This is a genomic window from Micromonospora sp. CNZ322 (assembly GCF_007827755.1).
Genome location: NZ_VITD01000008.1, coordinates 1 through 112,655 on the forward strand (window position 1 = coordinate 1; position 112,655 = coordinate 112,655).

At 71.8% G+C, this 112,655-nt stretch carries 106 protein-coding genes, 1 tRNA gene, 1 other RNA gene, 2 pseudogenes and 1 riboswitch (1 of these 111 running past the window's edge); of the genes and pseudogenes, 46 read left to right on the forward strand and 64 right to left on the reverse strand.

The annotated features are described in order from the left end of the window. Positions 1–329 precede the first annotated feature (329 nt). The 5 genes from mptB (FB453_RS19490) to FB453_RS19510 are packed head-to-tail and all read right to left on the reverse strand — an operon-like array spanning position 330 to position 8,678. The gene (mptB, locus tag FB453_RS19490) at positions 330–1,814 is read right to left on the reverse strand and encodes a putative hexosyltransferase (protein ID WP_486480341.1); all 1,485 of its coding nucleotides are present in this window, start codon (positions 1,812–1,814) and stop codon (positions 330–332) included. Positions 1,815–1,828: 14 nt separating this feature from the next. Continuing rightward, positions 1,829–3,238: a polyprenol phosphomannose-dependent alpha 1,6 mannosyltransferase MptB gene (gene mptB / locus FB453_RS19495; RefSeq protein WP_145792170.1), complete on the reverse strand. Its 1,410-nt coding sequence runs from the start codon at positions 3,236–3,238 to the stop codon at positions 1,829–1,831. Between the two features lie 40 nt (positions 3,239–3,278). Further along, positions 3,279–4,898 carry a hypothetical protein gene (locus FB453_RS19500; protein ID WP_145792172.1) on the reverse strand — a complete coding sequence of 540 codons (1,620 nt, stop codon included), beginning with the start codon at positions 4,896–4,898 and terminating at the stop codon, positions 3,279–3,281. Next, positions 4,891–7,911 (reverse strand): bifunctional [glutamine synthetase] adenylyltransferase/[glutamine synthetase]-adenylyl-L-tyrosine phosphorylase, encoded by a 3,021-nt coding sequence (locus FB453_RS19505; RefSeq protein ID WP_145792174.1) that lies wholly within the window; start codon positions 7,909–7,911, stop codon positions 4,891–4,893. Before FB453_RS19505 ends, FB453_RS19500 begins: the two co-directional genes overlap by 8 nt. Continuing rightward, the gene (locus tag FB453_RS19510; RefSeq protein WP_145792176.1) at positions 7,911–8,678 is read right to left on the reverse strand and encodes a type 1 glutamine amidotransferase; all 768 of its coding nucleotides are present in this window, start codon (positions 8,676–8,678) and stop codon (positions 7,911–7,913) included. Before FB453_RS19510 ends, FB453_RS19505 begins: the two co-directional genes overlap by 1 nt. Positions 8,679–8,790: 112 nt before the next feature. Here FB453_RS19510 and FB453_RS19515 point away from each other — a divergent pair, with 112 nt between their 5' ends. Beyond that, entirely contained in the window at positions 8,791–9,726 is a 936-nt protein-coding gene (locus FB453_RS19515; RefSeq protein WP_145792178.1) for an LD-carboxypeptidase, read from the forward strand. 158 nt (positions 9,727–9,884) lie between these two features. On the opposite strand, the gene FB453_RS19520 is transcribed toward FB453_RS19515, so the two are convergent. Further along, the gene (locus FB453_RS19520; protein WP_145792181.1) at positions 9,885–10,784 is read right to left on the reverse strand and encodes a virginiamycin B lyase family protein; all 900 of its coding nucleotides are present in this window, start codon (positions 10,782–10,784) and stop codon (positions 9,885–9,887) included. A gap of 186 nt (positions 10,785–10,970) precedes the next feature. Here FB453_RS19520 and FB453_RS19525 point away from each other — a divergent pair, with 186 nt between their 5' ends. After that, the gene (locus tag FB453_RS19525; protein WP_145792641.1) at positions 10,971–11,441 is read left to right on the forward strand and encodes a hypothetical protein; all 471 of its coding nucleotides are present in this window, start codon (positions 10,971–10,973) and stop codon (positions 11,439–11,441) included. A gap of 630 nt (positions 11,442–12,071) precedes the next feature. Here the strand turns inward: FB453_RS19525 and FB453_RS19530 are convergent. The 4 genes from FB453_RS19530 to glnA form a co-directional block, all read right to left on the reverse strand. Next, positions 12,072–12,455, reverse strand: a complete 384-nt coding sequence (locus FB453_RS19530; RefSeq protein WP_112582648.1) for a VOC family protein — start codon at positions 12,453–12,455, stop codon at positions 12,072–12,074. 294 nt (positions 12,456–12,749) lie between these two features. Next, positions 12,750–13,442, reverse strand: a complete 693-nt coding sequence (locus tag FB453_RS19535) for a helix-turn-helix transcriptional regulator (RefSeq protein WP_112600992.1) — start codon at positions 13,440–13,442, stop codon at positions 12,750–12,752. Between the two features lie 135 nt (positions 13,443–13,577). Next, entirely contained in the window at positions 13,578–14,003 is a 426-nt protein-coding gene (locus tag FB453_RS19540) for a DUF350 domain-containing protein (protein WP_112582646.1), read from the reverse strand. A gap of 89 nt (positions 14,004–14,092) precedes the next feature. Then, a complete protein-coding gene (gene glnA, locus FB453_RS19545) occupies positions 14,093–15,442 on the reverse strand; it encodes a type I glutamate--ammonia ligase (protein ID WP_091409557.1) in 1,350 nt (449 codons plus the stop codon). Positions 15,443–15,726: 284 nt separating this feature from the next. On the opposite strand from glnA, the gene FB453_RS19550 reads away from it, so the two are divergent. Next, on the forward strand, positions 15,727–17,484 hold the full coding sequence (locus FB453_RS19550; RefSeq protein ID WP_145792183.1) for an NAD+ synthase: 1,758 nt from the start codon (positions 15,727–15,729) through the stop codon (positions 17,482–17,484). Between the two features lie 209 nt (positions 17,485–17,693). Further along, positions 17,694–18,539 (forward strand): 3-methyl-2-oxobutanoate hydroxymethyltransferase, encoded by an 846-nt coding sequence (gene panB, locus FB453_RS19555; protein ID WP_145792185.1) that lies wholly within the window; start codon positions 17,694–17,696, stop codon positions 18,537–18,539. 102 nt (positions 18,540–18,641) lie between these two features. On the opposite strand, the gene npdG is transcribed toward panB, so the two are convergent. From npdG to FB453_RS19575, 4 genes are all read right to left on the reverse strand, one after another. After that, positions 18,642–19,340 (reverse strand): NADPH-dependent F420 reductase, encoded by a 699-nt coding sequence (gene npdG, locus FB453_RS19560; protein ID WP_091409546.1) that lies wholly within the window; start codon positions 19,338–19,340, stop codon positions 18,642–18,644. A 114-nt stretch (positions 19,341–19,454) separates the two neighbouring features. Continuing rightward, on the reverse strand, positions 19,455–20,885 hold the full coding sequence (locus FB453_RS19565; RefSeq protein WP_145792188.1) for an RNB domain-containing ribonuclease: 1,431 nt from the start codon (positions 20,883–20,885) through the stop codon (positions 19,455–19,457). Positions 20,886–20,965: 80 nt separating this feature from the next. Continuing rightward, complete coding sequence (locus FB453_RS19570) at positions 20,966–21,799, reverse strand: histone (protein ID WP_486480342.1); 834 nt, start codon at positions 21,797–21,799, stop codon at positions 20,966–20,968. A gap of 83 nt (positions 21,800–21,882) precedes the next feature. Beyond that, positions 21,883–22,086 carry a hypothetical protein gene (locus FB453_RS19575; RefSeq protein ID WP_091409533.1) on the reverse strand — a complete coding sequence of 68 codons (204 nt, stop codon included), beginning with the start codon at positions 22,084–22,086 and terminating at the stop codon, positions 21,883–21,885. Positions 22,087–22,252: 166 nt separating this feature from the next. Here FB453_RS19575 and FB453_RS19580 point away from each other — a divergent pair, with 166 nt between their 5' ends. Together FB453_RS19580 and FB453_RS19585 are read left to right on the forward strand one after the other, a co-directional pair. Further along, positions 22,253–23,527, forward strand: coding sequence for a M48 family metallopeptidase (locus FB453_RS19580; RefSeq protein ID WP_145792189.1), 1,275 nt, complete (start codon positions 22,253–22,255; stop codon positions 23,525–23,527). Between the two features lie 53 nt (positions 23,528–23,580). Then, positions 23,581–24,078, forward strand: coding sequence for an NUDIX hydrolase (locus tag FB453_RS19585; protein ID WP_091409526.1), 498 nt, complete (start codon positions 23,581–23,583; stop codon positions 24,076–24,078). Positions 24,079–24,081: 3 nt separating this feature from the next. On the opposite strand, the gene FB453_RS19590 is transcribed toward FB453_RS19585, so the two are convergent. Beyond that, positions 24,082–25,086, reverse strand: a complete 1,005-nt coding sequence (locus FB453_RS19590; protein ID WP_486480343.1) for a hypothetical protein — start codon at positions 25,084–25,086, stop codon at positions 24,082–24,084. Next, entirely contained in the window at positions 25,047–25,382 is a 336-nt protein-coding gene (locus FB453_RS19595) for a helix-turn-helix transcriptional regulator (protein WP_145792192.1), read from the reverse strand. Before FB453_RS19595 ends, FB453_RS19590 begins: the two co-directional genes overlap by 40 nt. An 81-nt stretch (positions 25,383–25,463) precedes the next feature. On the opposite strand from FB453_RS19595, the gene FB453_RS19600 reads away from it, so the two are divergent. Continuing rightward, positions 25,464–26,315 (forward strand): endonuclease/exonuclease/phosphatase family protein, encoded by an 852-nt coding sequence (locus tag FB453_RS19600; protein WP_145792195.1) that lies wholly within the window; start codon positions 25,464–25,466, stop codon positions 26,313–26,315. 57 nt (positions 26,316–26,372) lie between these two features. Here FB453_RS19600 and FB453_RS19605 read toward each other — a convergent pair whose 3' ends face one another. Beyond that, positions 26,373–27,239, reverse strand: a complete 867-nt coding sequence (locus FB453_RS19605) for an AraC family transcriptional regulator (protein WP_112671755.1) — start codon at positions 27,237–27,239, stop codon at positions 26,373–26,375. A 142-nt stretch (positions 27,240–27,381) separates the two neighbouring features. On the opposite strand from FB453_RS19605, the gene FB453_RS19610 reads away from it, so the two are divergent. After that, complete coding sequence (locus FB453_RS19610) at positions 27,382–28,026, forward strand: GrpB family protein (protein ID WP_186718392.1); 645 nt, start codon at positions 27,382–27,384, stop codon at positions 28,024–28,026. Positions 28,027–28,063: 37 nt separating this feature from the next. Then, the gene (locus tag FB453_RS19615) at positions 28,064–28,582 is read left to right on the forward strand and encodes a hypothetical protein (protein ID WP_145792199.1); all 519 of its coding nucleotides are present in this window, start codon (positions 28,064–28,066) and stop codon (positions 28,580–28,582) included. 129 nt (positions 28,583–28,711) lie between these two features. Here the strand turns inward: FB453_RS19615 and FB453_RS34615 are convergent, their stop codons facing one another. Together FB453_RS34615 and FB453_RS19625 are read right to left on the reverse strand one after the other, a co-directional pair. Beyond that, positions 28,712–29,074, reverse strand: coding sequence for a hypothetical protein (locus FB453_RS34615; RefSeq protein WP_222431371.1), 363 nt, complete (start codon positions 29,072–29,074; stop codon positions 28,712–28,714). Positions 29,075–29,644: 570 nt separating this feature from the next. After that, positions 29,645–30,220: a GNAT family N-acetyltransferase gene (locus tag FB453_RS19625; RefSeq protein WP_186718394.1), complete on the reverse strand. Its 576-nt coding sequence runs from the start codon at positions 30,218–30,220 to the stop codon at positions 29,645–29,647. A gap of 65 nt (positions 30,221–30,285) precedes the next feature. On the opposite strand from FB453_RS19625, the gene FB453_RS19630 reads away from it, so the two are divergent. Continuing rightward, a complete protein-coding gene (locus FB453_RS19630) occupies positions 30,286–31,170 on the forward strand; it encodes a transglutaminase-like domain-containing protein (RefSeq protein WP_145792204.1) in 885 nt (294 codons plus the stop codon). On the opposite strand, the gene FB453_RS19635 is transcribed toward FB453_RS19630, so the two are convergent. From FB453_RS19635 to FB453_RS19645, 3 genes are all read right to left on the reverse strand, one after another. Further along, the gene (locus FB453_RS19635; protein WP_145792206.1) at positions 31,157–32,098 is read right to left on the reverse strand and encodes a redoxin family protein; all 942 of its coding nucleotides are present in this window, start codon (positions 32,096–32,098) and stop codon (positions 31,157–31,159) included. The genes FB453_RS19630 and FB453_RS19635 overlap by 14 nt on opposite strands. After that, a complete protein-coding gene (locus tag FB453_RS19640; RefSeq protein ID WP_145792208.1) occupies positions 32,099–33,322 on the reverse strand; it encodes an epoxide hydrolase family protein in 1,224 nt (407 codons plus the stop codon). A gap of 128 nt (positions 33,323–33,450) precedes the next feature. Further along, the gene (locus tag FB453_RS19645) at positions 33,451–34,287 is read right to left on the reverse strand and encodes an SDR family oxidoreductase (RefSeq protein WP_145792211.1); all 837 of its coding nucleotides are present in this window, start codon (positions 34,285–34,287) and stop codon (positions 33,451–33,453) included. 119 nt (positions 34,288–34,406) lie between these two features. Here FB453_RS19645 and FB453_RS19650 point away from each other — a divergent pair, with 119 nt between their 5' ends. Continuing rightward, positions 34,407–35,009 carry a TetR/AcrR family transcriptional regulator gene (locus FB453_RS19650; protein ID WP_145792213.1) on the forward strand — a complete coding sequence of 201 codons (603 nt, stop codon included), beginning with the start codon at positions 34,407–34,409 and terminating at the stop codon, positions 35,007–35,009. 55 nt (positions 35,010–35,064) lie between these two features. Further along, positions 35,065–35,994, forward strand: a complete 930-nt coding sequence (locus FB453_RS19655; protein WP_145792216.1) for an expansin EXLX1 family cellulose-binding protein — start codon at positions 35,065–35,067, stop codon at positions 35,992–35,994. Positions 35,995–36,158: 164 nt separating this feature from the next. Here the strand turns inward: FB453_RS19655 and FB453_RS19660 are convergent, their stop codons facing one another. Then, positions 36,159–36,539 (reverse strand): hypothetical protein, encoded by a 381-nt coding sequence (locus tag FB453_RS19660; protein WP_112601004.1) that lies wholly within the window; start codon positions 36,537–36,539, stop codon positions 36,159–36,161. 891 nt (positions 36,540–37,430) lie between these two features. Between FB453_RS19660 and FB453_RS19665 the strand changes: the two genes are divergently transcribed. The 3 genes from FB453_RS19665 to FB453_RS19675 all read left to right on the forward strand — a co-directional run bounded on the left by FB453_RS19665 (position 37,431) and on the right by FB453_RS19675 (position 41,309). Beyond that, a complete protein-coding gene (locus FB453_RS19665) occupies positions 37,431–37,901 on the forward strand; it encodes a hypothetical protein (protein WP_145792218.1) in 471 nt (156 codons plus the stop codon). Between the two features lie 48 nt (positions 37,902–37,949). Beyond that, a complete protein-coding gene (locus FB453_RS19670; RefSeq protein ID WP_145792221.1) occupies positions 37,950–38,321 on the forward strand; it encodes a hypothetical protein in 372 nt (123 codons plus the stop codon). A 348-nt stretch (positions 38,322–38,669) separates the two neighbouring features. Continuing rightward, a complete protein-coding gene (locus tag FB453_RS19675; RefSeq protein WP_486480344.1) occupies positions 38,670–41,309 on the forward strand; it encodes a TIM-barrel domain-containing protein in 2,640 nt (879 codons plus the stop codon). Between the two features lie 195 nt (positions 41,310–41,504). Here the strand turns inward: FB453_RS19675 and FB453_RS19680 are convergent, their stop codons facing one another. From FB453_RS19680 to rnpB, 3 genes are all read right to left on the reverse strand, one after another. Then, complete coding sequence (locus FB453_RS19680; RefSeq protein WP_145792226.1) at positions 41,505–42,101, reverse strand: hypothetical protein; 597 nt, start codon at positions 42,099–42,101, stop codon at positions 41,505–41,507. Continuing rightward, entirely contained in the window at positions 42,101–42,619 is a 519-nt protein-coding gene (locus FB453_RS19685; protein WP_112582624.1) for a SigE family RNA polymerase sigma factor, read from the reverse strand. Before FB453_RS19685 ends, FB453_RS19680 begins: the two co-directional genes overlap by 1 nt. 1,045 nt (positions 42,620–43,664) lie before the next feature. Further along, positions 43,665–44,080, reverse strand: an RNA gene (gene rnpB / locus FB453_RS19690) — RNase P RNA component class A. 127 nt (positions 44,081–44,207) lie between these two features. On the opposite strand from rnpB, the gene FB453_RS19695 reads away from it, so the two are divergent. Then, on the forward strand, positions 44,208–44,969 hold the full coding sequence (locus FB453_RS19695) for a sulfite exporter TauE/SafE family protein (protein WP_145792228.1): 762 nt from the start codon (positions 44,208–44,210) through the stop codon (positions 44,967–44,969). A gap of 154 nt (positions 44,970–45,123) precedes the next feature. Here FB453_RS19695 and FB453_RS19700 read toward each other — a convergent pair whose 3' ends face one another. After that, complete coding sequence (locus FB453_RS19700; protein WP_145792231.1) at positions 45,124–46,356, reverse strand: MFS transporter; 1,233 nt, start codon at positions 46,354–46,356, stop codon at positions 45,124–45,126. 54 nt (positions 46,357–46,410) lie between these two features. On the opposite strand from FB453_RS19700, the gene FB453_RS19705 reads away from it, so the two are divergent. Continuing rightward, a complete protein-coding gene (locus FB453_RS19705; protein WP_145792234.1) occupies positions 46,411–46,872 on the forward strand; it encodes a MarR family transcriptional regulator in 462 nt (153 codons plus the stop codon). Positions 46,873–47,205: 333 nt separating this feature from the next. Here FB453_RS19705 and mctP read toward each other — a convergent pair whose 3' ends face one another. The 7 genes from mctP to FB453_RS19740 all read right to left on the reverse strand — a co-directional run bounded on the left by mctP (position 47,206) and on the right by FB453_RS19740 (position 54,004). Further along, positions 47,206–48,855, reverse strand: a complete 1,650-nt coding sequence (mctP, locus tag FB453_RS19710; RefSeq protein ID WP_145792237.1) for a monocarboxylate uptake permease MctP — start codon at positions 48,853–48,855, stop codon at positions 47,206–47,208. A 58-nt stretch (positions 48,856–48,913) separates the two neighbouring features. Next, entirely contained in the window at positions 48,914–49,156 is a 243-nt protein-coding gene (locus FB453_RS19715) for a DUF3311 domain-containing protein (protein WP_145792239.1), read from the reverse strand. A gap of 162 nt (positions 49,157–49,318) precedes the next feature. After that, positions 49,319–50,500 carry a bifunctional RNase H/acid phosphatase gene (locus tag FB453_RS19720; RefSeq protein WP_145792242.1) on the reverse strand — a complete coding sequence of 394 codons (1,182 nt, stop codon included), beginning with the start codon at positions 50,498–50,500 and terminating at the stop codon, positions 49,319–49,321. Positions 50,501–50,503: 3 nt separating this feature from the next. Next, positions 50,504–51,241 (reverse strand): CT398-like coiled coil hairpin domain-containing protein, encoded by a 738-nt coding sequence (locus FB453_RS19725; protein WP_145792244.1) that lies wholly within the window; start codon positions 51,239–51,241, stop codon positions 50,504–50,506. Continuing rightward, the gene (locus tag FB453_RS19730; protein WP_486480354.1) at positions 51,231–52,067 is read right to left on the reverse strand and encodes a Nif3-like dinuclear metal center hexameric protein; all 837 of its coding nucleotides are present in this window, start codon (positions 52,065–52,067) and stop codon (positions 51,231–51,233) included. The genes FB453_RS19725 and FB453_RS19730 overlap by 11 nt, the downstream gene beginning before the upstream one ends. A gap of 118 nt (positions 52,068–52,185) precedes the next feature. Beyond that, the gene (locus tag FB453_RS19735) at positions 52,186–52,758 is read right to left on the reverse strand and encodes a flavoprotein (protein ID WP_145792249.1); all 573 of its coding nucleotides are present in this window, start codon (positions 52,756–52,758) and stop codon (positions 52,186–52,188) included. Between the two features lie 16 nt (positions 52,759–52,774). Then, complete coding sequence (locus FB453_RS19740) at positions 52,775–54,004, reverse strand: helix-turn-helix domain-containing protein (protein ID WP_112582611.1); 1,230 nt, start codon at positions 54,002–54,004, stop codon at positions 52,775–52,777. Positions 54,005–54,252: 248 nt separating this feature from the next. Between FB453_RS19740 and FB453_RS19745 the strand changes: the two genes are divergently transcribed. Beyond that, a complete protein-coding gene (locus FB453_RS19745; protein WP_091409390.1) occupies positions 54,253–54,924 on the forward strand; it encodes a bifunctional DNA primase/polymerase in 672 nt (223 codons plus the stop codon). Positions 54,925–55,187: 263 nt separating this feature from the next. Here the strand turns inward: FB453_RS19745 and FB453_RS19750 are convergent, their stop codons facing one another. The 5 genes from FB453_RS19750 to FB453_RS19770 are packed head-to-tail and all read right to left on the reverse strand — an operon-like array spanning position 55,188 to position 61,477. Then, complete coding sequence (locus FB453_RS19750) at positions 55,188–55,910, reverse strand: FAD:protein FMN transferase (protein WP_145792647.1); 723 nt, start codon at positions 55,908–55,910, stop codon at positions 55,188–55,190. A 49-nt stretch (positions 55,911–55,959) separates the two neighbouring features. Then, a complete protein-coding gene (locus tag FB453_RS19755; RefSeq protein WP_145792252.1) occupies positions 55,960–56,577 on the reverse strand; it encodes an FMN-binding protein in 618 nt (205 codons plus the stop codon). A 12-nt stretch (positions 56,578–56,589) separates the two neighbouring features. After that, on the reverse strand, positions 56,590–58,008 hold the full coding sequence (locus FB453_RS19760) for a ferredoxin reductase family protein (protein WP_145792255.1): 1,419 nt from the start codon (positions 58,006–58,008) through the stop codon (positions 56,590–56,592). Then, positions 58,005–59,387, reverse strand: coding sequence for a DUF1501 domain-containing protein (locus FB453_RS19765; RefSeq protein WP_145792257.1), 1,383 nt, complete (start codon positions 59,385–59,387; stop codon positions 58,005–58,007). The genes FB453_RS19760 and FB453_RS19765 overlap by 4 nt, the downstream gene beginning before the upstream one ends. Positions 59,388–59,395: 8 nt before the next feature. Next, positions 59,396–61,477, reverse strand: coding sequence for a DUF1800 family protein (locus FB453_RS19770; protein WP_145792259.1), 2,082 nt, complete (start codon positions 61,475–61,477; stop codon positions 59,396–59,398). Positions 61,478–61,908: 431 nt separating this feature from the next. On the opposite strand from FB453_RS19770, the gene FB453_RS19775 reads away from it, so the two are divergent. Further along, complete coding sequence (locus tag FB453_RS19775) at positions 61,909–62,166, forward strand: DUF3040 domain-containing protein (RefSeq protein ID WP_091409372.1); 258 nt, start codon at positions 61,909–61,911, stop codon at positions 62,164–62,166. Positions 62,167–62,212: 46 nt separating this feature from the next. On the opposite strand, the gene FB453_RS19780 is transcribed toward FB453_RS19775, so the two are convergent. The 3 genes and pseudogenes from FB453_RS19780 to FB453_RS34965 all read right to left on the reverse strand — a co-directional run. Continuing rightward, positions 62,213–63,115, reverse strand: coding sequence for an SWIM zinc finger family protein (locus FB453_RS19780; RefSeq protein WP_145792261.1), 903 nt, complete (start codon positions 63,113–63,115; stop codon positions 62,213–62,215). Beyond that, positions 63,112–65,061, reverse strand: coding sequence for a DEAD/DEAH box helicase (locus tag FB453_RS34960; RefSeq protein WP_486480355.1), 1,950 nt, complete (start codon positions 65,059–65,061; stop codon positions 63,112–63,114). Before FB453_RS34960 ends, FB453_RS19780 begins: the two co-directional genes overlap by 4 nt. 324 nt (positions 65,062–65,385) lie before the next feature. Then, positions 65,386–66,390: pseudogene (locus tag FB453_RS34965) on the reverse strand (ATP-dependent helicase); the annotation flags it as partial. Positions 66,391–66,575: 185 nt separating this feature from the next. Here FB453_RS34965 and FB453_RS19790 point away from each other — a divergent pair. Next, complete coding sequence (locus FB453_RS19790) at positions 66,576–67,448, forward strand: carbohydrate kinase family protein (RefSeq protein WP_145792265.1); 873 nt, start codon at positions 66,576–66,578, stop codon at positions 67,446–67,448. Positions 67,449–67,476: 28 nt separating this feature from the next. Here FB453_RS19790 and FB453_RS19795 read toward each other — a convergent pair whose 3' ends face one another. Beyond that, positions 67,477–67,995, reverse strand: a complete 519-nt coding sequence (locus tag FB453_RS19795) for a DinB family protein (protein WP_112582604.1) — start codon at positions 67,993–67,995, stop codon at positions 67,477–67,479. Positions 67,996–68,077: 82 nt separating this feature from the next. Here FB453_RS19795 and FB453_RS19800 point away from each other — a divergent pair, with 82 nt between their 5' ends. Further along, positions 68,078–68,284 carry a hypothetical protein gene (locus tag FB453_RS19800; protein WP_030488784.1) on the forward strand — a complete coding sequence of 69 codons (207 nt, stop codon included), beginning with the start codon at positions 68,078–68,080 and terminating at the stop codon, positions 68,282–68,284. Positions 68,285–68,292: 8 nt separating this feature from the next. Here FB453_RS19800 and FB453_RS19805 read toward each other — a convergent pair whose 3' ends face one another. Both FB453_RS19805 and FB453_RS19810 read right to left on the reverse strand, forming a co-directional pair. Then, positions 68,293–69,435: a polysaccharide pyruvyl transferase family protein gene (locus tag FB453_RS19805; RefSeq protein WP_112582603.1), complete on the reverse strand. Its 1,143-nt coding sequence runs from the start codon at positions 69,433–69,435 to the stop codon at positions 68,293–68,295. Positions 69,436–69,528: 93 nt separating this feature from the next. Then, a complete protein-coding gene (locus FB453_RS19810) occupies positions 69,529–70,008 on the reverse strand; it encodes a GNAT family N-acetyltransferase (RefSeq protein ID WP_112582602.1) in 480 nt (159 codons plus the stop codon). Positions 70,009–70,131: 123 nt separating this feature from the next. Between FB453_RS19810 and FB453_RS19815 the strand changes: the two genes are divergently transcribed. Beyond that, on the forward strand, positions 70,132–71,427 hold the full coding sequence (locus FB453_RS19815) for a glycosyltransferase (protein ID WP_145792268.1): 1,296 nt from the start codon (positions 70,132–70,134) through the stop codon (positions 71,425–71,427). A gap of 6 nt (positions 71,428–71,433) precedes the next feature. On the opposite strand, the gene FB453_RS19820 is transcribed toward FB453_RS19815, so the two are convergent. Further along, on the reverse strand, positions 71,434–72,063 hold the full coding sequence (locus FB453_RS19820; protein WP_145792271.1) for an HAD-IA family hydrolase: 630 nt from the start codon (positions 72,061–72,063) through the stop codon (positions 71,434–71,436). Positions 72,064–72,300: 237 nt separating this feature from the next. Between FB453_RS19820 and FB453_RS19825 the strand changes: the two genes are divergently transcribed. Then, positions 72,301–73,044 carry an SDR family NAD(P)-dependent oxidoreductase gene (locus FB453_RS19825; protein WP_112582600.1) on the forward strand — a complete coding sequence of 248 codons (744 nt, stop codon included), beginning with the start codon at positions 72,301–72,303 and terminating at the stop codon, positions 73,042–73,044. Between the two features lie 43 nt (positions 73,045–73,087). Here FB453_RS19825 and FB453_RS19830 read toward each other — a convergent pair whose 3' ends face one another. The 3 genes from FB453_RS19830 to FB453_RS19840 form a co-directional block, all read right to left on the reverse strand. After that, positions 73,088–73,684: a hypothetical protein gene (locus FB453_RS19830; RefSeq protein ID WP_145792273.1), complete on the reverse strand. Its 597-nt coding sequence runs from the start codon at positions 73,682–73,684 to the stop codon at positions 73,088–73,090. 115 nt (positions 73,685–73,799) lie between these two features. Then, on the reverse strand, positions 73,800–74,003 hold the full coding sequence (locus tag FB453_RS19835; protein WP_112582598.1) for a heavy-metal-associated domain-containing protein: 204 nt from the start codon (positions 74,001–74,003) through the stop codon (positions 73,800–73,802). Further along, positions 74,000–74,416, reverse strand: coding sequence for a nuclear transport factor 2 family protein (locus tag FB453_RS19840; protein WP_145792275.1), 417 nt, complete (start codon positions 74,414–74,416; stop codon positions 74,000–74,002). The genes FB453_RS19835 and FB453_RS19840 overlap by 4 nt, the downstream gene beginning before the upstream one ends. An 85-nt stretch (positions 74,417–74,501) precedes the next feature. On the opposite strand from FB453_RS19840, the gene FB453_RS19845 reads away from it, so the two are divergent. Further along, entirely contained in the window at positions 74,502–75,089 is a 588-nt protein-coding gene (locus FB453_RS19845) for a TetR/AcrR family transcriptional regulator (protein WP_145792277.1), read from the forward strand. Positions 75,090–75,120: 31 nt separating this feature from the next. On the opposite strand, the gene FB453_RS19850 is transcribed toward FB453_RS19845, so the two are convergent. From FB453_RS19850 to FB453_RS19870, 5 genes are all read right to left on the reverse strand, one after another. Beyond that, a tRNA-Val gene (locus tag FB453_RS19850) sits at positions 75,121–75,192 on the reverse strand. A gap of 76 nt (positions 75,193–75,268) precedes the next feature. Then, positions 75,269–75,733 (reverse strand): peroxiredoxin, encoded by a 465-nt coding sequence (locus FB453_RS19855; protein ID WP_145792279.1) that lies wholly within the window; start codon positions 75,731–75,733, stop codon positions 75,269–75,271. Positions 75,734–75,822: 89 nt separating this feature from the next. Then, on the reverse strand, positions 75,823–76,260 hold the full coding sequence (locus FB453_RS19860; protein WP_030330240.1) for a DUF3052 domain-containing protein: 438 nt from the start codon (positions 76,258–76,260) through the stop codon (positions 75,823–75,825). Between the two features lie 113 nt (positions 76,261–76,373). After that, the gene (locus FB453_RS19865) at positions 76,374–78,914 is read right to left on the reverse strand and encodes a thiamine pyrophosphate-dependent enzyme (RefSeq protein ID WP_145792281.1); all 2,541 of its coding nucleotides are present in this window, start codon (positions 78,912–78,914) and stop codon (positions 76,374–76,376) included. 51 nt (positions 78,915–78,965) lie between these two features. Then, entirely contained in the window at positions 78,966–79,370 is a 405-nt protein-coding gene (locus FB453_RS19870; RefSeq protein WP_145792649.1) for a MarR family winged helix-turn-helix transcriptional regulator, read from the reverse strand. A gap of 275 nt (positions 79,371–79,645) precedes the next feature. Here FB453_RS19870 and FB453_RS19875 point away from each other — a divergent pair, with 275 nt between their 5' ends. Then, complete coding sequence (locus tag FB453_RS19875; RefSeq protein ID WP_145792283.1) at positions 79,646–81,292, forward strand: alkaline phosphatase D family protein; 1,647 nt, start codon at positions 79,646–79,648, stop codon at positions 81,290–81,292. Between the two features lie 135 nt (positions 81,293–81,427). Here the strand turns inward: FB453_RS19875 and FB453_RS19880 are convergent, their stop codons facing one another. Both FB453_RS19880 and FB453_RS19885 read right to left on the reverse strand, forming a co-directional pair. After that, positions 81,428–81,832 carry a YjbQ family protein gene (locus tag FB453_RS19880; protein WP_167457620.1) on the reverse strand — a complete coding sequence of 135 codons (405 nt, stop codon included), beginning with the start codon at positions 81,830–81,832 and terminating at the stop codon, positions 81,428–81,430. Between the two features lie 26 nt (positions 81,833–81,858). Then, the gene (locus tag FB453_RS19885; protein ID WP_145792286.1) at positions 81,859–82,329 is read right to left on the reverse strand and encodes a hypothetical protein; all 471 of its coding nucleotides are present in this window, start codon (positions 82,327–82,329) and stop codon (positions 81,859–81,861) included. Between the two features lie 178 nt (positions 82,330–82,507). Here FB453_RS19885 and aceE point away from each other — a divergent pair, with 178 nt between their 5' ends. Then, complete coding sequence (gene aceE, locus FB453_RS19890) at positions 82,508–85,246, forward strand: pyruvate dehydrogenase (acetyl-transferring), homodimeric type (protein WP_112582593.1); 2,739 nt, start codon at positions 82,508–82,510, stop codon at positions 85,244–85,246. A 134-nt stretch (positions 85,247–85,380) separates the two neighbouring features. Here aceE and FB453_RS19895 read toward each other — a convergent pair whose 3' ends face one another. After that, positions 85,381–85,827: an SRPBCC family protein gene (locus FB453_RS19895; protein WP_112582592.1), complete on the reverse strand. Its 447-nt coding sequence runs from the start codon at positions 85,825–85,827 to the stop codon at positions 85,381–85,383. Between the two features lie 188 nt (positions 85,828–86,015). Between FB453_RS19895 and FB453_RS19900 the strand changes: the two genes are divergently transcribed. From FB453_RS19900 to gltX, 3 genes are read left to right on the forward strand one after another with little or no spacing between them, the layout of a single operon-like run. Then, positions 86,016–87,365: a GH1 family beta-glucosidase gene (locus tag FB453_RS19900; RefSeq protein WP_145792288.1), complete on the forward strand. Its 1,350-nt coding sequence runs from the start codon at positions 86,016–86,018 to the stop codon at positions 87,363–87,365. Then, complete coding sequence (locus FB453_RS19905; RefSeq protein WP_112582590.1) at positions 87,362–88,639, forward strand: MFS transporter; 1,278 nt, start codon at positions 87,362–87,364, stop codon at positions 88,637–88,639. The genes FB453_RS19900 and FB453_RS19905 overlap by 4 nt, the downstream gene beginning before the upstream one ends. A 51-nt stretch (positions 88,640–88,690) precedes the next feature. Next, a complete protein-coding gene (gene gltX / locus FB453_RS19910) occupies positions 88,691–90,100 on the forward strand; it encodes a glutamate--tRNA ligase (protein WP_112601477.1) in 1,410 nt (469 codons plus the stop codon). 91 nt (positions 90,101–90,191) lie between these two features. Here gltX and FB453_RS19915 read toward each other — a convergent pair whose 3' ends face one another. Continuing rightward, complete coding sequence (locus FB453_RS19915; RefSeq protein WP_486480345.1) at positions 90,192–90,809, reverse strand: copper resistance CopC family protein; 618 nt, start codon at positions 90,807–90,809, stop codon at positions 90,192–90,194. 252 nt (positions 90,810–91,061) lie between these two features. Between FB453_RS19915 and FB453_RS19920 the strand changes: the two genes are divergently transcribed. Continuing rightward, positions 91,062–91,712, forward strand: a complete 651-nt coding sequence (locus FB453_RS19920) for a hypothetical protein (RefSeq protein ID WP_112601478.1) — start codon at positions 91,062–91,064, stop codon at positions 91,710–91,712. 40 nt (positions 91,713–91,752) lie between these two features. Here the strand turns inward: FB453_RS19920 and FB453_RS19925 are convergent, their stop codons facing one another. Next, on the reverse strand, positions 91,753–92,082 hold the full coding sequence (locus FB453_RS19925) for a hypothetical protein (protein ID WP_112582586.1): 330 nt from the start codon (positions 92,080–92,082) through the stop codon (positions 91,753–91,755). A 314-nt stretch (positions 92,083–92,396) separates the two neighbouring features. On the opposite strand from FB453_RS19925, the gene FB453_RS19930 reads away from it, so the two are divergent. From FB453_RS19930 to fabF, 7 genes and pseudogenes are all read left to right on the forward strand, one after another. After that, entirely contained in the window at positions 92,397–93,581 is a 1,185-nt protein-coding gene (locus FB453_RS19930) for a histidine kinase (RefSeq protein WP_145792293.1), read from the forward strand. Next, a complete protein-coding gene (locus FB453_RS19935; protein ID WP_145792295.1) occupies positions 93,578–94,279 on the forward strand; it encodes a response regulator transcription factor in 702 nt (233 codons plus the stop codon). Before FB453_RS19930 ends, FB453_RS19935 begins: the two co-directional genes overlap by 4 nt. A gap of 48 nt (positions 94,280–94,327) precedes the next feature. Further along, positions 94,328–95,629, forward strand: coding sequence for a PucR family transcriptional regulator (locus FB453_RS19940; protein ID WP_279616386.1), 1,302 nt, complete (start codon positions 94,328–94,330; stop codon positions 95,627–95,629). A 78-nt stretch (positions 95,630–95,707) separates the two neighbouring features. After that, positions 95,708–96,625: pseudogene (locus FB453_RS19945) on the forward strand (ACP S-malonyltransferase); the annotation flags it as partial. 5 nt (positions 96,626–96,630) lie between these two features. Further along, positions 96,631–97,575: a beta-ketoacyl-ACP synthase III gene (locus tag FB453_RS19950; RefSeq protein ID WP_112582581.1), complete on the forward strand. Its 945-nt coding sequence runs from the start codon at positions 96,631–96,633 to the stop codon at positions 97,573–97,575. Between the two features lie 85 nt (positions 97,576–97,660). After that, complete coding sequence (locus FB453_RS19955) at positions 97,661–97,900, forward strand: acyl carrier protein (protein WP_030330276.1); 240 nt, start codon at positions 97,661–97,663, stop codon at positions 97,898–97,900. A 2-nt stretch (positions 97,901–97,902) separates the two neighbouring features. Beyond that, positions 97,903–99,129, forward strand: coding sequence for a beta-ketoacyl-ACP synthase II (fabF, locus tag FB453_RS19960; protein ID WP_145792300.1), 1,227 nt, complete (start codon positions 97,903–97,905; stop codon positions 99,127–99,129). A 48-nt stretch (positions 99,130–99,177) separates the two neighbouring features. On the opposite strand, the gene FB453_RS19965 is transcribed toward fabF, so the two are convergent. Beyond that, positions 99,178–99,396 (reverse strand): hypothetical protein, encoded by a 219-nt coding sequence (locus FB453_RS19965; protein WP_112582579.1) that lies wholly within the window; start codon positions 99,394–99,396, stop codon positions 99,178–99,180. Between the two features lie 135 nt (positions 99,397–99,531). On the opposite strand from FB453_RS19965, the gene FB453_RS19970 reads away from it, so the two are divergent. Then, positions 99,532–100,209, forward strand: coding sequence for a lipoprotein (locus tag FB453_RS19970; RefSeq protein ID WP_145792302.1), 678 nt, complete (start codon positions 99,532–99,534; stop codon positions 100,207–100,209). A 30-nt stretch (positions 100,210–100,239) separates the two neighbouring features. On the opposite strand, the gene FB453_RS19975 is transcribed toward FB453_RS19970, so the two are convergent. Together FB453_RS19975 and FB453_RS19980 are read right to left on the reverse strand one after the other, a co-directional pair. Next, entirely contained in the window at positions 100,240–101,973 is a 1,734-nt protein-coding gene (locus tag FB453_RS19975; RefSeq protein WP_145792305.1) for a glycoside hydrolase family 3 N-terminal domain-containing protein, read from the reverse strand. Between the two features lie 87 nt (positions 101,974–102,060). Next, positions 102,061–102,552, reverse strand: a complete 492-nt coding sequence (locus tag FB453_RS19980) for a DUF3145 domain-containing protein (protein ID WP_091409261.1) — start codon at positions 102,550–102,552, stop codon at positions 102,061–102,063. Positions 102,553–102,860: 308 nt separating this feature from the next. Between FB453_RS19980 and FB453_RS19985 the strand changes: the two genes are divergently transcribed. Continuing rightward, complete coding sequence (locus tag FB453_RS19985; RefSeq protein ID WP_030330285.1) at positions 102,861–103,190, forward strand: hypothetical protein; 330 nt, start codon at positions 102,861–102,863, stop codon at positions 103,188–103,190. A 74-nt stretch (positions 103,191–103,264) separates the two neighbouring features. On the opposite strand, the gene FB453_RS19990 is transcribed toward FB453_RS19985, so the two are convergent. Further along, on the reverse strand, positions 103,265–103,888 hold the full coding sequence (locus FB453_RS19990) for a carbonic anhydrase (protein WP_112582660.1): 624 nt from the start codon (positions 103,886–103,888) through the stop codon (positions 103,265–103,267). Between the two features lie 169 nt (positions 103,889–104,057). Between FB453_RS19990 and FB453_RS19995 the strand changes: the two genes are divergently transcribed. The 5 genes from FB453_RS19995 (at position 104,058) to FB453_RS20015 (ending at position 110,265) form a co-directional block, all read left to right on the forward strand. Next, a complete protein-coding gene (locus FB453_RS19995) occupies positions 104,058–105,029 on the forward strand; it encodes an alpha/beta fold hydrolase (RefSeq protein WP_145792307.1) in 972 nt (323 codons plus the stop codon). Between the two features lie 107 nt (positions 105,030–105,136). Next, positions 105,137–107,254, forward strand: coding sequence for an AAA family ATPase (locus FB453_RS20000; protein WP_145792309.1), 2,118 nt, complete (start codon positions 105,137–105,139; stop codon positions 107,252–107,254). A 106-nt stretch (positions 107,255–107,360) separates the two neighbouring features. Further along, entirely contained in the window at positions 107,361–108,278 is a 918-nt protein-coding gene (locus FB453_RS20005) for a cation diffusion facilitator family transporter (RefSeq protein WP_112582575.1), read from the forward strand. A gap of 118 nt (positions 108,279–108,396) precedes the next feature. Then, positions 108,397–108,528, forward strand: a riboswitch (cyclic di-AMP (ydaO/yuaA leader). A 5-nt stretch (positions 108,529–108,533) separates the two neighbouring features. Then, entirely contained in the window at positions 108,534–109,598 is a 1,065-nt protein-coding gene (locus FB453_RS20010) for a coiled-coil domain-containing protein (protein WP_373861033.1), read from the forward strand. A gap of 157 nt (positions 109,599–109,755) precedes the next feature. Continuing rightward, the gene (locus FB453_RS20015; protein WP_145792312.1) at positions 109,756–110,265 is read left to right on the forward strand and encodes a DUF2269 domain-containing protein; all 510 of its coding nucleotides are present in this window, start codon (positions 109,756–109,758) and stop codon (positions 110,263–110,265) included. Positions 110,266–110,285: 20 nt separating this feature from the next. Here the strand turns inward: FB453_RS20015 and FB453_RS20020 are convergent, their stop codons facing one another. Then, the gene (locus tag FB453_RS20020; RefSeq protein WP_112582573.1) at positions 110,286–110,750 is read right to left on the reverse strand and encodes an SRPBCC family protein; all 465 of its coding nucleotides are present in this window, start codon (positions 110,748–110,750) and stop codon (positions 110,286–110,288) included. 188 nt (positions 110,751–110,938) lie between these two features. On the opposite strand from FB453_RS20020, the gene FB453_RS20025 reads away from it, so the two are divergent. Together FB453_RS20025 and surE are read left to right on the forward strand one after the other, a co-directional pair. Further along, complete coding sequence (locus tag FB453_RS20025; RefSeq protein WP_181518436.1) at positions 110,939–111,916, forward strand: 1-phosphofructokinase family hexose kinase; 978 nt, start codon at positions 110,939–110,941, stop codon at positions 111,914–111,916. Further along, positions 111,913–112,655 carry the 5' portion of a 5'/3'-nucleotidase SurE gene (surE, locus tag FB453_RS20030; protein WP_145792314.1) on the forward strand. Its footprint extends 85 nt past the window's final position, so the window shows 743 of its 828 coding nt (coding positions 1–743); it begins with the start codon at positions 111,913–111,915; its stop codon lies off the right edge, out of view. The genes FB453_RS20025 and surE overlap by 4 nt, the downstream gene beginning before the upstream one ends.

Consider the following 112,655-nt stretch of genomic DNA (forward strand, 5'->3'; position numbering starts at 1 on the left):
GCGCCCCGCGCCCCGCGCCCCGCGCCCCGCGCCCCGCGCCCCGCGCCCCGCGCCCCGCGCCCCGCGCCCCGCGCCCCGCGCCCCGCGCCAAGATCCACGCAACTTCGGGGATGTTGCTGCCTTCGGCGCCCCGGAGGCAGCACTTTCCCTGCAGTTGAGCGGATCTTGGGCGTAGACCTCAACCGAGATCGTGCTCGATCCTGGATGTAGGGGCCTCGAACCCGCCGACAGCCGACTACATCCAGGTTAAAGCGCGATCTTGACCACCCGCCTCGGTGATCACGGGTTAGCAGGAAGCTTTGTCCACTTTGTCCCCTACAACCTCATGATCAACGATGCCAGCGGCGGCGGGCGGTGCGTACGAGCACGGTCAGGAGCAGGGCGGTCATCGCCAGGGCACCGGGTGCCTTGGTGACGCGGGCCAGGTTGGTGCCGTCGGGCAGGGCGAGGAAGGCTGCCGCCGCGGTGGGCAGCACGAACCACGTCGTGCGGGCGGCGGTGAGCGCCAGCAGTGCCAGCGGCCAGGTCGCGTACCAGGGGTGAAAGACCGGGGACAGGACGACGGTGGCGACCAGCGCCACCGCCGCGCCGTGCAGCGCCACCCGGGACCGCGCCACCCGAGGACACCGCACCTCGGGAGCCGCGACCTCGTTCAGCCCGCGCAGGGTCTGCCAGGCCCGCCACCAGAGCACCACCAGCACACCGGCGAGCAGCAGCAGCGCCACCGCCCGGACCACCGGCACCGCCTGCGGGTCCCGGCCGACCAGCGCGCCGGCGTAGTCGATCACGAAGCCCACGGCGGTGGGTGGTGACGTCCACTGCTCCGAGTCGCCGCTGTGGGTCAGCCCGCCCACCCAGCCGAAGCCGAGGCCGGACACCGCCGAGGTGACCAGCAGCGCGGCGAACAGCCCTCCGGCCAGCCAACCACAGTGGCGCAGCAACGCCCGTACGGTGTATCGGCTGGGCATCCCGGCCAGCACCGCGAACGGCACCACCACCACTGCGCTGGCCTTCACCGTGACCGCCAGCCCGAGCAGCGCTCCGGCCAGCAGGAGCGCCGCCGGCCGCCCTGGTCGACGGACCACGACCAGCAGCCCACACAGCAGCAGGCCCAGCATCACGGCGTCGTTGTGCGCGCCGGCCACCAGGTGTACGCCGACCAGCGGACCGGCCAGCGCCAACCAGACCGCCCGCCGGGCCGGCACCCCGGCCGCCCGCGCCAGAGCGGGCAGGCAGAGCGCGGCCAGCAGCAGCCCCGCCACGGCGATCACGCGCAGCGCCACGATCGTCCCGGTGAGCCCGCCGCCGAGGCTGACGGCGAGGGCCGCGAGCAGCATGAACACCGGCCCGTACGGTGCCGGGGTGTCCCGCCAGATCGGCGCCACAGTGTCCAGCCATGGGCAGCCCGCCGCCGCCACTCCCACGGTGTACGGGTCGATGCCGTGGGCGTACGTCCAGCCCTGGCAGGCGTACGAGTAGACGTCCCGGCTGCCCACCGGTGGCGCGACCAGCAGCGGTAGCGCCCACAGCCCGGCGGTGACGTACGCCCAACGGGTCGACGGCGCACCCTCGTGCAGCGACCACCAGGCCCCGACCAGCAGCATGGTGCCGATCAGCCAGCAGGTCAGCGTCGCCGGGCCGTCCAGGGCTCGCCAGATCGACGTCGGTGTCGCGCCGAGCGGGGCGTCGGGCAGCGCCCCGCCGAGGTAGCCGGCCACGGCGAGCAGGACCGCGCCGACCAGGCCCGCGTACCGGGCACCCAATGCCGCCAACGACACAGGCGGCGGCGGAACAGGCGGGCCGGGAGCGGTCACCGGCGCACCTTCCCTCAATCGGCGGCGACCGGCTGACGGGCCGCTCGAGCCGACCGTACCAACCGGATGACCAGCACGATCACCAACAGCGTCATCAGCGGCGCCCCGACCGTCTTGGTGTACCGGGGCAGCCCGGTGCCGTCGGGCAGCACCAGGAAGGACGCGACCAGGGCGACCACCGTGAACCATCTGGTGCGCTGGGCGGTGGCCGCCAGCACGAACAGCGGCCAGGTCCAGTACCAGGGGTGCACGACGGGGGCGAGCGCGACGGTGAGGGCGAGCGCGAGACCGGCGTGGTACAGCGGGTCGCGGGTACGGGCCCGCCACCAGAGCCAGACGAGCAGTACGGCCAGGAGGACCACGGCGATCCCGCGGGTGACGGGCAGCGCGTCGATGTGACCACCGAACAGCGCCGCGACATACCCGACCGTCTGCCCCACGGCGGTCGACGGGGAGGTCCAGGCGATGGCGGCGCCGCCCTGGGACAGCCCGCCGATCCAGCCGAAGTCCAGCCCACCGAGGACGGTCACGCCGACCACTGTGACGACCGTGCCGCCGACCACCCAGCCGCCGTCGCGGATCAGCGTGCGGATCCGGTACGGCCCGGCGGTGGCCGCCAGCGCGGCGAACGGGACCACCACCACGGCGGTCACCTTGATCGCCACCGCGACTCCGAGGAGCAGCCCGCCGACCAGCAGCATGCCGCGCCGGCCCGGGTGCGCCGCCACCACGGCCAGCCCGCCGACCAACGCGGCGAGCATCAACACGTCGTTGTGGGGGCCACCGACCAGGTGCGCGGCGACCAGCGGGGATCCCAACGCCAGCCACACCGCCCGCTTCGCCGGCACACCGGCCCGACGCGCCAGCGCCGGCAGGGCCCACGCGGTGAGGGCCACGCCGATCAGCGACAGCGCACGGAGCAGCACGATGCTGGCGGTCAGCGAACCGGTGGCCTTCACCACGGCGCCCGCGATGAGCACGAACAGGGGCCCGTACGGCGCCGGGGTGTCGCGCCAGATGACGGAGACCGTGTCCAGCCAGGGGCAGGGCAGTGCGGAGACGCCCTGTTCGTACGGGCTGATACCGCCGACGAAGCTGGCGCCCTGGCAGGCGTAGGCGTACACGTCCCGGCTGCCGAAGGGCGGCGCGATCAGCAGCGGCAGCAGCCAGAGCCCGACGGTGACCAGGGCCCACCGCGTCGAGGGCCCTCCGTCGCGCAGCGCCCACCAGGCGTACGCCATCAGGCCGGTGCCGACCAGCCAGGCGGCGAGGATCAGCGGGCCGTTGGGCCCCTGCCAGATGCTGACCGGGGTGCTTCGCAGTGGGCCGCTGGGGAACGCGCCGCCGAGGAAAGCGGAGAGCGCGAGCAGCATCGAGCCGGCCAGGCCGGTCCAGCGCGCGAGGTGGGAGGGCACGCCGGACATGCTGCCAGCCCGTCGGTGGGAGGCCGACGGCAGGCACGGGTCAGCAGTGGCGCGCCGGTGCCAGCCCACTGGAGATCGAGTAGTCGCCGGCGGCGCGGACCCGCACCTCGGTCCACCCGTCCGCGCCCGGTCGCAGGCAGCCGTCCGGGCCGCTCAACGTGAGCCAGCGCGACCAGCGAACCCGGACCGGCACGTCCCCGGGCGTGGCGGTCAGCCGGACCGCACCGCGGTCGGCGGCGACGAGTTGACCCGGGGCATCGACCAGCGGGGTCGGATCGACCACTGCGTACATCTGCCAGGTGGAGTCTCGCCAGACCTCCCGCAGGTACGGCAGGCCGCCGCGGATCAGCGCGGCCTCGTCGCGGCCCCACCGGTCGGCGGGTGCGTCCGGGGCGAGCACCACGTAGCTCACCGCCTCGTGCCGTAGCCACTGCTCGTAGGTCTGCTCGTTCAGGTTGCCGTCGTAGAACAGCGCGTTGCGGTCGCTGTCGACCTGGCGTTCCCAACCCCGGGCCAGTGGCACTGTCGGCGGCAGGTACGCCGACTCCCAGTGGTCGCGCAGCGGCACCACCTCGACCCGCCCGGCCGGCTGCCGCCGGTCGAGTTCGGCGACGAGCGGTTGGTAGAAACGTTCGGCGCTCTCCGGTGCGCCGGCCCGGGTCACGTCGCTCGTCATCACCGGGGACTGCCACCAGACGGTCGCGGCGAGCAGCCCGGCCAGCCACGGCCCGGGCAACGCGGCGTACCCGGCCAGCACGGGCAGGGCGAACAGCATCGGCAGTCGTAGCGCGTTGGAACCGATCGGGCTGGGCACGTAGTACGCCCCGATCAGGAGCAGCACGGTGAGCACCGCGCCGACGCGCAGCACCCGGCGGCGACGCGGCAGCACGACCGCCACCAGCACCGCGAGCGCGACGTTGATGCGCATCGACTCGGCCGAGTACGGCTGGGTGCCGCCGTTGCCGAAGACGAACGCCATCGGGGCGAGCGTGACGGCGGGCGCCACGGCCAGGACGAACCCTTCGGCCAGTGGTCGCTCGGCTCGCCAGCCTCCGGGCAGCGGGCGGCCCGGCCCGTCACCGGTGCGCAGGGCGCCCAGCAGCAGCGCCGCGCCGGCCAGCCCGGTGAACAGGCCGGCGACCGGGCTGGCCGCCGTCGCCAGGGCGGCGCAGACGGCGGCGAGCGTCAACCGGAGCCAGCGCGGTGGGCGTTCCGCGCTCACCGCGCAGAGCGCCAGCAGCCCGAACGCCAACCCGACCGCGAAGGTGATCCGGCCGCTCGCCAGGTTGCCGACCAGCACCACAGCGCCGAGGACGCCGGCCAACAGCGGTCGGCGGGCCCGGTTGCGGGTGAACAGCCAACCCAGCGCGGCCGCGCCGACCACGGCGGCGATCGCCCCCAGCGGACGCACCCCGATCAGCGCGCCCAACCTGGCCGTGAAGAGGCTGTAGCCGTACTGGTTGACGCCGCCGTACCAGCCGAAGTCGACCGGCGCGGCCCCGTACCGCTCGGTGAAGCCGGCACGGGCCACCTGGGCGGCGAGGTCGGTGCCCATCGGCGGCGCGAGGAGGAACGCGGCGGCGAGCAGCACCGCCACCCCGGTCGCCGCCGCCCAGCCCGCGACGCTCCGCCTGGTTGGACGCGGCGACGCGTCAGGCATCGAGGACCCGTTCGGCAGCGGCGCGGGAGCGGCGGCCGGTGCGCAGGTACTCGTCGAGGAACTCCCCCGGATCGTCGCGGCCGAGCAGCCGGGCCACCCCGGCCAACTCCACCCCGTGCCGGGGCAGTTGGTCGCCGGCCCGGCCCCGGACCAGCATCAACGCGTTGCGGACCTGCGCGGCCAGGGCCCAACCAGCGGCCATCTCCGCGGCGTCCGCCGGGTCGATCAGGCCGGCCCGCTCGGCCGCCGCGAGGGCGTCGAGGGTACGCGTGCCGCGCAGCGCCGGGATCGCGCCGGCGTGCCGGAGCTGGACGAGTTGCACCGCCCACTCCACGTCGGCGAGCCCACCGCGGCCCAGCTTGGTGTGGGTGGCCGGGTCGGCGCCCCGGGGCAGCCGTTCGGTCTCCACCCGGGCCTTGATCCGCCGGATCTCGACGACCTGCTCGCGGGTCAGCCCGTCGGCCGGATAGCGCACCGGCTCAATCATCGCCTCGAACTCGGCGCCCAGGTCGGCGTCGCCGCAGACGAACCGGGCGCGCAGCAGTGCCTGCGCCTCCCACACCCGCGACCAGCGGGCGTAGTACTGCGCGTACGCGGCGAGGCTGCGTACCAGCGGACCCTGGCGGCCCTCCGGCCGCAGGTCGGCGTCGACGCCCAGCGGCGGGTCGGGGGCGGGGACGCCGAGCAGCCGGCGCAGCTCCTCGGCGACGGCGTGCGCGGCGGCGCTGGCAGCGCTCTCGCTGGTGCCCGGCGGCGGGTCGTAGACGAAGAGCACGTCGGCGTCGGAGAGGTAGTTCGACTCGTACCCGCCGAGCCGGCCCATGCCGATCACCGCGAACCGCAGCCCTGCCGGTGCCGGCTGGCTGGCCTGGGCGGCCCGCAGCGCGGCGGCCAGGGTGGCGTCGGTGACGTCGGCGAGCGCCGTACCGACCTCGGTGATGTCGGACAGCCCGCGGGCGGGCCGGTTCGCGCCGTCCGCCCGGGTGGGGCTGGGCGCGAGCGCGCCGGCCCGGCAGAGCACGTCCGCGCAGGCAACCCGGACCAGCTCGCGACGTCGCAGCGCGCGCACGGCGCTGGTGGCCTCGACCGGGTCGGTGTGCCGCGCCGCCGCCGCCAGGAACCCCTCCCGCAGCACCTCTGGCGCGCGTGGCGCCAGCTCGTTCTCCTCGGCCAGCAGCCGCAGCGCCTCCGGGTCGCGGGCGAGCAGGTCGGCGACGTACCGGGACAGCGCGAGGACCCGGGCCAGCCGACGGGCGACCGGGCCGCCGTCGCGCAGCAGCCGCAGGTACCAGGGGGTACTGCCCAGCTTGTCGGAGACCTTGCGGTAGTTGAGCAGCCCCCGGTCCGGCTCCGGCGCGTCGGCGAACTCGCTGAGCAGCACCGGCAGCAAGGTGCGCTGGATGGCCGCCGTGCGGCTCACCCCGCCGGTGAGCGCCTGGAGGTGGCGCAGCGCCCCGGCCGGGTCGGCGAAGCCGAGAATCTCCAGGCGGTTCCTGGCCGCCTCCGGGGTGAGCCGCAACCCGTCGGCCGGCACCCGGGCCACCGACTCCAGCAGCGGCCGGTAGAGCAGTTTGGCGTGCAGTCGGCGTACCTCGGTGGCGTGGGTGACCCACTCGGCCCGGAAGCTTTCCACGGCGCTGCGCCCCGGCGAGGCCGTGAAACCCAGCGCGGCGGCGAGCCAGCGCAGCGCGCCCGGCTCGGCGGGCACCGTGTGCGTACGACGCAGGCCCTGGAGTTGCAGCCGGTGCTCGACGCTGCGCAGGAAGCGGTAGCCGCGCAGCAGGGCCTCGCCGTCGGCCCGCCCGACGTAGCCGCCGGCGACGAGCGCGCGCAACGCCGGGATGGTGCCGGGCGGGCGCAGCGTCTCGTCGCCGCGACCGTGCACGAGTTGCAGCAACTGGACGGCGAACTCGATGTCGCGCAGCCCGCCCGGACCGCGCTTGATCTCGCGCTCCAGCTCCTTCGGCGGGATGTGGTCGATGATCCGGCGGCGCATGGCGCGGACGTCCTCGACCGCCTCGGGCCGCTCGGCCGCCCGCCAGACCAGCGGCGCGAGCTGGTCGATCCACTCCTGGGCCAGCGGCAGGTCACCGGCGGCCGGGCGGGCCTTGAGCAGCGCCTGGAACTCCCAGGTACGCGCCCACCGCCGGTAGTAGGCCAGGTGGCTGGCGAGGGTCCGCACCAGCGGGCCGCGGCTGCCCTCGGGGCGCAGCGCGGCGTCCACCGGCCAGGCCACCAGCCCGCAGATGTAGATCAGTCGGGTCGCCACCTGGGTCGCGGCGGACAGGTCGGCGTCCTCGGCGGCCACGAAGATGACGTCCACGTCGGAGACGTAGTTCAGCTCGCCGCCGCCGCACTTGCCCATCGCCACGACCGCGAGTCGGGGCCGCTCGGTCCCCTCCGCCAGCTCCGTGACCGCGATCTCGTACGCCGCGGAGAGCGTCGCGTCTGCCAACGCGGAGAGGGCGGCCATCGTCTGCTCCAGCCCGCGACCGCCGGTCAGGTCGGCCGCCGCGATCCGCAGCAACGCCAGGCGGTACGCGGCCCGCAGCGCCGCCACCGCGTTGCCGCCGTCGGCCGGCTCCAGCCGCCCCTCGGCGGTCGGGGCGAGCCCGTCCGGGGCGGTCCGCAGCGCCTGGTAGTGCTCGGGGTGGGCCACCAGGTGGTCGCCGAGCGCCGCCGACGCGCCGAGCACCGCGATCAGGCGCCGCCGTAGCCCGGGATCGGCGTGCACGTCCGCGAGCAGCGGCGATTCGGTGCCGCCTTCGATGGTGCGGCCCTCGGCCTCCACGATGCGGTGCAGTTGGCGCAGCGCCAGGTCCGGGTCGGCGGCCCGGGACAGCGCGGCGAGCAGCTCCGCGGCGGCCTCGTCGACCGGCTCCTGCTCGGCCGGCCGCCACAGCCGCAGCCCCTCCGGGCCGAGCAGGTCCGCGGCGCGCGCGCCGCCATCGCCTTCGGCGGTGCCGAAGCCGTACCGGGCGAGCCGGCCCGGTGCCCTGGTCGGCCGGCTCATCAGTGCCCGAGCAGCGGCAGACCGCGCCGCGTCGTGCTGTCGTCCAGCTCGCCGAGGGCCAGCGCGGCGAACCGGGCGGCGAACGGTTGCCAGACCTCCTCGACGTCGGGCAGCACCGAGGCGCAGGCCGCGACCACCAGCTCCGGGTCGTAGCCCAGCTCGGCGAGTTGGGTCGAGTCGGTGGCCCAGTCGGCGATCATCGCGGCGTCGCACTCGATGTGGAACTGCAACCCCCAGGCCCGGTCACCGAGGCGGAACGCCTGATGCGGGTAGCGGGTGGAGGCGGCCAGCAGTGTCGCGCCCCGAGGCAGCTCGGTGATCTCGTCGGCGTGCCACTGGAGCACGTCCGGGATCAACGGCACGTACCGGAACAACGGGTCGTTCTCGGCGGCGTCGCGCCGGCCGACCACGCCGGGGCCGATCTCCGGCCCGGACGGGCTGCGCTCCACCAACCCGGCGTGCGCGGTGGCGAGCAGCTGCGCGCCCAGGCAGACCGCCAGGGTCGGCACCCGGTATCGGACCGCCTTGCGCAGCAGGCCCTCCACGGCGGGAAACCACTGTGCGCCGGGCGAGCCGTCCGGCAACGGGTACGCCTGTTGGTCGCCGCCGAGCACCACCAGCGCCGCGTACCCCTCCAGGTCGGCGGGCAGCTCGTCGCCGGCGTGCGGACGCACCACCCACAGCTCCAGCCCAGCCTCGGTCAGCCACTCACCCAGCCGGCGCGCGTCGTCCGTCGGGTCGTTCTCGATCACCAGCGCGGTTGCCACAGGTCGAGGCTAGCCGGTACGCCGCACGGCACCACGCCCCGGCACGGGCCGCGCGGTTCCCGCCGCCCGTGCCCGGGTCCCGACCACGGCGGGGTGGTTAGGCTCTGCGGTTGTGATCAGCGAGGACAGCGTCGCCGTACGCCCGCCCGTGCTGCGCCCGGGTGACACGGTGCTGCTGGTGTCGCCGTCCGGGCCGACCTCGCCCGAGCGGGTGGCCCGGGGCATGGAACTGCTCACCGGCTGGGGCCTGCGCCCGGTGCCGGCGCCGAACGCGTACGCCCGCCACGGCTACCTCGCCGGCACCGACGACCTGCGTGCCGCCGACCTGAACGCGGCCTTCGCCGACCCTGACGTACGCGGGGTGATCTGCACTCGCGGCGGCTACGGTGCCCAGCGGATCGTGGACGCCATCGACATGGCCGCCGTCCGCCGCGACCCGAAGGTGGTGGCCGGCTTCTCGGACATCACCGCGTTGCAGTTCGCACTGTGGCGGGGCGCCCGCCTGGCCGGGGTGCACGGCCCCGGGGCGGCCTGGCGCGACGAGCGGACGCCGCTGCGCTCCGCCGAATCCCTGCACGCGGCGTTGATGACTACCGAACCGGTGTCGATCACCGCGGTCCCCACCGAGGAGACCTTCGGCGTACACGTCCCGGGTCGCGCCACCGGTACCCTGCTCGGCGGCAACCTGTGCATGATCGCCGCGTCGATCGGCACGCCGGACCTGCCCGACCTGACCGGTGCGGTGCTGTTGATCGAAGACGTGCAGGAACCCCCGTACAAGGTCGACCGGATGCTCACCCACCTGCGCCGGGCCGGCGTGCTGGACGGACTGGCCGGGGTGGCGGTCGGGCAGTTCACCGACTGCGGCGACGGCTGGGACACCACCATCGTCGACGTGCTCAGCGAACGCCTCGGCGACCTGGGCGTACCGGTCCTCGGCGGCCTCCCCATCGGCCACGGCCCCAACCAGCTCACAGTCCCGGTGGGCACAACCGCCACCCTCGACACCACCACCGCCACCCTCACCGCAACCCCAGCAGTCCACTAACCCCCGCTCCGCCCCGTTCCCCTCCCCCGCTCCCGGCCCTCCCCGGCCCCGGCCCTCCCCGGCCCCGGCCCTCCCCGGCCCCCTCCCCGGTGATCAAAAGGTTTGCGTCATGTTCGGAGCGGATCCTGACGCAAACCTCTTGATCAACCAGGGCAGGTTCAGGGGGCGGGCGGGATGGTGGGTGGGGTCAGGTGGGCTACTGCGCCGATTTCCAGGGCGGCCCAGATGCCGGTGGGGGTGCGGTTGATGCCGTGCGGTTCGGCGTTGGGAGTGGGTAGGGCGTAGCCCTCAATCCGTCCAGTGGCGTCGAGGTGACCGATCCGGTTGGCACCCCACTCGGTGAACCACGCGCCGCCGTCCGGGTCCGCCACGATCGCGTGCGGGCGGGCGGCCCGGTCCGGCAGCGGGAACTCGACGATCTTGCCGTCCGGCTCGATCCGGCCAAGCTGACCGGCGGCGATCTCCACGAACCAGATGACGGCGTCGTCGCCCAAGGTGATGCCGACCGGGCCGGCCTTCACGGTGGGCAACGGATGCAGCGTCACCCTGCCGTCGAGATCGATCCGACCGATCGCGTTCGCCTGATTGAGGGTGAACCAGAGAGCCTGGTCCGCGCCAGCAGTGATCATCGAGGCGAATCCGCCGGTCACCGGCAGCGGGAATGCGGTGTGGGTGCCGTCAATCCCCACCCGGCCGATGGTGTCGGAGGTCATCCCGGCGTACCAGAGCGCGCCATCAGGCCCAGCCGCGATGCCGCCCGGCCCGGTGCCGACCGGCAGGGCGATGGTGCGCTGCTCACCGTCGACGGTGATCCGACCGATCCGGTCGTCTCCCGAGCGGGTGAACCAGAGCGCCCCGTCCGGCCCGGCCGTGATGATCAATGGGCGACCGCCGGGCGGATCCAGCGGGTAGGTCCGGACCGCACCGTCGGGCGACAACCGGGCGATGCCGCCGGCATGGGCCAACGTCAGCCACAGCGCGCCGTCCGGGCCAGACGTGATGCCGTACGGTCCGGCGCCCGGCTCGCCGATTGGAATCTCCCGAATCTCGACGGTCATGTCGCGGCGTCCTTCCGTCGGTGGATCGTCCACCCTGACCGCTCGGCAAGCGACCACACAACCGATTTCGCCCACCGCCGGCCCCTGATTGTCAGCTCGCTGACAGGGTCGCCACGGCTTCCGCCCAGACAGCCCGGTCACTGTCGGTGATGACAGCGCAGGATGACCGAACCTCTGGAGGACAGCATGTCCCGCACCATCCGTAGGAAGCACCTGCTGGCCGGTTTGGCCGCCGCCGGCGTCCTCGGCGTCGGGATCGCGGCCCCGACGATCGCGTTCGCCGCCGACACTCCCACGCCGGCACCGAGCGCCAGCACCGCCCCGGCTCCCGGCACGGCTCCGGGTGCGAAGGCCGACCGGCAGGGCGAGTTCGCCGAGGCGCTCGCCAAGGAGCTGGGCGTGCCCACCGACAAGGTGACCGCCGCACTGGAAAATATCCGCGAGCAGCACCGGCCGGCCGACCGGCCGCAGCGCCCGTCCGCCGAGGACCGGCAGGCCGCGCTCAAGCAGCGCCTGGACCAGGCGGTCAAGGACGGCAAGCTCACCCAGGAGCAGGCCGACGCCATCACCAAGGCCGTCGAGGCCGGCGTCTTCCCCGGCCCGGGCGGTCACCGCGGCCCGGGCGGCCACCACGGCGCCGGTACGCCCGGCAAGTAGTGCGACGAGGCCGGCCCCGGCAGGCACCAGCAGGCCGGGGCCGGCCTCGGTACGCCCCGGGCAGGCCGAGGGCCGGCCTGTCGTGCCCGGGCAGGCCCGGTCCGCCCTGTCGGGCCGGCCTGCCCGGGCCCGTCACGGCTTGATTCACTCGACTTCCGTGATGTCGAAGTATCCGGCGCGCTCGGACACCCCGACATCATGAAAACCGAGTCGATCACCGGCCCCGGGGCCCCGCCGGTCAGGCCGAGCACTCCCTGCCAAACCCCAACAAGCCCTGGTACGTCCGAATGGTCAGGGTTTACCCCGGTCGACCTGAACAGGTCAGGCCCTACCCCAGCTTGATCCACTCGACTTCCGTGAAGTCGCGGTATCCGGCGCGCCCGGACACCCCGACATCATGAAAACCGAGTCGATCACGCGCGCGGGTGCGTGCGGCCAGGCTGGCTCGGCCGTCACACCCGCTCAGGGTGACGGCCCCAGAGCCAGCCCAACCCAGAGCCAGGCCACCCGGGCCAGGCCACTCCAGGCCAGGCCACCCCGGGCCAGGCCCCCCAGAGCCAGCCCCACCCGGGCCAGCCTGACCGATAGCGCGGGGTCAGCCTGGGAGCATCAGCCCGGCCCTGAAAGGGGTCAGGGCTGCGGGGGCGGGGGCGTGAACACGCCCAGGTGGTTGCCGGCCGGGTCGAGTAGGTGGGCCAACGTGAGACCGCTCGGTGCCGTACGCGCTGGCACCAGCACCCGGCCGCCGGCCGCTTCGGCCTGTCGGCAGGTCTCCGCCACGTCGGCGACTTCGGCGTAGAACACCGCGTAGTTCGGCGACGTCCCGTCGGTCGCCCGGATCGCCCCGCCGATCCCGGTGTCGCCGCCGGCCCCGGTCACGCGGTAGGACCCGCCGTTGGTCGAGCCCTGCTCCTCGAAGGTCCAGCCGAACAGCTCTCCGTAGAACCGCTCCGCGTCCTCGGGCCGGTCGGTGCCGATCTCGAACCAGGTGATGGGCGTGGTGGACCTGGACATCTACTGCCTCCAGAATTTCCGTGCCGGCCGTTCGGCCGTCGTCTGGAGCAGTCTCGGGGCCGTTGGCGACAGCGTCCTGTCGGTGTTTCCGGATCACCCGGCGGGGTTTCCAGCGACGAGACCCAACCGGGACCGCCGCGAACGGGTCTCAGACCAGGCCACCGCGCCGACCTCGTTTCAGACCAGGCCGCACCACCAAGCCTGTCTCAGACCAGGCCGCCCCCACCAAGCCCGTCTCAGACCAGGCCGCCGCGCCAACCCCGTTCAGACGAGGCCCGCCGCACTCAGCGCGTTTCAGACCAGGCTCAGCGGGCGAACCCGCTCGTGCGGGATGTCGAGATCCGTCAGGCGTAGCTCCCGGGCCACCACGTCGGGCAGCGCCCCGACGCTCCGGATCCGGTCGGTGCGGAAGCACCGCAGCTCGTCGCGCAGACGGCACCAGGCGACCAGGTACCAGTGTCGGGAATTGCCGAGGTAGCCGAGTGGCTCGACGTCACGGGTCGAGTCGGCGCCGGCGCGGTCGGCGTACCGGATGCGCAGCACCCGCCGCGCGGCGACCGCGTCGGCGACGGTGGCCGGGACGGGCGTGGCCGGCCCGTCGCCGATCAGGTGCACCCGGCCGGCGAGGCGGTGTGCCTCGGCGGCGTCGGCGGCCGGCAGCACCGCCACCAGCTTGCGCAGCGCGGTGGCGGCCGGCCCGGCGAACGGCGAGCCGGCGAGCCGGTGCAGCGCCACGGCCATCGCCACCGCCTCGGCGGCGGTCAGGTTGACCGGCGGCAGGGTGCGGGCGCGGTCCAGGACGTAGCCGCCGGTGCGCCCGGGCTCGGCCCAGATCGGCACCCCGGCCTCCTGCAACGCGCCGAGGTCCCGTTCGATGGTCCGGCTGCTCACCTCGAAGCGCGCGGCCAGCCAGCGGGCGCTGCGCGGCCGTGGTGACACCGCCCGCAGCTCCTCGACCAGCGCGTAGAGGCGATCCGTGCGGTTCATGCCCGGCACGCTACGACCGGGGTACGACGCCCTCCAGCAACCGCCCGCGCGGCAACGCGGACAACCGCCAAAGCGACCCGGACAACCACCGCGGCGACGCGGACAGCCGCCAGCACAGCGACGCGGACAGCCGCCTCAGGCGATGCAGGCGCAGACGATCAGCGCGGCCCCGAAGTGGGTGGCGGCGCTGACCCGGGCGGCCGGGTGCGGCTCGGGTGAGCAGATGACCTCGCCGAGCTTGCCGGGGGTGAGCAGGTCCAGCACCACGAAGGCCAGCGCCATGATCGCCAACCCGACCAGTCCGAAGACCACGGTGGAGGCGAGGCCCTTGCCGAAGTCGCTGTAGCTGGTCAGGATCGCGGTGAAGACGATCCCGGCGATGCCGAGCTGGTTGGCGGCGAGCAGCAACCCCGCGTTGGCGTTGCGCTCGACCCAGATCAGGTCTCGCAGCCGGCCCGGGGTGAGCAGGTCGACGAGCCCGAAGCCGGCGGCCATGAGGCCGACGCCGACGATCCCGAACACGACGCTCTGCCAGGCACCGCTGAACAGATCCTCCAGCACCGACTTGCCTCCCGACTCTCCGCCCGGAGGGGTACCGGCGCGGTGATCGAGACGATAGCGGCAGCGCGCAACGGCGTCAGCCCCTGCGTCTACAGGGCCAGGTAGCGCTGCCGCTCGTACGGGGTGACCTCGCGGCGGTACTGCTCCCACTCGGCCCGCTTGTTGCGCAGGAAGAAGTCGAAGACGTGCTCGCCGAGCACCTCGGCGACCAGTTCGGAGCCGGCCATCACGTCGATCGCCTCGGCAAGGTTCTCCGGCAGCGCCTCGTAGCCCATGGCGCGCCGCTCCGCGCTGGTCAGCGACCAGACGTCGTCCTCGGCGCCCGGCGGCAGCTCGTACCCCTCCTCGATGCCCTTGAGGCCGGCGCCGAGCAGCACCGCGAAGGCGAGGTACGGGTTGGCCGCCGAGTCCAGCGAGCGGACCTCGACACGGGCCGAGTTGGGCTTGCCGTACGCGGGAACCCGGACCAGCGCGGACCGGTTGAGGTGACCCCAGCAGACGTACGCCGGGCTCTCGGTGATCCGGTCGGGCAGGTGCTGCGGGAAGAGCCGCTTGTACGAGTTGACCCACTGGTTGGTGACCGCCGTGTACTCCCGGGCGTGCACCAGCAGACCAGCGATGAACGACTTCGCCACCTTGGACAGCTTCATCGGGTCGCCGCTGTCGTGGAAGGCGTTGCGCTCGCCCTCGAACAGCGACAGGTGGGTGTGCATCCCGCTGCCCGGTTGGTCGGTGAACGGCTTCGGCATGAAGCTGGCCTGCACACCGGTGGAGAGGGCGACCTCCTTGACCACGTGCCGGAAGGTCATGATGTTGTCGGCGGTGGTGAGCGCGTCGGCGTAGCGCAGGTCGATCTCCTGCTGGCCGGGCGCGACCTCGTGGTGGCTGAACTCGACCGAGATGCCGATCCGTTCCAGCGCCAGTACGCCCTGCCGGCGGAAGTCCCGGGCGACGGCGTGGGTGGTGTGCTCGAAGTACCCGCCGGTGTCGACCGGGGTGGGCACCGAGCCGTCCTGCGGACCGTTTTCGAGCAGGAAGAACTCGATCTCGGGGTGGGTGTAGAAGGTGAAGCCCTTCTCGGCTGCCTTGGACAGCGCGCGGCGCAGCACGTGCCGGGGGTCTGCCCAGGACGGCCCGCCGTCGGGCAGCAGGATGTCGCAGAACATCCGGGCGCTCTCGCCGCTGACCCCACCTTCGAAGGGGAAGACCTGGAAGGTGGTCGGGTCGGGCATGGCCACCATGTCCGATTCGAAGACCCGGGCGAAGCCCTCGATCGCCGAGCCGTCGAAGCCGATGCCTTCCTCGAAGGCCGCCTCGAGCTCGGCGGGGGCCACCGAAACGCTCTTGAGCGTGCCCAGAACGTCGGTGAACCACAGCCGGACGAACCGGATGTCCCGCTCTTCCAGCGTGCGGAGGACGAACTCCTGCTGACGGTCCACTTCCCCAACCCCTCGCGACACTCTTTTGTCCGCCTTGGCCGGGCTGTACCCGACCTGATCGCCCAGTCTTCCCGGGCCTGGTTACGCAGACGTTACGCGAACTGCCGCCGGCCGTCCCCTCGTGTCCCGCCCGGCGAGCGTGGGCCCCCGCCGTGCCGCCGCGTCCGCCGTCAGGACGGCCGAGCTCCTGCCGCCGCGGCCCCGCGGGCGCCCGTCGCGGCGGGTGGCGGCAATCTCGTCGGAGGGTACGGATTGTCGCGACGAGGCTGGGGCAAGATGAAGGCATGCCCACCCTGCGTCTCGCCCTGTCCCAGGTCAACCCGAGCGTCGGCGACATCGCCGGAAACGCCGACCTGGTCCGCAGCTGGACTCGCCAGGCCGCCGATGCCGGTGCCCAGCTGGTGCTCTTCCCGGAGATGATGCTGACCGGGTACCCGGTTGAGGACCTCGTCTTCCGGCGCTCCTTCGTCGCCGCGTCCCGGGCCGCCGTGGAGCGGCTGGCCGCCGACCTGGCCGCCGACGGTCTCGGCGAGTTGCCGGTCGTGGTCGGTTACCTGGACGCCGACGGTCCGCCGCAGGTCAGCGGGGACGCCGAGCCGGGCCGAGGTGCCCGCAACGCCGCCGCGCTGCTGCACCGCGGCGTCGTGGCCGCCCGCTACTTCAAGCACCACCTGCCCAACTACGGGGTCTTCGACGAGGACCGGTACTTCGTCTCCGGTGACGCGCTGACAGTGGTGCGGATCGGCGGCGTGGACGTCGCGTTGACCATCTGCGAGGACCTGTGGCAGGCCGGCGGTCCGTTCGCCGCCGCCCGGAGGGCCGGCGTCGGCCTGGTCGTCAACATCAACGGCTCGCCGTACGAGCTGAACAAGGACGACATCCGGCTGCCGCTGGTCCGCCGCCGGGCCGCCGAGGCGGGCGCCGCCATCGCGTACGTCAACATGACCGGCGGCCAGGACGAGCTGGTCTTCGAGGGCGACTCGATGATCGTGAGCGCCGACGGTGAGCTGCTCACCCGGGCACCGCAGTTCGTCGAACACCTGCTCGTGCACGACGTCGAGTTGCCGACCGCCGCCACCCCGCCGACCAGCGAGACGGTGGCCGACGGCATGCGGATCGTGCACAGCACGCTGGACGGCATTCCGCCCACGCCGTCCGGCCCGGCCGCCACCGGCGGGCTGATCGAGCCGGTGGCCGACGAGGCCGAGGTGTGGCAGGCGCTGGTGCTGGGTCTGCGCGACTACGTCAACAAGAACCGGTTCCCGTCGGTGGTGCTCGGTCTCTCCGGCGGCATCGACTCGGCGGTGGTGGCGGCGCTCGCCGTCGACGCGCTCGGGCCGGACCGGGTGGTGGGGGTGTCGCTGCCCAGCCAGCACTCCTCGGAGCACTCCCGGGAGGACGCCGCCGACCTGGCCAAGCGCACCGGCCTGGACTACCGCGTCGAGCCGATCCAGCCGATGGTCGACGGTTTCCTGGCCAACCTGTCGCTGTCCGGCGTGGCCGTGGAGAACCTGCAGGCCCGGGTCCGTGGCGTGATCCTGATGGCGCTGTCGAACCAGGAGGGCCACCTGGTGCTGACCACCGGCAACAAGAGTGAGCTGGCGGTCGGCTACTCCACCCTGTACGGCGACTCGGTGGGCGGCTTCAACCCGGTCAAGGACGTCTGGAAGACGCTGATCTGGCGGCTCGCGAAGTGGCGCAACAGGGACGCGGCTCGGCGCGGTGAGACCGCCCCGATCCCGGAGAACTCGATCGGCAAGCCGCCGAGCGCCGAGCTGAGCCCGGGCCAGCTCGACAGCGACAGCCTGCCCGACTACGACGTCCTGGACCCGATCCTGATCGGCTACGTCGACGGCGACCTCGGCCGCGACGGGCTGGTCGAGTCGGGTCACGACCCGGCGATCGTGGACAAGGTGCTGCGGCTGGTGGATACCGCCGAGTACAAGCGACGGCAGTCGGCGCCGGGCACGAAGATCTCCATGAAGGCGTTCGGCCGGGACCGCCGTCTGCCGATCACCAACCGGTGGCGCGAGCACGGCTGAGCCGTACCCCTGGGGGTGCCGGGTCGGTGGCGCGGCCCGGCGCCGCCGGGCGGTGACCTCGCGGCGCGGTCCCGGGTGGCCAGGTGGGGCGACCCCGCGCTGGTGGAGTGACATCTTGCACTGGGCCCTGCCGTCAGCCCGTCTCGCGGTGCGACGATCGCGACGGAACCCGGGGACCGCGCAGGCGGCCTCGAGGAAGGGAGACAGAGATGGTGGAGTCCACTCCGAACGAGGTGACCGCGTTGTACGGCGGCCCGGCCACCCGACGGGTCCGCACCCGCGACCTGATGGCCGCCAAGGAGCGCGGCGAGCGGTGGCCGATGCTCACGTCGTACGACCAGTACACGGCGTCGATCTTCGACCAGGCCGGTGTTCCGGTGCTGCTGGTCGGCGACTCGGCCGCGAACAACGTGTTCGGCTACGAGACCACCCTGCCGATCACCGCCGACGAGCTGCTTCCGCTGGTCCGGGCCGTGGTGCGGGCGACCCGGCACTCGCTGATCGTCGGTGACCTGCCGTTCGGATCGTACGAGGAGGGTCCGGCCCAGGCGCTGCGTACCGCCGTCCGGTTCATGAAGGAGGGCGGCTGTCACGCGGTGAAGTTGGAGGGCGGCCGCCGCAACGCCGCGCAGATCGCCGCGATCGTCGGTGCCGGCATTCCGGTGATGGCGCACATCGGTTTCACGCCGCAGAGCGAGCACACACTGGGCGGCTACCGCGTGCAGGGTCGCGGCGACGCCGCCGACGAGGTGCTGGCCGACGCGCGGGCGGTGGCGGAGGCGGGCGCGTTCGCCGTGGTGCTGGAGATGGTGCCCGGCGAGGTGGCCAAGCGGATCACCCACGAGCTGCCGATCCCCACTGTGGGCATCGGCGCGGGCCCGGACACCGACGCGCAGGTGCTGGTCTGGCAGGACATGGCCGGGCTGCGGACGGGCAAGGCGCCCCGTTTCGTCAAGCGGTACGCGGACCTGGCCGGCGCTCTCACCGACGCCACCCGCCGTTTCGCCGACGAGGTCCGCGGCGGCGAGTTCCCCGCCGCTGAACACACCTTCTAGGACCGGGCACGGCGTGATCCACTCGGTTTTGCCAAAAGTGGGGTGTCCCGGTGCCCGGGACACCCCGCTTTCATGAAACCGGAGTGGATCACGCCGCTCGGGTCAGAGGTCGGTGACGCGGATGCCGGCGTGCGCCTTGTAGCGCTTGTTGATGGCGATCAGGTTGGCGGTGAACGCCTCGATCTGGTGGGCGTTGCGCAACCGGCCGGCGTAGATGCCCCGCATGCCGGGGATCCGGGCGGCCAACGCGCCGACGATGTCGACCAGCTCGCGGTCCTCGGTGCAGATCAGCACGTCCAGGTCGATCCGGTCGACCTCGGGGTCGGCCAGCAGCGGAGCGCTGACGTGGTTGAACGCGGCGCAGACCCGGGAGTCGGGCAGCAGCGCGGCGGCCTGCTGCACGGCGCTGCCCTCGGCGACGGTCAGCGCGTACGGGCCCTGCTTGTCGAAGCCGAGCGGGTTGACGCAGTCGACGACGATCCGGCCGGCGAGCGGCTCGGCGAGGGCGGCGACAGTGGCGGCGTGCCCGTCCCACGGCACCGCGATGATCACCACGTCGCTGCGTCGGGCCACCTCGTCGTTGGCCGCACCGGTGACGCTGCCGCCGGCCGGCACCCCGGGCAGGGCGGCGATCTCGGCCGCGGACTCGGCGGCCCGCTCAGCCGACCGGGATCCGATCAGCACCGTCTGGCCGGCCCGCGCGAACCGGTAGGCGAGGCCCCGCCCCTGGTCGCCGGTGCCGCCGATGATGCCGACCGTCAGCCCGGACACGTCGGGCAGCGTGCTCGCGTCGTATGCCATGGCCTCATCCTCGCAAACCGCTCGGCCGGTCAGCAGCGCCGAGCGCTGTGAGAATCCCCGCTGCACGTGAGCGACCGCGCCAGCGGGCGAGAACAGGGCCAGACGGCGGCCCGGTCAGGCCAGCTCGAACAGGACGGTACGGGCCGCCGGGTCGGCGGTGACCAGACGAACCCGGACCCGTTCGCCGAGCGGCAGTTGGCCGAGGCAGCGGGCGCGTACCGGCGGGGCGTCCAGCGCGACGGTGCCACCGGCCGGTCGGGGCCGGGACTTGCCATTGGGTGGGGCGTCGACGTCGAGGACGGCCGCGTCGAAGGTCTCGCCCACCCGGTGCTCCAGCACCGCCGCCTCGGCCAGCTCGACGGCACCACGAGCAGCCGCCGAGGCGACCCGGTCGGTGCTCGCCATCACCTCGGGCAGCCGGGGCAACGCGGCACGGGCCCAGTCGGGCACCGCCTGGCCCGCGTGCAGGGCCAGGCAGACCTCGGTGGCGTACCGGTCGGCCAGCCGCCGAAGCGGGGCCGTCACGTGGGCGTACGCGGCCGCCACGCCACCATGCTCCGGCTGCTCCGGCAGCTCCCCGTCGAAGGCGGTGTACGCGGCACCGCGCATCAGCTCGGCCGCCTGGTCGATGAACGCGGCGGCGCGCGGCTGGGCGGCGTCCAGACCGGCGATGACCTGCCCCGGGCCCACGTCGTCCGGCCAGTGCACGCCCAGCGGCGCGGCGGCGGCCCGGAGCCGCTGCACCGCGTCCGGCTTGGGCGCCGGCATCGTCCGCAGCAGACCCACCCGGCCGGCCAGCATGATGTCGGCGGCAGCCATCCCGGTCAGCAGGGAGATCTGCGCGTTGTGCTCTTCCATCGGCACCGGCGCGCGCAGCACCAGCCGCCAGCCCTCACCGTCGGGCTCCAGATCCTGCTCGGGCAGCGGCAGGTTGATGGCGCCCCGGCTCAGCCCACGGGCGGTCAGTCGGTCGCCGATCTCCGGCAGCAGCGCGATCGGGTCGGGTAGCCGTCCGGCCTCGGCTGCCGCCTGCACCCCGGTGTAGTCGAGTTTGGCGCGGCTGCGGACCAGGGCGCGTTCCAGCTCGACGGCCACGGTGCCGCCGTCGGCGTCCAGGTCGATGGTCCAGACCACAGCGGCCCGATCGTCGTCGGGCAGCAGGCTGGCCGCACCCTCGCTGAGGGTGTGCGGGTGCAGCGGCACGTTGCCGTCGGGCAGGTAGATGGTCTGCCCCCGCCGCCAGGTCTCCGCCTCCAACGCCCCGCCCGGGGCGACGTGCGCGGCGACGTCGGCGATCGCGTACCGCACGCGGTAGCCCCCACCCGGGCGGCGGCTGAGGTGCATCGCCTGGTCCAGGTCCCGCGAGCTGGCGGGGTCGACAGTGACGAACGGTATGTCGGTGCGGTCGACGGGCGGCTGCGGCGGTGCCGCAGCCGCCTCGTCGGCTTCACGCTGGGCGTCGGCCGGAAACTCCTCGGACAGGCCGAGTTCGCGGCGCAACGCGCCGAAGTCGATGCGGGGCGCGAGTACGCGTCGGATGACCACGGGTCAATCCTGACAGCGCCACGGGTGATCCGCTTCCGGTGACCGGCCCGAAATCCGCCCGGTGAGGGGATTCTCCCCGCTCAGCCGGTCGCCTTGCGGGCGGCGCTGCGGGCCCCCCTGGGAGCGGTGGCTCGGGCGGCGACCGGGCGGGTCGGAGTCTTACGGGCGGTCACCTTGCGGGCCGGCGCCTTGGCCGCGACGGTCTTCTTCGCCGGGGCCTTCTTCGCCGCCGCCTTGCGGGCGGTGGTCGACGAGGTACCCGTCACCTTCGCGGCCGGGGCCTTCTTGGCCGGAGCCTTGCGCGCGCCGCCGCTGGGGCGGGTCGACGCGGTCTTCTTCGCCGCGGCCGTCTTCTTCGTCGCTGTCTTCTTGGCGGCGGACGCCTTGGTCGCCACCTTCCGCGCCGGGGCCTTCGCCGCGGTCGTGGTCTTGCGCGCCGAGGCCTTGGCGGCGGTGGTGGTCTTGCGCGCCGGGGCCTTCGCCGCGGTGGTGGTCTTCTTCGCCGCCGAGGCGGTCGTCTTCTTCGCCGCGCCCACCGTCTTCTTCGCCGTACCGGTGGTCTTCTTCGCGGCGGTGGTGGTCTTGCGCGCCGTGGACGCCGGGGCCCGCTTGGCGGCGGTGGTCGTCTTGCGGGTGGTGGCCGAGGCCTTCGCGGGGGCCTTCTTGGCCGCGGCGGTGGTCTTGGTCGTGGCCTTCTTCGCGGGGGCCTTCGTGGCCGCCGTGGTGGTCTTCCTGGCCGGGGCGCGGCCCGCCCCGCCGGCGGCCTTGCGGGCCGGTGCCTTCGCGGCAGCCGTGGTGGACTTGCGCACGGGGGTGGTCCGGCTCGCCGCCGTGTTCCGCTCCGCCGCGGCGGTCTTCTTCGCGGTGGTGCGTCGGGCGGCCGGGCGCTTGGTGGCCTGCTGTGCTTCGGCCATCGTGGTTCCCTCCTCGGGGGACGTGCTCTCGCGTGCGTCCTCGCGGAGCACGAAATACCTCGGCGCGAGCCGTCCCGCGCCGCCTATCTGTCGTCCCCGGCCCAACGAGCGTCCTCGGCATCCCACGCCTCGTTCCGCTCCTGCACTCGTTGCAGGGCGTTCTCCGCGTCGGCCGCCGAGTCGTACGGGCCGAGAACGTGCTTCGCCGGACACACGTTGGAGTCCGTCTCGACCCGGTGATGCCGGGTGCACCAGTAGAACTGCCCACCACGTCCGCTGTCGCTCATGGGAATCACTGTGCACCGCGAACCGGCCGGCCGCCACCGGATCGCACAAGTCGCCGACGATCTCCACAGTAGATATGCATTGCGTTCGTCGGGGCGGAACGCGGAAATAGGGTCGGACGAACAGTCAGTTCCGGTGCAATCCAGGGCTGAGGCATGATCTGCGCTCGTGACCAATACGGTGACCGGCACGGGGGCGTGCCCGGGGTGTGCGGCGACGACGGCATCGGTACGGGACGCGGTGCCCTGGTGCCCCGGCTGCGAATGGAATCTGGACGCCTATGACCCGGCACGACGTCAACGCGAGTTCGGGTGGAGTTGGGTCGACCGGTGGACCTACCGAATGGCGTTCCGGGCGACCAGGCGGCAGTTCACCCAACTGGTCGGGCGACCGTTGGGCACCAACGGATCCGAAGCCGCCCGGACGCTCACCGCGGCAGCCTCGTTGCTCCTGATCGCCGCGGTGCTCGCGCTCGCAGTGGTCGGTGGTTGGCTGATCGTGGCGTTCCCGTTTCCCAACCTGGCGATCGTGCCGGGTGTGGCGATGGTCGGTCTGGCGATCGCGTTGCGGCCCCGGTTCGGTCGCCTCGACCCGGAACTGGAGGTGCTCACCCGCGACCAGGCGCCGGAGCTGTTCGGCCTGATCGACGAGGTGGCCACCGCTGTCGGGGCACCTGCGCCGGACGTGGTGGGCGTGGACGACACCATCAACGCGTACGCGGGCACTGTCGGGTTGCGGCGGCGGAAGGTGCTCGGTCTCGGGCTTCCGCTGTGGGGTTCGCTTCCCGCCGGTGGCCGGGTGGCGCTGCTCGGCCACGAGCTGGGTCACTTCGTCAACGGTGACCCGCGCCGGGGCCTGTTGACCCAGCCCGCGTTCACCATGCTCGGCTCGGCCGCCGACCTGTTCCGGCCGGTGCGGACCAGCGTCGGGGCGGGGCTGGTGGAGATGCTGGGCGACGCGCTGGGCCGCGCGTTCCAGTGGGTGGTGTCGCGGGTGCTGTTCGTCGCGTACCTGCTGCTGGTGACTGTGGCATTGCGGGACAGTCAGCGGGCCGAGTACCTCGCCGACGAACTGGCCGCCCGGGTGGCCGGCACGACCGCCGCGACCGACTTCCTCGACACCCTGCTCGCTACCGAATCGCTGGCGTTGGCGGTGCGTCGGGAGAGCCGGGCGGGACACGGCCCGGACCGGTGGCGGTCCGCGCTGGCCGAGTCCCTTGCGGCCAGGACCGACCAGTTGCCGCTCCTGCGGCAACTGTCGGTCCGCGACGAGGCGTCGCTGTTCGCCGCTCACCCACCGACCGGACTGCGCCGCCAGATGCTCGCTGGGCGCGCCTGGCAGGATCCCTCGGTGGTGCTCACCGAAGCACGGATGGAGCGGATCGACGCCGAACTCGGCAAGGAGTACGACCGCTTCCGCCGTACGGTCAGCTGGTCGGGCTGACGCCGGACGTGCGTCCGGCATGGGGCAGAGCAGTCGCGGCCTATGATCGCCGGATGGCGATTCCGGACTACATCATGGGGTTGCGCAAGCACGTCGGTCACGACCTGCTCTGGCTGCCGAGCGTCAGCGCGGTGGTCCGCAACGACGCCGGTGAGCTACTGCTCGGCCAGCGTGCCGACGACGGGCGCTGGTCGGTGATCAGCGGCTTCGTCGAGCCGGGCGAGCAGCCGGCCACCGCGCTGGTCCGCGAGGTGCGCGAGGAGACGGGCCTGGAGGTGGCGCCGGTGCGGATGTCCAGCGCCGTGTCGCACCCGCACACGTACCCGAATGGCGACCGCTGCGACTACCTGAACCTGGGGTTCCTGTGCCGCTTGGTGGCCGGCACCGCCCGCGTCAACGACGACGAGTCGCTGGCCGTGCGGTGGTTCCCGCTGGACCGGCTGCCCGAGCTGGACAAGCACGCCCTGCTGGTCATCGCGTACGCGTTGCGCGAGAACCAGCTGGCCGGTTACCTGGAGCCGGGTACGACGTGGGACGACGTACCCGACTGAGGTTCACACCGGGGTCGGCGCGAGGGCGACCGGCTCGGCGGGGGCCGACCGGGCCGCCCGGATGGTGTACGCGAGCGCGTACGGCGTGCAGGCCAGGTAGAGCATGGGCTCTATCAACACCCGGTTGGTGATCAGGAAGATCTCCCAGTCGATCGGCCGGGGCAGGCCGAAGTTCCAGTCCGTCCAGCAGGCGAAGAGCCACAGCGGCGCGGAGATCGGGTCGACGCGCTCCCGTGCCTCGATCGTTGGGCCAGCGCCGAATCCGGCGGGGTACGCGTCGACGATGACGAGGATCACCGCGAGGTCCGCGGCGACGAGTGCGCCGAGGACGCCCACCCACCAGGCGGCGCGGACGCGACCCCGGGCGGCGAGGCTCGCCGCGGCCCAGAGCGCGAGGGTCAGGCCGGCCGACCAGAGCAGCAGACCGGGTACGGCGTCGGCCAGGCCCTCGGCGTTCACGACGTACCTGAAATTGACGACGTACACGAACAGGATGACGGCCGCACCGACCGGGAGCACCACGCCGAGCGCGATACGCAGTGGGCCGTCAAGTGCGTTGTGCCGGGCCCAGCGGGCGGCGAACACCGCCAGCACGACCGCCAGCACGATGGTGAACGCCGCCCAGATCGGCCTCTGCGCCCGCTCCACCCAACTCGCCCGCACCAGCAACGAGTCGACGGAGAACAGCGCCACCACACCGAGGGCCACGATCCCGACGCAGGCGATCGGGGACAGCAGTAGCGCTGCGGCGGTACGGCCGGCCCGACCACGCATCACTGTGCGGTCGACGATCGGGGCGCCGGCGCGACTGACGGCCAGGCTCACCGCGAAGCCGACCATCGTCGTCCGGCGGCCACTCTCGGCGAGCACGTGCAGCTCGGCGGCCCACTCGCGGCGCAGGTCGTCGCGGACCTCGGCGGGCCAGCGCCGCGCGGCCAGATCCAGCAGCAGCTCGGCGGCCCGGCGGGTCACCACGCCGGTGCCCCGGTGGGCTCGGCGCCGCCCCACGAGCGACGGCCACCGTCGGGGATCGCGGCCCGCAGGTCGGCGAGCGCCTGCCGGGCCTGCGTCACCCCGACGGCGGTCAGCCGGTAGTAGCGCCGGGCCGGCCGCCCGGCCGCGACGGGATCGATCGCCTCCCAGTCGGCGGCCAGCCAGCCGGCCCCCTGCAACCGGTGCAGCACCGGGTAGAGGGTGCCGCTGGGCAGGCCGGTCATTCGCATCAGGTCGAGCCCGTAGCGCTGCTCGTCGGGCTCGGCGAGCAGCGCCGCGAGCACCTTCGCGACCGGGATGGTCATCCGCATACGACCACTGTATCGGAACTCTACATAGGGGTGGGGGACGTCAGGATTCCGCCGTGGCCGGCGCGGGTAAGCACCAAGGGCATGACGACGGACGACGAGCCCGCCGGGCTGCGGGTGCTGACCCTCAACCTGCTCGCCCCCGAATACGCCGACTGGGAGAGCCGCCGGGCCGTCCTCAAGTCGGGCCTGGCCCGCCTGCGACCGGACGTGGTCGCCCTTCAGGAGACCGTCTGGGGCAACGGCTACGACCAGGCGATCGACCTGCTCGGCCCGGACCATCACGTGGTACGCCACGGCGGGCGCTCCGCCGACGGGGTCGGCGCCGCACTGGTCAGCCGCTGGCCGGTCGGGACCGTCCGCGAACTCGACCTACAGGTCACCGAACGGGTCGACATGCCCTGGTCGGCGGTGGTCGTGGCGGAGATCGAGGTGCCACCGCCCATCGGCACAGTGCTGGTCGCCCACCACAAACCCACCTATCAGTACGGGTACGCCCACGAGCGGGAGTTGCAGGCCGTCCGGTCCGCGACCTTCATCGAGAAGCTGCTGGCCGGAGGGGACCTGCCCGTCGTCCTCGTCGGCGACTTCGACGACGACGCCGACTCCGCCAGCGTGCGCTTCTGGCGCGGCAAACAGTCGCTGCACGGTTGCAGCGTCGCCTACCAGGACGCCTGGGCAACGGTGCACCCGGACGATCCCGGGCACACCTTCACCCCGCGCAATCCGCTGGTGCGAGCGGGCACGATGCCACTGGAGACGGGACGTCGGATCGACTACGTCATGGTCCGCTGCGGCCTCCACGGGCCGAACCTGGCGGTGGCGGACTGCCGGCGGGTCTTCGACGAGCCGGTCGACGGGGTCTGGGCCAGCGACCATTTCGGCGTACTCGCGGACCTGCGGCTGCCCGACCATCCGCCGGGCCGGTGGCGGTGAACGGCAGACCGGGCAGGCGCCGGGCCGACGTTGCGCACGTCGACCCGGCGCCGCAGCTCAGGACGGGACCCGCTCCACCGGGATCCACAGCTCGGCGTCCGCCTGGGTGCCGTCCGCCGACACCCGGACCCGGGAGATCTCCGGCCCAGGTCGGCTGCGGTACGGGTTGGACGGAAACCACTGGGTGAACACGTCACGCCACAGGTACTGCACCGCCTGCGGAAACGCACCGGAGGTGGTGAACACCGCCCATGACCCGGCCTGCACCGGCAGCGCGTCCAGGTCCTCCGGCGGCGCGGCGCTGGTCACCACCCCGTGCCAGTAGTCCAGCTCGGTGCCCTCCTGCCGGCTGTCGGCGAGGTTGTCGCTGACGTTGACGATTCCCTTCGGCTCCTGATCGGAGAGCGCCTCGATCCGCTCGGTCGTCTCCTTGTCGATGCTCCGGATGAACGCGACGATCGCCGGGTTCATCCCCTCGTGCACCAGCGGGACCCGGGCCTTGCGCCCCACCAGCGCGAACGCGTCCTTGTCGACGATTCGGTACTCCATGCTGCCGCTCCCTTCGACGGTGAGTCGGAAGGACATCCGGGGCTGGGCGCGCAACGCTGCGCCCGTACGCCGAGCTTCTCCAGGCCCCACGCCGTGCACGGCGTGGAACGCCCGGGCGAACGCCTCCGCCGAGCCGTAGCCGTAGTGCACCGCGACGTCGAGCAACGTCCGCTCCCCCGCCAGCACGTCCGCACCGGCGACGGTGAGCCGACGCCGCCGGATGTACTCCGACAGCGGCATTCCGGCCAGTGCGGAGAACAGCCGTCGGAAGTGGTACTCCGACGTCAGCGCGATCCGCGCCAGCTCGGCCACCTCGATCTTCTGGTCGAGGTGGCGCTCGATGTACGCCATAGCCTCGTTGAGCCGATCCAGCACCCGGGCCTCCTTCCCTTTCGAGCACTGACGCTAGGTCGCGGGGTCGGTCGCCCACCCGACATCCGATGCCCGCATCGGTCGGGTGCGCCGCACCGGTCGTCGTGTCGTAGCCTGGCGGACTTTGCTTCCCGAGGAGGTTGACGTGGCCGAGTTTCCGCAGAACGTCGTGCAGCGCTTCCACGGCACCCCCGAACAGGTCGACGCCGGCCTGGTGGGCGAGCCGCCACGGACGTGGGAGTCCGTCGTCATCGAGGAGTACGACAGGGCCTGGGCGCAGCGGTTCATTGTCGTCCGGTCGTCGCTCACCGAGGCGCTGGGTGGTCTGATCATCACTGTGGAACACGTCGGGTCGACTGCGGTGCCGGGGCTGGCCGCCAAGCCTGTCATCGACGTCGACCTCGTCATCGGGGACACCGCCGAGGAGTCCGGCTATCTCCCCGCCCTGGAACGGCTCGGGTACCGGCTCGTCCTTCGGGAGCCCTGGTGGCACGGGCACCGGATGCTTCTCAGCCCCGCCGAGGACGTCAACCTGCACGTCTGGCCGCAGGGTGCGCCGGAACCGGTCCGGCACCTGCTCTTGCGCGACTGGCTGCGCGCGCATCCGCAGGACCGGGAGCGGTACGCCGCGACCAAGCGCCGTCTCGCGCGGGACACCGCGCACCGGCCCCGCGACTACAGCCTGGCGAAGAACGACGTCATCGACGAGATCTACGCGCGCATCTTCGCCGCCTCGGCGGCAGCAGCCGAGGCCGAGCAGCCGGGCGGAACCACCCAGGCCGAGGGTTGATAATCCTGGCGGTCACTCTGCCGGAAAGGGGTCTTCGATGGTGCGATGGCACTGGGTCGTCGGGGTGGTGGCGGCGGCGATGCTCGCTGGTTGTGACACCGACACGAACGCCCCTGTCGACGCCGCGCTACCCCGCGGGGAGAGCCTCGGCGAGCTGCGTCAGCAGGCACGGGAGGCATTGGCCCGGTACGACCAGGCCGTCATCGACGCAGGTGGCGCTGGCGCCGTCACCCCGACACCACCACCGTGGAACTCCCCGCCGGGCATCGCCATCGAGTCGGCGACCGCAACCGGGGCCGGTGCGCAGCTGACCGTCGACTTCACCGGCGCCTTCGGGCCGGCGACCGGACGCTGTGGCGCCGACTACCACGCGGAGTCGGTCGAGTCGGCCAACGCCGTCGTGGTCATCGTCATCGCGCAGCACCACAACAGCGGCGAGGTGTGCACCCTTGCGGGCTTCACGCGTACCGCAACCCTCAATCTGGCCCAACCGCTGGGCAGGCGGTCGGTCCTCGAGATACGCCAGGGGCAACCGGTCCCGCTCACCCTCAGGTGAGCGCAATCAGCGTGTTCGGCGGGACGGCCGCAAGTAGATCTTGGACAAATTCCGTCATCAGCTAACGGAAACTGTCCAAGATTCGGCCGTAGGCCGGGGATGTGAGCTGCCAGTGACCATCCGGATTCGTCAGGAACAGTCGAAGCGGTAGTCGAACGGCCTGGTGGGGCAGGTCGTGCAGACAAACAGGTAGATCCCGCCGACGTCACCCAGCATGAGCCCGCTGGGGTTCTGGATCGTCCACCACGGGTGATCGTCGGTGGTGGCCGTTTCCCAACCGGCCATCGCCGGACGATCCTCTACTGGGATCCATCTCTTCTCGTCACCGCGGCTGAACTCCCAGCTGGCCACCGTCAGCAGATGGTCCATGGACGAGCCACACTCGCAGACCGGCCAGTCCGGAGACTGCGTCCAGCCGGGGTAACCGCCGACCTTGATCCCCGAGGCGACCGCCAGATCGGCTTCGTAATTCCAACCGGTCTCCTGCGTCACCCGCCTTATCGTGTCCTCGATCTGCGGCCAGACGGCACGCGGGAGGTCCCAGGATGGGTACTCGGTAACCCGCTCCGGGTCGAGCACACAGCGGCGGGGACGTGCGATGGATCTGACTCCACATCCGGTACGGGCATTTCCTGAAGCTGGGCACCGATGTCGGCGCGGCGACGCCAGCGCAGTTCGGGGCGAGGTGACGTCCACGGTTCATGCTCGAATGGGCACCACAACACCTGTAGGACGTCCGCGCCGGCCGGGAACGGCACCTCAGGCACGTCCTCGGCCAGCAACTGCACCACCGGCACCAGCGGCGCCGCCGGTTCACCCGGAGAATCGAGGTAGTGGTCGCCGGGCTCCGGTCCATCGCACATCGGCCAGGCTTCGTCGGCCGGCCACAGCAGCGGGCCGCCCACCGAACTCTGCTCCGCTGTCGGCGCACCCGGGCGGGGATGCAACCGGACGGTCGTCCGCGCCAACGGCGCAACCGCCGGAAAGATCTGTGGCACGTCGATGGGGCTGGAAGGGGTGGTGTGCACGCCGCCGATCGTAGGAGGCGCGCAATCAGCGTTCTCAGCGCGGCGGCTGCTGCATGATCCAGGTGGGCACGGGCTCGGCCAGGAAGCCCGCCACCTCCCAGCCGGCCCGGCGGTACAGCTCGACGTTGGCCGGGTTGCTGGTCTCCAGGATCGCCGGCAGGCCGTCGGCGGCGGCACGGGCCAGGCCGGCCCGCATGACGGCACGGCCCCAACCGCGTCCGGCGCTGTCGGGGTGGGTGCCCAGGACGCCGAGATACCAGAACGGGAACGTCGGCAGCGCGGCGTGCACGGCGTCGTCGTAGCTCTGGACGCGGGCCAGCACGTCGGCGGGGTAGTGAGCGGCGAGCCCGCCCTCCGGTGACCCGGTCAGCGACCCCGCCGGTGGCTCCCAGATGGCGACCGACGCGCCCCCGCCGAGCGTCCAGATCGACGACTGGTGCACACGCTTGTCGAAGAGGTGCCCGAAGAAGGCGGTGGCGTACCGCGGATAAGTCTCCTCGTCGGGGAAGAGGCACCGCAGGATCGGATCCTTGACGAACGCGGCGACCAGTGTATGAACCACCGCATCGCGGTCCGCCGGGGTGGCGATGGTGATCTCGGGCGTTGTCACAGCAGTCGACACTATCCGGAAAAGCGCCTTGACCCTGACACGGTGGCGGCCCCGAGACTGGCCTCATGGACCTCGATGACTATCGCAGACAGTCCCCCTACAGCGACCCCGGTCGGCACGGTGGTCTCCTCGACGCCGTGTCGTCCGACATCCCCAGCGTGGCGGCGACCGCCCGCAACGTGATCGTCCACTACCGGGCCGGCGGAGTTGACCTGCCCGTCGACCGGCTCGACGAGGTGAACCGCCGCTGGGTGGACCGCATCCTCGACACCGACCAGTCCCGCTTTCCAGTGCCACTTACCGCTGAGCGCCCGGCCGTGGAGCGGGTGGCCGGCTGCTGCCGGGACCACACACTGCTTTCGATCGCGATCCTCCGTCAGCACGGCATTCCCAGCCGCAGCCGGGTCGGCTTCGCCTCCTACTTCACTCCCGGCTGGCACCACGATCACGTGCTGGTGGAGTACTGGAACGGCGAACGCTGGGTCTGGGCCGACCCGGAGCTCGACCCGGCCGGCGACCGGCGGTTCGACGGCTACGACATCGACCCGACGGCAGGGCTCTTCGACTCGGCAGCGCGGGTGTGGTCGGCGTACCGGGCCGGGACGATCGATCCCGACGTCTACGGCGTGGCCCCCGACATGCCGGTCCACGGCGCCTGGTTCATCTACAACTACGTCCTGCACGAACTGGCCCATCGGCAGAAGGACGAGCTGCTGCTGTGGGACAGCTTCGGCGCGATGACCGACCACCTCGCCAACGCCGACCTTACGCTCGCCGACGAGATCGCCGCCCTGCTGCTCGAAGCCGACGACGGCGACGAGGCTGCGGAGAAGGCGCTCGCCGACCGGTACGCGACCGACAGCCGTCTGCGTCCCGGCGCTCAGGTACGCAGCTTCTCACCGGTCTCCGGCACTGTGAACACTGTCGATCTGCGCGTCAGCCGAAGGTGAAGGCGTACGCCTCGGCGCCGGGCTCGCCGAACGTGATCTCCAGGGTCCGCTCCCGGACCGCGCCGTCCTGGCGGACGAGCTGGTAGAGCCGGCCGTCCTGGAGTACGCCGTTGCCGTACTCGTCGACGTCGACGCCGTGTGACGGGCCGGGAGCGTCACCGTCGAGCAGCACGCGGAACGGGATCGACGCTCCCGCCCCGGGGGCCAGCACGAGATGCGCGTCGCGGGCGTGGAACCGGAAGGCGATGCCGCCGCCGGCCGCGTCCAGCACGACGTTCTCCGACCCGATCGTCCACTCCCCCTCCAGCGCCCACTGGTTCAGGCCGAGGCTCTCCGGCACCTGGTAGGCGCGGCGTTCGTCGAGCGCCGGGCCGTTCGGCGACGCGAAGTGTTCGCCGCGACTGAAACCGAGGTACGTCTCGGGCGTGCGCAGGTTGGTCCAGTCAGCCTCCGCCTCCGGGCCGAGCCCGTTGACGGGTACGGGTTCCCGCTCGATGCCGAGCAGTTGCTGGAGCATCCGCTCGGACTGCTCGTAGCGTCCCTCGCCGAAGTGCTCGTCGCGGATGACGCCGTCGGTGTCGACGAAGTAGAGCGCCGGCCAGTAGTGGTTGTCGAACGCACTCCAGATCGCGTAGTCGTTGTCGACCGCCACCGGGTAGTCGATCGAGCGGGCCGCGACCGCCCGCCGCACCCAGTCGACGTCGTGCTCGAATCCGAACTCCGGCGTGTGCACACCGATGACGACCAGCCCGTCATCGCGGTAGGCCTGCGACCAGGCACGCACGTACGGCTCCTGGCGCAACCAGTTGATGCAGGTCAGCGTCCAGAAGTTGACCAGGACGACGCGCCCACCCAGGTCGGCGGGGCCGAGTGGCTCGGAGTTGAGCCACTCGGCCGCCCCGTTCAGCGGGGGCAGGTGCACGGCCATCTAGCGCAGCGACCGGAAGGCGGCCCGCATCTCTTCCGAGAAGAGTTGCGGCTGCTCCCAGGCGGCGAAGTGCCCGCCCTTGTCCAGCCTGTTGTAGTGGATGAGATTGGGGTACGCCTGCTCCGCCCAACTCTTGGGAGCCTGGTAGAGCTCGTCGGGGAACACGCTCACGGCAACCGGGATGGTTACGCCCTTGGCCGCGAAGAAGGAGAGCTGGTTCTCCGCGTACAGACGAGCCGAGGAGACCCCGGTGTTCGTCAACCAGTAGAGCGAGATGTTGTCGAGGAGGTCCTCCGGCGTGATGCCTCGGGGCTGCCCGGCGACGGACTCGGAAATGAGCTTCAGGCTGGCGGCGTCATGGTCGAGCATGTACGTCGCCAGGGCGACGGGCGAGTCCGCCAATCCGGTCAGCGTCTGGGCGCGTCCCATCTCAAGGGCATAGCTGGAATGCTTCCAGAAGAAGTCCGCCTGCTCGCAAGCGCGCCTCTCCTCGTCGGAGAGGTTGGACGGAAGCGACCCGAGGGGATTGTTCGCACCGGTGATACCGGACTGGAGCATCGCATCGATGTCGGGCGGATACACACCCGGCATGTTGGTGTGGATGCCGATCAGTTCCGGAGGGGCCTGCACACCCATCAGCTCCGTGATGAGCGCACCCCAGTCGCCGCCCTGCGCCACGAACCGTGAATAGCCAAGGCGCCTCATCAACTCGATCCAGGCGTTTGCGATGTGTTGCGGGTCCCAGCCGGGCTGGCTCGGCTTCCCGGAGAAGCCGTAACCGGGCATCGACGGGATGATCAGATGGAAGGCGTCCGAGGCGCTCGCACCATGCGCGGTGGGGTTGGTGAGCGGGTCAATGATCTTCATCTGCTCGATCACCGAACCCGGCCACCCGTGTGTGACGATGAGCGGCAGGGCGTCCTCGTGCTTCGAACGGATGTGAAGGAAGTGGATGTCGAGGCCGTCGATCTCGGTCATGAACTGCGGTAGTGCGTTCAGCCGCGCCTCAACCTTGCGCCAGTCGTACTCTTTCTCCCAGTAGCGCGCGAGAGTCTGCATTGTCGCGAGCTGCACACCTTGCGACTGATCCGGCACGGTTTCCTTTTCGGGCCAACGTGTGGCGGCGATACGGGCACGCATTGCCTTGAGGTCCGCGTCTGAAATCTCCACCTTGAATGGCCGGATCTCCGTGGTGCCGGGTCGCGTCATGGTTTTGACAGCCATGGGTGCTTCCTCTCCGTCTGAATTCGCGCCTCACGAGGGATCAGGTGTTTCCCAGGCTGACCGCATTCAGGCATGATCATGGGTCGGAATTGTGGCGAGACCTGCGGATGCAGGGGTGGCGATGCCCATCAATGCGCACGGCCGGGATCGGCGACGGCGTGTTCGGCGGCGCGGCTGACCTGCTCCCAGCTCGCCCAGGTGTCCATCCGGCGGCGGGCGATGTCGAACGCCAGGTCGTACACCATGCTCCCGAGCAGGAGCCGCAGCGGCGGCTCGTCGCTGTCGACCAGTTGCAGCAGCGCCTCGGCGGCCAGACGCGGCTCGCTGTCGATCGAGCCTTCCGCCCACTGGCGCTCCAGCTCGGCGCGCAGTGGCGCGTAGGCGTCCATCGGGGTGGTGGCGCGCACGCTGGTGTAGAGGTCGGTCCAGTATCCGCCCGGCTGCACGATGCTGACAGTGATGTCGAAGGCCGCCGCCTCCATCGCCAGCGCCTCGCTCATGCCCTCCAGGGCGAACTTGCTAGCGCTGTAGAGGCCGGTGCTCGGGAAGCCGCCGAGCGCGGCGATGCTGGAGACCTGCACGATGTGGCCGGACCGCTGGGCGCGCAGGTGCGGCAGCACGGCCTGACTGACCCAGAGCGCGCCGAAGAGGTTGACCTCGAACTGAGCGCGCGCCTCGGCCTCGGTGAACTCTTCGATCATGCCCATGGACAGGGTGCCGGCGTTGCTGACGACGATGTCGAGCCGGCCGAAGTGCTCGACGGCGGTGTCCACTGCCGCGATGACCGCCGCGCGGTCGGTCACGTCGAGGGTCAGGGCCAGCAGCCGGTCGGCGTACTTCTCGTCGAAGTCGGCCTTGGCGATGGTCCGGGCGGCGGCGACCACCCGGTCGCCCCGGTCGAGTGCGGCGTCGGCGAAAGCGCGGCCCAGGCCGCGGCTGGCACCGGTGATGAACCAGGTACGCATGTGCTCTCCAAGGTTTTCAAGACGAGACGGTCCGTCTCGCGATGGGCCGAGGCTAGGCCTGCCACGCCGCCGCCGTCAAGACGAGACGGTTCGTCTCGTACGCTGGTATCGTTCTGCCCATGACGCCCAACACGGCCCGCCGGAGGGAGACGTCCCGGCGTGCCATCCTCACCGCAGCCTTCGACCTGCTTCAGGAAACGGGGTACGCGAAGCTCAGCATCGAGGGCATCGCCGCGCGGGCCGGCGTCGGCAAACAGACCATCTACCGCTGGTGGCCGTCGAAGGGCGCTGTCATCTTCGACGCCTTCCTCATGCTCAGCGAGGCCACCGAGGGTGGCCCGCCGACCCTGCCGGACACCGGCGACCTCGCGGCGGACCTGACAGTGGTGCTGCGCGCGACGGTCGAGGAGATGAACGACCCCCGGTACGAACAACCGATGCGCGCGCTGGCCACCGAGATCGCGCTCGATCCCGAGCTGGCCGCGGCGTACGCCGAACGGTTGGACGGGCCGCTGAAGGAGGCCAAACGGCAACGCCTGCGCAGCGCCCAGCAGGCCGGTCAGATCGCCGACGACGTCGACCTCGGCGTGGCGGTGGACATGATCTGGGGGCCGGTGCTCAACCGGTGGCTGCACCGCAGCGGGCCGCTCACCGCCGAGTACGCCGACCTCGTCGTCGCCACCGCCCTCAACGGACTGCGCCCCCGCCGATCCGGCGAGTGACGATCGGTGGGACGGCTTTGCGCTGCCACAGCGCGGTGCGGCAACATCAGGCGCCGTGACGGCACCAGGCACGGACCCCGACAACGACATCCCGGCCGGCGAGGACGGCACGCCCCGGTCGAGTCGGCGGGTCAGACACTGGTTGGCCGGCGCGGGGGTCACCGCCCTGGCCGCCGTCCTGGGCATCACCCTCGCGGTTCGCGGCGGCGCCACCCCGGCCTGCGCCGCGCCGCCGACCGGCAACGCCGTCCACAAGGGAACCGCCAGCTTCTACGACGCGGGCCGCTCGGGCGGCAACTGCTCCTTCCCCGGTCCGCCCGCGGACCGGCTCTACGTGGCCCTCGGGGCATCCCAGTACTCCGGATCGGCGGCTTGCGGCAGCTACCTGGAGGTCACCGGCCCGAAGGGCAAGGTCAGGGTCATGGTGATGGACCAGTGCGGCGGCTGCGGGCCCAGCAAGATCGACCTGTCCACCGAGGCGTTCACCAGGATCGCGGACCGGTCGCAGGGCATCGCGAACGTGTCGTACCGGGCGGTGGTGAACCCGCCGCTCGACGGAGGGCTCACCTTCCGGATGAAGGGCGGCGCCTCGAAGTACTGGTTCGCGGTGCAGGTTGGCAACCACGGCAACCCACTCCGCTCGGTCGAGGCGAAGGGACCGGGTGGTGGCTTCCGCAAGGCCGCCCGGCAGAGCGACAACCACTGGACGATCGAGGGCGGGATCGGCCCCGGGCCGTACAGCATCAGGGTCACCGACGTGTACGGACGCCAGGCGACCGCCGCCGGCATCCGCATGGTCACCAAGCAGGTGCAACGCAGCACGGCCACCCTCGCCAGCGCCTCCCCCACGCCCAGCAGCTCGCCCTCGGCCTCGCCGAGCCCCACCATCGCGCCCGCACCGACCCCGACGGAGTCAGTCGCACCGACGGCGACAGTCGAAGCGCTCGCGGGTGCCGCCGCTCCACTCGACCGCCCCCGCTGCTGACCGCTTGGTCTTGAGTGACCCGGTCCCGAACGGGAGAGTCTGCGCCGGTCGTGCCCCGACGGAGTGCCGGGCGAGGACTACCTTCCCGCCAGCGGCAGGCAGGTTGGCCGACGCCCCCTGAGGAGGGCGGCCATCCTCGCTGCCGCCGCCCATACGAATCGCGGCTATCGAACGACCGCAGTCGCGTCGGAATTCACGACATTGGCGGCCAATGCCTGCGCCTTGGCCAGGCTCTTCGACAGAGAAAAGGTGTTCTTGATGCCATGGAAGGCGCGGGAAAAACCACCGTCGCCGAGTGCCTCCAGGTGGATCTCACGACGATCCCCGTAATCTGTCAGGTAGACCCGGACGCCCCATGCGCCCATGGGGCCCTTACGGGAGGCCAACAATGCGACGTCGGGCTGATGGCCTAGCTGATCAAGGGGGTTGTTGCTGGCCGTCAAGGGTTCAATAGTGGCCTTGTGGCCGGCTAGCGCTACGTTGAGTATTGCCGCCGCCTCGGCTAGAGGGATTGCGGTCTCCACGATGACGGACTCGGTTTGCATGATGCGTCACGCCTCCTTTTGGGTCATCTCACGAGAGCGGCGATGTCGCAGCTAGCGACTCTGCCCGTTTTCCGCTGCCCGGCGCCGAGACTCGGCGACAAGGGCCTTCTGACGGTCTTCCTCTTCTTTCTTGCGAAGGCGGTGCTGCTCTTCGGCGTACTTTTTCTGATCCTCTGCCCTGCGAACCTCGGCGTAGTTCGGCTGAGCAGGCGGGACGTCTGGCATAGCAGCTCCCTCTACGATGGAGTGTCTCTCGAAGGACTATATCCGTCGAGTTCACAGTTCTAGCCAGCCCTTCGGTTTGCCCGCCCCACCTAACGTCGATCAACAGCGCCTTTTGATGTGCTTTACCAGCCTTCGGCAATTGACTGTCGGCTAGCCGACGCTCGACGGCAGACGCGCCCTGTTCTCGGGCCGTTGTTATTGTCAGCAGTGCGGACTCTGCCGGAATGCTTGTCGGACTCGTCGGCCAACGGGGGCGCCCACACAAGACGCCGGAACCGACGACGAGATCAGTCAAACCGACCGCTCGGGCCAGGACGGGGCGATCACCCAGCCGAGGGCTGCCGCGCTGCGTCGTGGCATGGCCGTCAACACCACACCGAAGCCGAGCGTCACGAGACCGACCGCATTCGCCAACTTGTCTGCGCGTCGTCGAGTCGTGTACCAGATCATCGCAGGCAGATCGACAGAGGAGCGTGGCGTGGATTCGTTCAACGTGGAGCTTTTCGCGGACTACCACCAGATCCACCACCTGACGAAGCCCTGCAGACGATGGAGCGGCTGCGCGTGCAGGTGTGGCCAGCCCCTGAGTGAGGAGCCTGTGGTGTTGAGACGCTGGGACGGCGAATCCGGGTTGCGTCAGGACAGGTAGCGGTCGAGTATCGCCGGGTGGATGCTGTCGTGCAGTGGGTTCGCACGTCGTGGACGAAGCGTTCGCGCGGCGGAGCCGAGGCGACCCGGCGTAACGCCGTACCGGTGTCGTTCGTCCTGCCGGCGTGGGCGGCGCCGCTCGCCCACGAGGTGGACATGGCGGAGGCCGATGGGTTCGAGCCTCGCGAGGGCCTGCGACGCGTGTCGTACCGGAGCGATGTGCGTCTCCGGCTGGTGGACGGTCAACTCCGGGTTGAACTGCTCGCGTCGGCCTGGGGTAGGCCGCGCCGTCACCGCCGGCCGCCTGCGGTGCGACTCGCCCACGGCGAATGGCTGCGCTGGCAGATCAACTACCGCTTCACCGGAACGTCTGACGGCGCCTGGCTGTACCGCTTGGACACGCTCAACCTGGCACATGGCGCAGTTCCGGCCGACACCTTCCTCGGTGAACCGCCTCGATTCATCGACGAGCGCGCGCCTATCTGGTAGCTGCCGCCGCTGCGGCCTCGGCCTTGGTACCCGCCGTACCATCTCACGATGATCTCGGAAATCTTCGATGCGCGCGGCGGGCTGACTTACGTCGACCGCCTCGACGTCACCCGAGGCAACCCCCTCAGGGCTGTCCGACGGATGGCCTGGCCGACCGTGAGGCTGCACGCCGACGACACGACGCTGACCTTCACGTCGCGCACCGGATCGGACACCCTGGAGCACTTCTACGTGGCCGCGCTGGCGCACCATCCGTTTCACCGACGGATTCCGGTGCCGGCGACCGCCGTCTGCTTCGACGTCGAGGGACGCGACCAGATTCTGCTCTTCTGGACTCCCCGCGCGGGCGCGGTCCTGCGCGCACTCGACAAGCTGGGTTGGGACGCCGAACAGCCCGAGCCCTGGACCCCGTACATCTGAGCTGGTGGTGGTGCAGTAGCCCACCAGCCTGGCGGCCCGTCTTCGTCACCGTGCGCAGCGACGCCTGCCGGACGAGTACGGCAGGTGACGAAAGAGAGAAGGGACACCCTCCGAGGCCCGTTGACATGCGTTTCGAGCGAGTGACAGCGTTGTCATCGACTCATTTCCTCCATTTGAGACGAGGAGCGCATCTTGCTCTATCGGAACTCACCCCGCCGTAGCGCGACAGCAGTCGCCGCAGTCGGCATTCTCATCACGGGGCTGGCGCTCGCCCCGTCCGCGCCGGCCCAGGCCAGCCGCCACCGGGCGCAAGACGGAGCCGTACGGTCGGGTGACGCACGTTTCGAAGTGCTGTCCCCGACCCTGATCCGCACCGAGTACCAGAAGGGCGGCAGGTTCACCGATGCCGCCACGTTCAACGCCATCGGGCGCGACGATTTCCCCCGTACGCGTTTCACGAAGCACGTCGACAACGGCTGGCTCACCCTCGACACGGGCGCGATGACGTTGCGTTACCGGGTCGGCTCGGGCGCGTTCACCGCCGACAACCTCACGGTGCAGCTCAAGGCCGGCAAGCAGGTCGTGCAGGGCCAACCCTGGGCCGGTCACACCGCCCCGGCCTGCGCGTTCGGGGCGCTCTGCGAGGCCGAATCGCTGCAGTTGAACGGCCCCGGCGTGGCCACCGACCACAGGGGATTCACCGGACGCGGCTTCGCGGCCGGTTTCGCCTCGTCGGGCGACTCGATCAAATTCGCGCTCGACGCTCCCGAGGGCGGCACGAAGCAGCTCGCCGTCCGCTACGCCAACAGCACCGGTGGCGACGGCCAGAACGTGGACCGCACCCTGACTGTTCAGGTCGACGGCGACGCCGGCCACACCTTGACGCTGCCGCCCACCGCGAACTGGGACACCTGGGGCCTGGCCAACGTGCCGGTCGACCTCACCGCGGGCCGGCACGAGATCAGCGTCGTGCGGGGTCCCAACGACTCCGGCAACGTGAACGTCGACAGCCTCGCGGTGGTCAACCCGGGTGATTCGTTCCCGGCGCCGACCCCGCCCCAGCCGCAGCCCCTGCGGTTCGGCACGCTGGCAGAGGCCGAGACCGGCGCGCTGACCGGCGGCGCGAGGCCCGCGAACGACCACAACGGCGCATCCGGTACGGGATTCCTGGCCGGCCTGGAGAGCACCACGTCCGCCGACACGCTCACAGTGACGGATGTTCCGTCCGCCGGTGACTACCAGGTGCAGATCCGGTACGCCAACGGCCAGGCTGGTGCCCAGCCGACCCAGACGCGCACCATGTCGGTCACCGCGGGAACGGCTGCGCCGGTCACGGCGACCCTTCCGCCGACCAGCGGGTGGGACTACTGGAACACCGTTTCCGTCCCGGTCCACCTCGACCGAGGCACCAACACCGTGACGCTGGGCTGCCCCACGGACGCCAGTTGCAACGTCAACGTGGACACGGTCGCCGTCACGAGCAAGGGCTCCCCGCTGCTCGCCCCGCACGCGCCGCTCGGCGGCTACCGCCGGGGCCTGGACGGCGTGACCGGTTCCGCCCTTACCGCTCCGGGCCTGCTCTACCAGGACGGCTGGTACCTGCTCGACGACTCGGCCTCGGCCCTGAGCAACACCAAGCCCCGGCCCGCCGCCGAGCAGGACGGCTACGTCTTCGCGTACGGGCAGGACTTCACCCGCGCCCTGAAGGACCTGTCGACCCTGACCGGGCCCACGAAGCTGCTGCCGAAGTGGGCGTACGGGGTGTGGTACTCCGAGTACTACGACCGCACCGCCACCGAGTTCCAGAACCTCGTGACCCGCGCCAAGGCCGAGGGTGTCCCGCTGGATGTGCTCGTCCTCGACACCGACGTCAAGGCGCCGGACAAGTGGAACGGCTGGAGCATCGACCCCACCCGCATCCCCGACCCGAAGGCGTTCTTCGACTGGGCCAGGAAGCAGGGCCTGCACACCGGCATCAACATCCACCCGAGCATCCTCGGCTCGGACCCGAAGTTCGCGCAGGCGCAGGCCACCGCGAAGGGCAAGCTCCAGCGCGTCGGCTGCAACGGCGGGCCCGACTGCTACGCGTTCGACTTCGGCGACCCGGACCAGCTCACTGCGTACATGCAGCTCCACGACGGGATGATCCCGAAGGGCAGCAAGGGCCCGGACCTCTGGTGGCTGGACTGGTGCTGCGACAACACGAAGTCCTCGCTCGCCGGGGTGACCGCGGACGCATGGATCAACCAGCAGTACGCCGACAAGACCGGCTTCGCGTTCTCCCGGGCGTACGGCTCGTTGCAGGCCGGCGGCTACAGCAGCCCGACCCCGGTGTCGACCGGCCCGTGGGCCGACAAGCGCACCACGCTGCACTTCACCGGCGACACCACCTCCGACTGGTCCACCCTGCAGATGGAGGTCGGCTACACGCCCGGCGAGTCGGCGGCGACCGGGCTGGCCGCGGTCAGCCACGACATCGGCGGGCACACCGGCGGCCTCCAGGAGCCGGGCAGCGAACCGGGCAGCACCAAGCTGCCCGACGACCTCTACGCCCGGTGGGTGCAGTTCGGCACGTTCCAGCCGATCGACCGGCTGCACTCCAACCACAGTGACCGGCTGCCCTGGCAGTACGGCCCGGCCGCGAACGCGTCGGCCAAGAAGTTCCTGAACCTGCGGGAGAAGCTGCTGCCGTACACCTACGCCGCCGCCAAGGAGGCCACCCGCACGGGTACGCCCATCGTCCGCTCGATGTACCTCGCGTACCCGAACGAGCAGGCCGCGTACGCCACCGCCGGTTCGCAGTACCTCTACGGCCCGGACTACCTGGTGGCACCCGTGACGACGCCCGGCAACACCGCCTCGACGTTGGTGTGGTTCCCGCCCGGCAACAGCTGGACCGACATCTTCACCGGGAAGACGTACCGGGGCGGCACCACGCAGAACATCACCACCACGCTGGACACCATGCCGGTGTTCAAGAAGCACTAAAGCCTGTTTGCAGGGATCCGGACACCGGCCGGGTGGGGCAACCCACCCGGCCGGTTCGTTGGCTAGTCCCTTTGAGCATCTCTTTCTCAGCATCGATGTGCCGGCGAGGCCGGCGGACCTGGACCTCGCCGGGCTAAGGCGGGAGCCCGCGACCGCGCGTCATGCTGGGCGCGTAGGTCGTTGGTCCACGACGCTTCAGTCCATCTCACAGAACGGCGGGTTGCCGGAGGTGATCCCCAGGTCTCTGCAATCGAAGGCGCTGCCCTGGCTGTGGTACCGCCAGCCCCCGCCGGCCCTGTAGTGGAACAGGTAGACCCCGTCGCCGGTGATCGGACCATCCGGTTCGGCCGTCGCCCAGGCCCGCCAGCAACTGACGCTCGACGACACGAAATACCAATCCTTAGGCAGCTTCACCAGTTTCTCTAGGGTCTTCGCCGAGGGACAGTCGGGATACTGGGGTCGGTTACTGGTTCGCGTGGATGAGGGCGTCGACGACGGCGGCGTCGTGCTCGGCGTCGACGACGGCGTCGTGCTCGGCGTCGCGGAGGTCGGGGCGACGCTGGGTGCCGGCGGCTGGGTCGCGACCGGAGTCGACGGTCCCGGCCGGTTGACGGTGGCAAAGGCGACTGGGGCGCCGATGGCGAGCACCACCGCGGCGGCGCCGGTGGTGAACGCGGTACGCCGTTGCGACTGCCGCGACTTGCGCAGGGCGCGTTCGTACATGTCGGTTCTGCCGCCGTGCTCGGCCAGATCGGACATGGCCTGCCGCATCGGCCCGAGGTTGTCGGTCATCAGGCTTCCTCCATCACGGCCGAGAGGAGGTTGGGTGCCATCTCTCGCATGCGGGCCAGCGCCTTGCTGGTCTGGCTCTTGATCGTGCCAACCGAGCAGTTCAGCAGATCCGCGGCCTCGGCCTCGCTGCGGTCCTCGAAGAACCGCAACACCAGCACGGCGCGCTGCCTCCGGGTGAGTTGGGCAAGGGCCTTGTGCAGCGCGAGCTTGAGATCGGTACGCCGGGCGTGGTCACTGCCGGGCTGCGCCATGTCGGTGAGATCGCCCGGCATGGACTCGGCTACCTTGCGGCGCCGCCACCAGCTCACATGCTGGTGGTACATGGCCGTGCGGGTGTAAGCCTCGAAGTGTCCGAGATCATCCAGCCGGTTTCGGCCTCGATGAGTGCGGGCCAGCGCATCCTGTACCAGATCCTCGGCGAGGTGCCGGTCACCGGTCAGCAGGAACGCCGTCCGCAGCAGCGCGGGCGACCGGGTCTGGACGAACTCGCGAAAAAGCTCGTCTATGGAGTTCGACATGCTCCGCTCGTGCCCCCCGTGTGCCGAAATTCGTTCCGGCGGCGCTGTCCGTCGATGCGGCCCGGGCCGACTATGCCGTATACCGTCGCCGGTACGGACCAGCGCGCTACCCTCGGTCACCACGGCTTAGGGATACTGGCAGAACGGCGCAGGCTCGTTGATACCGAGATCCATACAGTCGTAAGCGCTGCCCTGGCTGTGGTACCGCCAGCCCGTGCCGGCCTTGTATTGGAACAGGTAGACGCCGTCGCCGGTGCTCGGACCGTCCGGCTCGGCCGTCGCCCATCCCTTCCAGCACTCCACGCTCGACGGAACGAAATACCAGCCCTTCGGCAGTGCTACCAGTTTCGCGAGGGCCTTCGCCGAGGGACACGTGACGCTCCCGGCCGTACGGTCCGACGCCTTCGCAGCCACAGCGGGCGAAGTGGCTGGGGCAACCTCAACCGGAGCAGCCGAAGTGGGAGTCGACGCAGCGGCGGGCGGAGCAGCGGCGGGCGGCGTAGGAGACGGCGTGGAACTACAAGCGGCAACTCCAAACAGGACGGTGGCAACGGGCAACAGTGAACGTAGACGCGTAGACATCTCAGGTCCTCCGGATCGTGGCTGTCTTGGCTTACATCCGGGTACATGCGATCCACCGCCCGCAGGTTGCCGCCGATCCGAAAAACTTCAAGAAACTCGGCCGCTCCGGACCAACTGGCGACAGCTGGTCGTCCGGGCTCGATCAGGTGGCACTTCTTCGGCGACACTCCAACCGAACGTCGACGCCGTCGCGCTCTGGATGCCCGACCAGGGCTCCCGCTCAGGGCCGCGTCACGTCGTTCGACGACTCGATCATCTGCTTGGCCCCGTCCTGCTTGATCAAGCACGCCAGATGATCCGCCGAGTCCCCAGGCAGGTGTCAACCATCAGAATCGGCAGCACGCGGCGGTCCGTGGGCCGTCTGGGCCGCCGCCGGGCCGTATGGGCCGACCAATGACGATCAGCAGCGTCTGGAGAAACAGCAGGTCGGCCCCGCGTGATGGGCGGCTGGCCTGGTGGGCGACGGACGAGTCGACCTGTACGCCGGATTCTGTGCGCGGCGCGTACCCCGAGGGGTTTGCGCCGGCGGCGGCCATCCATCTCGGCCTGCCGTTGCCGGCAGGCTCCAGCGGCCTACCCGCAGACATCGGGCGGGCAGCCCTCAAGCGTCTGCGCCGGGTCGTCATCTTGCGGTGACGGCCCTTGCTTGGCCTTGCTCCGGGTGGGGTTTACCGAGCCACCCCGGTCACCCGGGGTGCTGGTGGGCTCTTACCCCACCGTTTCACCCTTACCGTCCCCGTTGGGGTCGGCGGTCTGTTTTCTGTGGCACTTTCCCGCGGGTCGCCCCGGGTTGCCGTTAACAACCACCCTGCCCTGTGGAGTCCGGACGTTCCTCGGCGGCGGGCCGAAGCCCGCCGACGCGGCCGCCCGGTCGACTCGTCCGTCGCGCTCTCATCCTAACGACGAGCGTGCTGCGGGTATTGCCGCCCCGCCTGAGCAAGATCGCGCTGCTCAAGGACGATCCGGCGAATGCTTGCCGTAGGGCGACGGCTAGCCTCGTGGGGCTATGGATCTCTCCCACGCCGCGCTGCTGCTCGCCGCCGGTCTCGCCGCTGGCACTGTCAACGCGGTGGCCGGTGGCGGTTCGCTGATCACCTTTCCGGCGATGATCGCGATCGGGTTGCCCCCGGTGCCGGCGAACGTCAGCAACTCCGTCGCCGTCTTCCCCGGGTACCTGGCCAGCGTGGCGGGCAGCCGGCAGGACCTGCCGCGCCCCCGTGCGCTGGCCACGCTGGTGCCCACCACCATCGCGGGCACGATTATCGGGGCGTTGCTGCTGCTGGCCACTCCGGCCCGCGCGTTCGAGCTGGTCGTACCGTTTCTGGTCCTCGGCGCGACAGCGGTCCTGGCCTTCCAGGATCCGCTGCGCCGCCTGGTCGGTCACCCCCGGGACCTGTCGCCACGCCGGCGGACGATCGCGGTGCAGACGATGGTCGCGCTCGGTGCGGTGTACGGCGGTTACTTCGGTGCGGCGCTCGGGGTGATGCTGGTGGCCGGGCTGGCCCTGGTGCTGGACGCGACCCTGGCCCGGGTGAGCGCGATCAAGAATCTGCTGTCGGCGGTGGTGGGGTTTACGACGCTCGTGGTGTTCGCCCTGTTCGGCCCCTTGAACTGGGCGGCGGTCGCGGTGGTCGCGCCGGCCACCCTGATTGGGGGGTACGCGGGCGCCCGGCTCGTCCGCCGGTTGCCGTCGGTGGTGCTCAAGACGGTGATCGTGGTGTTCGGCACGACGATCGGCCTCTACCTGCTCTGGCGCGCCCTCAACTGACGGACGCCCGGCCCGCAAACACCGACGCGCCATCCAAGATCCAAGCAACTTCAGGGAAAGTGCTGCCTCAGCGGGCAGCGAGGCAGCACTTTCCCCGAAACTGCGCGGATCTTGGGTGGCGCGTCGCGGAGCGGCAGGGCCGGGACCGGGACGGTCAGTAGGCCTCGCCTACCGGTTCCTCGGCGGTGTGCTCGGTCTTCGCGGCGGCGCGGTTCCAGCGGGACCAGAGGACCCGCTCGCCGTAGCCGGCGGCCATCACGTGTGCGAAGGCCAGGTAGACGAGCACGCCGACGGCGAGCACCCCGAAGCCGACCCAGAACGGCAGCGACAGCGACTGCTCGGCGAGCTTGCCGGAGATGATCGGTGCCGGCGCGGCGGCGCCCCAGCGGACCAGGTTGAAGGCGCCGGTGGCGACGCGCCGGTCGCTGGAGCCGAGGCCGAGCGCCAGGTCGGTGAGGTTGGCGTTGGCCAGCCCCATGCAGAGCCCGGCGAGCACCAGCACCACGAGCGCCTCGGCGGTGCTGGTAGAGGTGGCGAAGAGGACCATGCAGACCAGCAGCCCGGCGATGGCCACGCCGACGGTCTGTACCGCGCCGATGCGGTGGGCCAGCCGGTGACCGATCACCATGATGCCGGCGGCCAGGCCGAGCCCCCAGCCGGTGAAGGCGAGCCCCAGCGGGATGACGTCCAGGCCGAGGAAGAGCGGCGTGTAGCCGAGCACCACGAAGAACACGAAGTTGTACGCGGCGGTGACCACGCAGAGGGCGATGAACGCCGGTCGGCGGTAGGTGGCGAAGATCTGGCCGACGCGTACCGGGGCCTGCCGGTTGGTGGGCTCGCGGAGTTTGCGGGAGGCCACGCCGAGGGCGAGGACCATGAAGACGCCGCAGACGAAGAACGGCAGCCGCCAGCTGACCTCGCCGAGCAGGCCACCGATCAGCGGTCCGACGGCGAAGCCCAGGCCCAGGGCGGTCTCGAAGAGGCCCACCACCCATTCCCGGTCGACGGCCAGGTTGACCAGCACCACCATGGCGGTGGCGAAGAACATCGCGTTGCCCAGCCCCCAGACGCCGCGCAGCACGGAGAGCTGCACGATGTTGTCGCTGAACGAGGCGAGGATCGCGGCGAGGCCGACCACTGAGACGCCGGTGATGAGCACCGGCTTGAAGCCGAACCGGCCACTGGCCAGCGTCGCCGGGATCATGCCAAGGGCCATGACCGCGATGTACGCGGTGAACAGCAACTCGACCTGCCAGGCGGTGACCCCGATCGCCTCGCCGATGGCCGGCAGGATCGGGTCGACGACGGCGATGCCGGCGATGGCGAGGAAGGCCACCAGCGTGGTGGCGTAGATGGCACTGCGGTTCGGTTCGGAACGCCGATCCACTCCGACTCCTCAGATAGCTGTATCGTACAGGTACTTATTCTGTATCATACAGCTATGAGCGACGACCACGACGAGAGCACCCTCGGCCGGATCGAGACCGAGGTGGCCCTGCTGATGCGCTTCGGCGAGGCCACCCGGCGGGCGACCGGCACCGCCGAGCACCGGGTGCTGGACCGCGCGGCGTACGTCATCCTGCGCCACCTGGCCGACGCCGGCCCGCAGAACGTCTCGGCGCTCGCCGCCCGACTCAACCTGGACGGCTCGACAGTCACCCGGCAGGTCTCCGCGCTTCAGCGCGACGGCCTGATCACCCGTGCCCCGGACCCGTCCGACGGCCGCGGCACTGTCATTTCCCCCACCCCGGCCGGTCTGCAACGGATGGCCGCCGTCCAGGCCGCCCGCACCCGGCTCTACGGCGACATGCTGTCCGACTGGAGCCCAGAGGACCGCTCCACCCTGGCAGCCCTGCTGGGCCGCCTCAACCAGGCCCTGATAAACCGCAACCGCCCCCGCTAACCCCACCCCACCCACCCCGCCCCGCCCCGCCCTGCCCACCCCGCCCGCCCTGCCCCGCCTTCGCCGATCTTGCAGTTTCGGTGGGGACAATTGGCACCAATCACCACCAAACGAGCACCATAACTGCAAGATCGACGCGGGAGAGCGCGGGAGAGCGCGGAAGACGCGGGGAGTGCGCGGGAGACGCGGGAGGGCGGGAGACGCGGGAGGGCGGGAGACGCGGGAGGGCGGGAGGAGAGGGAGGGCGGCGCGCGGGCGGGCGGGAGACGCGCGGGGCACACAGGGACGCCCGGGCACCGACCCACGTCGGTGCCCGGGCGTACGTAGATGAGGTCAGGCGACCGGTTCGCGGGCCGAGTCGGCGTCGCGGTCGGTGCCCGGGGTGACCCGGGGGTCGCCCTCGTCGGCGAAGTAGTCGTCGGGCTCGGTGCCGTCGACTCCTTCCTCGACCTTCGCGGCCCGCAGCGCCAGCGTCACCAGCGCCGCGACGGCCAGGTTGACCGCCACCGCCACGATGCCGACGTAGATCGTCCGGGTGGTGTCGAACCCGAACTCCGACAGCGGGAACGCCGAGCCGCCGAAGTGCTTCCGGGTCGGGCTGGCCACCTGGTAGAGCATCCACATGCCCAACCCCATGCCGGCCACCCAGCCGACGATCAGGCCGGTGCGGTGGAACCAGCGGGTGTAGAGGCCCAGCGCCACCGCCGGCAGCGTCTGCAGGATGATCACGCCACCGATCAGCTGGAGGTCGATGGAGAACTGCGGGTCGAGGAAGACGATGCAGGCCACCGCGCCGACCTTCACCACCAGCGAGGTGATCTTCGAGACGGTCGCCTCCTGGGCCGGGGAGGCGTCCCGCTTCAGGTACTCCTTGTAGATGTTGCGGGTGAACAGGTTCGCCGCCGCGATCGACATGATCGCCGCGGGCACCAGCGCGCCGATGCCGATCGCCGCGTACGCGACACCGGCGAACCAGTCCGGGAACTGCTGGTCGAACAGCAGCGGGACGATGGTGTTGTTGTCCACCGAGCCGGCCGAGTTGCCGGGCAGCGGCTTCACGCCAGCGGCGATGGCCATGTAGCCGAGCAGCGCGATCAACCCGAGCAGCAGGCTGTACGCGGGCAGCGCCGACATGTTCCGCTTGATCACGTCGCGGTTCCTGCTGGCCAGCACACCGGTGATGCTGTGCGGGTAGAGGAAGAGCGCCAACGCCGAGCCGAGCGCCAGCGTCACGTACTGAAGCTGGTTGTTGCCGTTGAGCAGGATGCCGTCGTTCGGGTTGGGCGAGGCGTCGAACTTCGCGTCCGCGGCGGCGAAGATGTCACCCCAGCCGCCCAGCTTGTACGGCAGGTAGATGACCGCCACCAGGATCACGATGTAGATCAGGCTGTCCTTGACGAACGCGATCAGCGCGGGCGCGCGCAACCCTGACTGGTACGTGTAGGCGGCGAGGATGGCGAACGCGATGATGATCGGCAGGTGCCGGGCCAGCGCGTTGTCGCCGGTGACGCCCATCGTCTTGAGTACCGCCTCGATGCCGATCAGCTGCAACGCGATGTACGGCATGGTGGCGACGATGCCGGTGATCGCGATCAGCAGCGCCAGCACCGGCGAGTCGAACCGGTTGCGGACGAAGTCGGCCGGCGTGACGAACCCGTGCCGGTGAGACACCGACCAGAGCCGCACCAGCACCAGGAAGACCAGCGGGTAGATGACGATGGTGTACGGAACGGCGAAGAACCCGGCCGCGCCGGCACCGAACATCAACGCCGGCACCGCCACGAAGGTGTACGCGGTGTAGAGGTCACCGCCGACCAGGAACCAGGTGATCCAGCCGCCGAAGCTCCGCCCGCCCAGCCCCCACTCGTCCAGGTGCGCCATGTCCTTCGGTGCGCGCCACCGGGCGGCCACGAAGCCCATCACGCTGACCAGGAGGAACAGCAGCGAGAAGACGATGATCTCGGTGAGATGGTCGCGCCACATCACTGGACCTCCTTCGTTCGCGACTGCGGGGCTCGCAAACCCGGCTCACTCCTCGCGCTCACCGGTCTCCCCGCTTCTTCGTCATCTGGTAGACCAACGTGGTGGTGCCGACGCCGAGCAGGATGAAGGCCAGTTGCAGCCAGTAGAAGCGCGGGAAGCCGAAGACCCGGGGCGAGTCGCCATTGAAGAACGCCGGGATCAGCGGCACCACGATGGGGATGAAGAGCAACCAGTTCCAGGGGCTGTGGTCCTTCGCCCTGGACGGCGCCGTGGTGGGCGCCTCCGGTTCGGGTGCAGTCATCTGACACACCTCCGGGGAGTCGAGGCATTGGCTGTAACGGCCGGAGGCTACGACTCTGTGATGGCGGTCACCTGACCCGCCCGGAGGGTGCTGCGCCGAACGGCCGGCCGGCTGCGCCGAACGGCGCGGCCGACCGGCCCTACCAACGAAGGGTGCGGCGGCTCAGTCGAGGCTGGCGAGGTGGGCGGTGTCGTTGACAGTGCGCACTGCCACGCCGCCGTCGGGCCACATGTCGAGCACCGAGATGCCGGCCGCGTCCAGGAAGAGCCGGTGCAGGAAACCGTCGCCGGCCGCGAGGGCGTCGCGCAGCATCAGCTTGATCGGCGAGACGTGCGAGACGACCACCACTGTCTCACCGGGGTACGCGGTGAGCAGCCCGCTGATGACGCGGTGCGCGCGTTCGGCGACCTGGGTGAACGACTCCCCGCCCGGCGGCGCGATCCGGGGTGAGGCGAGCCAGGCGTCCATCTCCCCCGGCCACTGCTGGCGTACCTCGGCGAAGGTGCGCCCCTCCCACTGGCCGAAGTCGCACTCGATCAGGTCGTCCTCGGTGCGGACCGGCACGTCACCGCCGAGCGCCCCGGCGATCGACGCCGCGGTGGCCGTACACCGGGACAACGGTGAGCTGAGCACTGCCGCGACGGACGGGGCCAGCTCGGCCACCCGGGTGCCGGTGGCGCGGGCCTGGGCCCGGCCACGCTCGGAGAGCGGCACGTCGCCGCGCCCGGAGTAGCGCCGCTGCTCGGTGTACGGGGTCTCGCCGTGCCGGACCAGGATGAGCCGGGTGGCGGTGAAGGTCGGCCGTGGCTCCCAGGAGGCCGGCGCGGTCGCCGGGTCGCTGCCGATGATCGGGGCGGCGGGCGTCGTCGAGGGCTGGCCGGCGGCCGCAGTAGTCGCAGGACGGGCGGGGGCCGCGGTCGCCGACGGACGACCCGCGGCGGCGTCCATGGCGGCGTTGGCGAGGGCGTCGGCGTGCCGGTTCTGCTCGCGCGGAATCCAGCTGAACCGGACCGCGCTGAACCGGCCCACCAGCGCGGCGGCCTGGGCGGCGAGGGGCCGCAGGCCGGGGTGCTTGATCTGCCACCGGCCGCACATCTGCTCGACCACAAGCTTGGAGTCCATCCGGACGTCCACCTCGACGGCGCCCAGCTCGGCGGCGGCGGTCAACCCGGCGATCAGGCCCTGGTACTCGGCGACGTTGTTGGTGGCCGTGCCGAGCGACTCGGAGCGCTCGGCGAGCACCTCGCCGGTCTCCGGGTCGCGGACCACCGCGCCGTAGCCGGCGGGGCCGGGGTTGCCCCGGGACCCACCGTCGGCCTCCATGGAGACCACGCGCGGCGCCACGACCTACAGGCCCGACTCGTTGGTGCGGACCATGATCCGTCGGCAGTCCTCGCAGCGGACCACGTCGTCGGGGGCGGCCTTGCGGATCCGGGCCAGGTCGGCGCCGGACAGGTCCAGGCGGCACCCGCCGCAGCGGCCGCCGGTGAGCAACGCGGCACCCAACCCGGTGTCCTCGCGGATCTTGTCGTACAGGGTTACCAGATCGCTGGGGAGGTCGGCGGCGAGCGGCTGACGGGCGCCCCGCTTGAACTCCTCCTCCTTGGCGATCTCGGCCAGCGCTTCGTCGCGGCGCTGCTCGGTCGCGGCCCGCTTGTCCCGGGTCTCGGCCAGCCGCTGCTCCACGCCGTCCAGTACGCCCTGCGCGGTCTCGCGCTGCTCCATCAGCTCCAGCTCGGCGTCCTCCAGGTCGCCCTGGCGGCGCTTGAGCGAGACCAGCTCGTGCTGGAGCGCCTCCAGCTCGCGGGCCGGGCCGGTGCCGGCGGCAAGCCGGTTCTCGTCCTTCTCCTTGCGGGCCCGGACCTGCTCGACGTCCTTCTCCAACCGGGCGATGTCCCGGTCCAGGTCGTCCACCGCCACCTGGGCGCGGACCCGCTCGTCCTCCATCGACGACAGCTCCCGAGCCAGCGACTCCAGCTCGGCCCGCTCGGGCAGCGACCGCCGGCGGTGGGCGAGCTGGGCGAGGTTGGTGTCGATCGCCTGGAGGTCGAGCAGGCGGCGCTGCACCTGAGGGTCAGCCTTCACGGTCGGGCTCCTTGTCGTCCACAGCGGGTGCGGCGGCGTGCACGGTCCACGGGTCGGTGTCCAGGTCGGACACCAGCGTCTCGACGTCCAGCGCCTCCCGGAGGAAGGCTGCCAGGTCGTCCAGCCACGGTCGTTCGGTCGCCCAGTGGGCGGCGTCGATCAGGGCGGGACCATCGGCGGCGAGGTGCTCGCCGGCCGGGTGGTGCCGCAGGTCGGCGGTGAGGAACGCGTCCACCCCGGCGGCGGTCGCGGCGCCGAGGAAGCTGTCCCCCGACCCGCCGCTGACGGCGAGGGTACGAACCATACGCCCGGGATCCCCCGCCGCGCGAACTCCCCAGGACGTGACGGGGAGCACCGCTGCCGCGTGCCGGGTCAGCTCGGCGAGGGTCATCGGCTGGGGCAGTTCGCCGATCCGGCCGAACCCCCTGTCGTCGCCGTGGGCGGGCGAGCCGGGCGCGGGTCGTTGAAGTGGGCGCAGACCGGTGAGCCCGAAGCGGGCGGCGAGGGCGTCGGAGACGCCCGGGGAGGCCACGTCGGCGTTGGTGTGCGCCGCGTAGAGCGCCACCCCGGCCCGGATCAACTGGTGGATGATCCGCCCCTTGAAGGTCGTCGCGGCGACCGACGACACCCCGCGCAGCAGCAGCGGGTGATGCGCGACGATCATGTCCGCGTTGGCGGCGAGGGCTTCGTCGACAGTCTCGGGCACCACGTCGACCACGCAGAGCACCCGGCGGACCGGGGCGGCCGGCTCACCGAGCACCAGGCCCACCCGATCCCACTCCTCCGCCCAGACCGGCGGAAAGCGCCGTTCCAGCGCGGCCACCACGTCGCTGACTGTGGGGGCGGATCCGCTTGTGCTCACGGCGGGCCAGCTTACCGGCGTCGGGGCGGCCGGGCGGTGACACCCGGCCCGGCCGCGTCGGGTGGAAGATCTGCCGGACGCGCTAGGCGGCGGTCCAGGAGACGGTCTGCAATGCGGCCAGCGGCATCGCCCAGGGGAAGGCGTGCAGGTGCTGTTCCCCCGTCCCGGGCGGGTGCAGAGCGATCACATCGTCGCCGAAGAGCACAGTGACACCCCACTCGGCCAACCGGGCCACCCCGGCACGAAACGCCGGGTGGCAGGCCATCGCCGCGTTGGTGTACGGCACCGCCACGATGGGGACGCCCTTGCCCTGAGCCTCGACCAGAAGCCCGAGCGCCAGGGTGTCGGTGATCCCGGCGGCCCACTTGTTGACCGTGTTGACGGTGGCCGGGCAGACGATCATGGCGTCGGCGGGCGGCAGCACGTCCGGGTCACCGGGATTCTTGTAGTGCGTCCGCACCGGGTGGCCGGTCTGCCGAATCAGGGCCGACTGGTCGACGAACTTCGCGCCGTCCGGCGTGGCGACCACGCAGACGTCCCAACCGTCCTGTTGGGCGAGGTCGACCAGACGACCGACGTGCCGGGCCAGCGGCGAACCGCAGGCGATGACGTAGAGCACCTCGCGGTGCCCGCTGTTGTGCGCTGCACCGGCCATCAGACCGGCTCCGCGCTCATACCCCTACTCCCATGTGCTCAGCCAACTCCGCTACCGGAGAAGGCGGCGCACCACGTGTGCGACGAAGGATGTCGGACATCACCTCGTGCGCGATCGGCCGGCAGCGGATCTCCGACGGGGCGAGCCGATCACCGAGCAGCAGCATCTCGCCGGCGTTCGCCACGTCACCTATCTGGGCGTACCCGCGGGCGATGTCGAGCAGGTGGTGGGCGCGGCGCTCGGGCAGCAGCGCGTTGAAGGCGGGCTCCGCGATGCGCAGCTGGTGCACCTCCACGGCCCGCCCTCCGTCGCCCAGCTCCACAGCGGCGGCGGCCCGGTGCAGCTCAACGTTGGTCGGGCCGAACGACGTCCAGTAGTGGTTGTGGTCGCCGCCGAGCAGGGTGGCGGCCTCCTGCGCGCAGTTGATCAGGTCGTCGACGCTGGCCGAGTCACCGATGCGGGACGCGGCCATCGCGCCCTGGAGCAGCAGCATCCCGTAGACGGAGAGGCGGGCCGGGGAGACCTCGTTGCTGCCACCCGGTGCCAGCCGGTTGGCGATCTGGACGTTCAGCTCCAGCGCGGGGCGGGCCCGGCCCATCGCGACCAGGGCGTTGCACACCCGGGTGGTGGCGATCCCGGCGAGCAGCGGGTCGTCGGCCCGCTGGGCCACCGCCATCGACCTGTCGGCGGCCAACCAGGCGAGCTCGCACTCGCCGAGCTTGCGCAGCACCGAGGAGGCGATCTGGTAGACCTGGCCGAGCAGATGGGCCGCCTCGGCAGCCTGCCCACCGCCGTAGGCGGCGTCGGCAGCCTGGGCGTCGCGCAGCAGCTTGGGCAACGCCCGGGTGAGCATCCCGTAGCGGCCGTACTGGTAGGTGAGCCAGGCGTGGTTGACGGCCTTGCGCATGTCGTCCATCGGCGGCGGGTACGGCGCCGCGTCGAAGTACGCGCTCATCGAGTCGTAGCGTTCCAGCGCCGCCCGGATCTCCTGCACCTCGACCTGGTCGATGCAGTTGAGGGCGTCGGCGCGCCGCTCCGGGTCCTTGCCCATCAGCAGCTGGACGTCCATCTGGAGGATGTCGGCGATCTCGTACAGGACGGAGAACTTGTCCAACCGTCGGACGCCGCGTTCGACCTTGTCCACCCAGCTCTTGGACTTGCCCAGCCGGTCCGCGAAGACCTGCTGCGACATCTTGCGTCGCCCCCGCCAGTAGGCAACTCGCCGTCCTATGGGTAGCTCGTCCATCTCCCCATCCTCCCCTGCCACCGACGACCAATTGAGTCGGGGCGATGTCCGCGGGTGCGGCGACTGCCGTTCACTTTCAGGTTTTGCCTGGTCGCACAGGATGTACGTCAGCCGTACAGCCAGTCCTCGTACTTTTCGTGCAAGTTGCACGAGCCGTTCGTCAACCTCAACGATCGTGGGTTACGGCAGTGACGGTGCTCGACATGCGACCTGGCGAACGCCGGGCCCGACGAGAGGAGTTGGCACACATGTGGGGGAATGTCGTACCGCGCGTTGCCGAACTGTCGCCGCTGGAACGGGTCCGGCTGCGCCGGGTCGCCATCCGGTACGCGGTACACGGCTGGGAGGTCACCCCGGGTGCCTGCCTGGCCCGCAGCCGCTTCGTCTGCGGCCGGGCCGGCTGTCCCACAGTGGGCTGCCACCCCGCCCTGGAGAACTGGGAGTTGGCCGCCAGCGCCGACCCGGCCCGGGTGGCGACCTGGTGGCGGAGCCGGCCACACGGGGTGCTGCTGCCCACCGGCCGGGCCTTCGACGTGCTGGAGGTGCCCGCCCACCTGGGCCGACACGTGCTCGACGCGGTCCAGATCCACCCGGCCGGCACCGGCGTACGCGGACCGGTGCTGGTCACGCCCACCGGCCGGTGGATGTTCCTGGTCCGCCCCGGCGACCCGCTCCGACCGGAGTTGGAGCACTGCTTCCACGTGGTCCGGCACGGGCCGGGCTCGTGGATCCCCGCGCCGCCCACCCGGCTGCCGGAGGGCACTGTCCGCTGGGCGGTCGCCCCGGAGCAGGCGCGCTGGCAGCTTCCGGATTCGTACCTCGTGCAGAACACGTTGATCGGGGCGCTGCGCGCCGCCGGGGTGACGCTCGCCCCCGACCTGCTCCCCGGTCACCTGCCGCTGCCCCGACGAGGCATGTGACACCGGCCCGGTCGACGATTCGATCCGGTGCCCGACAGCGTCGCCGAGGCGTCGGTCCTCGTTGACAGGGGGACGGTGCGAACGCGCGCCACGAACGGGGGAACGATGTCCACCAACGACAGAGCGCCTCACCCCGGCGGCACCGAGCCGCCCCGGCGCAGCCACCCGGGGCGCCGCTGGGCCGGCACCCGACCGTCCGGGTCCCGCCCCGGCCGCCCACGCCCCACCGGCTCCCGCCCAGCCGGCACCCACCGCCCCCTCCGCTAGTCGGTCAGGGGGAGGTCGGCGGAGTGGTACTGGCGGGCGTTGTCGGTTATCGCCGCGTGGGTGTGGTCGTCCAGGCGGGCCAGCCAGTTGAGGCCGGGGGTGCCCATGGCGAGGGCGGCGGTGGCGTACGCGTCGGCCAACCCGAGGTCCGTGCCGACCACAGTCACCGAGCGCAGCCCACTGGCCGGTGCGCCCCGGCGCGGGTCCAGCACGTGCCGGCCCCGCTCGTAGACGCCGGACGTGGCAACCGCCAGGTCGGTCCCGCTGAGCACCAGACAGGCCGCCATCGCGTCCCACGGGTGCCGGATGCCGATGCGCCACGGCTCCCCCGACGGCGACAGGCCCCGCACCCGTACGTCGCCGCCAGCGTTCACGCAGTGGTTGACGGCCCCGGCGGCGACGAGGCGGTCCGAGGCGACCTGAGCGGCCCAGCCCTTGACGTAGCCGGACGGGTCGAGCCGACCGGTGGCGTACGCGTCGAAGAACCCGTCGGTGGCGCCCCACAGGTCGGCGCAGGTCTCCAGCACGTACCGCAGGTCCGCTGACGCCTCGGAGAGCAACACCTCGCCCCTGTCGAAGCGGCACACCTCGCTGTCCGGCTTGTAGGTGCTGAACCGCGCGTCGACCTCGTGCATCCAGGCGAAGACCTCGTCCGCCAGCTCGCGCACTGTCGCCGGTGGCAGATCGTCGGCGAGGTCCAGGGTGATCGTCGTACCCATGATCTGTTCGACCCGGCACAGCCCGGGCCGGGTCAGCGTGGCCCGCACGTCAGAATGCCTGCTCGATGGCGGACCGCAGCGACTTCTTGTAGGCGTCGCTGGTCGCTGTGGCACCGGAGACGGTGTTGAGGTTGGCGCTCTGCTTCTGCACCACCTCGGCACCGCTGCCGTCGTAGGCGACACGGACGTCGCCGCTGTGGATGTCGGATTCACCCCCGCTGGGCAGCGACAGCGCGACGGCGTCGACGATCCGGTTGCCGGAGACGACGATCTGCACCTGCACGAACCCGTACTTCTCCCTGCCCTCAACCGCGTCGAAGCCGGTTCCGGTAACCCGACGCGTTGTCGACTGGGGTGCCTTGGTGGTGGTCCGCGGAGCGCTGGGGGCCTTCGTCGTCTTGGTGCCCGACGGGCGCGCGGTGGTCTTGCCGGGCTTGGGCGACGTCGACGGCTTGGCGCTTTCCGATGACGTCGGCGTGCCGCCGGCCGGGTCGGTGCCCGGTGCATCCGCGAGGGCGCCGGGGTCGGTGCCCGGCCCGGAGGGGTTGACCGGCTGGGCGGTCGGCAGGTTCTGGGCGACCTGGCTGGTGCCTGGCGAGCCCTTGAACACCACAAGCGCGGTGGTGCTGGCGGCCAGGCCGGTGATCGCGAGGAGCGCGCGACGCATGGGGATGCCTTCCTACAGCTCGAATGTGGCCAGGTGGATCTGCCGTCGGGGCACGCCGGCCCGCCGCAGTGCCCGCACCGACTGTTCCACCAGACCGGGCGGCCCGCACAGGTAGACGTCGCGCCGGGCCACGTCGGGCACCAGTTGCCGCAGCCCGTCCGGGCTCATCAACTGGCGGGGGCCGGGGTCGTCGCGGGAGCCGATGACGTACCAGACGGAGGTGTGGCGTTCCTGGGCCAGCCAGTCCAACTCGCGGCTGAGCAGCACGTCGGCCGGTGTGCGGGCCCGGTAGATCAGCGCGGCGCCCGGCGGCAACTCCTCCAGCATGGCCCGGATCGGCGTGATGCCGCTGCCACCGGCGATCAGCAGCGCCCGCTCGCCGAGCCGGTGCGCGGCGGTGAAGGTGCCCGACGGGCCTTCGGCCCAGACCCGGGTGCCCGGTTCCAGGTCGCGCAGGTCGGCGGTGTGGGTGCCGACCACCTTGACGGTGACCCGCAGCCAGCGGCCGTTGGCGGCGGCGGAGACGGAGAACGGGTGCGACTGCCACCAGCAGCCCCGGGTGAGGAACCGCCAGCGGAAATGTTGGCCGCCGAGCATGGCCAGCCGGCCGAGCCGCTCCCCGGTGAGGTAGATGGAGATGGTGTCGGTGCTCTCGGCGACCACGTCGGCGACCCGCAGCTTGTAGCGCAGGTTGAACGCCAGCGGTGCGATCACGCGGCCCCAGAGCAGGGCGGCGACCACCAGCACGTAGAGCGCGATCCAGCCGGTGCGCACCGGGCCGGGCCGGTACAGCTGCGCGCCGTGGGTGAACTGGTGGCCGAAGCCGAGCAGCAGGACCAGGTAGCTGGACAGGTGCAGCAGGTGCCACATCTCGTAGGGCAACGCCCGCCGGATCGCCCGGATGCTGCTGAACCCGACGAGCATCATGATGCCGGCCGCGACGAATGCCGAGACCATGTCCTCGTAGTCGCCGAGCAACGTGCCGACCTCGGCGAGGACCGACTGCTTACGCAGGTCGGCGTAGCCGACCAGGATCAGCGACATGTGCGCCAGCACGGCGACCAGCAGGGTGGCGCCGATGTCCCGGTGCCAGCGGGCCGTGTGCTCGCCGCCGATCCACCGTTCCAGCACCGGCAGTCGGCTCATCATCAGCACCTGCACCAGCAGCAGGTAGCCGGCGACCAGGCCGGTGATCCGGCCGGCCGCGGTGACGGTGGCCGCGGTGGTCCGCAACGATCCGGCGGGGGTGCCCAACCACCACGGCAGCACGCTGGCGAGCAGGCCGACCAGGAGCAGCACGCCGAGCAGCCGTCGGCCGCCGGGCCCGCGCCGGTCCGGGATCTGCGGGGGTACGGGCGCAGCCGACCGGCCGCCGTGCCGGGACGAGGTCCCGGTACGACGGCCGGCGGCGTGGGTGTGCGAATGCGTCACGCGTACAGCTTCATCGGCGCGTACTTCTGGCGGGGGAAGACCTTGTCGACCTCCGCGTTGGTGAGCCCGAACCGGCCCTGCGCCACGGCGCCGTAGACGTTGAACATGTTGTTGTACTCCGGCACGTCACCGGAGTCCAGCTTGTCCAGACCGTTCCAGGTGCCCAGCAGCGAACCGGCCAGCTTCTTGCCGGACAGCAGGGTGACCACGCCGCCGTGCCCGTGGTCGGTGCCGTTGTTGTTGGAGCCGACCCGACGGCCGAACTCGCTGGACACCATGATCGTCACGTCGGCGGCCTTCGGGCCGAGGTCGGTGAAGAACGCGGCCATGGCGCTGGCCAGCTCGTTGAGCCGGCGGTGCAGCTGGCCGCCCTCGCGGGTGCCCTGGTTCTCGTGGGTGTCGTAGCCGCCCATGCCGACGGTGGCGACCCGGACGTTGGCGCCACCCTTGATCAACTGGGCGAGCTGCTGGAACGCGTTGCCGACGCCCTCGTACTTGACGCCCTCGGCGGGCTGGTACGGCTTGGCGGCGAGCTTCTGGGCGGTGGCCAGCGCGCCCATGCCCTCCTGCACGGCTTCCTCGACCGGGTGGTTGATCCCGGTGAAGAGTCCCTTGATGGCCTTCTCGGTGGCGGCCCGGAACCGCTCGTCACCGTTGAGCCGCAGGGAGCCGACGTTGTTCAGCGACAGCGCGCCGTTGTTGCCGACCAGCGAACGCGGCAGGGTGCTGCCGATGCCGACGCTGCGGAACGCGGTGCCCTTGCCCAGGTTGTCGACCAGACCGTCGAGCCAACCCCGGCCGCCGGTCTCGTTGGGCAGCCCGCCCAGGTTGCAGGCGTCGGCGGCCTGGAAGTGGCTGCGGGACAGCCGCTCGTCGGAGACCGCCGGGATGAAGCCGAGCTGACCGGCAGTGAGCCACTTCTCCAGCGGCTTGAACGCGCTGGTCAGCTTGAAGCCGCGGCCCAGGGACAGCGAGTCGTTGCCGAGCAGCAGGTCGGGCCGGGCCTTGTTGAGCACCGCGTCGTTGTCCGGCGCGATCAGGCTCAGGCCGTCCAGCCCGCCGTAGAGGAAGACGTGGATCAGGGTGCCGGTCTTGGTCGCCGCGAACGACGCCGAGGTGGTGACGAACTGGGCGGTGGCCAGCGCGGTGGCGGTGGCCGCGGCACCGGCGACGAAGGTCCGCCGGGTCACGCCGCGACCGTCCTGCTGGGCCTCCTCCAGGTTCTCCAGGGTGCGGTACCTGTCGAACTCGGCGGCGTTCTCGGCGGCGACGATGTCCGCCTCGGCGCGCAGCAACGCCTCGGCCGGGTTGTCGGCCAGCCGTCGCACGTCGGGGCATTCGGGGTGCAGGGGGAAAGAGTTGTACACAGTCTTCTCCATCGGGTGCCTCACCGGAGGTGGTGCTGGGGGGAAGCGAGGATCGCCCGCGCGACGGCGGTGATGGCCCCGTTGAACGTGGCGTCGACCTTGGTGGTCGCCGCCACACCGGCCACGCCGAGGATGAGGTTCTTCTCCCGCGTGCTCAACTTCTGGCCCACCAGCCGCAGGGAGAGCGCGTCCACGTACGCCCCGGCCGTCGCCGGTGGCTTGGCCACCAGCTTCTCCGGCGCCGTGTACGTGAAGGTGGTGCGGTAGCCGGCGAGGATCTCGCCCGCCTCGTTCCAGCCGTTGACCATGGTGCCGGCCGAGGTCCAGGCGACGTAGACGTCCGGGTAGCCGTCCGGGGTCGGATGACCCATCGGGGACTGACCCAGCTCGCGCATCTTGTCGTGGATCTGGCGCAGCCCCCGGGCGTACGCGGTGCGCTTGCTGTCGCCGTTGTTGTGCTTCGGCGACGCCTCGGGCGAGACGCCCAGGGTGCGGTACGTGGCGACCAGGTACTCCATCGGCCGACGCACCTTCTGGCCCACACCGGCCCAGAACTCCGAGGAGCAGAACAGCGTCATCAGGACCGGCTTGATCATGCCCTTGTTCGTGGTGTACGTCTTGGCCAGCCGGTCCACCAGGGACTTCGGCGGGGTGTCCGAGACGAACCGGGTGGCCAGGCTCTGCGCCACGTACTTCGCTGTCGACGGGTGCGTCGCGATGTAGGTGATGTACGCGTCGATCGCCGCTTCGGCCTTCTTCGGGTCGGCCGAGTTGTTCGCGTGGGTGAAGCCGAGGATCTTCACCTTGCCGACGTAGTGCTGCTCGGGGCGGAAGACGTACTTGCCCTTGTCGTCCACACCGCGGCCGGTCTGCAACATGGCGGCCTGCCGGACGTCGGGCTCCTTGTAGCCGCCGTCGACGCCGACCGAGTAGAGCTCGAGGTTCTCCCGGGCGAGGTTCTCGTTGATCGCGTCCTTGCGGGAGTCCTTCTGGTTCAGGTAGATCAGCAGCGCCGGGTGCTTGTTCGCGGCGACCAGCATCTCCGGGTAGCTGCCCAGCGCGTGCTTACGCACGACGTCCTGGTCGAACGAGTTGCGGTACACCTCGCCGCCGTCGAAGTCCGCAGCGACGTGCAGGAAGTCGTTCCAGAAGTCGACCATCACCTCGAACAACTGGCGCTTGGACCAGATCTGCCGGGCGATGGTGGCGTCGACCATCTCCCGCTCCGGGTGGGCGTCCTGCTCGTTGAGCTTGTCCCGCTGGTCGCGCAGCTGCTGCACGGAGAGCTTCTGGGTCGGCAGTTCGGCGAGCTTCAGCTCGCCCTTGCTCGGCTCCAACTTTCCCGGGTCCAGCTGGGCGCGGATCCAGGCGTCCATGCCCTCGCGCTTGATGTCGGCGATCACCGCGGGCGTCGCGCCGAAGGTGGCGCGCCGGGCCAGGTGCAGGATCGGGTCCTTGGCCAGCACCGTCTTCACTGTCACCTTGGTCGCCGCCGCGGCCGCTGCCGGGCCGGAGAAGGTCCGCCCACCGGCCGGCGCGTTCTTCTTCAGCGCCTCACCGGCCCGGGAGCCCATGTAGCTTTCGTTCTGTTCGGTGTAGGTACGCACGGTGCTGGGCTGCTGGCCGCTGGGCCGCGCCGCGGTGCCGTCGGTCACCGTGCTGCCGGTCGCGTCGCCGGCCGCCGCCTCGTCGCCGAAGAGGCCACGGATCTGCGGGGTCATGGCGAGCGCCGCGCCACCGGCGACGACGGCGGCGGTGCCGCCGAGGGCCACCATCGCCTTACGTCGGCCGACCTTGCGACCCGGCTCGTTGTCATCGTCGAGGGTGGGCAGTCCGGTACCGGCCGGTCGTGCCGGGGCCGGGCGGCCAAGGCCCTCCGGGCCAACCCACTGCGGACCGCGCGGGGCAGGCGCGGGCTGCCCGGCGTACTGCTCACGCGGGTCGGCCTGCGCGGCGCAGCCGCCCTGGTAGGGGTGGGGCGAGTCGTAGCCGTAGGGCGCTGGCGTGTGGGGGTCGCCGTAGCCGTCAGCGTTGGGGTGCTGATGTCCGTCCCAACCGCGGTCGTCCCGCGGTCGACGTGGTGGCACATTCTGGTCGGCCATGTACCAATCCCGATTTCTGATGAGCGCCGAAAGCTGCTACCGGGCAGGTGCGGCAGGTGCGGCGACTGTTGCCTGAGGGGGTTGCTACGGCAAGGTAACCAAGGCCCCAGGGCCCTTCAAGGTGGCCGGAACCCACTCGTGAGGGCACTTAAGACAGCGCTCAGTGCGACGTCCGCGGTGGGTGGCGGGATGGGTCTGCCCGCAGACCTTCCCAGCAGGGCGTACGCGCGGCAGCCGAGCACGGATCGGACCAGGCCGCCGTACGCGACAGTTTCGGCGTCGTTCACCACCAAAGGCAAACTTAAGGTTCAGGTAAGCCGGACATGAGGCGCACTCGCGTGGAGGAAAAGTAGCAGTAGCGGGCGAGCGTGAGCCGCCACCGCAGCGGGTATGCCGCCGAACCGCTGAACGCGTGAGGGGAAGGCAGCGCCATGCTCAGCAAAGAGGATCAGCGCAGATTCGACCAGATCACCCGTCAGCTCCGGGAAAGTGATCCGGCCTTCTTCAACCGGCTGGACCATCGGGCCCGAGCCCGCAGGGGCCGCTACCTGATGTTGTTGACCATCGTGCTGTGGGCGTCGCTGCCGGCGATAGCCGTGTTCGCCGGTCGACTCACCGGCGCGATCTGCGCGGTGGTGCTGGTGGCCAATGCCGCGATCATGTGGCGGTTCCGCCGCCGCTGGACGTGACTGCTCAACCGCTCAACGGGACGGGTGAACCGGTGGACGTGACAGCTCACCTGTCAGCCGGACCGAACGCCCGGTACGCGCGGCGCAACCGCTCGAGCAGTCCCGGCCCACCGATGGCCGGGGCCGGCGCTCCGAGCTGGCGCAGCAGCAGGTCGGTGCCGGTCACCAGTCGGGGCGGCCGATCCGGCAGCGGCACCGGCGCTGACCAGAAACGGTCCGCCGTATCCGCCAGCGGCGTCGCCGACAGCCCGGCGAGCGCCCGGGCGGCACCGACCGGCGCCACGACGTCCACTGTCGACACCGCATCGTCCGGTCCGGACGGTGGGTCGACCGGTGGGGGCGGTGCTGTGGCACCGGTGGTCGCGGCCCGCCGGGCGCGGAGTTCGTCGAGCAACTCCGCGCGGGACCGGCCACGCCAGTGCAGCAGCTCGAACGGGTCCGCGTCGAACGCCTCGGCCAGCAGGTAGAACGTCGCCGCGAGGTGCTTGCAGGGCACCGCGAAGTCGGGGCAGTTGCACCGCTGGGTCAACTCGCCCACGGCGGCCGGGAAGAGCGGCGCGCCGGCGGCCGCGAACAGCTCCTCCAACTCGTCGGGGAGGTCCCCGGCGAGCAGCCGGGCGCTGAAGAACGCCTGCCCTGCCAGCTCGTCCTCGATTCGGGACCAGAGCGCCGCCGGGAACGGCTTCAGCGCGATCGACACCTGGTACGGCTGCGGCCGGGAGCCCTGCACCACCGCGGTGACCCGCCCGGGTGTGATGTCGAGCGTGAGCACCTGACCGGCCCGCGCGTAGGACCGGCCCCGGGTCAACCGGGTGCCGAGCGCGAACGACTCCAGCACCTCCAGGAAACGCCGCGACCACCAGGACCGGCCGATCGCGCCCCGGGCACTGCGCGCCCGCAGACCCCCGTCGACCCGACGCGGGCGCCCGTAGTCGGCGAAGTCCGTCACTCCACCACCGCGCCGGCTTCCAGGGCGAACAGGTCCCGCAACTGGCCGGTGGACAACTCGGTGATCCACTGCTCGCCGGTGCCGACCACCCGCTCGGCGAGGCTGCGCTTGTCCGCGATCAGCGCGGCCACCTTCTCCTCGACAGTGCCGGCGCACACGAACTTGCGCACCTGCACCCGCCGGCGCTGCCCGATCCGGAACGCCCGGTCGGTGGCCTGGTCCTCGACCGCCGGGTTCCACCACCGGTCCACATGCACCACGTGGTTCGCGGCGGTCAGGGTCAGCCCCGTGCCGCCGGCCTTGAGGGAGAGGACGAACAGCGGCGGGCCCTCCGCCGACTGGAAACGCTGCACCAGGGCGTCCCGCTCGGCCTTTCCGAGGCCACCGTGCAGGAACAGCACCTCCCGGCCGAACCGCGCCGACAGGTGACCCCGCAACATCGCACCGAACTCGGCGTACTGGGTGAAGAGCAGTGCCCGCTCCCCCGCCGCCAGCACCTCCTCCAGGATCTCGGTGAGCCGAGCCAGCTTGCCGGAGCGGCCCTCCAGCGGTGAGCCGTCGCGCAGCAGCTGGGCGGGGTGGTTGCAGACCTGCTTGAGGCGGGTCATGGTGGCCAGCACCAGGCCACGTCGTTCGATGCCGTCGCTGGTCTCGATCCGGGCCAGCATGTCGTCGACCACCACCCGGTACAGCGCGGCCTGCTCCGCCGTGAGGTTGCAGAGCACCTCCATCTCCAGCTTCTCCGGAAGGTCGGAGATGATCGACGAGTCGGTCTTGAGTCGGCGCAACACGAACGGGCCGGTGATCCGGCGGAGCCGCTCGGCGGCCTCGGCGTCGCCGTGCCGCTCGATCGGCTCGGCAAACCGTTTGCGGAACGTCGCGGCCGGCCCGAGCAGACCCGGGTTGGCGAACTGCATGATCGACCAGAGGTCGGCGAGGCGGTTCTCCACCGGCGTACCGGTCACCGCCACCCGCTGCCGGGCGGGCAGCGCGCGAACCGCCTCGGCCTGCCGGGTCGACGCGTTCTTGATCGCCTGCGCCTCGTCCACCACCACCCGGTGCCAGTCGATGCCGGCCAGGTCGACGGCGTCGCGGGCGGCCACCGAGTAGGTGGTGAGGACCAGGTCCGCGCCGTGCGCGGCCGCTGTGAACTCCGCGCCCCGCGCCCGCTCGGCACCATGGTGTACGTGCACCCGCAGCTCCGGGGTGAACCGTGCCGCCTCCCGCTGCCAGTTACCGACCAGCGACATCGGACAGACCAGCAGGGTCGGCCCGGCCTCCGGTGGGTCCCCGGCGAGCAGCGCGAGCAGTTGCACAGTCTTGCCCAGCCCCATGTCGTCGGCGAGCACACCGCCCAGGCCCAGTGAGCGCAGGAAGGCAAGCCACGCCAGTCCCCGCTGCTGGTACGGCCGCAGCGTTCCCCGGAAGCCCGGTGGCGGGTCCAGTGGGGTGAGCCGCCGCTCGACCGCGCCGGCGAGCAGGTCGCCCAACGCCCCGTCGGCGGTCACCTCCAGCACCGGCAGCTCGCCGGTGGCCTCGCCGTCGGCCAGCCCGAGGCGGAGCAGGTCGGCGACGGTCAACTCGCCTGCGGAGCGAAGCAGGCGCAGCCCGGCCGCGAGCCGCCCCGGGTCCAGCTCCACCCACCGGCCGCGGAGCCGAACCAGCGGGGTCTTCGTCTCGGCCAACGCCGCCAACTCCTCGGCGGAGAGCGGCTGGTCACCGAGCGCGATCTCCCAGCGGTAGTCGACCAGGGCGTCCAGACCGACACCGGCATCGGCGCCACCCACAGTGCCCGGCGCGGTGCGGCTGCGCGCCCGCAACCGGGCGCCCAGTCGTGCCGACGGACGCTGCCACCAGGAGGGCAGCAGCACCCCGAAACCGGCCGCGTGCAGCACCGGGGCGCCCGCACTGAGGAACCGGTGCGCCCCCTCGACGTCGAGTTCCATCGCCTCCGGGGCGGCGGTGCGCAGCGCGGCGTCCAGGTCCGGCCAGAGCCGACTGGCCCGACCCAGCTCGGCGAGGAGCGTCTCCTGCGGGCTGGTCGTCCGGCCAACCAGGCCGCCGAGGGTCTGCGGCGCTCGCCAGATGTCCCCGGCGTCGACGTGCAGGCCGGGTTCGTCAGCGGCCTGCAACCCGAACTCCAACCGCCAGCGCCCGGCACCGATCGACCCGACCGGCACCGGCGCGCTGTCGGCGGGCACCGGCACGGGCGCACCCTTGGCGGGCACCGCCCGAGTGGCCAGGATCGGTTCGGTGACCTCGTCGGGGGCTGGTTCCACCAGGCGGAAACTGGCCCGCACCGGGCCACCGGCGGCGTCGCGCTGCCAGGCGTCCAGTTCGGCGGAGAGGGTGGCCAGCCCGGCCGGGTCGATGGTGAAGTCCCGCTGCGGGCCGGCGAGCGCGGCCAGCCAGGCCGGCGCCGGACCACCCGGGCGCAGCCCCCGGGCCAGCGTGGTGGTCGCCAGCGCAGCCCGTGCGGCAGCATCGGTCAACGCATCCAGCGCATCCGCGACCAGGGCGGCAGCGGTCAGCTCAGGCCCGCCCGAACCAACGGTCGTCGCGGCGGAGGTGGCGGCGCTCCCGGGTGGCCCCTGACCAGCGGCGGCGGTGGGCGGCAACGCGGCGGTGGCGGGCGGCAGGACGGCGGCTCGGGCGGCCGGTGGCAGGGCCAGCGCCAGCGAGCGCGCCCAGGCGGCGTCGGTGCCGGTCAGCAGCGGACGCCAGACCGCCTGCGCGGGCACCTGCTCGGCACCGTCCGACGCCGTCGTCGCGCCAGCGCCGGGCATCTGGGAGGCCGTCGTCGTGCGCACGCCGGGGAGGACGCGGCCACGGGTCACCAGGTCGGCGGCGAAATCGGCCAGCTCGGCGAGGTGCCGCACTGTGGCCCCGGCCACCGCCGGGATGTCGTCCAGGGCTTGCAGCAGCGAAAGGGCGTCGTCCGGGGCGTACACCAGTGTGGGGACCCGCCACCCGGCCACTGTGAGCCGGCCGCGGGCGGCAGGTGCGACGGTGGTCCGGATCAACTCGGGTGAGTCGGTCGGCGCGCCGGCCAGGGTGGGCAGGGTGAGCAACGCGGTGTCCGGCCGGGTCGGCTCGGCGGCATCGGCGAGGACGGCGGCCAGGTCGCTGTGCCCGGCGGCGAAGGGATGCGGGCGTTCCCGGGCCGGCCGGCCCGAACGCGCAGCGGGGACCGGTGCGGCGCTGTCCTCGGCCCAGACGGCGAGGCCGCCGGTCGAGCTGCCGCCGGGCAACCACAGCCCGTGGATGACCAGCACCTGCTCCCCCTAGTCGCCGCCCGCCCCCAGGATAGGCGGCCCCGCTGACCGGACCGACGCCCCCCACCTGCGCGATCTTGCAGTTCCTGTCGGTGTTCTGCGAGCGGTGCACCTTTTGTCGCGGCAGAAAGCGCAAGATCGCGGGGCTCTGGAGGTGGGAGCGGCAACGGGCTAGCGTCGGCGTTGTGGTCGATCTGCTGGTTCTTGGCGGGCTTGGGGTGGACGTACGGGTTCGGGTGCCCGCGCTGCCGCTCCCGGCTGCCGATTCCCACACCGTCGAGCCGATCGAGCTGCGGATCGGCAACACCGGCGCCGGGGTGGCGTTGGCCGCCCGGGCGCTCGGCCTGCGGGTACTGGTTGTCGACACCCTCGGTGCGGATCCGGCCGGTGAGCTGGTCCGGGCGGCGTTGACCCGGGCCGAGGTGCGGGCGTTGCTGGCCGAGCACCGGGGCGGCACCCGCCGGTCGGTGAACCTGGTGGACCCGGGCGGACGGCGCACGTCGCTGTACGACCCGCGCCCATGGCAGGGTGGTCCACCGTTTCCCGCCACCGAGTTGGCCGCACTGGTCCGCGACGCCCGGCACGTCCACCTCTCGATCATGGACTGGACGGTGCCGTTGCTGCCCGCAGTGCGGGCTGCCGTGCCGACGGGCGTGGCGCTCTCCACCGACCTGCACGACTGGGACGGCGAGAACACCTACCATCAGCCGTTCGCGGAGGTCGCCGACCTGGTTCTGCTGAGCGGGGTGCGGTTGGGCGACCGGGCCGCGTCGCTCGCCGGCACGCTGGCGCCCCGGACGGTGGTGGTGACCCGCGGCGCGGACGGCGCCGAGCTGTACCCGGGCGACGGCACGGCGGTGCCCGTACCGCCCGCCGTTCCCGGAAAGCCGGTGGTGGACAGCAACGGGGCGGGCGACGCCTTCGCGGCCGGTCTGATCGCCGCCCGGTTGCGCGGTGAGCCACTGGCGCGCGCCGCCCGGTACGCGGCACGGGTTGCCGCTGCGGCCTGTACGCATGACGGGATGGAGTATCCGCCGGGCCTGTTGCCCACCGGTTGACGGCCGACGGCGTGCGCCGACCCGGGGCTCAGAGCGCGCCGGCCTCACCGTCGGTCAGCTCGCGCAGGATGTCGGCGTGGCCCGCGTGCCGGGCTGTCTCCTCGATCATGTGCACCAGAATCCACCGCAGCGACACCTCACCGAGCTGCGGGTGCGGCACCACGTGGTCGAGGTCGATGCTCGCGGCGACCGCCCGGCTGCGGGCGCAGGCTCGCTCGTACGCGTCGGTGAGCCCGACGATGGTTTCCTGGTCGCTCAGCGTGAAGCTGGCGACTGCGTCCTCCTCCGAGGTCAGGTAGACGTCGCCGGGCTCGGGGGCCAACAGGGTTGGAAACCAGTTCCGCTCGACCATTGTCAGGTGCTTGACCAGCCCGGCGAGCGTGGTTGCCGATGGCACCAGCCGGCGTCGGGCGTCGGCGTCGGAGAGACCGCGCAGTTTGCGCAGCAGCACGGCCCGGTGGAAGTCGAGGAACGAGGTCAGGACGGCGCGTTCGTCGCCGGTGCGGGCGAGCACCGGACCGAGCGTGGGATCGATCGTCTGCTCCATCCGCCGACCCTAGCCACGGACGGGGCGCCCCGCTGCCCTGCTATCCGCTGCGGGCGGGCGTCAGGCCGGGCAGGATGGGCGCATGGCTTCATCCGTGCAGATCCTTCTCGTCGGCGGCACGGCGGACGGGCAGACCATCACCGTCGAACTGGACAGCAACGGCCGTCCGCCGCTGACCCACCATCACCTCGGCTCCGGTGGGCTGGCCGACGCGCAGATCTACGAGTTGGAGACCGCCCGCGAGGAGGCCCGCGAGTGGCGCTACCGGTGGACCGGCCCGGCGGTGTGACCGCCCGCTCAGACCCGGGTGAGGGTCTGGCTTCGCAGGCTCTCCAACACGCCGCGGGTGACCTCCGAGGTGCCCCGCGCCTGATCGCACACCTCCGCCACCCGTCGTGCGGTGGCCTCGGCGCGTTGCTCCCGCTCGTCCCAGAGTCGGTCGACCTCGGCCAGCAGCGGCCCCTCGACCTCCCGCTCCACGCCGCGTAGCGCCGGCACGCCGAGTCGTTGGGCCAGGTCGAAGACCTTGCCGGCGTACGGCAGGGGCAGGAACGGCGTACCGACCATCGCCGCGAAGATCAGGAAGTGCAGGCGCATGCCGACGGCCAGGTCGAAGTGGCGCATCAGCCCCAGCACCTGCTGCGGAGAGTAGGTGCCGTGCAGGATTCGACCTCGCTCGGCGGCGACCATGTGCGACAGCACCCCGTGCGAGTGTCGGATGTCGTCGCGCTCCATCGGTACGAACAGCACGTACGCGTCGATCCGGTGCACCAGGAAGTCACCGATCTGGGCCAGCAGCCGGTGGTAGCCGTCCACGTCGAGGCGTTCGGCGGCCCGGCCCGGCTCCCGCACGCTGATCCCGACGAGGCGCTTACCGACCGGCACGCCCTCCTCGGCCAGCAGGTGGGCCGGGAACTCCTCCGGTTGCAGGAGGAACGCCGGGTCCGCGGTGACCGTGATCGGGTTGAGCAGGCCGGCCTCCTCCAGCACCATCCGGGACTCCTGGTCCCGGACTGTCACCTGGGTCGCGCTGGAGAGCGTTTCCCGGACCATGCCGGTGTCCACGCCGTCGCTGAGCGGCCCGACCCCCACCGCGTACGTGAGCAGCGGCAGGCCGCGTTCCTGGGCCACCCGGACCACCCGCAGGTAACGGCGGGCCTCCCGGTCGTACAGGATGCCGCCGCCGCCCAGGATGAGCAGGTCGAGCTGGGCCAGGACCAGGGCCGAGTCGGTACGGCTCACGCCCTCCCAGGGCACCGCTTCGACGTCCGGGTGCGCGGCCCTGGTGTGCTCCGGGTTCCTGGAGAAGACGATGATCCTGGCGTTCGGTTCCTGCGTACGCAGATCGGTGAGCAGGCCGGTGAGGATCGCCTCGTCGCCGAGGTTTCGCCCACCGTACGAGCCCAGCACACCGATGGTCAGTCCGGCGCCGTGCGTCATCCGTCGCTCCTCCCCAGGTGCGGTCCGCGCCGGTTTCCCGCTGGGCAGGTGAACAGTCCTGCCGAGGGGACCCGTCCCTGGGCCGCCGCCGGCTCAGCTCGCCGGGGTGAGGCGCTTCGCCATCTGCTGCGAGGTGACCTCGAAGCCCAGACTGCGGTAGAGGCCGATCGCCACGGTGTTCGAACCGAAGACGTTCAGACCCAGCTCGGGCACGCCGAGCTGGGCGAGTTCGGCCTCGATGAGCTGGATCATCCGCCGCGCGTACCCGTGTCCCCGATGCTCCTCGTGCACCTCGATGTTGTGGATCCACGCCTGGTCCGGGGCGGCGGCCGCCGGCAGGGTCACCCAGATCCAGCCGACCTCGGTGTCGCCGACCCGGCCCACCCGCAGCAACGCCCTCTCGGTGGCCACGCCCGCCGGCAGCGACTCCCGGATCTGGTCGACCGACCGTGCCAGGGCCGCCTCCGGGGTCATCCCCCGGTGCGCCACCAGGTCCTCGGCGTACCCCTGCACCAGTGGCCCCCGCAAGCGGTCCAGCTCCTGTGCCGTCATCGGCGTCAGCGTCAACTCCACAGCGTCTCCCCCTTCGTCGTCGCCAGCGGGTAGTGCAGCAGAACCGGCCCGGGCACGCCAACCGTTTCCCCGCCCGGGGCGGACGGGACGGCCGGGGGTGCGCGGGCGGGCGACGATGGCAAGGTGCGGATCGCCCACGTCAGCGACAGCCACCTCACCAACCCGGAGGGGGTGGCCACCTCGGTCGGCACCACAGTGGCGCTGCTGCGCGCCGCCGGGCACCGGGTCGCGCTGCACTGCCCCGGTCCACTGTCCCGGTGTCGCCGCCGACCGGGCGAGGTGCCCTCGCTGTCGGTGCCGACCCGGCCGTACCGGTTGGCGCTGCCCCGGGCGCCCAGCGCACCGGTCGACGTGGTGCACGTGCACACCACCGGCCCGCTCGGCGTCGCCGGCCTGCGTTGGGCCGCCACCCGGGGCGTACCGACCGTGCTGACCTGGCACACCGACCTCGTCGCGTACGCCGCGCACTACCCGGAGATCCCGATCGGGGCCGCGTACGCCGGCCTCCGGCTGGGCCTGCGCTGGCGCGCGGGCGACCTGTGGGCGCTCGCTCACCCCGGACCGGGTCGACAGGCCCGACTGGCGGCGCTCGGGCGAACCCTCCTGGCCCACATCACTGTCCTCATCGCCCCTTCGGCGAAGACCGCGGCGATGATGGCGACGATGGCGGGGCGTACACCGATCGTGGTCCTGCCGACCCCGGCCGCCACGCCGCACGCCGACGCCGACGACCGGCGGCGGCTGCGGGCCCGACTCGGCATCCCGGCGGACGCGCCGGTGCTGCTGGCGGTCGGGCGGGCCACGCCGGAGAAGAATCCCGAGCTGCTGCTGGCCACGTTCGCCCAGGTCCGCCGCGAGTTGCCGGCCGCCCGGTTGGTGCTGCTCGGGGCCCGGCGGCACCGGCGCGCGGTCCGCCGGATGGCCCGCCGGTACGGCGTCACCGGCGCGCTGCACCTGCTCCGTCCGGTACCACGCCACCTGGTCGGCGGCTACTACCGGGCGGCGGACGTGCTCGCGTTCGCCTCCACCACCGACACGCAGGGCCTGGTGCTCGCCGAGGCCGAGGCGTACGGACTGCCGGTGGCCATGGTGGACACTCTGCTCGCCGAACGGCCTGGCACCGGCACCACCCGACCGGTCGCCGAGCCCAGCCCGGCGGCGTTCGGGGCGCTACTCACCCGGCTGCTGACCGAGCGGGAGTTACGCAGGGCCGTGATCCGGGACGGCCGGGCGGCGGCGACGGACTGGTCCGCGGAGCGCTACCTGGCCGAGCTGGTCAGGCTGTACGCGTCGCTGCCGCCCGTCGGCACGGCGGGAGCTGCCATCGGCAAGGCGCGGCGAGGTGACGCGGGGGCCAGGTCGGAGCGACCAGTCGGCCCGGCGCCGGGAACCGGGCGCGGCTGCTCGTCGTGGCGTTGACAGTGCTCAGGGTGCCGACGGCGTGGACTCCAGTTGGTGCGCCAGTTGGGCCAGGTCGTGCAGGCGCAGGTCGCCGTCGAGGCCCTTCAGCGCGGCGGTCATCGCCCCGGCCGCCCGCCCGGCCCGCAGGCCCACCTCGGCGTCCTCGACGACCAGGCACCGTGCCACTGGTACGCCCAGCAGCGCCGCGCCCCGCAGATAGCCCTCCGGCTCCGGCTTGCCCACGCTGACGTCCTCCACCGTCACCAGCACCGGCGCCTTGATGCCGGCGGCACCGAGCCGGGCCTCGGCGAGGCGCCTATCGGCGCTGGTCACCACCGCCCATTGCAACGCCAGCCGGGCCAGCGCGTTCAGTAGCTCGTGCGCCCCGGGGGTGGCTGTCACGTCGGACAGGTCGTCGTACTGCAACGCCAACTGCCGGGCCGCGGCAGCGGCGACCGCGACCTCGTCGAGCGCGGGCAGTAGCCGGCGGATTGTCCGGTCGGCCGGGCTGCCGTGCGCGATCGCCAACGCCGCCGCCGGGTCGACGGCGTACTCGGCGGCCCACCGCTCCCAGGCCCGCTCGACGGCGGCGTCGGAGTCGACCAGGGTGCCATCCATGTCGAACAGCACCGCGCCAATGCCTGCCAGTTCCACGACCACGCTCCCCGAATCGCTCGCCCCACCCTCCCCCACCTCGCAAGATCCGCGCAACTTCGGTGATCCTGCTGTCTCGTCGCCTGGTGAGGCAGCAGGATCCGTGAAGTTGCGCGGATCATGGCGGCCCGCCGGGTCCGCAGGCCGTCGAGGATCGCGGGTATCGGACCTTGAGGTCGGAGCGAGACGTCCGATGGCCGCCAGACGGGAGGGCGGCGCGGCCAGATGATCGTTTGCATGACGACGACACTCAACGACAAGGTCGCCTTGGTGACCGGGGGTTCCCGGGGCATCGGAGCCGGTATCGCGCTGCGCCTGGCACAGGACGGCGCCGACGTGGCGCTGACCTACCGGCAGGACGCCGCGCGGGCCGCGATCGTGGTGAAGCAGATCGAGGCGCTGGGCCGCAGAGCGCTGGCGATCCAGGCGGACGGCGCCGACCCGGACGCGGTGCGGGGCGCGGTCGACCGGGCAGCCGCCGAACTGGGTCGGCTGGACATCCTGGTGAACAATGCCGCGGTGTTCCTGGTCGGCGCCCTAGACGAGCTCGGCTCGGCGGAGATGGAGCAGACGATCGCGGTCAACATCCGGGCACCGTACGTCGCCGCGCGGGCGGCCCTGCGGCACCTTGGCGACGGCGGACGGATCATCAGCATCGGCAGTAACGTCGGTGAGCGGGCGGTCTTTCCCGGGCTGACGCTCTACGCGATGAGCAAGACCGCTCTGGTCGGGTTGACCCGGGGCCTGGCCCGTGAACTGGGCCCACGGGCCATCACCGTCAACCTGGTCAACCCCGGGCCGACGGACACCGACGCCAACCCGGCGGACGGACCGAACGCGGCGGCGATCAGCGGATTCACCGCCGTTGGCCGGTACGCTCGCCCGGCCGATATCGCGGCCACCGTCGCGCACCTGGCCAGCGCCGAAGCCGGCTACGTGACCGGTGCGGTGGTCAACGTGGACGGCGGCTTCACCAGCTGAGGAGCCCGGGCGGCGCCGCCGCGCCGTCCGGCGCCGCCCGGCCTCAACGATCGGCGGGCGCTACGGCGCGATGGGTCAGGAACGCCGGCTCGTCAGGCGGGGTGACCAGCACCGGGCGTACCGTGTCGACGAACGAGATCCGGCGCTTCGTCCGTACCTCAATCGCCGCGAGCCAGCGCTCCCGGTGCCGGTCGCGCAGCGGCGCGCTCCCGTCGCCCGACTCGTCACCGAGTCGGCGCTGGTCGGCGTACTCCGTGGTGAGGCTGGTCAACACGGCCCGGCCGGCCACCGCGACCTCCGCCGGGCCCTCCAGCAACACCAGGTTGTACGCCTCGTCCACCGTGCGCATCGCTGCGTACGCCTCGTCGTAGCCGGGCATTGGCACGCCCTCACCGACGTCCAGCCACCGCCGGTCCAACTGCCGGTACGCCTGGTCGCAGGCGCTCAGGAACCCGACGTACGCGTCCCGCCGCAGCTCATCCCGACGCGTCGCCCGGCGCTCGGCACTCTCCTGCCGGGCGACGGTGAGCTGGTGAGCCAGTTGCCGACGGGTGCTGAGTGCGCCGACCAGCCCGGTCAGGGCGGCGGCGGCCAGGGTGGACAGAGAGGTGATCAACGCGACGGCGACGGTGTCCTGCACCCGCCCATCATGGCGTGACTCACTCCGGGCTCCGCCGAGGCGGGTCTTCTCTGGTGAAGGAAGCACCCCACCCAGGGGGATCGACGACGGGCCGAGCGTCGCCCGCAGGTAGGTGTCAGTGCAGTTCGTAGCCGGCTTCCTCGACTGCGGCCCGCACTTCGACGAGGTCGAGGAGGCGGTCGCTGTTCACCGTGACGGTGTCGTGTTCGACGTCCACCGCCACGGCGGTGACGCCGGGGATTCGCTCGATCTCCTCGGTGACGAAGCCTGCGCAGTGCCCACAGGCCATGCCGATCACGCGATAGGTGCTGACGGTCATGTCGATACCCGCCCCCGGTCGCTCACCTCGACGGGCACGGAACGGGTGAGCATGTGCGCCCGGCGCATCCGCCCGTCGTCAGCGAACTGCCCGAAGAAGTGGACGTCCACACTGCCCTCGCGCTTCGCGGTCTGGAAGTGCAGCGTGTAGCGGGCAGCGATCCGGTCCCCGTCCGCTATCGCCTCGTGCACCTCCCACCGGGCGCCGGTCTGGTGCTTGCGCGCCGGGCGGGTGTGCGCGATGAGCTTGGCGCGGTCCATCAGGTGGCCGTCGGCGACCTGCACAATGTCGGGCGTGTGGTACCGATCGACGATCACCGCCGGATCCTCGTCACCGCGAACCAGGTCACTCATGAAAGAGGTGAAGAAGTCGGTGATGAACTCCTTCGGGTCGGTGTCATCGAGCGCGCCCATCTCACCACCATCAACTAGCGATCTCTGCCGAATCTTTACAACTCGTAAAATATCTATCTCCGAGAACTTTGGCAAGGTGTAAGAGATGAACCGTTCAGCGGAGCGCAACCGTCGCGCCGACGCCCGCCGCAACTACAGTGCGATCCTCGATGCGGCAATCCGGCTACTCGACGCGCAGCCCGATGCCAGCCTCGACGCCATCGCCACCGACGCAGGGCTGACCCGGCAGACCGTCTACGCCCACTTTCCGTCCCGCGAGCACCTGATGGCCGCCATCGTCGACCGGATCACCGACGACGCCGTCGCCGCGATGGACGCCGCCGAGCCGGACACCGGTGCAGCCGCGGACGCGCTGATCCGGGTGCTCGAGGCCGGCGCCCAGATCGCATCGCGCTATCCGGTCCTGGTCCAGCAGATCGCGGCACTCCCGGTGAGCCCCGACATCGACGTGGCCCGCCACGCCCCGGTCGCCGAACGAATAAAGCGGGTGATCCAGCGCGGTCAGGCGAGCGGCGAGTTCGACAGAGGACTCCCCGCCGACTGGCTCGCCGCGATCACGATCAAGATCGGCCACGCCGCAGGCGAGGAGGTCGACGCCGGCCGGATGACCCGCGCCGAGGCGACCGAAGCGCTGCGTACCGCCCTGCTCCGAGTGCTCCGCCCCGGGAACTGACTCTCGGGACGGTTTCGTTGGTGATGAAGGGTGGGCGCGGCAGGTTTCGAACCTGCGACCCCCCGCTTGTAAGGCGGGTGCTCTCCCACTGAGCTACGCGCCCGGATCGCCCGTGTGGCGGGCCGGTGGCTGGCAAGCTTACCTGCCCGCCACCGACCCGGGCGCACGGCGTACCCCGGTCAGTTGGTCGCTTCGGCGATGGCCTTGCGCCAGCCCTGCTGGTCGCGGGCCTCGCCCGGGCCGTTCATCTCGGCGAAGCGGACCACGCCGGTCTTGTCGATGACGAAGGTGCCCCGGTTGGCGAAGCCGGCCACGTCGTTGAAGACCCCGTACGCCTGGGCGACGGCGCCGTGCGGCCAGAAGTCGGCCAGCATGGGGAACTGGTAGCCCTCGCGGTCGGCCCAGATCTTGTGGCTGTAGGCCGAGTCGACGCTGATGGTCAGCACCTGGACATCGTCGTTCACGTACTCGCCGAGGTTGTCGCGCACCTCGCCCAACTCGCCCTGGCAGGTGCCGGTGAAAGCGAGCGGGTAGAAGACCAGCAGGACGACGCGCCTGCCCCGGAAGTCCGAGAGACGCACCTCCTGGTTGTTCTGGTCCTTGAGCACGAAGTCGGCTGCTTCGGCACCAACCTCGATGGGCATGCGAACTCTCCTCGCGTCGAGTCGGGGGTGACGGCACCAGCCTGCTACCCGGCGGTGGGCGGACCGTCGGGCGAGCGGAGCGGCGCTGGTTACTTCTTGGCCTTGGCCCCTCGACGCAGCACCAGACGGGCGCCGCTCCAGTCCCGGCCGGCGTTGACGGTCGAGGTCTGCTGAAGGCCGGCGGTGGGCGCGGACTCCGCGACCTCACTCGGCTCGACGTGCCCCTCGCGCCCCGCCTTCGGGGTGAGCAGCCACACGACACCGTTGTCGGCCAGCGGGCCGAGGGCATCGACGAGCAACTCGAAAAGGTCGCCGTCGCCGTCCCGGTACCAGACCAGCACCGCGTCGACCACCTCGTCGGTGTCCTCGTCGACCAGATCTCCACAGCGGTCGGTCAGGGCGTCTCGGAGATCCTGGTCGACGTCGTCGTCGTACCCCATCTCCATGACGACCATCCCCGGTTCGATTCCGAACCGGTCCGCCAGGCTGCGTACCCCGTCGGCGGCCTGACCAGCGGTCGCGCTCACTGTCGCGTGCCTCCTCATCTCGTCCCTGCTCGCGGCGTCGGTGCGACGGCCGTCAGGCAAAGTCCACACAGTTGTTGGTCTGCGCGCAAGTGGCGCACCGGGTGGAACGGAATTTACCGTGCCAGCAGCGTACGGGCACCGTCGGTAATGGCTTCCGCGGAGACCAGTACGTGACGTGCTGCCGGACCTAATGGTACAAACGAGTCAACTCCCGCCACTCGACGTGCGGCACCGACATATCCGGCGTCGACCAGCGCGGCGATCACGCCCTCGCCGACCCCGCCGGAGCGGCGCGTCTCGTCCACCACCAGTACCCGGCCGGTCGCCGAGGACTCCCGGATGATGTCGGCCACCGGCAGCGGAGCCAGCCAGCGCAGATCCACCACGCGGGTGCCGACCCCCTCCTCGGCGAGGACGGCCGCGGCCCGCAGCGACATCCGCACCCCGTTACCGAAGGTGATGATGGTGAGGTCGTCCGCCGAGCCGACCCGGTAGACCCGGGCCCGCCCGATCGGCACGTGGCCGGCCACCCACCCGCCCGGCTCCGGATAGCCGGCCAGCCACTCCCCGTCACCATCCGCGTACAGGTCGCGGGTGTGGTAGAGCGCGATCGGTTCCAGGAACACGCAGACACTGCCGTCCACCGCCGCGCTCGCCAGACAGGTCCGCAGCATGGGCGCGGCGTCGTCCGGCCGCGCCGGCACCGCGACCACCAGACCGGGCACATCCCGGAGTACGGCCACCGAGTTGTCGTTGTGGAAGTGCCCGCCGAACCCCTCCTGGTACGCCAGGCCCGCCACCCGCACCACCATCGGGTTGCGGAACGCCCCCTGCGAGAAGAACCGCATGGTGGCCGCCTCACCGCGCAGTTGGTCCTCGGCGTTGTGCAGGTACGCCAGGTACTGGATCTCCGGCACCGGCAGCATCCCGGCCAGCCCGGCACCGAGGCCCAGCCCGAGCACCGACGTCTCGTCGAGCAGGGTGTCGAAGACCCGGGCCGCCCCGAACCGGTCGCGCAGCCCCTTCGTCACCCCGTACACGCCGCCCTTGGCGGCCACGTCCTCACCGAAGAGCGCCATCTGCGGATGGTCGAGCATCCCGTCGGCGAGCGCGGCGTTGATGCTCTGCGCCAGGGTCATCGGCCCGGCCAGCTCCGGCGGCTTGCCGCCGAACGCCTCCGCCCGCGCCCCCGCGCCCGGCCCGCTGGCCCGCGCCGCGGCGTCGGCCACCGCCCGCGCCACCCGCACCGGACGGCGTGGGGCCAACGCCGACACCACGTCGGCCGCAGAGGCCAGCTTCGGCTCGCCCAGCACCTCCTCGGCCAGCCGGCGTACCTGCCAGCCGGTCTCGTCGTACCGGGCCAGCAGCTCCTCGCCGGTCGCCACCCCGGCGTCGACCAGCAGCCGCGCGGTGGCGGCCACCGGGTCCCGGTCCAGGTCCTCGGCCAGCTCGGCCGGACTCCGGTACGCCGACTCCGCGTCCGCCCCGGCGTGCCCCATCAGCCGTACGGTGCGCAGGTGCAGCACGGCCGGCCGCCGGTTGCGGCGTACCCAGGCCGCGGCCTCCGCCGCCACCTCGTACGCCCGCACCGGGTCGGCTCCGTCCGCGCTGAAGTAGCGGATGCCCGGCTTGGCACGGAGGGTCGCCTCGACCCAGCCCTCCGGCGAGCGGACGCTGATGCCCAGCCCGTTGTCCTCGCAGACGAAGAGCACCGGAATCCGCAGCCCGGCGTGGTCGTACCACCCGGCGGTGTTGAAGGCGGCTGTGGCGCTGGCGTGGTTGACCGAGGCGTCGCCGAAGGAGCAGACCACTATCGCGTCCGGCGGCCAGGGGGCGTGCGTGGCGCCCGCGCCGCTGCCGACCCGCACCCCGGCCCCGGTACGCCGTCCGGCGCTGTCCAGCCGGCGCAGCCGCTCCACGGCCAGTCCCATGCCGACCGCGCGGGGCAGGTGCGAGGCGATGGTGGAGGTGGTCGGCACGATGGCCAGGTCGGCCCGGCCGAACACCTTGTGCCGGCCCCCCGCGATCGGTTCAAGGCTGGACGCGGCCATCCCGCGCAGCACGTCGCGGGCCGCGTCGGCGTACGCCGCGAACGCGTTCGCGGCCCCGGTCGGCTCGGTCGGCTCCGTCCCGGCCGGCTCCGATTCGGACAGCTGCGGATCGGAGGTCGTCTCCGGGTCACGTGTCGCTGCGCCGTCGACGGTCAACTCACTGTCGGCGGACCGCGCTCGGTCGGCGTCCTGATCGGGGTCGGCGGTCCGCGCCCGGACGGCGGACGGCACGGAGTCGGTGGCCAGCGTCGGGTCGGCGGCGACCTGGGCGGCACGCAGGCAGTAGAAGGCGCCCGAGCGGTAGTGCAGCAGCGCCGGATCGGTGGGACGCAGCGCGGCGGCGACAGCGGCGTTGCCCTCATGCCCGGCCGAGCCGATGGTGTAGAAACCCTCCCCGAAGCTGCGCAACCAGCGGCCGGCCAGGTCGAGCTGCCGGCTGGTCACCTGCGCGTCGAAGAGGTCCAGCACCTGCGCGCCGGTCAGCGGGGCGTCATCGGTGACCGGGTCGGCGGGGTCACGCCGCCGCTCGGCGGCCGGCAGCGCCGCCAGCGTCTCCCGGAACCGGTCGTCGAGATCTTGCGGGGTGGTCACGTCGGACAGCATTACCGACGGAGGCCCTGCTCGCCCAGTGGGACACGGCCGGCGGGGGTGCGCTCACTCCGGCCCGAAGGACTCCGGACAGCCGCCGTCGGACACCTTCCAGACCAGGTCACGAAGGGTGCTCAGCTCCTCGTCGCTCAGCCCGTACAGGAGTCGGGAGTCGGACATCACCTCGATCACCCGCGCCCGCACGACGCGGCCCTCCCCGGTCACCACCAGCGTCTTCTGCCGCCGGTCCGTCGGGTCGGTGCGGCGCTCAACCAGCCCGGCCTGCTCCAGCTTGTCGACCAGCACCGTCACGTTCGACCGGTCACAACCCAACTGACCGGCGAGATCCCGGGCCGGCAGCGGGTGGTCCGGGTCCAACTCCCGCAGCGCCCGGGCCGCCGCCGGGGTGAGCCCCAACTCGGCGAACCCAGAACCCTGCCGGTGGCGCAGCGCGGCCGTGACGTGCGCCATCCGCCGCACCACATCGACGGCGAGAGCGGCCCGATCCACCCGTTCACCTGCCGCGGGAACCACCTCCTGCGTCACGGCCACATGGTACGCAGAGACGGGCGTCGTCGGTCAGGGCCCGGCCGGATCACACCCCGTCGGACGGCGGTCAGCACCGATCGACAGCGGTCATCGGTGTTCGACTGCTGGCGACAAGCAGGGCCACTCACTGTCATCTGTCGGCCATCGGGGCTCGCGAGGCTCCCGGAGTCACGAAGATCGGACTCTGGGGAGGATTCGTGTCACTGTCCCGACGTACCATCCTGCTGTCCGGCGCCGCGATCGGCGCCGCGGGCGCGGTCACCGGGCTGCCGGCGACGGCCGGCGCGGCACCGGGCCGGCCGCTGGCCTACCCCTTCACCCTCGGTGTGGCCTCCGGCGACCCCGACCACGACGGGTTCGTGTTGTGGACCCGCCTGGCCCCACAGCCACTGGCCGAGGACGGCCTCGGCGGCATGCCGGACCGCGACGTGCCGGTGCACTGGGAGTTGGCCGCCGACGAGCGGTTCCGGCATGTGGTTCGCCGCGGGGTCGCGGTCGCCCGCACCCGCTCGGCGCACAGCGTGCACGTGGAGTTGGCCGGTTTACTGGCCGGACGCGAGTACTTCTACCGGTTCCGGGCCGAGCGCCACGTCTCGCCGACCGGACGCACCCGCACCGCCCCGGCACCGTGGACCATGCCAGCCGCCCTGGCAATGGGCTTCGCCTCCTGTTCCCAGTACGAGCACGGCTACTTCACCGCCTACCGGCGGCTGGCCGAGACCGAGCCGGAGCTCATCCTGCACCTGGGCGACTACCAGTACGAGTACGCCCCGGACACGTACAACGTCCCCGGTGGCAACCCGCGTGACCACGAGGGCCCGGAGACGCGGACGCTGGCCAACTATCGGCAGCGGCACGCCCAGTACAAGACCGACGCCGACCTGCAGGCCGCGCACGCGGTGGCGCCGTGGGCTGTGGTGTTCGACGACCACGAGGTGGAGAACAACTGGGCCGACGAGGTGCCCGAGGCGCCGGACCCGGAGTTCCCCGCGCGGCGGGCGGCGGCGTTCCAGGCGTACTACGAGAACATGCCGCTGCGGCGCACCTCGATCCCCCGCGGCATCGACATGCAGCTCTACCGACGGGTGCGCTGGGGGCGGCTGGCCACGTTCCACCTGCTCGACACCCGGCAGTACCGCGACGACCAGGCCTGCGGCGACGGCTACCGGGACTGCGCGGCGGCATCCGACCCGGCCCGGTCGATCACCGGGGCCGAGCAGGAGGCGTGGCTGCTGGACGGCTTCCGCCGCTCTGACGCCCAGTGGGACATCCTGGGCCAGCAGGTCTTCTTCGCTCAACGGGACAACAACTCCGGCCCGCTCACCGTCACCAGCATGGACTCCTGGGACGGATACGTCGCCTCTCGGGACCGCATCACCCGGGGTTGGTTGGCCGCCGGGGTACGCAACCCGGTGGTGCTGACCGGCGACGTGCACGCGCACTGGGCCAGCGATCTCAAGCTGGACTACGCCGACCCGACCTCGCGCAGCGTCGGCACCGAACTGGTCTGCTCCTCGATCACCTCGACCGGTGACGGCGCGGACTCGGTGTCCGGCTCGCACCCGTGGTTCGCGTTCAACCCGCACCTGCGCTTCCAGAACAACCTTCGGGGGTACGTGCGCACCACGATCACCCCGGGACAGCTCACCGCCGACTTCGACGTGCTGCCGTACGTCAGCCGGCCGGGCGCGCCCGCGTACACCCGGGCCTCGTTCGTGATCGAGGACCGGGTGCCCGGCCTGCACCAGACGGCGGACAATCCAGTCCCGTCAGCGGCCCGCACTGCCGCGCCATCCGCGGACCCCGGCCAGCAGACCGTCCAGCAGGAGACCGTCCGCCCGTAACCAGCCCTACGCCTCAAGATCCGCGCAACGTCAGGGAACTTGTTGCCTCGCCACGCGCTGAGACAGCAGTTCCGGGGAGGTTGTGCAGATCTTGAGGCGGGCCGGCGTCCCGAGACGACGGCCGGGCAGGCGCGGTCAGGCGGGGAGGAAGGAGAAGCGGACCTGGCGGGTCGGGTTGTCGCCGTTGGTGTCGACGAGGCAGATCGACTGCCAGGTGCCGAGCGCCAGCCGGCCGCCGAGCACCGGCAGCGTGGCGTACGGCGGGATGAACGCCGGCAGCACGTGGTCGCGGCCGTGGCCGGGCGAGCCGTGTCGGTGCCGCCAGCGGTCCTCGGTGGGGAGCAGGTCGTCCACGGCGCTGAGCAGGTCGTCGTCGGAGCCCGAACCGGTCTCGATGATCGCCAGGCCGGCGGTGGCGTGCGGCACGAAGACGTGCAGCAGGCCGTCGCCCTCGCCCGAGACGAACTGCTGGGCCTCCGCGGTGATGTCCCGGACGGTCGGCCGGGACCCGGTCTGGACGGTGATCACGTCGCTGCGCATACGTCGCATTCTGCCGCAGCGTGCGGTCAGGAGCTGCCGCCACCGCCGCCAGAGTCGCCACCGCCGGACCACCCGCCACCGGAGTCACCGCCGGACCAGCCGCCACCGGAGTCACCGCTGGACCAGCCCCAGCCGGACCAGCCTCCCCCGGAGTCGCCGCTGCCGCCGGCCGGTTCCGCACTGTCGGAGCTGTCGTGGTCGCCGTCCCGCTGGCGGCCGACGTGCCCGCTCCCGGCGTCCCCGGCGGGCATCGGGTAGAAGCCGTACCCGCCGCCGTCCGCGTCCGGACGACGGCGACGGCCATCCTGGCCGCTCAGACGGGCCGCGCGGATCGCGTCGCGCAGCAGGCCCCCGCCGAGCACTGCCACCAGGGCACCCAGGGCCACCAGTCCGACCATCGGCAGGTTGCCGGAGGCGAGGGCGACGGCGCCGATGACCAGGCCAACCACCCCGACAACGATCATGGTCGCGGCGACCGCGACACGGCGTCCGTTCATGGCGGTAACGGTAGGAGTGGCGGTCAAACCGCTCAGCCTTCACCCGGCCGTCGCGCTAAGTTACCGGCGAGTACCTGTGTTCAGCATCGCGTCGGGGGGACCTAGACGTGACGAGGGGTGCCACCAGGGGGCAGGATGGCGCTAGAGACCTATCCCACACACAACCGAGGGAACGCCTGTGGCTACGGAACGCAAGCGCCCGGTGATCAGCGACGGCCTACCGAGCCAGCTTCCGGACATCGACCCTGAAGAGACCAGCGAATGGGTCGAGTCGCTTGACGGTGTCATCGACGAACGCGGCGCCAAACGCGCCCGCTACGTCATGCTGCGCCTGCTGGAGCGGGCCCGTGAGCGCCAGGTCGGGGTTCCGCCCCTGACCACCACCGATTACATCAACACCATCCCGTCGGAGCGCGAGCCCTGGTTCCCGGGTGACGAGCACGTCGAGCGGAGGATCCGGGCGTACGTCCGGTGGAACGCCGCAATGCTGGTGCACCGGGCGCAGCGCCCGGAGATCGGCGTCGGCGGGCACATCTCCACCTTCGCCAGCTCGGCGTCGCTCTACGAGGTGGGCTTCAACCACTTCTTCCGGGGCAAGAACCACCCGGGCGGTGGCGACCAGATCTTCTACCAGGGCCACGCCTCCCCCGGCATGTACGCGCGGGCGTTCCTGGAGGGGCGGCTCAGCGAGCACCAGCTCGACGGGTTCCGCCAGGAGCTGTCGCACCCCGGTGGTGGGCTGCCCTCGTACCCGCACCCTCGGCTGATGCCGGACTTCTGGGAGTTCCCCACCGTCTCGATGGGCCTCGGCGGTCTGAACGCGATCTACCAGGCCCGGTTCAACCGGTACCTGCAGCACCGCGGCATCAAGGACACCTCCCAGCAGCACGTCTGGGCGTTCCTCGGCGACGGCGAGATGGACGAGCCGGAGACGCTCGGCGCCATCGGCGTCGCCGCCCGCGAGGAGCTGGACAACCTCACCTTTGTGATCAACTGCAACCTGCAGCGGCTGGACGGCCCGGTCCGGGGCAACGGCAAGGTCATGCAGGAGCTGGAGGCGTTCTTCCGGGGTGCCGGCTGGAACGTGATCAAGGTCGTCTGGGGTCGTGAGTGGGACCCGCTGCTCGCCGCGGACACCGACGGCGCGTTGGTCAACCTGATGAACACCACGACCGACGGCGACTACCAGACCTACAAGGCGGAGTCCGGCGCGTACGTGCGGGAGCACTTCTTCGGCCGTGACACACGGACCCGCAAGATGGTCGAGCCGCTCAGCGACGACGAGATCTGGAACCTCAAGCGGGGTGGGCACGACTACCGCAAGCTCTACGCGGCCTACAAGGCGGCCACCGAGCACACCGGTCAGCCCACCGTCATCCTGGCGAAGACGATCAAGGGCTGGACCCTCGGCTCGCACTTCGAAGGCCGCAACGCGACCCACCAGATGAAGAAGCTGACGCTGGAGGACCTGAAGACCTTCCGCGACCGGCTCTACCTGGACATCCCGGACTCGGCGCTGGAGGACAACCCCTACCTGCCGCCGTACTTCCACCCGGGCGAGAAGTCCGAGGAAATGGCGTACCTCAAGGAGCGGCGCGAGCAGCTCGGCGGGTACCTGCCGTCCCGGCGGACCAGCACGAAGCGGCTGGCCATCCCCGGGCCGGAGCGGTTCGCCGACATCAAGCGCGGCTCCGGCAAGCAGAAGGTGGCCACCACGCAGGCCTTCGTCCGTCTGCTCAAGGACGTGATGAAGGACAAGGAGTTCGGCAAGCGTTGGGTGCCGATCATCCCGGACGAGGCCCGCACCTTCGGTCTCGACTCGATCTTCCCGACCGCGAAGATCTACTCGCCGCATGGCCAGCGCTACACCTCGGTCGACCGGGAGCTGTTCCTGTCGTACAAGGAGTCGACGACCGGGCAGATCCTGCACGAGGGGATCAACGAGGCCGGTTCGGTGGCCTCGTTCACCGCAGCCGGCTCGGCGTACGCCACGCACGACGAGCCGATGATCCCGATGTACATCTTCTACTCGATGTTCGGGTTCCAGCGGACCGCCGACGGGCTGTGGGCCGCGGCCGACCAGATGGCCCGGGGCTTCCTGCTCGGCGCCACCGCGGGTCGGACCACGCTCAACGGTGAGGGCCTTCAGCACGAGGACGGGCACTCGCTGCTGATCGCCGCGACCAACCCGGCCGTGGTGGCGTACGACCCGGCGTTCGCGTACGAGATCGCGCACATCCTGGAGCAGGGTCTGCACCGGATGTACGGGGACGCTCAGGAGAACGTCTTCTACTACCTGACGGTCTACAACGAGCCGACCCTCCAGCCGGCCGAGCCAGCCGACGTGGACGTGGAGGGCCTGCTCAAGGGCATCTACCGCTACTCGCCGGCACCGCAGGTCGACGGCCCGAAGGCCAACCTGCTCGCCTCGGGCACCGGGATGCAGTGGGCGCTCAAGGCCCAGCAGCTCCTCGCCCAGGACTGGGGGGTGGGTGCCGACGTCTGGTCGGTGACCTCCTGGACCGAGCTGCGCCGCGACGCGGTGGAGACCGAGGAGTACAACCTGCTCAACCCGGGTGCCGAGGCGAAGGTTCCGTACATCCAGCAGAAGCTGGCCGAGTCGGACGGGCCGAAGATCGCGGTCAGCGACTTCATGCGCGCGGTACCGGATCTGATCGCCCGCTGGGTACCCGGCGACTACACGTCGCTCGGCACCGACGGTTTCGGCATGTCGGACACCCGGCACGCACTGCGCCGGCACTTCCACGTCGACGCGGAGTCGATCGTGGTGGCCACGCTGCGGCAGCTCGCCCGCAGCGGCGCGGTGGCGACCACGGTGCCGGCCGAGGCCGCCAAGAAGTACGCGATCGACGACGTCAACGCCGCCCCGGTCGGCGAGACCGGCGGCGACAGCTGATCCAGCACCACTGAGGAGGGCCCGGCGCATCCGCGCCGGGCCCTTTTCGGTGTACGGAGCGGCGGTGGTCCGGGGGCCCTGGCGGGGATCCGGACCACCGCCGTCGCGGGTGACGCCGGGAGGATGGGCGCTCGTCAGCCGACGGCGGCCAGGTCGGTGAGCCGGGCCAGCGAGTCCTCCAGGTCGGCGCCGACCCGACGCAGTCCGAGGCGCAGCAGGGCCGCCTTGACCGGGCCGGCCGGCCAGCGGACCACGATGAGGCGCACGATGGTTCCGCCCTCCTCCTCGTCTCCGGTGAGCTGGACGTAGATTTCGGTGCGCGCCTCCGCACGAGCACCGGCACCCTTGGCCCGCTCCCGCCAGCCGATCAGCGTCGGCTCCTGGTAGGCGATCACCTCGGCCTCATGCGCCGAGCCGCGCCCTGCCTGGACCAGTTGTCGCCGCCCGAAGCCCTCTCCCGAGAGCACTTCGGCCGCGCGGACCCCGGCGAGCCAGGCCGGCAACTGCTCGGCCCGCTGCACGACATCCCAGACCACTTCAATTGGCGCCGCCACGTGCGCACTGCGTTCCACGAGGATCATTTCCGTCTTTCCTCCGGTGAGGACATCCCACGATATCGGCACTCTATGCGCTAAATCGGACTTACCTGGACGGGTTCGGAAAAAGACACGCCGATCAACCATTGCGCATTGCGCCAGGCCGACCTATGGCGCATTCATCGACAGCGCCCTAGAGTCCCGAGCACGTTTCACGTTGACCGGGAGGGCGCATGTCAACCGCACCGATGCCCCAGTTCCCCACCGGCTTCCGCTGGGGCGTCTCCACATCGGCCCACCAGATCGAGGGCGCCACCACTGCAGACGGCCGAGCTCCGTCCATCTGGGACACCTTTGCGCGCTCCCCCGGGCGGATCAGCGACGGCAGCAGCGGGGAGGTGGCCTGCGACCACTACCACCGGCACACCGAGGACGTGGCGCTGCTGGCCGGCCTGGGCGTCTCCGCGTACCGGTTCTCCATCGCCTGGCCCCGCATCCAGCCCACCGGCGCCGGCCCGGCCAACCCGGCCGGCCTGGACTTCTACGACCGCCTGGTGGACGAGTTGCTGGCCGCCGGCGTCGACCCGGTGGCCACCCTCTACCACTGGGATCTGCCGCAACCCCTCGAAGACGCCGGCGGCTGGCTGCACCGCGACACCGCCGCCCGGTTCGCCGAGTACGCCGAGAAGACTGCCGCCCGCCTCGGCGACCGGGTCCGGCTTTGGATCACCCTCAACGAGCCGTTCATCCACATGAGCCTCGGCTACGGCATGGGTGTGCACGCCCCCGGCCGGATGCTGCTGTTCGACGCCTTCCCGGTCGCCCACCACCAACTGCTCGGGCACGGGCTCGCGGTCGCCGCGCTGCGGACCCACACCGCCAGCCCGGTGGCGATCGCCAACAACTACTCGCCGGTGCGGGTGCTCGGTGACCGCGACGCCGACCGGGCCGCCGGGGCGGCGTACGAGGCGCTGCACAACCGGCTCTTCACCGACCCGCTGCTCGGCCGTGGCTACCCGGAGCTGCCCGGCTTCGACCCGAGCGTCATCCACCCGGGCGACCTCGACACGATCGCCACGCCGATCGACGTGCTCGGGGTGAACTACTACAACCCCACCGGGGTACGGGCGGCCGAGGAGGGTTCACCCCTGCCGTTCGACCTCGTGCCGCTGGACGGCTACCCACGTACCGCCTTCGACTGGCCGGTGGCCCCCGACGGGCTACGCGAACTGCTCGGCTGGCTGCGCGACACCTACGGTGACGCGCTGCCGCCCATCGAGATCACCGAGAGCGGCTGTGCGTACGACGACGCACCCGACGCCGACGGGCAGGTGGCCGACCCGGAGCGGATCGCGTACCTCGACGGGCACCTGCGGGCGGTCCGGGCCGCCATCGACGACGGGGTGGACGTCCGCGGGTACTTTGTCTGGTCGCTGCTGGACAACTGGGAGTGGGCCGAGGGGTTCACGAAGCGCTTCGGTCTGGTGCACGTCGACTACGCCACCCAGACCCGTACGCCGAAGTCGTCGTACACCTGGTTGCGGGACGTGATCGCGGCCAGCCGGCCGGGGTCGGCGCGGTGACCACCCTCGACCCGACGCCGGCGTCGCTGCCGGCGGCGCTCGCCGAGCCGACGGTGCCGGTGCGGCGCGGCTGGATCGGTTTGATCTTCGCGGCCAACCTCGGCGTGTGGATGGCGTTCTTCACTCCCATCCAGGTGCTGCTGCCACAGCAGATCGAGCAGATCGCGCCCGGCGACAAGGAGAACATGCTGGCCGTGGTCACCGGCCTCGGCGCGCTGGCCGCGGTGCTGGCCAACCCCCTGGCGGGCGCGTTCTCCGACCGGACCTGCCTGCGGATCGCCGGCCGTGAGTTCGGTCGTCGGCACGTCTGGACGGCGGGCGGGGCAGTGCTCGGCGCGGCGGCCCTGGTGCTGCTGGCCCAGCAACGGACCATCCTCGGCGTCGCCCTCGGCTGGGTCGCCGCGCAGGTCTGCTTCAACGCGATGCTGGCCAGCCTCACCGCCGCCATCCCTGACCGGGTCCCGGTGCGCCAGCGCGGCGGGGTCTCCGGGTGGGTGGGCATCCCGCAGGCGCTCGGGTTGGTGCTCGGCGCGGTGCTGGTCACCGCCGTGGTCACCGGCAACGCCGCCGGCTACCTGGCCATCGCCGTGGCCATCCTGCTGCTGTCGCTGCCGTTCGCGCTGCTCACCCCCGACGAACCGCTGCCGCGTACCCATCGTCCGGCGATCCGGACGCGGGCGCTGCTGGCCTCGATGTGGATCAGCCCCCGCCGACATCCGGATTTCGCCTGGGCCTGGATCACCCGGTTCCTGGTCCAGTTGGGCAACGCCCTGGGCACCCTCTACCTGCTGTACTTCCTCAGCGACGGGGTGCGCCACCCCGACCCCGAGGGCGGCCTGCTGGTGCTGATCCTGCTCTACACGCTCGGAATGATGCTGACCGCTGTGGTCGCCGGCCGGCTGTCCGACCGTTCCGGCCGCCGCAAGATCTACGTGATCGTCTCCGGGTTGATCATGGCGGTGGCGGCGCTGCTGCTCGCGGTCGCGCCGGTCTGGCCGATGGCGATCGTCGCCGCGCTGCTGCTCGGCGCCGGCTACGGCGTCTACCTCTCGGTGGACGCCGCGTTGATCACCCAGGTGCTGCCCCGGGCCACCGACCGGGCCAAGGACCTAGGCGTCATCAACATCGCCAACTCGGCGCCGCAGGTGCTCGGCCCGGCGCTCTCCGCCCCGCTCGTGGTGTACCTGGGCGGCTATCCCACGCTCTACGCGGTCACCGCCGTGGTCACCCTGCTCGGCAGCGCCCTGGTCGTCAAGATCCGCTCGGTGCCGTGAGCCAGGGGGCGGTGGCGGAAAGCAGTCGCGTACCGCCGTAGGCTGGGGGACGTGACAGTACGTGTGCGCTTCGCCCCTTCCCCGACCGGTATGTTCCACGTCGGCGGTGCCCGCTCGGCGCTGCAGAACTGGATCTACGCCAAGCAGCAGGGCGGCGTGTTCGTGCTGCGCATCGAGGACACCGACGCGGCGCGCAACAAGCCCGAGTGGACCGAGGGCATCCTCTCCGCGCTGGACTGGATCGGCATCTCCCGGGGCAGCTACGAGGGCCCGTACTTCCAGTCGGCGAACGCCGGCGAGCACCGGGCCGCTGCCGCGCGCCTGTACGAGTCGGGCCGCGCCTACTACTGCGACTGCACCCGTGAGGACGTGCAGGCCCGCACCGGCTCGCAGTACCAGGGCTACGACGGCTACCACCGCGACCGTGGCCTCGGCCCCGGCCCGGGGAACGCCCTGCGGTTCCGTACGCCCGACGAGGGCGCGACAGTGGTGGTCGACCTGATCCGTGGTGAGCCCACCTTCGAGAACAAGCTCATCGAGGACTTCGTCATCGCCCGGGGCGACGGCTCGCCGGTCTTCCTGCTGGCCAACGTCGTCGACGACATGACCATGGGGATCACCCACGTGATCCGGGCCGAGGAGCACCTGCCCAACACCCCCAAGCAGCAACTGCTCTGGGAAGCCCTCGGGGTCAAGCCGCCGATCTGGGCGCACGTGCCGGTGGTGGTCAACGAGAAGCGGCAGAAGCTCTCCAAGCGCCGGGACAAGGTCGCCCTGGAGGCGTACCGCGACGAGGGTTACCTCGCCGGTGCGATGCGCAACTACCTCATGCTGCTCGGCTGGGCCCCCTCCGGCGACCGGGAGATCGTTCCCTGGTCGGTCATCGAGGACGAGTTCCGGCTGGACGAGGTCAACCTCTCCTCGGCGTTCTTCGACGAGAAGAAGCTGCGCGCCTTCAACGGCGAGTACATTCGCGCGCTGCCGGTGGCCGACTTCATCGACGCCTGCCAGCCGTGGCTGACCGGCACCGGGACCATCGCGCCGCCGCCGTGGCAGCCGGAGGAGTTCGACGCCGACGCGTTCGCCGCCGTGGCGCCGCTGGCCCAGACGCGGATCGCGGTGCTCAGCGAGATCGTGCCGAACGTCGACTTCCTCTTCCTGGCCTCGCCGCTGATCGACGAGGCCGCCTGGACCAAGACGATGAAGGACGGTTCCGCCGAGCTGCTGGACGACGCCGTCGCCGCGTTCGAGGCGCTGGAGTCCTGGGACGCCGAGTCGTTGAAGTCGACGCTGGAGGCGGTCGGCGCCGAGCGGGGCCTCAAGCTCGGCAAGACGCAGGCGCCGGTGCGGGTCGCGGTCACCGGCCGCACCGTTGGTCTGCCGCTGTTCGAGTCGCTGGAGGTGCTCGGTCGCGAGCGCACCCTGACGCGGATGCGCGCCGCCCGCCTGCGCCTGGTCTGACGAAGCACAACAGTTTGATCACTTGATGCCCGGTAGTTGTCAGGACCGATCCTGAACTACCGGGCATCAAGTGATCAATCGGCTCCGCTGATCACTGCGCTCCGCGTCGGCGGCGGAACACGAGGCCTGCTCCGAGTGCGGCGAGCAGCAACAGGCCGCCGAGCGCCCAGATCCACCAGCGGCCGCCGGAGTCGGACCGCTCCGACGCCGCCGGCACGGTGGAGGCCGTCGAGCTGCCGGGGGTCGCCGAGGCGGGCCCGGCGGAGGGTGCGCCGACGGCCGACGCGCCAGCCGAGGGCGAGCCGGCCGGGTTGGTGCTGGCGGCGCCCGACGGCGAGGCGGACGGGTCGGCTGCGGTGCCGGTGGTGAGGGTGAACCGCACCTCGCCCTTCACCGGGTGCCCGTCGGACGACGCGAGCTGGTAGCCGACGATGTAGAGCCCGGCGGCGGCCGGCTTGAACGGCACCCGCACCCGACTGCCGTCGAAGGCGGGAGTCCCGCCAGCGACCACATTGTCCGGTCCGGTTATTGTGATCTTCGTCGTAGTCGGCGACGGCTTGGCGAGGAACCGCAGCTCGACGCGGGCGGGTGCCGTCGCCACGCGGGCGCCGTCGCGCGGGTTGCTGCCGGTCAGTTGGTTGTGGGCGGCGGCCGGAGTCGCCGGCACCAGAAACGACACACCGAACGCCACGCCGAGCACCACTGGCATGACCCGCACCGTACGTGTAACCCTGCCCCCCATGAACCCCTCCGTAAGGGTACGATCCGCCCGCTGATCAAACGGCTCCTCATTAGTCGAGCAGAGATCGCAGATAGTTCCAATTACTGTTCCGAAAGCTGCAACTCATCGACGTTCTGCGGAGTCTGTAGGAGTGGACGCGACCATCCGGTCGATGCCGCACCGGCAGATCGGCCCAGACGTCACGACGAAGCCATCCATCGAACGGGGCGAGGAGGCGGGATGGTCCGACACATGAGGCGGTTAGTCGCCGTGTTGGCGGGCACGCTGGCGGTGGCACTGCTGTCGCTTGGCACCGCCGGCTCGGCCTCGGCGGCGCCGAAGCCGGCACCCGCCGGAGTGGACATCACCGGCACGGGGCTGTCCGAGCCGCTGCGGTTGCACGCGGACAAGGAGCCCGCTCTCGTGGGCGCGGTCATCGACCAGGTCAACTTCCTCGCTCGCACCGGCATGCCGACCGGTCCGAAGGCAGCCAACCTCGGTCCGAAATACACTGTCGTGGTGCTCGCCGGCGAGACGCCGAAGCAGACCTACGACCTCTATCCCAAGGCCGTCGGCGGCCCCCGCGTCTACCGGCCGGCGAAGCAGCCGGACGGCCGCAAGTCCAGCGCCGGCTGGTTCCTGGGTCGGCTCAGCATGTCCGAGACCCTGCGCACCGCCGGTGTGCCGTTGGAGCGGCAGTTCGACACGGTCAGTGGCGGCGCGGGCGGCGGCGAGCGCGTGCTCCCGGAGGACACTCTCGACCCGGCGAAGGACCTCGACGAGGCGATCGGCGACCTGCAACACCTGCTGCTGCTCAACGTCGGCGTGATGCTGACCATCACGGTCGGCCTCGCCGGGATCGCCCTGCTAATCCGCCGGCGCACGCGCTGACCCGAGGCACTCGCTCAGGCGGCGAGTGCGTCGGCGGTGCTCAGCACCAGCGGCGCGGTGGGCGCTCCCGGCGGGTGGCCCGCGGCCGCGGTCGGACCGCGCCGTGCCGGTGCGCCCCGGCCCAGCCGGGAAGTTCGCTGAGGCAACCAGCGGGAACGTCCGAGTCGGGCTCGGCGAGCCCGGCGGGCTCGGCGGAGCGCTGACGCGGCAACACCGGCTCGTCATCGACGCGCCCGTGCAGTGGCTCCACCGGGTGCGATGGTGCGCCGCCGACCGGCCGGCGGTGCTTGCCAGCCGCCTGCGGGTCGTGGTGCCCCGGCCGGCAGGGCTCGCCCTGGGCGCAGCCGTGCTCGGCCTCCCCGTGCGCCATCCCCGGTCTCCTCACGCTCGCCTCACCCTCGGGTGCTCTCCCCGAGGTGCCCTGTCACCGTACTGGCCGGGACTGACGGGCCGCGCGCAGCGTACCCGGGGTCCGGAGCGGCCGGGCCTCGAAGACGCCGCCGAGCGCGGGGGCCGGTTACGCAGCTCACAGCTTCTTTTTGTGCCGTTCACCCGGCGCGTCACGGCCGAGGACCGTACTGGCGGTCGGTAAGGGTCCGCGTACCCCTTTCGGCGCATGGCGGTGCGGTCGAGGTCCTCCCCCGGTGGGAGTTCGGCGGGCGACGACTGTGGTGGGATCGGGGCATGCGTGCGCCACCGTGGCTCGACTCCGGCACCCTCGGCCGCGACCTCGTGCTGGCCGGCGCGTCGCTGGCCGGTGGTCTGGTGCTGCACGCCCTGGGGTGGCAACCGCAGGTCCGTCCGGACGGGAACGTGCCGTCGGCGTTGTTTCTGCCGCCGCTGGTGGCGGTCTGCGTCGCCGTCGGCCTACGGCGGGTCGCTCCACGCGCCAGCCTGGCCGTGGGGACCGGAGCGCTGGTGGTCGACACGGCGCTGGGCAGTTCGCTGGGCACGGTCCTGGTCTACACGCAGGTGCTCTACGACGCCTGCGTGTACGGCCCGCACCGGCTGTGGCGGTGGTTGCTGCGGATCACCGTGGCGCTGAGCCTGGTCGGAGTGGTCGTCGGCGTGCTCGCGTACGGCCAGTGGCGCGGGGCGGCGCTCGGGGTGCTGGTGGTGCTCGCCGGGCTGCTGCCGGTCCTGACCGGCATCAGTGTGCGGCAGTACCGCGATCAGGCTGCCGCCGAGCGGGCGCGGGCCGAGCAGACCGCCCGGCTGGTCGAGTTGGACCGTCGGCAGGCGGTCAGCGCCGAACGGGCCAGGATGGCCCGGGAGCTACACGACGTGGTCGCGAACCACCTCAGCGCGGTGGCCATCCACGCCACCGCCGTGCTCTCCGTGCCCGGGTTGGACAGCGGTCAGGTGGAGTCGGCGTTGCGGGTGATCCGGGAGAGCAGCGTGCAGGGCCTCGCCGAGATGCGTCAGATGATCGAGGTGCTGCGCGAGCCCGGGACCAGCGCCGACCCGGCCACGCCGGAGGTGGTCACCGCGCGGCTGGCCGAGGCGGACGGACTGGTCGACCGGGCCCGGGCGGCCGGCCTCGCGGTGCGGGTCCGGACCGATGGCACGCCGGGCGCGTTGCCGGTGGGGGTGGACCTCGCCGCGTACCGGATCGTGCAGGAGTCGCTGACGAACGCGCTCAAGCACGGTACGGGTGAGGCGGAGCTGACGATCGCGTACCGGCCGGCCGAGGTGGTGCTGACTGTGGAGAACCCGGTCCGCCGGGGCGGGGCCGGGCTGCCGGGCGCCGGGGCCGGGCTGATTGGCATGCGGGAGCGGGCCACCCTGCTGGCCGGCCGGTTCACCGCCGGGCCGCGCGACGGCCGCTGGCAGGTGCGGGCGGCCCTACCCACCGGGGAGGGCGGGTGACCGGGCCGGCGCGGCCACCGGACGCCGCAGGCGCGGCGACGGTACGGGTGGTGCTCGCCGACGACCAACCGGCGGTACGGGCCGGACTGGCCCTGATCCTGAACGGCTCACCGGGTGTCGAGGTGGTCGGCGAGGCGGGCGACGGCGACGCCGCGGTGCGCCTGTGCCGGGAGTTGCGTCCCGACGTGGCGGTGCTGGATGTGCGGATGCCGCACCGGGACGGGATCTCCGCGACCCGGGCGATCGTCGGCGATGGGCTCGCCGACGTGCTGGTGCTCACCACCTTCGACCTCGACGAGTACGTCTTCGGGGCGTTGCGGGCCGGCGCCGCCGGGTTCCTGCTCAAGGACACCGACGCCGACGGCCTGGTCAGCGCGGTACGGACGGTGGCGCGGGGCGACGGGTTCATCGCGCCAACTGTGACCCGCCGGTTGATCACCGCGTTCGCGGCCACCGCGCCAGGCGCGTCGGCGGACGCCCGGGCCGCGCTGGGCACCCTCACGCCGCGCGAGCGTGACGTGCTGGCCTGCCTCGGGTTGGGCCTGTCCAACCAGCAGATCGCCGATCGGCTGGTGCTGGCGGAGAGCACCACCAAGACCCACGTGAGCCGGATCCTCGCGAAGCTGGACCTGCGCAGCCGGGTGCAGGCCGCGATCCTGGCCCAGGAGGTGGGCCTGCCCGCTCCCCCGCAGCCGTGAGACGGGCCGGCTGGGCGCGGCGGCAGCGGTCGGCGGACCGGTGCCGACGTGGTTGGCCTGCTCACGACGTGTCAGGCTAGGGCGGTGAGCACGCCGGGCGGTGGGGAGCTGTCGGCCACGCTGCGCCGGATCGAACGATCGGCGGGGGCGTTGGCCACCTCCAGCGTGGCCCGGATGGACGAGACGCTGCCCTGGTTCCGGGCGTTGCCGGCCGACCAGCGTTCCTGGGTGATGCTGGTGGCCCAGGCGGGCGCGAGGTCGCTGGTGCAGTGGTTGCGCGAGGGCGGCGGCACGGCAGACAGCACCCAGGAGGTCTCGGACGAGGTCTTCGCGGCCGCCCCGCAGGCGCTGGCCCGGTCGATCACCCTCCAGCAGACCGTGGCGTTGATCAAGGTGACGATCGACGTTGTCGAGGAGCAGGTGTCGCACCTGGCCGCCGAGGGCGAGGAGCAGCAGCTGCGCGAGGCGGTGCTGCGCTTCTCCCGGGAGATCGCGTTCTCCGCCGCCCGGGTGTACGCGCGGGCCGCCGAGTCGCGCGGCGCCTGGGACGCCCGGTTGCAGGCGCTGCTGGTCGACGCGCTGTTGCGCGGTGACTCGCCGGACGTCCTGGCCAGTCGGGCCGCCGCGCTCGGCTGGGCGGACGCACCGCCGGTGGCGGTGGCTGTCGGTCGGTCGCCCGGCGGCGAGGTCTCCGCGGTGCTGCACGTGGTCTACCGCCAGGCCCGGCGGATCGGTGTGGAGGTGATCGGCGGCGTCCACGGCGACCGGCTGGTGATCGTGCTGGGCGGCGCACCTGACCCGCTGACCGCCACCGCGAAGCTGCTGAGCGCGTTCGGGGACGGCCCGGTGGTGGTCGGTCCCGCCGTACCGAGCCTCGACGAGGCGACCGAGTCGGCGCGGGCCGCGCTGTCCGGCTTTCGCGCCGCACCGGCCTGGCCGAGCGCGCCCCGGCCGGTGCCGGCCGCGGACCTGCTGCCGGAGCGGGCCCTCGCCGGCGACGCGGAGGCCCGTCGGCGGCTGCGTCACGATGTGTACGCGACGCTGGTGCGCGCCGGTGGAGAACTGCTGGCGACCCTGGACGCCTTCCTGGCCGCAGGTGGCACGCTGGAGAGCGCGGCCCGGGCGCTGTTCGTGCACCCGAACACGGTGCGCTACCGGTTGCGCCGGATCGCCGAGGTGACCGGGTTCTCGCCACTGTCGCCGCGCGACGCGTTCGCCCTTCAGGTCGCGCTGACGGTGGGTCGGTTGGATCCGGTCGCCCCGCTGGCCTCGCCGGTCCCGACTCAGACAATGACCCCGGCTACCCGGAAATCCGCCCAAACCGAGGATGATCCCCGCCGATCTTTGTAGGAAACCTCTAAAGGTCCTAGTGTGGTTTGGTCGAAGGCGGCACCGCGTTACCCGCCTTTATCCGGGAGAGTCATAGACGTGCTCGCCGTACTTAGTCCCGGCCAGGGTTCTCAGAAACCCGGCTTCCTGACCCCCTGGCTCGACCTGCCCGGCACTGAGGCGCGACTGCGCGACTGGTCGGCGTTGGCCGGGGTCGACCTGCTGCACCTGGGCACCGCCGCCGACGCCGACGAGATCAAGGACACCGCCCGCACCCAGCCGTTGCTGGTTGCCGCGGCGTTGCTCGCGGCCGAGCACCTGCCGCTGGACGACGTCGCGCTGACCGCCGGCCACAGCGTCGGCGAGTTGGGTGCCGCCGCCCTCGCGGGTGTGCTGTCGGCCGACGCCGCGATCACCCTGGCCGGCGTCCGCGGCCGGGAGATGGCCGCCGCGTGCGCGCTGGAGCCGACCGGAATGGCCGCGGTGCTCGGTGGCGACCCCGACGAGGTGATCGCCGCGATCGAGGCGAACGGGCTCTACCCGGCCAACCGCAACGGCGCCGGGCAGATCGTCGCCGCGGGCGCCCTGGACGGGCTCGACAAGCTCGCCGCCGCGCCGCCCACCCGGACCCGGATCATCCGACTCCAGGTGGCCGGTGCGTTCCACACCCCGTACATGGCCCCGGCCGAGACCGCGCTCGCCGCGGAGGCCGCCGGGATCAGCCCCGCCGACCCGGCCCGGACGCTGCTGTCGAACCTCGACGGCACCGCTGTCGACGACGGCGCGGCCATGGTGCAGCGTCTCGTCCGTCAGGTCACCGCGCCGGTGCGCTGGGACCTGTGCATGCGCACGCTGGCCGACCTCGGGGTCACCGGCGTGATCGAACTGCCCCCGGCCGGCACCCTCGCCGGCCTGGTCAAGCGGGAACTCAAGGGCGACGGCGCCCCGGAGATCGTCACCCTCAACACCCCGGACGACCTGCCGGCCGCACGGGACCTGATCGCCCGTATCGGAGGTCGTTCATGACTGGCAGTCGCATCGTCTCGATGGGGCACTACCAGCCCTCCCGGGTGGTGACCAACGACGACATCGCCCAGCTCGTCGACACCAACGACGAGTGGATCCGCGACCGGGTCGGCATCGTCAGCCGGCGGATCGCCGACAGTGAGACGGTCGCCGACATGGCCGCCGCGGCTGCCGGCAAGGCGCTGGCCAACTCGGGCCTGACCGCCGCCGACATCGACCTGGTCGTGGTCGCCACCTGCTCCTCCATCGACCGCAGCCCCAACGTGGCCTGCCGGGTCGCCGCCAAGCTGGGCATCACCGCGCCGGGCGCGTTCGACCTCAACACCGCCTGCTCGGGCTTCGCGTACGCGCTGGGCACCGTCGACCACGCCATCCGGGCCGGGGCGTCGCGCAACGCGATCGTCATCGGCGCGGAGAAGCTGTCCGACTTCACCGACTGGACCGACCGCTCCACCTGCATCATCTTCGCGGACGGTGCCGGTGCCGCTGTGGTCTCCGCCACCGCCGACGACGAGCCGACCGGCATCGGCCCGGTCGTCTGGGGTTCGGTGCCGGACAAGAGCGACGCGGTCCGCATCGAGGGTTGGCGCCCGTACATCCAGCAGGAGGGGCAGTCGGTGTTTCGCTGGGCCACCACTGCGATCGCGCCGCTCGCGCTACAGGCCTGCGAGCGGGCCGGGGTCGACCCGTCGGAGCTGGCCGCGTTCGTGCCGCACCAGGCCAACGCCCGGATCATCGACGGCATCGCCAAGCGGCTCAACATCCCCAACGCGATCATCGCGAAGGACATCGTCGAGTCCGGCAACACCTCCGCGGCGAGCGTGCCGCTGGCCCTGTCCAAGCTGGTCGAGCGCCGGGAGGTGCCCTCGGGCGCACCGGTGCTGCTGTTCGGCTTCGGCGGTGGCCTGACCTACGCCGGTCAGGTCGTCCGCTGCCCCTGATGACCCCCTCGGGCGCGTACGCGTCCAGGAGTGGCGGTCGGCGACGCCGGCCGCCGGAGAACCCCGATGAAAGGAACCAACCGCAATGACCCGTGACGAGATCACCACCGGCCTCGCCGAGATCCTCGAAGAGGTTGCCGGGGTGAACCCGGACGACGTGGCCGAGGGGAAGTCCTTCACCGACGACCTCGACGTCGACTCGCTCTCCATGGTTGAGGTCGTGGTCGCGGCCGAGGAGAAGTTCGGCGTCAAGATCCCGGACAACGAGGTGCAGAACCTCAAGACCGTCGGCGACGCTGTCAGCTACATCGCGGCGCAGTCCTGATCATGAGTCGTCCTGACGTCGTCGTCACCGGGCTCGGCGCGACGACCCCGCTTGGCGGGGACGTCGCGTCGACCTGGGACGCAATGCTCGCCGGCCGCTCCGGGGTGAGTGCCCTCACCCAGGAGTGGGCCGCGCAACTGCCGGTCCGGATCGCCGCCCAGTTGGCAGTGGAGCCGTCCGAGGTGCTGGACCGGGTCCGCCTGCGCCGCCTGGACCGTTCCGAGGCGATCGCGATCATCGCGGCGCAGCAGGCCTGGGCGGACGCCGGCCTCGACGGCTCCGACCTCGACGGGGAGCGGTTGGCCGTCAGCGTCGGCTCCGGCATCGGCGGTGCCACCACCCTGCTCGCCCAGGACGACATCCTGGAGGCCTCCGGGCCACGGCGGGTATCCCCGCACACCATCCCGATGCTGATGCCGAACGGTCCGGCCGCCTGGGTCGGGCTGGAGCTGGGCGCCAAGGCCGGCGTGCACTCGGTGGCCAGCGCCTGCGCCACCGGCGCCGAGGCGATCGCCCTCGGTCTGGACATCATCCGCTCCGGCCGGGCCGACGTGGTGGTGGCCGGCGGTACCGAGGCGGTCATCCACCCGCTGCCGATCGCCGGCTTCAGCTCGATGCGGGCCATGTCGACCCGCAACGACGACCCGGAGCGGGCCTCCCGCCCGTGGGACCGGGGCCGGGACGGCTTCGTCCTCGGCGAGGGCGCCGGCATCGTGGTGCTGGAGCGGGCTGAGCACGCCGCGGCCCGGGGCGCCCGGGTGTACGCGCGCCTCGCCGGCGCCGGCATCACTTCCGACGCGTACGACATCGTGCAGCCGCACGCCGAGGGCGAGGGCGCCATCCGGGCCATCGCCAAGGCGATCGCCGACGCGGACGTGGCCAAGCGGGACATCGTGCACGTCAACGCGCACGCCACCTCGACCCCGGTCGGGGACATGCTGGAGATCGGCGGGCTGCACAAGGCGCTCGGCGACCACCCGGTGCTGTCCGCGACGAAGTCGATGACCGGTCACCTGCTCGGTGCGGCCGGTGCGCTGGAGTCGATCGCCACCATCCTGGCGATCCGCGACAGTGTCGTCCCTCCGACGATCAACCTCGACGACCCCGAGCCAGGCCTCACCCTGGATGTCGCCGCGCACAAGGCCCGCCACATGGAGATCCCGGCCGCGTTGAACAACGCGTTCGGCTTCGGCGGCCACAACGTGGCGCTCGTCTTCGCCCGCCCCTGAGATCCCGCGAAGGGCCCCTCCTCGTCGAGAGGAGGGGCCCTTCGTCGTTCAGCCTCGGTTGCGGGGGTGCTGTTTCGCGGTGCGCTCGTTGCCGTGGCGGTAGTTGCCCGTCCAGCGGGCCATCACCAACTGCGGATCGTCGTCGACCTCGGCGAGGAACTCCGCGGCCCGAGCGCCGCGCAGCGTGCCGGCGACCCGGCCGTGGTGGGTGATCACCACAGTGCCGTCCGCCCGTTGCACGTGCCGGAATCCTGCTGCCGCTCCCATGGGGTGAGGCTGTCAGACCGGCCGGGGGCGAGGCGACCGGATTTTCGCTCGCACGGGCACACGACCCCGATTGACGTCGAGAGACCGCACGGCTTAGATGGGCCGACTGAAGATCGACTGACGGGGATCACCACCATGGACACTCGTACCCGCGTAGCCGTGTCGGCGGCGCTCGCCCTCGGCCTGCTGGCCGGCTGCGGCGACGACGACGCCGACGCCGCTCCCGCCGGGCCCGCCGCCGGCCCCCCGGCCCCACAGGCCACTGGTGAGCCCTGGTACGACGAGACGACCCCGGCGTCGCCCGGCGGCACCACCGGCGGCACTGGTTCCCCCTGCCCGGTACCGGTGACGTTTCCGCTGGCCGACGGGTGGACGGCGAAGGCGATCGAGCCTCCCGAGGGCGAGCTGGCCGAGCTGGTCGGCGAGGCGCTCACCAAGCGCGGCGGCACGACCGTGCGCTGCGAGGTGGACGGCCGCTCGGCCGGCGGCGGATTCCTGCGGATCTGGGCGGCGGACTCGCCGACGGCCACGCCGCGCGCCGCGCTGGAGAGTTTCGCCGCCGGGGCCGGCGAGACGGTCGCCGGGCAACAGTTCCGTGACCTCCGCGCCGGCGGCTTCGACGCCACCGAGATGACCTGGCTCGCCACCAACCCGCTGGTCGAGGAGGAGGAGCAGTCGCGGAACTGGGCGCTGGCCGTCCAGTGGGCGGGGCAGACGCTGGTCTTCGCGGTCAACGAGGGGCTGATCACCGAACGGACCGACGTGCTGCCGGCGTACCGACTCGCGGTGCGAGGGCTCGCGAAGGGCGAGTGAGGTGGGCGCTGACCTGGCCGTGCCGGACGGTCAGGTCCCGCAGGTCGTCGCGGGCAGTCCGGGAACGGCCACCGGGGACCGGCCGCCCGGCCGGGCCTTGCCGGCGAGCACGGCGGCCAGGGCGGTCATCGACGCCCGGCTGGAGGAGTACGTCGCCAGCAGCGTCGGTGACTTCGCGTCGGCCAGCACGTACGGGGTGTCCATGGCGACAGTGACCGCCGCGCCGGGGCTCAGGTCCTTGGCGCCGTCACCGTAGCCCACCAGGTGCACGATCGTGCCGCCGCTGGGCTTGACCTGCACCCCGGCGGCGGTCAGCGCGGCTGTCAGGGTGGCCCGGGTGCCGTCCCGACCGCCGGACGAGGTGACGGTGACCGGCCCGCGTACCGCTTTGCCGCAGGCGCCGCGCAGCACGGTGACGGCTGCGGCGGCCAGAGCGTCGGCCGCCGCCCGGTGTGCCGGGGTGTTCACCGTGGACATCTGCGCCGCCGGCAGATCCGCGAGCTGGAACTTCATGGTCAGCACCCGGGTGACCGCCTCGACCAGCCGGGTCCGGGGCAGCGATCCGCCGCGCAGCGCGGCGAGCAGCCCGTCGTACGCCTGACCGACGTTCGGGGTCATCAGGATGAGGTCGTTACCGGCATTGAGCGCCCGGACCGCCGCCTCGCCGGGAGCCCAGCGCATCGCGGGCGGCATGTTCATCCCGTCGGTGATCACCACGCCCTTGAAGCCGAGTTGGCCGCGCAGCACGTCGGTGAGCAGCTTGTGGGAGAACGTCGCCGCGGTCCCTGGGTCGATCGCGCGCGCGTCCAGGTGGCCGGACATCACGGCCATCGCGCCCGCGTCCATCCCGGCGGTGAACGGCGGCCACGCGCCGCTCTGCAACGCCGCGGCGGACTGGGTGAGCACCGGAAGGTCCTGGTGCGAGTCGTCGGCGCTGTGGCCGTGCCCAGGGAAGTGCTTCAGGGTGGCCGCGACCCCGACGGCCTGGAGGCCACGGACTGCGCCGCCCACCTGCGCGGCGGCCTGCTTCGGGTCGGCGCCGTACGACCGGGAGCCGATCACGGTGCTGCGGGTGGCCAGCACGTCCGCCACCGGGGCGAAGTCGATATTGATGCCCATCGCGGCCAACTCGGCGCCGGCGGCCCGCCAGGCGGCCTCGGTGAGCTTCGGGTCACCGGCCGCGCCGGCCGCGAGGGCGCTGGGCAGCACTGTGACCCCGTCGGTCACGCGGGTGACGACGCCGTACTCCTGGTCGGTGCCGATGAGCAGCGGCGCCGAACCGGCGGCGAGCCGACCGGCGGCGGTACGGAGCCCGGTGGTGAGCTCGTGCACCTGCTTGGGGTTGTCGACGTTCGTGGTCTCCTGGTTGCCCTTGGTCGGGTCGTCGGCGCTGAAGCCGACCAGGATCAGGCCACCCAGTCGGTACTTGGCGATCATGTCGGCGGGGGTGTCCACCCCGGCGAGGGCCTGGTTACCGGCCGCCGAGCCGGCGGAGACCTTCGTCGCCGAGTCGCCGTAGGCGTACGGCATCAGCACCTGGCCGACCAGGTCCTCGTCGGACAGCGTCGCCACCAGCGCGGCGGCGCGGCTGGCGGGGTCGCTGGTCGGCGGCGCGGCCGGGACGCTCGGGCCCGCGGACGTGCCGACCGGGCTAGGCGTCGGCGTGGGACGCTCCGGGTCACCTGAGCAGCCGGAGACGAGCAGGGCGGTCAGGGCGGCGACAGCGACACTGGCGCGCCACGGGCGATTCGACACGCCGCCCATCCCACCAGCTTCTCCCTTATCGGGGCAACTTGACCTTACCGGTCGTCACCGGCGCCACGGCGTACGGCCAGCGGCCCGTCCGCCGGGTCAGCCGACCCGAGTGAGCAAGGTCACCGGGGCGCCGTCGCCGGCGTACCGGTAGGGCTCCAGGTCAGCGTCCCACGCCGTGCCGAGCGCCTTGTCGAGGGCGTGCGCCAGCGCCTCGGGGGCCCGGGAGGCCGCCATCAGCGCCCGAAGGCGGTCCTCGCCGAGCTGGATGTCGCCGGCCACACCGACCGTCGCCCGGAACAGGCCACGGGCTGGCACGTACATGAAGCGCTCACCGTCGGCGCCGGGACTCGGCTCCTCGGTGACCTCGAAACGGATCATGGGCCACTGCCGTAGGGCAGCAGCCAGCTCGGCGCCCGTCCCCGGACGACCGGTCCACCCGCACTCGGCCCGGCGTGCGCCGGGGTCGACGGGCTGAGCCGTCCACTGCAGGTTGACCGGCGCGGCTAGGACGCGCGCGATCGCCCACTCGACGTGTGAGCACACGGCGAGCGGGGTCGAATGGACGTATACGACGCCACGCGTTGGCACGGTGACCTCCCGGAGAGCGAGGTGCGTCTTCCCCTACGACCTCGTCCATCCAGGTGGCTGCTGCAACACATGATGACTCCTGTGACGCATGGTGCGCCAGGGAATCGGAAAAAACGCCGGGTGGAATAGCCGGACGGGTGGTCGCCGTTGCCTCTCAGGACACCGCGACGACCAGCATGATGTCGTGGTCCTGTACAGTTCCACCGGCGGCTTATGCCGCGTTACACCTTCGCGGGTCGAGTCACGTACGACCCGCACACAGCCCCCGGACGTCCAGTCCTCCCGTACGTCTTGCAAGGAGTACCTCCGTGGCGAGCAACACCTCTAAGACCGCGCGCGCGTCCGTCCGGGCCGGCCAGGCTGGCCAGGGTGGCGCCCTCAGCGTGCTGGGCGAGTTCAAGTACCTCATCCCGCTCAACGGCGGCAAGCACGCCTACGTGCGGAACCTGACCAACGGCAAGACCGCGCACCTGCGCACGGACTCCGACGCCTTCGTCGAGGAGATCCGCGTTCTGGCCGCCGCCGGCCACGCCGCCAAGATCCGGGCGGAGATCAACAACCTGGCTGCCACCCACCCGGGTGACGGCTGGGAGGCCACCGAGAAGCGCCTGGTCGCGGCCGGCGTCTTCGAGGGCTGAGCCCTCCCCCACCGCACCAACGCAACCGCCCGCCGGGAGTTCCCGGCGGGCGGTTTCGCATGTCCCGGGCCGGGTCAGCCTGGATCGAGCAGGGCGACCTCGCCGCTGGCCAGGTCGTAGAGGCCGCCGACCACGGCCACCCGGCCGGCAGCCACCGGCGCGGCCAGCAGATCGTCCTGGCGCAGGGTGCGCACCGTGCGCCGGACGTGCCGGCGGATCGCCAGCGGCTGCACCGCCGGATCGTCGAGCCCCGCCTCGGTCACCGCCGGGGCGATCTCGTCCACCAGGTGCGCCAGCGACCCACCCGGACGCTGTCCGGTGCGCAGCGCCTCCACCGTGGCCTGCACCGCGCCGCACCGCTCGTGGCCGAGGACCATCACCAGCGGTACGCCGAGTTGGCCGACCACGTACTCGATCGAGCCGCGGACCGCGCGATCGAGCACGTGCCCCCCGGTACGGATCACGCAGATCGCGCCGAAGGTCTGGTCGAAGATCGCCTCCAACGGCACCCGGGAGTCGATGCAGCCCAGCACCACGGCGTACGGCTGCTGGTCGCCGGAGGCCGCGGCGGCGGCCGTGACGTCGTGTCCGTGCACCGGCTGGCCGCTGACGAACCGCCGATTGCCGGCGAGCAGGTCGGCCAGCGCGGCGCGGGGCGTACCGCCGGCCTGCCGCCCCTGCCCGGACGTCGCACCCATGGGCGCTCCCGACGACACCATGCCGTTCAGCTTGGCCCGCCGCCGTCCGGCACGGGCGAGGTCGGGAATGTTCGCCACGGGGCGATTGGCGTGGTGTCATGGCGGGTAGCCGGTGTTACCGCCGGGTATCCCGGTGCTGGTGGTACTGGGCGGCCCTGGGGAGGTGGCGATGCCGGAGCGGTTCGAGGTCGGTCTGCCGGACGGTGTGCGGCTCAACGTCGAGGCGACGGGTCCGACGGACGCCCAGGTCACCGCCATCCTGCTGCACGGCTGGACGCTGGACGGGCGCGCCTGGCACCGGCAGGTCGACGCGCTCACGGCACTGCCGTTCGGCGGTGCGGTGCGGGTGGTCGCCTACGACGCGCGGGGGCACGGCCGGTCCAGCTGCATGGCGCTGCCCACTGCCACAGTGGCCCAGTTGGGTGACGACCTGGCCGCGGTGATCGACGCGGTCGCGCCGACCGGCCCGTTGGTGCTGGTCGGGCACTCGATGGGCGGCATGACGATCATGGAGTACGCCCACCGCCACCCCGCGCACTTCGCCGCCCGTACCGCCGGCCTGGTCTTCGTCTCGACCACCGCCGAGGGGCACACGCACACCGTCTACGGGCTCTCGCCGCGGATCGCCCGGTTGATCCGGCTGGCCGAGACGACCGGCGCCGGCGTGCTGGCCCGGTGTGGCTCGTGGCGCGCGCCCCGGGCACTGCTGAACGCGCTGCGACCGAGCATCCGGTGGATGCTCTTCGGTGACCGCTGCGAGCCGGCCGACATCCGCCTGGTGACGTCCGCAGTGGCTCGGGCCTCGCTGCGCTCGATCGGCGGGTTCCGCGCCTCCATCGGCACCCAGCACCGACTGGACACCCTCGCCGCGTTGGCCCACCTGCCGGCCGCCGCCCTGGTCGGCGACCGGGACCGGCTGACCCCACCGCCGTGCGCCGAGTCGATCGCGGCGGCCCTGCCGGCCACCGAGCTGACCGTCTGCCCGGGTGCCGGGCACATGCTGATGATGGAACGTCCGGACGAGGTCAACGCCGCGCTCACCGGCGTGCTGCGACGGGTGCTCGCCGAATCGCCGCCGGCCCACCGTGGCGCATCGCCGCCCGCTCACCGTGGCACGGCCCCCGCCGAGGCGGGTGCCTGAGCACGTTCGCGCACCTCGGGCGCGGCGGGTCGGGCCCAGGGCCGTACTCTTCTCGGTTGGCCCGCGCGGTTCCCGCCGCCTGCCGGCGACCTCTGAAGGAGCGTGCGTTGACCGACCAGACCGGCCTGGAGCAGGAGATCGCCGTCGAGCAACGACACCTCGACCGGGTGTACGCCCGACTGGCCGAGCTGCGGCAGTCGGCCGTCCGCGCCGAGCGTGACGGCTACCGGATGGCCCGGGTGGGCACGCACGGCGCCCTGGTCGAGCGCGACGCGATGGTCTTCCACGCGGCGCAGCGGCGGCACACCCTGGACGCCGAGCACGAGGGGCTGGTCTTCGGCCGCCTGGACCTGCGCGACCGTCAGGTCCTGCACGTCGGGCGACTGGGGATCCGCGACGAGAACGCCGTCACGCTTGTCGTCGACTGGCGCGCACCGGCCGCCGCCGCCTTCTACCAGGCCACCCCGGCGCAGCCGCTGGACGTGGTACGGCGCCGCACCATCCAGTCCCGCGCCGAGCGGGTCACCCGGATCGAGGACGACCTGCTGGACCCGACGGCCGCCCCGGAGGGGATGACTGTCGTCGGTGACGGCGCGTTGCTGGCCACCCTGTCCAAGGCCACCGGTCGGGGCATGCGTGACATCGTGGCGACCATCCAGCGGGAGCAGGACGAGGCGATCCGCTCGCCCGGCTCCGGGGTGACGATCGTCGCGGGCGGCCCCGGCACCGGCAAGACCGCTGTCGCCCTGCACCGGGCCGCGTTCCTGCTGTACTCCGACCGCAGCCGCTACGCCGGCGGCGGCATCCTGGTGGTGGGCCCGTCATCGGTCTTCGTCGAGTACATCGGCTCCGTGCTGCCGTCGCTCGGCGAGGACACCGCGACCCTGCACTCGCTGGGCACCCTCTTCCCGGGGATGACCGCCACCCGCCCTGACCCGCCCGAGGTGGCGGCGGTGAAGGGCTCGCTGCGGATGCGCCGGGTGCTGGAGCGGGCGGCCCGCGACGCGGTGCCGGGCGGCCCGGGTGAGCTGCGGCTGCTCTACCGCGGCACGCTGCTGCGGCTGGACCGGGCCGCGCTGGACCGGATCCGGGACCGCGCGCTGCAACGCGGCGCACGACGCAACGAGGTGCGCCGGGCCGGTTTCGACGGGGTGTTCGCCGCGCTCTGGGCGCAGGCCCGTGAGCTGAGCAGCGGTCGACTGCCGGAGCAACCGGCCTTCGAGGCGGAGATCGCCGAGCGGTCGGAGTTCCGGGAGTTCCTCAAGGCGTGGTGGCCTCGGCTGCACCCCCGGCACGTGCTCGGCTGGCTGGCGCAGCCGGACCGGCTGCGCCGGTACGCCGGGGGGATTCTCTCCTCGGCGGAGGTCCGGCTGCTCAACGCCGCGTACCGGAACCTGGACTCGGCCGGGCTGACCATCGCCGACGTGGCGTTGCTGGACGAGTTGGACGCGCTGCTCGGTAAGCCCGCGCAGCCGGCCAAGGCGCGACGCGACCCGTTCCAGCTCGCCGGTGGCGTCCGTGAGCTGAGCACCCTCGGCGAGCGGCAGCGGGCCGCCCGCGCGGCGGCCCGGGAGCGTCCGGAGGACTACCGGGAGTACGCGCACGTGGTGGTGGACGAGGCGCAGGACGTCTCGCCGATGCAGTGGCGGATGATCGGTCGACGCGGCCGGCTGGCCTCCTGGACCGTGGTGGGCGACCCCGCGCAGACCGCGTGGACCGGCGATCCGGAGGAGCTGACCCGAGCCCGCGACCAGGCGCTGGGCCGGCGCAAGCGACACGACTTCACGCTCACCACGAACTACCGCAACTCGGCGGAGATCTTCGCGGTGGCGGCGGCGGAGATCCGTCGGCTCTACCCGGACCTGCCGCTGCCAACCGCCGTGCGCTCCACCGGGGTCGAGCCGGTGGAGCTGGTGGTGCCCGCGACGGGGTTGGAGACCGCGACCGTGGAGGCCGCCGCCGGCCTGCTGGCCGAGGTGGAGGGCACGGTCGGGGTGATCACGCCGGTCCCCCGCCGGGACGAGGTCGCCGGGTGGCTGGGCGCGCTCGGCGCGCCGAGGTTGCAGGTGGTGACCAGCCTGGAGGCCAAGGGCATGGAGTACGACGGGGTGGTGCTGGTCGCCCCGAGCGAGATCCGGGCGGATCCGGGCGCCGGGGTGCGCACCCTGTACGTGGCGCTCTCCCGAGCCACCCAGCGGCTCACCACCATCGACCCGACCGGCTGACGTGTGCGGACTGCCGCCAGCGGAAGGCCCTGCCCGTACACTTGCACACATAGCGATGTGAGCATACATTTGACCGGGTCCCGACCAGCGGCGGAAGGTGGTTCTCGTGGGCGCAGGTCATGACCACCACCATGGGTCCGTCGCCAATGCCGCACACCAGCACCGAGGTCGACTCTGGGCGGCGTTCGGGTTGCTCGCCACCCTGATGGTGGTCGAGGCGGTGGCCGCCCTGCACACCGGCTCGCTCGCCCTACTCTCCGACGCCGGGCACATGTTCACCGACGTGCTCGGCATCGGGATGGCGCTCGCTGCCATCACGGCGACCCGGCGGGCCACCGGCGACCCGCAACGCACCTTCGGGCTCTACCGGCTCGAGGTGCTCGCCGCGCTGGCCAACGCCGTCCTGCTCTCCGGCGTCGCGATCTACGTGGTGATCGAGGCGATCCGCCGTTTCGGCGACCCGCACCAGGTCATCGCCGGCCCGATGCTCGCGGTGGCCGTGCTCGGCCTGCTCGCGAACATCGCCGCCTTCGCGCTGCTGCGCGCCGGGGCCCGGGAGAGCATCAACCTCCAGGGCGCCTACCTGGAGGTGCTCGGTGACCTGCTCGGCTCGCTCGGCGTCATCGGCGCGGCGCTGCTCATCACCGTCACCGACTGGTGGTGGGCCGACCCCCTGGTCGCGGTCGCCATCGGCGTGTTCATCCTGCCGCGCACCTGGCGACTGGCCCGCGCCGCCATCCGCATCCTGGTGCAGGCCGCCCCGGAGCACCTCCAGGTGACGGCCGTGCACGACCGGCTCGCCGCCGTCCCCGGGGTCGTCGAGGTGCACGACCTGCACGTCTGGACACTCACCTCGGGCATGGAGGTCGCCTCCGCTCACCTGACCATGGCGCCCGGCGCGGAGGTCGGCGCGGTGCTCACCGCAGCGCGTACGGCCCTGCATGACGACTTCCGCATCGAGCACGCGACGTTGCAGATCGAGCCCGGCGCCGCTTCTGGAGCCTGTGGCTCCATCGAATGGTGACGGAGCCGTAATTTTCCGTGGTGACGCACGCACCGTCCGTCACAATGGCTGCAGGGGCCCCACCGGCACCGGTAGGCTCGGTCCCGGCCTCCACCAGGCGGCGCCCTCCCGGCGCCGGTGGCGGTCGCCGCCTAATCGCCCAACTGGGCGAACCGGGGAACCATGTTCCTGGGGTGTATCCGCGTCAGCGGTAGGGATCTTCCGTCCCGAACCCGTCAGCTAACCCGGTCGGCGGCTGACGGAAGGACATGCGCAGTGGCACCAGCACGACCACCCGCCGCCCGCCTGGCGGCCCTGATCGTCGCGATGTTCGCCCTCGGCGTCGCGCTTCCGGCCGGCACCGCCTCGGCCGCTCCCCCGACCGGCCTGCGGGCCGCCGCACCCGACTCCGACGAGGAGGGCGGCACCCCGGCGTTGCGGGCCCAACTCGAGGCGGCCAGCAAGGGCTACCTGGACGCGAAGCGCGCCCTGGACACCTCCGTGCAACGGCAGAAGCAGCTCGCCACCCAGCTGAAGACCATCGAGGTCGAGATCGAGCAGCGCAACGGCAAGGTCGGCGAGATCGCCGAAGTGGCCTACCGCACCGGTCGGCTCGGCGCGATGTCGGCGCTGCTCAACAGCAACACCCCGGAAGGCTTCATGGACCGGGCGGCCGCGCTGGACGCGGTGGCCGCCAACGAGGACCGGGTGCTGCGCGACCTGCTGAACAGCAAGGACAAGGCCAACCGCACCCGCGTCGGCCTGGACGGCGAGATCAACGAACAGCGCAAGCAGGTCGCGGTGATGGCCAAGCGCAAGGAGCAGGCCGAACGGGCCCTGACCGTGGCCACCGCACCCAAACCGCAGACCACCGCCGACACCGGCTCCAACCGGGGCACCTCCAGCGCCAACGCGACGGCCGCGCCGCGCAACTCCGACGGCTCCTGGCCCTCCGAGTCGTGCAGCGTCAACGACCCCACCCCGGCCAGCGGCTGCATCACCCCACGCACCCTGCACGCGCTCAACCAGGCCAAGGCCGCGGGATTCACCCGGTACGTCTCGTGCCACCGCCCCAGCGGCTCCGGTGAACACCCGAAGGGCCGGGCCTGCGACTTCGCGGCGCAGAAGGGCGGCTTCGGCGGGGACGCCACCGGCGGCGACAAGACGTACGGCAACAACCTGGCCGCGTACTTCATCCGCAACGCGGACCGGCTCGCCGTGCTCTACGTGATCTGGTACAGGCAAATCTGGCTGCCCAGCAGCGGGTGGAAGTCGTACAGCGGGGCGCACGGCACCCCGTCGACCGACCACACCAACCACGTACACCTGTCGGTCTACTGACCCTCGGTCTACTGACCCACGCGTCGTGATGCCTGTGAGTCGTCGTGATGACTCACAGGCATCACGTGCGTCCGGGGCCGGGCTACGTCGCCGGGCGTACCCCTGATGTCGTCGCTCGTCGGACGACCCGGCCGCGGTCGGCGGGCAGCATCGCGGTATGCCTCGGATCCGACCCACCACCCGCAAGGCGCTGCTCACCCTGCACCTCGTCACCTCGCTCGGCTGGCTCGGCGCCGACCTGGTGCTGCTCACCCTCGGCATCGCCGTGCAGCGAGGTGCCGACCCGGCGGTGGTCTATCCGGTCACGGCCCTGGTCGGCACGGTGCTGTTCGCGCCGCTGAGCGTCCTGGTCTGGCTGATCGGAGTCGCCAGCTCGCTACTCACCCCGTGGGGTCTGCTGCGCCACCGCTGGGTGCTGGTCAAGCTCGTGCTCACCACGGTGATGGTCGGGCTGGTGCTGTTCCTGCTCACCCCGAACCTGCGTCACGCCGGAGCGGTCGGCGCCGCCCTGCCCGCCCGGGATCGCGCCGACCTGGTCATCGCGCCGGCGGTGTCGACCAGCCTGATGATCATCGCGACGGTGCTGTCCACCTACAAGCCGTGGGGCCGGCGTCCCGCCACCCGACCCGCACGCACGAGCCGTGATCGCGCTGTAGCCACGAAGTAGGCGGGCGGCGCGGGCGCGGGTCAGGTGGGCGGGGGGTTGCCAGTGCGGTCGAGGGCGGCGCCCAGCCGGGTGGCGAGGGCGAGGTGAGCGGCCTGGGCCTGGCGGAACGCGTACCGGAACAGGGGCCTCGGCGCGGTCAGGGTGATCTCGACGTCGATGCGGACCAGGCCGTCCGGCTCGGCGCGCAGTCGGGTGTGGTTTCGCACGGTGGTGGCCGGCCACTGGCGGGCAACCATGACGATCTCGTCGGCCTCGCTGATCAGCACGTCCGCGTGGTAGGTGGTCCGGAAGCGCAGCGGACCGGCCGCCAACCGGTCGTTGATCGTGTAGCTGGCCTGGGCACCGGGCCGGGGCGGCACCCGACGAACCCGGACGATCAGCGGATGCAGCTCGCCCTGCCGGGTCAGGTCGCTGAGCAACGCTGCCGCCTCGGCAGGTGAGCACCGGGCCTGGACGGTGTAGCTGAAGGTATCGCTGCTGAGCACACCGTCTCCCGCCGTCGTTGGTCGCCCGATCGTCCCGTACCGATGTCTGGCTGGCAACGCCCCGGGCCCTCAGCGCCGCTCCGGACCGGGCCGATGCGACGACCTGTCACCACCTGCGCCATTAAGGTCGGTTAGTACAAAATCTTCCGAAGGTGCCGGAGGGCGGCCAGCATGAACGGCGACGAGCGATGAGTGGGCACGTGATGGTCTTCGCGCCCACTCCACAGCTGACGGTGACGGTGGACCAGCCCAACGACCACCCCGAGCTGCACCTGCACCCTGGTGGGCAGGGCGTCTGGCAGGCCCGGATGGTGATCTCCCTCGGAGTCGACGTGGTGCTCTGCGCCGCCCTCGGCGGTGAGATCGGCCAGGTGCTGGAGCCGCTGCTGGTCAGCGAGGGCGTGGACCTCAAGGTGGTGGTCCGTGACTCCGGCAGCGGCGGGTACGTACACGATCGCCGCGAGGGCTCCCGGCAGGAGATCGCCGACGTGCCCGGGCAGCCGCTGAGCCGGCACGAGATCGACGAGCTGTACAACCTCGCCCTCGGCGAGGGCCTGCGCGCCTCGGTGAGCATCCTCAGTGGGCCGAACGAACCGTGGCTCGTACCGGCCGACCTGTACCGACGCTTCGCCGCCGACCTCGGCGCGAACGGCGGACGGGTCGTGGTCGACCTCTCCGGCGATCACCTCGGTTCGGTGCTGGAGAGCGGTGTGTTCTTCCTCAAGGTGAGTCACGAGGAGTTGATCCGCGACGGCCGCGCCCGCAGCGACGACACCGAGGAGCTGACCCGGGCCATGTACGAGCTGCACGCGGGCGGCGCCGAGACGGTGGTGGTGAGCCGCGCCGACCAGCCGGCGTTGGCGCTCATCGACGGGGAGCTGTTCCAGGTCGAAATGCCCCGGCTGGAGGCCGCCGACCCGCGCGGCGCGGGCGACTCGATGACGGCCGGAGTGGCGGCCGTCGTGGCCAGGGGCGGGGACATTCGGACCGCCATCCGCACCGGCGCCGCCGCTGGGGCGTTGAACGTGACCCGGCACGGCCTGGGCACCGGGCGGCTGGACTCGATCACCGGTCTGGTGGACCGGGTCCGGCTGGTGCCGGCGGACAGCCGGCAACAGGAGCGGACCACCCCGGACGAGTTGGCCGGCCGGGTGGTCGAGCGATGACCCTGCGGGTGTTGATCACCAACGACGACGGGATCGCCGCGCCGGGCATCCAGGCGCTGGCCTGGGCTGCCCGGCAGCGGGGCCTGGACGTCGTGGTGGCCGCACCGATGGAGGAGGCGAGCGGCACCAGCGCCGCGATGAGCGCCATGGAGCGCGACGGGCGGGTCGTCGTGAACGACCACCCGCTGCCGGACCTGGCAGGTGTGCCGGCGTACGGGGTCGCCGGGTCCCCGGGCTTCATCACGCTGATCGCCCTGCACGGGGCGTTCGGCCCACCGCCGTCGGTGGTGCTCTCCGGCATCAACCGGGGCGCCAACGCCGGCCGGGCGGTGCTGCACTCCGGGACCGTGGGCGCCGCGTTCACCGCCGCCACCAACGGCTGCCGGGCGATGGCGGTCTCCCTCGACGTGCTCTCCGCCGGCGAGGCGACGGCCGCGAGCGGTGGCGCCGCCGTGGACGCCGCCGCGCGGGTACGCGACGCCGAGCGGCACTGGGGCACCGCCGCGCGGGTCGCCCTGGACCTGCTCCCCCGCTTGACCTCCGCGCCCACGGAGAGCGTGCTCAACGTGAACACCCCGGACCTGCCGCACGGGCAGTTGCGCGGGGTGCGGCGCGGCACCCTGGCCAGCTTCGGCCAGGTGCAGATGACGGTGGCCGAATCCGGCCACGGGTTCGTCCGTACCTCGCTGGAGGAGCCGGGGCAGGCCGCACAGTCGGGCACGGACGTGGCGTTGCTGGC

Excerpts from the sequence above, each read along its gene's own strand:
- mptB (WP_145792170.1), bottom strand. The coding sequence starts at position 3,238 with ATGTCCGGCGTGCCCTCCCACCTCGCGCGCTGGACCGGCCTGGCCGGC.
- FB453_RS19500 (WP_145792172.1), bottom strand. The coding sequence starts at position 4,898 with ATGCCTGACGCGTCGCCGCGTCCAACCAGGCGGAGCGTCGCGGGCTGG.
- FB453_RS19505 (WP_145792174.1), bottom strand. The coding sequence starts at position 7,911 with ATGAGCCGGCCGACCAGGGCACCGGGCCGGCTCGCCCGGTACGGCTTC.
- FB453_RS19520 (WP_145792181.1), bottom strand. The coding sequence starts at position 10,784 with ATGACCGTCGAGATTCGGGAGATTCCAATCGGCGAGCCGGGCGCCGGA.
- FB453_RS19525 (WP_145792641.1), top strand. The coding sequence starts at position 10,971 with ATGTCCCGCACCATCCGTAGGAAGCACCTGCTGGCCGGTTTGGCCGCC.
- FB453_RS19530 (WP_112582648.1), bottom strand. The coding sequence starts at position 12,455 with ATGTCCAGGTCCACCACGCCCATCACCTGGTTCGAGATCGGCACCGAC.
- FB453_RS19535 (WP_112600992.1), bottom strand. The coding sequence starts at position 13,442 with ATGAACCGCACGGATCGCCTCTACGCGCTGGTCGAGGAGCTGCGGGCG.
- FB453_RS19550 (WP_145792183.1), top strand. The coding sequence starts at position 15,727 with ATGCCCACCCTGCGTCTCGCCCTGTCCCAGGTCAACCCGAGCGTCGGC.
- panB (WP_145792185.1), top strand. The coding sequence starts at position 17,694 with ATGGTGGAGTCCACTCCGAACGAGGTGACCGCGTTGTACGGCGGCCCG.
- npdG (WP_091409546.1), bottom strand. The coding sequence starts at position 19,340 with ATGGCATACGACGCGAGCACGCTGCCCGACGTGTCCGGGCTGACGGTC.
- FB453_RS19570 (WP_486480342.1), bottom strand. The coding sequence starts at position 21,799 with ATGGCCGAAGCACAGCAGGCCACCAAGCGCCCGGCCGCCCGACGCACC.
- FB453_RS19575 (WP_091409533.1), bottom strand. The coding sequence starts at position 22,086 with ATGAGCGACAGCGGACGTGGTGGGCAGTTCTACTGGTGCACCCGGCAT.
- FB453_RS19585 (WP_091409526.1), top strand. The coding sequence starts at position 23,581 with ATGGCGATTCCGGACTACATCATGGGGTTGCGCAAGCACGTCGGTCAC.
- FB453_RS19595 (WP_145792192.1), bottom strand. The coding sequence starts at position 25,382 with ATGCGGATGACCATCCCGGTCGCGAAGGTGCTCGCGGCGCTGCTCGCC.
- FB453_RS19600 (WP_145792195.1), top strand. The coding sequence starts at position 25,464 with ATGACGACGGACGACGAGCCCGCCGGGCTGCGGGTGCTGACCCTCAAC.
- FB453_RS19615 (WP_145792199.1), top strand. The coding sequence starts at position 28,064 with ATGGTGCGATGGCACTGGGTCGTCGGGGTGGTGGCGGCGGCGATGCTC.
- FB453_RS19630 (WP_145792204.1), top strand. The coding sequence starts at position 30,286 with ATGGACCTCGATGACTATCGCAGACAGTCCCCCTACAGCGACCCCGGT.
- FB453_RS19635 (WP_145792206.1), bottom strand. The coding sequence starts at position 32,098 with ATGGCCGTGCACCTGCCCCCGCTGAACGGGGCGGCCGAGTGGCTCAAC.
- FB453_RS19640 (WP_145792208.1), bottom strand. The coding sequence starts at position 33,322 with ATGGCTGTCAAAACCATGACGCGACCCGGCACCACGGAGATCCGGCCA.
- FB453_RS19645 (WP_145792211.1), bottom strand. The coding sequence starts at position 34,287 with ATGCGTACCTGGTTCATCACCGGTGCCAGCCGCGGCCTGGGCCGCGCT.
- FB453_RS19650 (WP_145792213.1), top strand. The coding sequence starts at position 34,407 with ATGACGCCCAACACGGCCCGCCGGAGGGAGACGTCCCGGCGTGCCATC.
- FB453_RS19660 (WP_112601004.1), bottom strand. The coding sequence starts at position 36,539 with ATGCAAACCGAGTCCGTCATCGTGGAGACCGCAATCCCTCTAGCCGAG.
- FB453_RS19670 (WP_145792221.1), top strand. The coding sequence starts at position 37,950 with ATGATCTCGGAAATCTTCGATGCGCGCGGCGGGCTGACTTACGTCGAC.
- FB453_RS19680 (WP_145792226.1), bottom strand. The coding sequence starts at position 42,101 with ATGACCGACAACCTCGGGCCGATGCGGCAGGCCATGTCCGATCTGGCC.
- FB453_RS19685 (WP_112582624.1), bottom strand. The coding sequence starts at position 42,619 with ATGTCGAACTCCATAGACGAGCTTTTTCGCGAGTTCGTCCAGACCCGG.
- FB453_RS19695 (WP_145792228.1), top strand. The coding sequence starts at position 44,208 with ATGGATCTCTCCCACGCCGCGCTGCTGCTCGCCGCCGGTCTCGCCGCT.
- FB453_RS19705 (WP_145792234.1), top strand. The coding sequence starts at position 46,411 with ATGAGCGACGACCACGACGAGAGCACCCTCGGCCGGATCGAGACCGAG.
- mctP (WP_145792237.1), bottom strand. The coding sequence starts at position 48,855 with ATGTGGCGCGACCATCTCACCGAGATCATCGTCTTCTCGCTGCTGTTC.
- FB453_RS19715 (WP_145792239.1), bottom strand. The coding sequence starts at position 49,156 with ATGACTGCACCCGAACCGGAGGCGCCCACCACGGCGCCGTCCAGGGCG.
- FB453_RS19735 (WP_145792249.1), bottom strand. The coding sequence starts at position 52,758 with ATGGCCGGTGCAGCGCACAACAGCGGGCACCGCGAGGTGCTCTACGTC.
- FB453_RS19740 (WP_112582611.1), bottom strand. The coding sequence starts at position 54,004 with ATGGACGAGCTACCCATAGGACGGCGAGTTGCCTACTGGCGGGGGCGA.
- FB453_RS19745 (WP_091409390.1), top strand. The coding sequence starts at position 54,253 with ATGTGGGGGAATGTCGTACCGCGCGTTGCCGAACTGTCGCCGCTGGAA.
- FB453_RS19750 (WP_145792647.1), bottom strand. The coding sequence starts at position 55,910 with ATGGGTACGACGATCACCCTGGACCTCGCCGACGATCTGCCACCGGCG.
- FB453_RS19755 (WP_145792252.1), bottom strand. The coding sequence starts at position 56,577 with ATGCGTCGCGCGCTCCTCGCGATCACCGGCCTGGCCGCCAGCACCACC.
- FB453_RS19765 (WP_145792257.1), bottom strand. The coding sequence starts at position 59,387 with ATGGAGAAGACTGTGTACAACTCTTTCCCCCTGCACCCCGAATGCCCC.
- FB453_RS19770 (WP_145792259.1), bottom strand. The coding sequence starts at position 61,477 with ATGGCCGACCAGAATGTGCCACCACGTCGACCGCGGGACGACCGCGGT.
- FB453_RS19775 (WP_091409372.1), top strand. The coding sequence starts at position 61,909 with ATGCTCAGCAAAGAGGATCAGCGCAGATTCGACCAGATCACCCGTCAG.
- FB453_RS34960 (WP_486480355.1), bottom strand. The coding sequence starts at position 65,061 with ATGGAACTCGACGTCGAGGGGGCGCACCGGTTCCTCAGTGCGGGCGCC.
- FB453_RS19795 (WP_112582604.1), bottom strand. The coding sequence starts at position 67,995 with ATGGAGCAGACGATCGATCCCACGCTCGGTCCGGTGCTCGCCCGCACC.
- FB453_RS19800 (WP_030488784.1), top strand. The coding sequence starts at position 68,078 with ATGGCTTCATCCGTGCAGATCCTTCTCGTCGGCGGCACGGCGGACGGG.
- FB453_RS19805 (WP_112582603.1), bottom strand. The coding sequence starts at position 69,435 with ATGACGCACGGCGCCGGACTGACCATCGGTGTGCTGGGCTCGTACGGT.
- FB453_RS19825 (WP_112582600.1), top strand. The coding sequence starts at position 72,301 with ATGACGACGACACTCAACGACAAGGTCGCCTTGGTGACCGGGGGTTCC.
- FB453_RS19835 (WP_112582598.1), bottom strand. The coding sequence starts at position 74,003 with ATGACCGTCAGCACCTATCGCGTGATCGGCATGGCCTGTGGGCACTGC.
- FB453_RS19840 (WP_145792275.1), bottom strand. The coding sequence starts at position 74,416 with ATGGGCGCGCTCGATGACACCGACCCGAAGGAGTTCATCACCGACTTC.
- FB453_RS19845 (WP_145792277.1), top strand. The coding sequence starts at position 74,502 with ATGAACCGTTCAGCGGAGCGCAACCGTCGCGCCGACGCCCGCCGCAAC.
- FB453_RS19855 (WP_145792279.1), bottom strand. The coding sequence starts at position 75,733 with ATGCCCATCGAGGTTGGTGCCGAAGCAGCCGACTTCGTGCTCAAGGAC.
- FB453_RS19865 (WP_145792281.1), bottom strand. The coding sequence starts at position 78,914 with ATGCTGTCCGACGTGACCACCCCGCAAGATCTCGACGACCGGTTCCGG.
- FB453_RS19870 (WP_145792649.1), bottom strand. The coding sequence starts at position 79,370 with ATGGCGCACGTCACGGCCGCGCTGCGCCACCGGCAGGGTTCTGGGTTC.
- FB453_RS19880 (WP_167457620.1), bottom strand. The coding sequence starts at position 81,832 with ATGCGCAGCGACGTGATCACCGTCCAGACCGGGTCCCGGCCGACCGTC.
- FB453_RS19885 (WP_145792286.1), bottom strand. The coding sequence starts at position 82,329 with ATGAACGGACGCCGTGTCGCGGTCGCCGCGACCATGATCGTTGTCGGG.
- FB453_RS19895 (WP_112582592.1), bottom strand. The coding sequence starts at position 85,827 with ATGATCCTCGTGGAACGCAGTGCGCACGTGGCGGCGCCAATTGAAGTG.
- FB453_RS19900 (WP_145792288.1), top strand. The coding sequence starts at position 86,016 with ATGTCAACCGCACCGATGCCCCAGTTCCCCACCGGCTTCCGCTGGGGC.
- FB453_RS19915 (WP_486480345.1), bottom strand. The coding sequence starts at position 90,809 with ATGCCAGTGGTGCTCGGCGTGGCGTTCGGTGTGTCGTTTCTGGTGCCG.
- FB453_RS19920 (WP_112601478.1), top strand. The coding sequence starts at position 91,062 with ATGGTCCGACACATGAGGCGGTTAGTCGCCGTGTTGGCGGGCACGCTG.
- FB453_RS19925 (WP_112582586.1), bottom strand. The coding sequence starts at position 92,082 with ATGGCGCACGGGGAGGCCGAGCACGGCTGCGCCCAGGGCGAGCCCTGC.
- FB453_RS19930 (WP_145792293.1), top strand. The coding sequence starts at position 92,397 with ATGCGTGCGCCACCGTGGCTCGACTCCGGCACCCTCGGCCGCGACCTC.
- FB453_RS19950 (WP_112582581.1), top strand. The coding sequence starts at position 96,631 with ATGACTGGCAGTCGCATCGTCTCGATGGGGCACTACCAGCCCTCCCGG.
- FB453_RS19955 (WP_030330276.1), top strand. The coding sequence starts at position 97,661 with ATGACCCGTGACGAGATCACCACCGGCCTCGCCGAGATCCTCGAAGAG.
- fabF (WP_145792300.1), top strand. The coding sequence starts at position 97,903 with ATGAGTCGTCCTGACGTCGTCGTCACCGGGCTCGGCGCGACGACCCCG.
- FB453_RS19965 (WP_112582579.1), bottom strand. The coding sequence starts at position 99,396 with ATGGGAGCGGCAGCAGGATTCCGGCACGTGCAACGGGCGGACGGCACT.
- FB453_RS19970 (WP_145792302.1), top strand. The coding sequence starts at position 99,532 with ATGGACACTCGTACCCGCGTAGCCGTGTCGGCGGCGCTCGCCCTCGGC.
- FB453_RS19975 (WP_145792305.1), bottom strand. The coding sequence starts at position 101,973 with ATGGGCGGCGTGTCGAATCGCCCGTGGCGCGCCAGTGTCGCTGTCGCC.
- FB453_RS19990 (WP_112582660.1), bottom strand. The coding sequence starts at position 103,888 with ATGGGTGCGACGTCCGGGCAGGGGCGGCAGGCCGGCGGTACGCCCCGC.
- FB453_RS19995 (WP_145792307.1), top strand. The coding sequence starts at position 104,058 with ATGCCGGAGCGGTTCGAGGTCGGTCTGCCGGACGGTGTGCGGCTCAAC.
- FB453_RS20015 (WP_145792312.1), top strand. The coding sequence starts at position 109,756 with ATGCCTCGGATCCGACCCACCACCCGCAAGGCGCTGCTCACCCTGCAC.
- FB453_RS20025 (WP_181518436.1), top strand. The coding sequence starts at position 110,939 with ATGAGTGGGCACGTGATGGTCTTCGCGCCCACTCCACAGCTGACGGTG.